General features: G+C 72.0%; 108 protein-coding genes, 1 tRNA gene and 1 pseudogene (2 of these 110 cut by a window edge). 46 read left to right on the top strand and 64 right to left on the bottom strand.

Annotation, left to right across the window (positions count from 1 at the left end; all coding sequences use genetic code 11):
- Positions 1–1,476 carry the 5' portion of a carbamoyltransferase gene (locus tag K6U06_RS09225; protein ID WP_262321629.1) on the bottom strand. It extends 198 nt beyond the left edge of the window, so 1,476 of the gene's 1,674 nt are visible here — the first part of the coding sequence; the start codon lies at positions 1,474–1,476; the stop codon falls past the left edge of the window.
- Between the two features lie 132 nt (positions 1,477–1,608).
- Between K6U06_RS09225 and K6U06_RS09220 the strand changes: the two genes are divergently transcribed.
- A complete protein-coding gene (locus K6U06_RS09220) occupies positions 1,609–2,868 on the top strand; it encodes a cytochrome P450 (RefSeq protein ID WP_262321628.1) in 1,260 nt (419 codons plus the stop codon).
- Between the two features lie 6 nt (positions 2,869–2,874).
- Here K6U06_RS09220 and K6U06_RS09215 read toward each other — a convergent pair whose 3' ends face one another.
- Positions 2,875–3,681 (bottom strand): hypothetical protein, encoded by an 807-nt coding sequence (locus tag K6U06_RS09215; RefSeq protein WP_262321627.1) that lies wholly within the window; start codon positions 3,679–3,681, stop codon positions 2,875–2,877.
- A gap of 95 nt (positions 3,682–3,776) precedes the next feature.
- Between K6U06_RS09215 and K6U06_RS09210 the strand changes: the two genes are divergently transcribed.
- Positions 3,777–3,851: transfer RNA gene (locus tag K6U06_RS09210), tRNA-Cys, on the top strand.
- A gap of 89 nt (positions 3,852–3,940) precedes the next feature.
- Positions 3,941–5,086: a calcium/proton exchanger gene (cax, locus tag K6U06_RS09205; RefSeq protein ID WP_262321626.1), complete on the top strand. Its 1,146-nt coding sequence runs from the start codon at positions 3,941–3,943 to the stop codon at positions 5,084–5,086.
- Here the strand turns inward: cax and K6U06_RS09200 are convergent.
- Positions 5,050–5,463 carry a response regulator gene (locus K6U06_RS09200; protein ID WP_262321625.1) on the bottom strand — a complete coding sequence of 138 codons (414 nt, stop codon included), beginning with the start codon at positions 5,461–5,463 and terminating at the stop codon, positions 5,050–5,052. The genes cax and K6U06_RS09200 overlap by 37 nt on opposite strands.
- A 79-nt stretch (positions 5,464–5,542) precedes the next feature.
- On the opposite strand from K6U06_RS09200, the gene K6U06_RS09195 reads away from it, so the two are divergent.
- Positions 5,543–5,941 (top strand): response regulator transcription factor, encoded by a 399-nt coding sequence (locus K6U06_RS09195; protein WP_262321624.1) that lies wholly within the window; start codon positions 5,543–5,545, stop codon positions 5,939–5,941.
- 71 nt (positions 5,942–6,012) lie between these two features.
- Here the strand turns inward: K6U06_RS09195 and K6U06_RS09190 are convergent, their stop codons facing one another.
- Positions 6,013–8,394, bottom strand: a complete 2,382-nt coding sequence (locus tag K6U06_RS09190) for a PAS domain S-box protein (RefSeq protein WP_262321623.1) — start codon at positions 8,392–8,394, stop codon at positions 6,013–6,015.
- Positions 8,395–8,539: 145 nt separating this feature from the next.
- On the opposite strand from K6U06_RS09190, the gene glgX reads away from it, so the two are divergent.
- From glgX to K6U06_RS09175, 3 genes are all read left to right on the top strand, one after another.
- Positions 8,540–10,690 carry a glycogen debranching protein GlgX gene (glgX, locus tag K6U06_RS09185; RefSeq protein WP_262321622.1) on the top strand — a complete coding sequence of 717 codons (2,151 nt, stop codon included), beginning with the start codon at positions 8,540–8,542 and terminating at the stop codon, positions 10,688–10,690.
- A gap of 68 nt (positions 10,691–10,758) precedes the next feature.
- A complete protein-coding gene (locus K6U06_RS09180; RefSeq protein WP_262321621.1) occupies positions 10,759–11,268 on the top strand; it encodes a transcriptional regulator in 510 nt (169 codons plus the stop codon).
- 74 nt (positions 11,269–11,342) lie between these two features.
- Positions 11,343–12,551, top strand: coding sequence for an acyl-CoA dehydrogenase family protein (locus K6U06_RS09175; protein ID WP_262321620.1), 1,209 nt, complete (start codon positions 11,343–11,345; stop codon positions 12,549–12,551).
- Positions 12,552–12,587: 36 nt separating this feature from the next.
- Here K6U06_RS09175 and K6U06_RS09170 read toward each other — a convergent pair whose 3' ends face one another.
- Positions 12,588–13,304, bottom strand: coding sequence for an MBL fold metallo-hydrolase (locus K6U06_RS09170; RefSeq protein WP_262321619.1), 717 nt, complete (start codon positions 13,302–13,304; stop codon positions 12,588–12,590).
- 119 nt (positions 13,305–13,423) lie between these two features.
- Here K6U06_RS09170 and K6U06_RS09165 point away from each other — a divergent pair, with 119 nt between their 5' ends.
- The 10 genes from K6U06_RS09165 (at position 13,424) to K6U06_RS09120 (ending at position 25,052) form a co-directional block, all read left to right on the top strand.
- Positions 13,424–14,377 carry a pirin family protein gene (locus K6U06_RS09165; RefSeq protein ID WP_262321618.1) on the top strand — a complete coding sequence of 318 codons (954 nt, stop codon included), beginning with the start codon at positions 13,424–13,426 and terminating at the stop codon, positions 14,375–14,377.
- Between the two features lie 59 nt (positions 14,378–14,436).
- Positions 14,437–15,303 (top strand): TetR family transcriptional regulator, encoded by an 867-nt coding sequence (locus tag K6U06_RS09160; RefSeq protein ID WP_262321617.1) that lies wholly within the window; start codon positions 14,437–14,439, stop codon positions 15,301–15,303.
- 101 nt (positions 15,304–15,404) lie between these two features.
- The gene (gene hpnC / locus K6U06_RS09155) at positions 15,405–16,298 is read left to right on the top strand and encodes a squalene synthase HpnC (protein WP_262321616.1); all 894 of its coding nucleotides are present in this window, start codon (positions 15,405–15,407) and stop codon (positions 16,296–16,298) included.
- The gene (locus K6U06_RS09150; protein WP_262321615.1) at positions 16,295–17,167 is read left to right on the top strand and encodes a phytoene/squalene synthase family protein; all 873 of its coding nucleotides are present in this window, start codon (positions 16,295–16,297) and stop codon (positions 17,165–17,167) included. Before hpnC ends, K6U06_RS09150 begins: the two co-directional genes overlap by 4 nt.
- Before the next feature lie 13 nt (positions 17,168–17,180).
- A complete protein-coding gene (hpnE, locus tag K6U06_RS09145; RefSeq protein ID WP_262321614.1) occupies positions 17,181–18,623 on the top strand; it encodes a hydroxysqualene dehydroxylase HpnE in 1,443 nt (480 codons plus the stop codon).
- A 55-nt stretch (positions 18,624–18,678) separates the two neighbouring features.
- Positions 18,679–19,722: a polyprenyl synthetase family protein gene (locus K6U06_RS09140; RefSeq protein ID WP_262321613.1), complete on the top strand. Its 1,044-nt coding sequence runs from the start codon at positions 18,679–18,681 to the stop codon at positions 19,720–19,722.
- Positions 19,719–21,689: a squalene--hopene cyclase gene (gene shc, locus K6U06_RS09135; RefSeq protein ID WP_262321612.1), complete on the top strand. Its 1,971-nt coding sequence runs from the start codon at positions 19,719–19,721 to the stop codon at positions 21,687–21,689. The genes K6U06_RS09140 and shc overlap by 4 nt, the downstream gene beginning before the upstream one ends.
- A 32-nt stretch (positions 21,690–21,721) precedes the next feature.
- A complete protein-coding gene (gene ispH, locus K6U06_RS09130) occupies positions 21,722–23,233 on the top strand; it encodes a 4-hydroxy-3-methylbut-2-enyl diphosphate reductase (RefSeq protein WP_262321611.1) in 1,512 nt (503 codons plus the stop codon).
- A gap of 3 nt (positions 23,234–23,236) precedes the next feature.
- Entirely contained in the window at positions 23,237–24,241 is a 1,005-nt protein-coding gene (gene hpnH / locus K6U06_RS09125; RefSeq protein ID WP_262321610.1) for an adenosyl-hopene transferase HpnH, read from the top strand.
- A gap of 31 nt (positions 24,242–24,272) precedes the next feature.
- Complete coding sequence (locus K6U06_RS09120) at positions 24,273–25,052, top strand: SDR family NAD(P)-dependent oxidoreductase (RefSeq protein WP_262321609.1); 780 nt, start codon at positions 24,273–24,275, stop codon at positions 25,050–25,052.
- A 314-nt stretch (positions 25,053–25,366) separates the two neighbouring features.
- On the opposite strand, the gene K6U06_RS09115 is transcribed toward K6U06_RS09120, so the two are convergent.
- From K6U06_RS09115 to K6U06_RS09100, 4 genes are read right to left on the bottom strand one after another with little or no spacing between them, the layout of a single operon-like run.
- Positions 25,367–26,473, bottom strand: a complete 1,107-nt coding sequence (locus tag K6U06_RS09115) for an MGDG synthase family glycosyltransferase (protein WP_262321608.1) — start codon at positions 26,471–26,473, stop codon at positions 25,367–25,369.
- Positions 26,470–27,228, bottom strand: a complete 759-nt coding sequence (locus K6U06_RS09110) for a polysaccharide deacetylase family protein (RefSeq protein ID WP_262321607.1) — start codon at positions 27,226–27,228, stop codon at positions 26,470–26,472. The genes K6U06_RS09115 and K6U06_RS09110 overlap by 4 nt, the downstream gene beginning before the upstream one ends.
- Positions 27,225–28,367 (bottom strand): DegT/DnrJ/EryC1/StrS family aminotransferase, encoded by a 1,143-nt coding sequence (locus K6U06_RS09105; protein ID WP_262321606.1) that lies wholly within the window; start codon positions 28,365–28,367, stop codon positions 27,225–27,227. The genes K6U06_RS09110 and K6U06_RS09105 overlap by 4 nt, the downstream gene beginning before the upstream one ends.
- Positions 28,364–29,254: a DMT family transporter gene (locus K6U06_RS09100; protein ID WP_262321605.1), complete on the bottom strand. Its 891-nt coding sequence runs from the start codon at positions 29,252–29,254 to the stop codon at positions 28,364–28,366. The genes K6U06_RS09105 and K6U06_RS09100 overlap by 4 nt, the downstream gene beginning before the upstream one ends.
- A 188-nt stretch (positions 29,255–29,442) precedes the next feature.
- Here K6U06_RS09100 and K6U06_RS09095 point away from each other — a divergent pair, with 188 nt between their 5' ends.
- Positions 29,443–31,629 (top strand): MMPL family transporter, encoded by a 2,187-nt coding sequence (locus K6U06_RS09095; RefSeq protein WP_262321604.1) that lies wholly within the window; start codon positions 29,443–29,445, stop codon positions 31,627–31,629.
- Positions 31,630–31,681: 52 nt separating this feature from the next.
- Here the strand turns inward: K6U06_RS09095 and K6U06_RS09090 are convergent, their stop codons facing one another.
- On the bottom strand, positions 31,682–32,959 hold the full coding sequence (locus K6U06_RS09090; RefSeq protein ID WP_262321603.1) for a YbhN family protein: 1,278 nt from the start codon (positions 32,957–32,959) through the stop codon (positions 31,682–31,684).
- 92 nt (positions 32,960–33,051) lie between these two features.
- Between K6U06_RS09090 and infA the strand changes: the two genes are divergently transcribed.
- Positions 33,052–33,291 carry a translation initiation factor IF-1 gene (gene infA, locus K6U06_RS09085; RefSeq protein ID WP_262321602.1) on the top strand — a complete coding sequence of 80 codons (240 nt, stop codon included), beginning with the start codon at positions 33,052–33,054 and terminating at the stop codon, positions 33,289–33,291.
- Between the two features lie 102 nt (positions 33,292–33,393).
- Here the strand turns inward: infA and K6U06_RS09080 are convergent, their stop codons facing one another.
- The 3 genes from K6U06_RS09080 to K6U06_RS09070 all read right to left on the bottom strand — a co-directional run bounded on the left by K6U06_RS09080 (position 33,394) and on the right by K6U06_RS09070 (position 37,650).
- A complete protein-coding gene (locus K6U06_RS09080) occupies positions 33,394–33,654 on the bottom strand; it encodes a hypothetical protein (protein WP_262321601.1) in 261 nt (86 codons plus the stop codon).
- A 16-nt stretch (positions 33,655–33,670) separates the two neighbouring features.
- Positions 33,671–36,970, bottom strand: a complete 3,300-nt coding sequence (locus tag K6U06_RS09075; RefSeq protein WP_262321600.1) for a DEAD/DEAH box helicase — start codon at positions 36,968–36,970, stop codon at positions 33,671–33,673.
- 167 nt (positions 36,971–37,137) lie between these two features.
- Positions 37,138–37,650 (bottom strand): flavin reductase family protein, encoded by a 513-nt coding sequence (locus K6U06_RS09070; protein WP_262321599.1) that lies wholly within the window; start codon positions 37,648–37,650, stop codon positions 37,138–37,140.
- A gap of 77 nt (positions 37,651–37,727) precedes the next feature.
- Between K6U06_RS09070 and K6U06_RS09065 the strand changes: the two genes are divergently transcribed.
- Positions 37,728–39,290, top strand: coding sequence for an aldehyde dehydrogenase family protein (locus tag K6U06_RS09065; RefSeq protein WP_262321598.1), 1,563 nt, complete (start codon positions 37,728–37,730; stop codon positions 39,288–39,290).
- A gap of 8 nt (positions 39,291–39,298) precedes the next feature.
- Here K6U06_RS09065 and K6U06_RS09060 read toward each other — a convergent pair whose 3' ends face one another.
- Entirely contained in the window at positions 39,299–40,642 is a 1,344-nt protein-coding gene (locus K6U06_RS09060) for a glutamate decarboxylase (RefSeq protein ID WP_410051013.1), read from the bottom strand.
- Positions 40,643–40,814: 172 nt separating this feature from the next.
- Here K6U06_RS09060 and K6U06_RS09055 point away from each other — a divergent pair, with 172 nt between their 5' ends.
- Complete coding sequence (locus tag K6U06_RS09055; protein WP_262321596.1) at positions 40,815–41,207, top strand: hypothetical protein; 393 nt, start codon at positions 40,815–40,817, stop codon at positions 41,205–41,207.
- Positions 41,208–41,234: 27 nt separating this feature from the next.
- On the top strand, positions 41,235–41,726 hold the full coding sequence (locus tag K6U06_RS09050; protein ID WP_262321595.1) for an inorganic diphosphatase: 492 nt from the start codon (positions 41,235–41,237) through the stop codon (positions 41,724–41,726).
- Positions 41,727–41,759: 33 nt separating this feature from the next.
- Here K6U06_RS09050 and K6U06_RS09045 read toward each other — a convergent pair whose 3' ends face one another.
- The 3 genes from K6U06_RS09045 to K6U06_RS09035 all read right to left on the bottom strand — a co-directional run bounded on the left by K6U06_RS09045 (position 41,760) and on the right by K6U06_RS09035 (position 43,956).
- Positions 41,760–42,005 (bottom strand): DUF6458 family protein, encoded by a 246-nt coding sequence (locus tag K6U06_RS09045; RefSeq protein WP_262321594.1) that lies wholly within the window; start codon positions 42,003–42,005, stop codon positions 41,760–41,762.
- A gap of 87 nt (positions 42,006–42,092) precedes the next feature.
- Positions 42,093–43,124, bottom strand: a complete 1,032-nt coding sequence (locus K6U06_RS09040; protein ID WP_262321593.1) for a hypothetical protein — start codon at positions 43,122–43,124, stop codon at positions 42,093–42,095.
- Between the two features lie 10 nt (positions 43,125–43,134).
- Positions 43,135–43,956, bottom strand: coding sequence for an alpha/beta hydrolase (locus K6U06_RS09035; protein ID WP_262321592.1), 822 nt, complete (start codon positions 43,954–43,956; stop codon positions 43,135–43,137).
- A gap of 66 nt (positions 43,957–44,022) precedes the next feature.
- On the opposite strand from K6U06_RS09035, the gene K6U06_RS09030 reads away from it, so the two are divergent.
- The 5 genes from K6U06_RS09030 (at position 44,023) to K6U06_RS09010 (ending at position 51,061) form a co-directional block, all read left to right on the top strand.
- Positions 44,023–46,647: a DEAD/DEAH box helicase gene (locus tag K6U06_RS09030; protein WP_262321591.1), complete on the top strand. Its 2,625-nt coding sequence runs from the start codon at positions 44,023–44,025 to the stop codon at positions 46,645–46,647.
- 11 nt (positions 46,648–46,658) lie between these two features.
- The gene (locus K6U06_RS09025) at positions 46,659–47,669 is read left to right on the top strand and encodes an LLM class F420-dependent oxidoreductase (protein WP_262321590.1); all 1,011 of its coding nucleotides are present in this window, start codon (positions 46,659–46,661) and stop codon (positions 47,667–47,669) included.
- An 86-nt stretch (positions 47,670–47,755) separates the two neighbouring features.
- The gene (locus K6U06_RS09020) at positions 47,756–49,222 is read left to right on the top strand and encodes an MFS transporter (protein ID WP_262321589.1); all 1,467 of its coding nucleotides are present in this window, start codon (positions 47,756–47,758) and stop codon (positions 49,220–49,222) included.
- 48 nt (positions 49,223–49,270) lie between these two features.
- Positions 49,271–50,530, top strand: a complete 1,260-nt coding sequence (locus tag K6U06_RS09015) for an acetyl-CoA hydrolase/transferase family protein (RefSeq protein WP_262321588.1) — start codon at positions 49,271–49,273, stop codon at positions 50,528–50,530.
- A gap of 45 nt (positions 50,531–50,575) precedes the next feature.
- Complete coding sequence (locus tag K6U06_RS09010; RefSeq protein ID WP_262321587.1) at positions 50,576–51,061, top strand: MaoC family dehydratase; 486 nt, start codon at positions 50,576–50,578, stop codon at positions 51,059–51,061.
- A gap of 3 nt (positions 51,062–51,064) precedes the next feature.
- On the opposite strand, the gene K6U06_RS09005 is transcribed toward K6U06_RS09010, so the two are convergent.
- The 12 genes from K6U06_RS09005 to K6U06_RS08950 all read right to left on the bottom strand — a co-directional run bounded on the left by K6U06_RS09005 (position 51,065) and on the right by K6U06_RS08950 (position 59,529).
- On the bottom strand, positions 51,065–51,919 hold the full coding sequence (locus K6U06_RS09005; RefSeq protein WP_262321586.1) for an HpcH/HpaI aldolase/citrate lyase family protein: 855 nt from the start codon (positions 51,917–51,919) through the stop codon (positions 51,065–51,067).
- Positions 51,916–52,848 carry an allantoinase PuuE gene (puuE, locus tag K6U06_RS09000; RefSeq protein ID WP_262321585.1) on the bottom strand — a complete coding sequence of 311 codons (933 nt, stop codon included), beginning with the start codon at positions 52,846–52,848 and terminating at the stop codon, positions 51,916–51,918. The genes K6U06_RS09005 and puuE overlap by 4 nt, the downstream gene beginning before the upstream one ends.
- Positions 52,841–54,067, bottom strand: a complete 1,227-nt coding sequence (locus K6U06_RS08995; RefSeq protein WP_262321584.1) for a Zn-dependent hydrolase — start codon at positions 54,065–54,067, stop codon at positions 52,841–52,843. The genes puuE and K6U06_RS08995 overlap by 8 nt, the downstream gene beginning before the upstream one ends.
- Positions 54,064–54,480, bottom strand: coding sequence for a gamma-glutamylcyclotransferase (locus K6U06_RS08990; RefSeq protein ID WP_262321662.1), 417 nt, complete (start codon positions 54,478–54,480; stop codon positions 54,064–54,066). Before K6U06_RS08990 ends, K6U06_RS08995 begins: the two co-directional genes overlap by 4 nt.
- Positions 54,481–54,619: 139 nt before the next feature.
- Positions 54,620–56,293 carry a permease gene (locus K6U06_RS08985; protein ID WP_262321583.1) on the bottom strand — a complete coding sequence of 558 codons (1,674 nt, stop codon included), beginning with the start codon at positions 56,291–56,293 and terminating at the stop codon, positions 54,620–54,622.
- A gap of 132 nt (positions 56,294–56,425) precedes the next feature.
- Positions 56,426–56,725: a metal-sensitive transcriptional regulator gene (locus K6U06_RS08980; protein WP_262321582.1), complete on the bottom strand. Its 300-nt coding sequence runs from the start codon at positions 56,723–56,725 to the stop codon at positions 56,426–56,428.
- A 42-nt stretch (positions 56,726–56,767) separates the two neighbouring features.
- On the bottom strand, positions 56,768–57,352 hold the full coding sequence (locus K6U06_RS08975; RefSeq protein WP_262321581.1) for a sulfocyanin-like copper-binding protein: 585 nt from the start codon (positions 57,350–57,352) through the stop codon (positions 56,768–56,770).
- Positions 57,349–57,645, bottom strand: coding sequence for an SHOCT domain-containing protein (locus K6U06_RS08970; protein ID WP_262321661.1), 297 nt, complete (start codon positions 57,643–57,645; stop codon positions 57,349–57,351). Before K6U06_RS08970 ends, K6U06_RS08975 begins: the two co-directional genes overlap by 4 nt.
- Before the next feature lie 159 nt (positions 57,646–57,804).
- Positions 57,805–57,990: a hypothetical protein gene (locus tag K6U06_RS08965; RefSeq protein ID WP_262321580.1), complete on the bottom strand. Its 186-nt coding sequence runs from the start codon at positions 57,988–57,990 to the stop codon at positions 57,805–57,807.
- Positions 57,990–58,571, bottom strand: a complete 582-nt coding sequence (locus tag K6U06_RS08960; protein ID WP_262321579.1) for an RNA polymerase sigma factor — start codon at positions 58,569–58,571, stop codon at positions 57,990–57,992. Before K6U06_RS08960 ends, K6U06_RS08965 begins: the two co-directional genes overlap by 1 nt.
- A 154-nt stretch (positions 58,572–58,725) precedes the next feature.
- The gene (locus tag K6U06_RS08955) at positions 58,726–59,229 is read right to left on the bottom strand and encodes a 2-oxo-4-hydroxy-4-carboxy-5-ureidoimidazoline decarboxylase (protein WP_262321578.1); all 504 of its coding nucleotides are present in this window, start codon (positions 59,227–59,229) and stop codon (positions 58,726–58,728) included.
- A gap of 3 nt (positions 59,230–59,232) precedes the next feature.
- A complete protein-coding gene (locus K6U06_RS08950; RefSeq protein ID WP_262321577.1) occupies positions 59,233–59,529 on the bottom strand; it encodes a hydroxyisourate hydrolase in 297 nt (98 codons plus the stop codon).
- Positions 59,530–59,739: 210 nt separating this feature from the next.
- Between K6U06_RS08950 and K6U06_RS08945 the strand changes: the two genes are divergently transcribed.
- From K6U06_RS08945 to K6U06_RS08925, 5 genes are all read left to right on the top strand, one after another.
- Complete coding sequence (locus K6U06_RS08945) at positions 59,740–61,131, top strand: 8-oxoguanine deaminase (protein ID WP_262321576.1); 1,392 nt, start codon at positions 59,740–59,742, stop codon at positions 61,129–61,131.
- 28 nt (positions 61,132–61,159) lie between these two features.
- Positions 61,160–62,326 (top strand): FAD-dependent monooxygenase, encoded by a 1,167-nt coding sequence (locus K6U06_RS08940; protein ID WP_262321575.1) that lies wholly within the window; start codon positions 61,160–61,162, stop codon positions 62,324–62,326.
- Positions 62,327–62,375: 49 nt separating this feature from the next.
- A complete protein-coding gene (locus tag K6U06_RS08935; protein WP_262321574.1) occupies positions 62,376–63,278 on the top strand; it encodes an FAD binding domain-containing protein in 903 nt (300 codons plus the stop codon).
- Positions 63,275–63,751 (top strand): (2Fe-2S)-binding protein, encoded by a 477-nt coding sequence (locus K6U06_RS08930; RefSeq protein ID WP_262321573.1) that lies wholly within the window; start codon positions 63,275–63,277, stop codon positions 63,749–63,751. The genes K6U06_RS08935 and K6U06_RS08930 overlap by 4 nt, the downstream gene beginning before the upstream one ends.
- A 113-nt stretch (positions 63,752–63,864) precedes the next feature.
- Positions 63,865–66,219 carry a xanthine dehydrogenase family protein molybdopterin-binding subunit gene (locus tag K6U06_RS08925; protein WP_262321572.1) on the top strand — a complete coding sequence of 785 codons (2,355 nt, stop codon included), beginning with the start codon at positions 63,865–63,867 and terminating at the stop codon, positions 66,217–66,219.
- Here K6U06_RS08925 and K6U06_RS08920 read toward each other — a convergent pair.
- Together K6U06_RS08920 and K6U06_RS08915 are read right to left on the bottom strand one after the other, a co-directional pair.
- Positions 66,216–67,715, bottom strand: coding sequence for an MFS transporter (locus K6U06_RS08920; protein WP_262321571.1), 1,500 nt, complete (start codon positions 67,713–67,715; stop codon positions 66,216–66,218). The two genes, K6U06_RS08925 and K6U06_RS08920, sit on opposite strands and share 4 nt — an antisense overlap.
- Positions 67,716–67,833: 118 nt before the next feature.
- A complete protein-coding gene (locus tag K6U06_RS08915) occupies positions 67,834–68,052 on the bottom strand; it encodes a hypothetical protein (protein WP_262321570.1) in 219 nt (72 codons plus the stop codon).
- Between the two features lie 57 nt (positions 68,053–68,109).
- Between K6U06_RS08915 and K6U06_RS08910 the strand changes: the two genes are divergently transcribed.
- Complete coding sequence (locus K6U06_RS08910; RefSeq protein ID WP_262321569.1) at positions 68,110–68,901, top strand: acyl-CoA thioesterase; 792 nt, start codon at positions 68,110–68,112, stop codon at positions 68,899–68,901.
- A complete protein-coding gene (locus tag K6U06_RS08905) occupies positions 68,898–69,782 on the top strand; it encodes an alpha/beta fold hydrolase (protein ID WP_262321568.1) in 885 nt (294 codons plus the stop codon). The genes K6U06_RS08910 and K6U06_RS08905 overlap by 4 nt, the downstream gene beginning before the upstream one ends.
- 25 nt (positions 69,783–69,807) lie before the next feature.
- Here K6U06_RS08905 and K6U06_RS08900 read toward each other — a convergent pair whose 3' ends face one another.
- From K6U06_RS08900 to K6U06_RS08850, 11 genes are all read right to left on the bottom strand, one after another.
- Complete coding sequence (locus K6U06_RS08900) at positions 69,808–70,779, bottom strand: aldo/keto reductase (protein WP_262321567.1); 972 nt, start codon at positions 70,777–70,779, stop codon at positions 69,808–69,810.
- On the bottom strand, positions 70,767–71,432 hold the full coding sequence (locus K6U06_RS08895) for an urease accessory protein UreD (protein ID WP_262321566.1): 666 nt from the start codon (positions 71,430–71,432) through the stop codon (positions 70,767–70,769). The genes K6U06_RS08900 and K6U06_RS08895 overlap by 13 nt, the downstream gene beginning before the upstream one ends.
- A 44-nt stretch (positions 71,433–71,476) precedes the next feature.
- On the bottom strand, positions 71,477–72,103 hold the full coding sequence (ureG, locus tag K6U06_RS08890) for an urease accessory protein UreG (RefSeq protein WP_262321660.1): 627 nt from the start codon (positions 72,101–72,103) through the stop codon (positions 71,477–71,479).
- A 100-nt stretch (positions 72,104–72,203) separates the two neighbouring features.
- The gene (locus tag K6U06_RS08885) at positions 72,204–72,887 is read right to left on the bottom strand and encodes an urease accessory protein UreF (RefSeq protein ID WP_262321565.1); all 684 of its coding nucleotides are present in this window, start codon (positions 72,885–72,887) and stop codon (positions 72,204–72,206) included.
- A gap of 13 nt (positions 72,888–72,900) precedes the next feature.
- Entirely contained in the window at positions 72,901–74,613 is a 1,713-nt protein-coding gene (locus K6U06_RS08880; protein WP_316044705.1) for an urease subunit alpha, read from the bottom strand.
- 1 nt (position 74,614) lies between these two features.
- On the bottom strand, positions 74,615–74,977 hold the full coding sequence (locus tag K6U06_RS08875; protein ID WP_262321563.1) for an urease subunit beta: 363 nt from the start codon (positions 74,975–74,977) through the stop codon (positions 74,615–74,617).
- A complete protein-coding gene (locus tag K6U06_RS08870; protein WP_262321562.1) occupies positions 74,974–75,276 on the bottom strand; it encodes an urease subunit gamma in 303 nt (100 codons plus the stop codon). Before K6U06_RS08870 ends, K6U06_RS08875 begins: the two co-directional genes overlap by 4 nt.
- Positions 75,277–75,393: 117 nt before the next feature.
- The gene (locus K6U06_RS08865; RefSeq protein ID WP_262321561.1) at positions 75,394–76,524 is read right to left on the bottom strand and encodes an SPFH domain-containing protein; all 1,131 of its coding nucleotides are present in this window, start codon (positions 76,522–76,524) and stop codon (positions 75,394–75,396) included.
- A gap of 54 nt (positions 76,525–76,578) precedes the next feature.
- The gene (locus K6U06_RS08860; RefSeq protein ID WP_262321560.1) at positions 76,579–76,818 is read right to left on the bottom strand and encodes a hypothetical protein; all 240 of its coding nucleotides are present in this window, start codon (positions 76,816–76,818) and stop codon (positions 76,579–76,581) included.
- Positions 76,819–76,847: 29 nt separating this feature from the next.
- A complete protein-coding gene (locus tag K6U06_RS08855; protein ID WP_262321559.1) occupies positions 76,848–77,321 on the bottom strand; it encodes a universal stress protein in 474 nt (157 codons plus the stop codon).
- Between the two features lie 61 nt (positions 77,322–77,382).
- Entirely contained in the window at positions 77,383–77,895 is a 513-nt protein-coding gene (locus K6U06_RS08850; protein WP_262321558.1) for a VOC family protein, read from the bottom strand.
- A 118-nt stretch (positions 77,896–78,013) separates the two neighbouring features.
- On the opposite strand from K6U06_RS08850, the gene K6U06_RS08845 reads away from it, so the two are divergent.
- Positions 78,014–79,291 (top strand): MFS transporter, encoded by a 1,278-nt coding sequence (locus K6U06_RS08845; RefSeq protein ID WP_262321557.1) that lies wholly within the window; start codon positions 78,014–78,016, stop codon positions 79,289–79,291.
- On the opposite strand, the gene K6U06_RS08840 is transcribed toward K6U06_RS08845, so the two are convergent.
- Both K6U06_RS08840 and mug read right to left on the bottom strand, forming a co-directional pair.
- A complete protein-coding gene (locus tag K6U06_RS08840; RefSeq protein WP_262321556.1) occupies positions 79,260–79,835 on the bottom strand; it encodes a PadR family transcriptional regulator in 576 nt (191 codons plus the stop codon). The genes K6U06_RS08845 and K6U06_RS08840 overlap by 32 nt on opposite strands.
- Positions 79,836–79,844: 9 nt before the next feature.
- Complete coding sequence (mug, locus tag K6U06_RS08835) at positions 79,845–80,399, bottom strand: G/U mismatch-specific DNA glycosylase (RefSeq protein ID WP_410051012.1); 555 nt, start codon at positions 80,397–80,399, stop codon at positions 79,845–79,847.
- 182 nt (positions 80,400–80,581) lie between these two features.
- On the opposite strand from mug, the gene K6U06_RS08830 reads away from it, so the two are divergent.
- Positions 80,582–82,030 (top strand): MDR family MFS transporter, encoded by a 1,449-nt coding sequence (locus K6U06_RS08830; RefSeq protein WP_262321554.1) that lies wholly within the window; start codon positions 80,582–80,584, stop codon positions 82,028–82,030.
- Here K6U06_RS08830 and K6U06_RS08825 read toward each other — a convergent pair.
- Together K6U06_RS08825 and K6U06_RS08820 are read right to left on the bottom strand one after the other, a co-directional pair.
- Complete coding sequence (locus tag K6U06_RS08825; protein ID WP_262321553.1) at positions 82,027–83,865, bottom strand: ATP-binding cassette domain-containing protein; 1,839 nt, start codon at positions 83,863–83,865, stop codon at positions 82,027–82,029. The genes K6U06_RS08830 and K6U06_RS08825 overlap by 4 nt on opposite strands.
- The gene (locus K6U06_RS08820; protein ID WP_262321552.1) at positions 83,862–84,848 is read right to left on the bottom strand and encodes an extracellular solute-binding protein; all 987 of its coding nucleotides are present in this window, start codon (positions 84,846–84,848) and stop codon (positions 83,862–83,864) included. The genes K6U06_RS08825 and K6U06_RS08820 overlap by 4 nt, the downstream gene beginning before the upstream one ends.
- 138 nt (positions 84,849–84,986) lie before the next feature.
- On the opposite strand from K6U06_RS08820, the gene K6U06_RS08815 reads away from it, so the two are divergent.
- On the top strand, positions 84,987–85,436 hold the full coding sequence (locus tag K6U06_RS08815; protein ID WP_262321551.1) for a universal stress protein: 450 nt from the start codon (positions 84,987–84,989) through the stop codon (positions 85,434–85,436).
- A gap of 3 nt (positions 85,437–85,439) precedes the next feature.
- Here K6U06_RS08815 and K6U06_RS08810 read toward each other — a convergent pair whose 3' ends face one another.
- Genes K6U06_RS08810 through K6U06_RS08795 form a run of 4 tightly spaced genes read right to left on the bottom strand, consistent with a single transcriptional unit; the run spans position 85,440 to position 89,447 of the window.
- Entirely contained in the window at positions 85,440–86,447 is a 1,008-nt protein-coding gene (locus K6U06_RS08810) for a zinc-dependent alcohol dehydrogenase family protein (protein WP_262321550.1), read from the bottom strand.
- A 28-nt stretch (positions 86,448–86,475) separates the two neighbouring features.
- Positions 86,476–87,951, bottom strand: a complete 1,476-nt coding sequence (locus tag K6U06_RS08805) for an NAD(P)(+) transhydrogenase (Re/Si-specific) subunit beta (protein WP_262321549.1) — start codon at positions 87,949–87,951, stop codon at positions 86,476–86,478.
- A 3-nt stretch (positions 87,952–87,954) separates the two neighbouring features.
- Positions 87,955–88,275, bottom strand: coding sequence for an NAD(P) transhydrogenase subunit alpha (locus tag K6U06_RS08800; protein WP_262321548.1), 321 nt, complete (start codon positions 88,273–88,275; stop codon positions 87,955–87,957).
- Entirely contained in the window at positions 88,272–89,447 is a 1,176-nt protein-coding gene (locus K6U06_RS08795; protein ID WP_262321547.1) for an NAD(P)(+) transhydrogenase (Re/Si-specific) subunit alpha, read from the bottom strand. The genes K6U06_RS08800 and K6U06_RS08795 overlap by 4 nt, the downstream gene beginning before the upstream one ends.
- Positions 89,448–89,602: 155 nt before the next feature.
- Between K6U06_RS08795 and K6U06_RS08790 the strand changes: the two genes are divergently transcribed.
- Positions 89,603–89,920: an Hsp20/alpha crystallin family protein gene (locus K6U06_RS08790; protein WP_262321546.1), complete on the top strand. Its 318-nt coding sequence runs from the start codon at positions 89,603–89,605 to the stop codon at positions 89,918–89,920.
- Here the strand turns inward: K6U06_RS08790 and K6U06_RS08785 are convergent.
- The 4 genes from K6U06_RS08785 to K6U06_RS08770 all read right to left on the bottom strand — a co-directional run bounded on the left by K6U06_RS08785 (position 89,917) and on the right by K6U06_RS08770 (position 92,116).
- Positions 89,917–90,111 (bottom strand): DUF1918 domain-containing protein, encoded by a 195-nt coding sequence (locus tag K6U06_RS08785; protein WP_262321545.1) that lies wholly within the window; start codon positions 90,109–90,111, stop codon positions 89,917–89,919. The two genes, K6U06_RS08790 and K6U06_RS08785, sit on opposite strands and share 4 nt — an antisense overlap.
- An 88-nt stretch (positions 90,112–90,199) precedes the next feature.
- On the bottom strand, positions 90,200–90,580 hold the full coding sequence (locus K6U06_RS08780) for an STAS domain-containing protein (protein WP_262321544.1): 381 nt from the start codon (positions 90,578–90,580) through the stop codon (positions 90,200–90,202).
- A gap of 20 nt (positions 90,581–90,600) precedes the next feature.
- Positions 90,601–91,653: an NAD(P)-dependent alcohol dehydrogenase gene (locus K6U06_RS08775; RefSeq protein ID WP_262321543.1), complete on the bottom strand. Its 1,053-nt coding sequence runs from the start codon at positions 91,651–91,653 to the stop codon at positions 90,601–90,603.
- 250 nt (positions 91,654–91,903) lie between these two features.
- Complete coding sequence (locus K6U06_RS08770; protein ID WP_262321542.1) at positions 91,904–92,116, bottom strand: hypothetical protein; 213 nt, start codon at positions 92,114–92,116, stop codon at positions 91,904–91,906.
- 142 nt (positions 92,117–92,258) lie between these two features.
- On the opposite strand from K6U06_RS08770, the gene K6U06_RS08765 reads away from it, so the two are divergent.
- Complete coding sequence (locus K6U06_RS08765; protein ID WP_262321541.1) at positions 92,259–93,626, top strand: WS/DGAT/MGAT family O-acyltransferase; 1,368 nt, start codon at positions 92,259–92,261, stop codon at positions 93,624–93,626.
- Positions 93,627–93,653: 27 nt separating this feature from the next.
- Here K6U06_RS08765 and K6U06_RS08760 read toward each other — a convergent pair whose 3' ends face one another.
- The 4 genes and pseudogenes from K6U06_RS08760 to K6U06_RS24670 form a co-directional block, all read right to left on the bottom strand.
- Complete coding sequence (locus tag K6U06_RS08760) at positions 93,654–94,736, bottom strand: acetate/propionate family kinase (RefSeq protein ID WP_262321540.1); 1,083 nt, start codon at positions 94,734–94,736, stop codon at positions 93,654–93,656.
- Between the two features lie 22 nt (positions 94,737–94,758).
- A complete protein-coding gene (locus K6U06_RS08755; RefSeq protein WP_262321539.1) occupies positions 94,759–95,001 on the bottom strand; it encodes a VOC family protein in 243 nt (80 codons plus the stop codon).
- A 55-nt stretch (positions 95,002–95,056) separates the two neighbouring features.
- On the bottom strand, positions 95,057–95,464 hold the full coding sequence (locus K6U06_RS08750; protein WP_262321538.1) for a hypothetical protein: 408 nt from the start codon (positions 95,462–95,464) through the stop codon (positions 95,057–95,059).
- Positions 95,465–95,537: 73 nt separating this feature from the next.
- Positions 95,538–95,897, bottom strand: a pseudogene (locus K6U06_RS24670) (acyltransferase family protein); the annotation flags it as partial.
- Between the two features lie 115 nt (positions 95,898–96,012).
- On the opposite strand from K6U06_RS24670, the gene K6U06_RS08745 reads away from it, so the two are divergent.
- On the top strand, positions 96,013–96,909 hold the full coding sequence (locus K6U06_RS08745) for an FTR1 family protein (protein ID WP_262321537.1): 897 nt from the start codon (positions 96,013–96,015) through the stop codon (positions 96,907–96,909).
- Between the two features lie 139 nt (positions 96,910–97,048).
- Here the strand turns inward: K6U06_RS08745 and K6U06_RS08740 are convergent, their stop codons facing one another.
- From K6U06_RS08740 to K6U06_RS08715, 6 genes are all read right to left on the bottom strand, one after another.
- Positions 97,049–101,356: a DEAD/DEAH box helicase gene (locus tag K6U06_RS08740; protein WP_262321536.1), complete on the bottom strand. Its 4,308-nt coding sequence runs from the start codon at positions 101,354–101,356 to the stop codon at positions 97,049–97,051.
- 114 nt (positions 101,357–101,470) lie between these two features.
- Complete coding sequence (locus tag K6U06_RS08735; protein ID WP_262321535.1) at positions 101,471–101,608, bottom strand: hypothetical protein; 138 nt, start codon at positions 101,606–101,608, stop codon at positions 101,471–101,473.
- Positions 101,609–101,713: 105 nt separating this feature from the next.
- Positions 101,714–102,163: an MmcQ/YjbR family DNA-binding protein gene (locus K6U06_RS08730; RefSeq protein ID WP_262321534.1), complete on the bottom strand. Its 450-nt coding sequence runs from the start codon at positions 102,161–102,163 to the stop codon at positions 101,714–101,716.
- 6 nt (positions 102,164–102,169) lie between these two features.
- A complete protein-coding gene (locus tag K6U06_RS08725) occupies positions 102,170–103,243 on the bottom strand; it encodes a phosphotransferase enzyme family protein (protein WP_262321533.1) in 1,074 nt (357 codons plus the stop codon).
- Between the two features lie 220 nt (positions 103,244–103,463).
- A complete protein-coding gene (locus tag K6U06_RS08720; protein WP_262321532.1) occupies positions 103,464–104,642 on the bottom strand; it encodes a fatty acid desaturase family protein in 1,179 nt (392 codons plus the stop codon).
- Positions 104,643–104,725: 83 nt separating this feature from the next.
- Positions 104,726–105,805: a ferredoxin reductase gene (locus tag K6U06_RS08715; protein WP_410051011.1), complete on the bottom strand. Its 1,080-nt coding sequence runs from the start codon at positions 105,803–105,805 to the stop codon at positions 104,726–104,728.
- 341 nt (positions 105,806–106,146) lie between these two features.
- Between K6U06_RS08715 and K6U06_RS08710 the strand changes: the two genes are divergently transcribed.
- From K6U06_RS08710 to K6U06_RS08685, 6 genes are all read left to right on the top strand, one after another.
- Positions 106,147–106,851, top strand: coding sequence for a TetR/AcrR family transcriptional regulator (locus tag K6U06_RS08710; protein WP_262321531.1), 705 nt, complete (start codon positions 106,147–106,149; stop codon positions 106,849–106,851).
- Positions 106,823–108,625, top strand: a complete 1,803-nt coding sequence (locus K6U06_RS08705; protein WP_316044704.1) for a DNA polymerase ligase N-terminal domain-containing protein — start codon at positions 106,823–106,825, stop codon at positions 108,623–108,625. The genes K6U06_RS08710 and K6U06_RS08705 overlap by 29 nt, the downstream gene beginning before the upstream one ends.
- Before the next feature lie 298 nt (positions 108,626–108,923).
- Positions 108,924–109,781, top strand: a complete 858-nt coding sequence (locus K6U06_RS08700) for an FAD binding domain-containing protein (protein WP_262321530.1) — start codon at positions 108,924–108,926, stop codon at positions 109,779–109,781.
- On the top strand, positions 109,778–110,287 hold the full coding sequence (locus tag K6U06_RS08695; protein ID WP_262321529.1) for a (2Fe-2S)-binding protein: 510 nt from the start codon (positions 109,778–109,780) through the stop codon (positions 110,285–110,287). The genes K6U06_RS08700 and K6U06_RS08695 overlap by 4 nt, the downstream gene beginning before the upstream one ends.
- On the top strand, positions 110,284–112,650 hold the full coding sequence (locus K6U06_RS08690) for a xanthine dehydrogenase family protein molybdopterin-binding subunit (protein ID WP_262321528.1): 2,367 nt from the start codon (positions 110,284–110,286) through the stop codon (positions 112,648–112,650). Before K6U06_RS08695 ends, K6U06_RS08690 begins: the two co-directional genes overlap by 4 nt.
- A 107-nt stretch (positions 112,651–112,757) precedes the next feature.
- Positions 112,758–113,185, top strand: the beginning of a protein-coding gene (locus K6U06_RS08685; protein ID WP_262321527.1) for an enoyl-CoA hydratase/isomerase family protein. It continues 433 nt past the right edge of the window; only the first 428 of its 861 coding nucleotides appear in the window; its start codon is at positions 112,758–112,760; the stop codon falls past the right edge of the window.

The raw sequence follows: 113,185 nt of genomic DNA, 5'->3' as shown, positions 1-113,185 counted from the left end.
GCGGGTGACGCTTTGCACCCGCCCGGTGCCGTCCACGTGGGTCACCGCCGGGATCACCGTGCGCTTGTCCTCTTTGATCGGCAAGACGGTGAGCATGAACGGAGCCGGGTGGTAGTTGTCGAAGTACTCCGGACCCCGCTCGTGCAGCACGCTCGGGGCGAACGGCCGGAACCACTCGCGGCGCTTGACCCGCTCGTTGACGACGTCGCGCATCTCGCCGCGTCGGGGATCGGCCAGGATCGACCGGGCGCCGAGGGCCCTCGGGCCGGCCTCGGCCCGCCCCTGGAACCATCCCACGACCTTTCCGGCGGCCAGGCGGTCAGCGGCCTCCCCGCCCGGGTCGGCGACCTGGCGGAAGCTGAGCCCGGCCCGCCGGTAGGCGGTGGTGTAAGCCGAGTCATCCCACTCCTCGCCGAAGAAGGCGTGGTCCATCTGCCAGGTCCGGGGCTGACCGAAGTGCTCGTGCCAGACCCAGAGCGCGGCACCGAGCGCGTTGCCCGCGTCGCCGGCCGCCGGCTGGATGTAGACGTCGTCGAACCCGGCCTCTTGGAACAGCCGCTCGTTCATGACCGAGTTGAGCACCAGGCCGCCCGACAGGCACAGGTACGGGCTGGGGCTGACCTTGCGCAGCGCCCGGGCCAGGTGCAGGCCGGCTTCCTCGGTGAGGTCCTGAACGGCGTAGGCCAGGTCCTTGGCCTGCTCGGTGATCTCTGACTCCGGGACCCGGGCCGGGCCGAAGCGGTCCACGAAGGCCTTGGAGACCGGCGGCCCCTCCCGCTGGTAGCCGAACCACTCGAGGTTGACCTTGAACCCGCCGTCGGGCTCCAAGGTGATGAGGTCCTTCAAGTCGTCGACGAGCTTGGCCGACCCGTAGGGAGCCAGCCCCATCACTTTTCCCTCGTCGTTGGCGTCGAACCCGATGTGCCGGGTAACCGCGGTGTATACCTCACCTAGAGAGTGAGGGTTGCGGATTTCGGATAGCACTCGAAGGTGGCTGCCTTCGCCCAGGTTGGTGGTGGTCGACAGCGAGTCTCCGCCACGGTCGATGGTCAGCACGGCGGCGCTCTCGAAGGGCGAGGAGAAGAACGTCGCCGAAGCGTGGGCCAGGTGATGACCGACGTTGATCACCGGGCCCTTGTAGCGCCAGTGCTGGCGGAACGTCCGCTCCCGGGCCGCCAGGCGGGCGTCGACGAAGGCCTGGGTGGCCAGGCGCTTGGGCGTCGCGCGCCGCAGGGCATCCGACGCGCTGCGGGCGAAGTCCACCGCCGGCTTGTGGGCGAAGGCCACCGCGTCCACGTCGTTGATGTCGAGGCCGCCCTGGCGCAGCACGGAGGCGATCGCCTGGTGCGGGAACCGCTTGGTGTGCACGTCGCGGTTGAGCCGCTCCTCCTCCACGAACGCCACCAGCGAGCCGTCCACCAATAGCGCGGCCGCAGTGTCATGGGAGAAGCAGTTGATGCCGAGGACGACGTGCACGGGCCCGAGCGTACCTTCCCCCTCCAGCCAGCCCGGCCACCACCGCGACCAAAGCGCGGCGGCAAACCGGCCCGCTGACCTGTGGTCAACAAATTCCTTGCGTCGCCGCTGGAACCGGAGGACGATCGGTCCATGCCCGCTGTCACTGACGCCGCGGCCGAGGCCGCGCTCGTCGCGCTGCTCACCGATCCCGCCGCCCGCCGGGACCCCTACCCGACCTACCGCCTGCTCCAGTCGCAGGCCCCGGTGCTGCGCAGCTCGTTCGGGATGCTCGTGGTGTCGCGCTACGCGGACGGGGTGGAGGCTCTGCGCAACCCCAGGCTCGGGCGGGGGCTGATCGGCGAAACCCGCCGGCACACCCCGAGAGGGGCACTGCACGGTTTGGCCGGGGACCCCGGGCTGCGCCAGGAGTACTTCGATCAGGCGGCCAACAACATGCTCTTCGCCGACCCTCCCGACCACACCCGTCTCCGACGCTTGGTGAGCCGGGCGTTCACCCCGAGGAGGGTCGCGGCGCTGCGTCCGGCGATCGAGGCGACGGTCGACGAGCTGCTCACGCCTCTCCTTGACGCCGGGCCGGTGGAGGTGATGGCCGAGCTGGCCTTCCCGCTTCCCAGTGCGGTCATCGCCGAGCTGGTCGGGGTCCCCCAGTCGGACCGGGCCGGGTTCCAGGGTCTGGTGCGGGCCTCCGCAGCGGGCATCGAGCCGGTCATCGACGACGCCACCGTGAGGGCAGCCATGGCCGCCGGCCAGGAGCTGCGGGCCTACTTCGTCGACCTGCTGGCCGAGCGGCGCCGCCGGCCGGCCGAGGACCTGCTCACCGCTCTCGACCGGGCCCGGGACGACGACGACGCGCTGAGCGACGACGAGATCGTGTCGACCGCGGTTCTGCTGTTCGCGGCCGGCTTCGAGACGACCACCAACCTCATCGGCAACGGCCTGCTGGCGTTGCTGCGCCACCCGCAGCAACTGGACCGCCTGCGGTGCAGCCCGGATGTGGCGCCCTCGGCCGTGGAGGAGCTGCTGCGGTGGGACAGCCCGGTGCAAATCAACTCCCGCAGCGCGCTCGAGGCGGCGACCGTCGCCGGCGAGGCGCTCGAGCCGGGGCAGACGGTCATGGTCCTGCAGGGTGCGGCGAATCGAGACCCGCAGCGCTTCGAGCGACCGGACGTGCTCGACATCGGGCGGGGCGGCAACGTCCCGCTCAGCTTCGGGTGGGGTGCCCACCACTGCATCGGGGCGCCGCTGGCGCGCCTGGAGGGCGAAATCGTGTTCCGGGCCTTGGCGGGCCGGACCATCGCCATCGACCTGCTCGACGAGGAGCCGGCGTGGCGGTCGGGAATCACGTTGCGGGGGCTGGAGGCGCTGCCCGTCTCGCTGCGTTCTTCCTAGCGGCCGCTACAGCTGGGTGCCGGAGAAGCTGATCGGGGGTGGCGTCACGGCGGGGCCCCCGACGTTCAAGACGATCTGCTCGTGGGAGGTCATCACGATGTTGCCCGGGTCGCCGGTGTAGGCCTTTCCGTCGACGGTAGCGGTGACCGGGCCTTTGTCCGGGCCGACCTGACCGGCGCTGAGCGGCTGGCCCCAGATGTCAAAGAACTGGCGAAGGACGAACTCACGATCGGCGGGGGCCTCGATGTGGATGATGCCGTCCTGGGCGTGGGTGTGGATCCAAAACAGGCAGGTATTGCTGCCCCCGGCGAAGGGACCGCTCGAGGTCTGCTGCACGACCGCCGGGGGCACCAGGCCGACGGCGAGGGGCACCGAGCGGGGCTGGCCGTCCACGAAGACGATCAGGTGCACGTGATAGTGGACGGTGGTGGCCTCGGTGGCTCCGCACTGCACCCCGTCGATGGGGGCGGAGGTGAGCGACGGGTTCGCCGGGGCGAGGACCGGGCCGGCCTCTAGCGGCACCCCTTCAGGGCCGATTCCCCCGTACACCGCGACGTTGCTGGCCTTGAAGTTGACCGCGGCGCGGTTGGACCCGCTCCCGCCGCCGCTGCTCACGACGATGGCGATGACGGCGCCGATCAGCAAGATGACGGGCAGTGCGAGGACCGACGGTCTGAGCCACCACGGTCGGATCTTGACCCGGCCGGTCGGTCTCTTGGGTTTGCTCGCCGCCTTCTTGGCCGCTGCGCCGCCGCGGGGGGGCGGCGTGCGCGCTCCGGGCCGCGACGAGCCTTCCGACGATTGACCGCTCATGCGTCGACTGTAGGTCCCACCGGCAGCGGGGACGGGGCGCAGCGGTCTGGGAGTGCGCGGCGCAGCGCGAGTAAGGTGCCCGGGGGCAATCGCCGGGCGGCGTGGCCGAGTGGTTTAGGCAAGGGACTGCAAATCCCTGTACCCCGGTTCGATTCCGGGCGCCGCCTCCAAAGCTGGGAACAGCTCTCGCGTGGCCGGCGGCGCGCCAGAGCGATGCCGGCGACGGTTGTCGGTCCGATCGGTAGGGTCGGTCCCGCCGATGCCCTCCTCCCCCAGCCGCACCGACCGCACGATCATCGCCACGGCCGTGGGCCTCACCGCGGTCGCCGCGGTCCTCGAGGCTGCCGGGGCAGCGCAGGTCCTGCGCTTCGTGGTGGCCGGCCTGGCGTTGGCCGGCCTGGCCGCGGTGGTCGGCCGGGCCATCGAGCAGGTCGGGGAACGTTTGGGCCCGTCGGCGACCGGGCTGCTGCAGTCGACGTTGGGCAACCTGCCCGAGCTGTTCGTCTCGCTCTTCGCTCTGCACCAGGGGCTCAACGGCGTGGTCCGGGCGTCCCTGGCCGGGTCGATCCTCGGCAACGCGGTGCTGGTGCTCGGGTGCGCGTTCGTCGCCGGCGGCTTGCGTCACGGCACGCAGCGCTTCGACCCGGAGGAGCCCCGCCTCAACGCCTCGCTCCTGCTGCTGGCGGTCGCCGCGCTGCTCGTGCCGACCCTGGCTTCCAAGCTCAACACCCCCGCCGCAGCCCACGCAGGGACGCTGTCGGACGTGTGCGCAGTCGCCCTTCTCTTGGTCTACGCGGCCACCATCCCATTCTCGCTGCGGCGGACGGCGCGCCTCGCGGCAGTTGCCCCCGCCGGCCCCGAGATGGACCCGGCCACCGAGACCCGTCCCGCGGCCCAGGTGCCCCCTGAGGCCCAGGTGCACCCTGAGCCCGGACTCGCCGGGGTCTGGTCGCTGCGCACGGCTCTGGTCGTGCTGGTGGTGGCCAGCGCCGCCGCCGCGCTGGTGTCTGACTGGTTCGTCTCCGCGCTGGAGCCCGCGACGCGCAGCCTGGGGCTCTCGCAGGCCTTCACCGGGCTGGTGGTGGTGGCCATCGCCTCCAACGCCGTGGAGCACGTCGTCGGCATCCAGTTCGCGCTCAAAGCCAAGCCGGAGTACGCCATCTCCACCACCTTGAACAGTCCGCTCCAAGTGGCGCTTTTCCTGGTGCCGGTGCTGGTCCTGGCGTCGAGGGTCGTCGGCCCCCACCAGCTCACCCTGGTGTGGTCACCGCTGCTGATCGCCTCGCTGGCCATCTCCGCGGTCGTGGTGCTGGCGGTGGTATACGACGGGGAGTACACCTGGATCGAAGGGGTGGCCCTGATAGGCCTTTACGCCATCCTGGCCGCCGGCTTTTGGTGGGGCTGACCCCTCAAGCGGCCCGCGCCCAACGCCTCTTCGACCACGCGTTCCAACCGCTGCTTGCCCACCGGTTTGGTCAATATCGCGGTCACCACCACGTCTGGGCGCGGCCGGTCGACGTCCAACACGGTCTGCACGACCACCGGCAGCGCCTCGCAGCCCTCCAGCCGGCGCAGGTCACAGATCACCTGCCAACCGTCGTCGCCGCCGAGCAGTAGGTCGACGACGGCCAGGTCCGGTGCCCGGCTTCGAGCCGCGCTCATGGCCGCGGTGTGGCTGAGTGCGGTCATCACCTCGTAGCCGGCGCGCCGAAGACGCAGGGAGGTGAGATTCAATATGTCTGCGTCGTCTTCGACGACCAGGATCACTCCGTTGATGCACATGCTTCTGTCCCTTCCGTGGGCGCCGAGCGTTATGTCCTATGCGTTGCTAGTGTTCCGTGATTCTCAGATCGGAGAATGCATGGCAAACATCCTCGTCGTTGATGATGACCCGGAGATCCGGGCGATGGTGGTCCAAAAGCTGGCGGCGGCCGGCCACACGGTGCGAGCCGAGGCGGACGGCGACGCGGCCATGAGCGCGGTGGAGGCCGACACCCCCGATGTGGTCCTCGTCGATTGGATGCTGCCGGGGCGGTCGGGCATCCAGGTGTGCGAAGCGGTGCGGGAGCGCACCGACGCCCTGGTGTTCATCTTGACCGCCAGGGCCCAGGCCGACGACGTCCGGCGGGGATACGAGGCGGGAGCCGACGGTTACATCATCAAGCCGTTCAGCCCTCGGGAGCTGCTGCGCAGCATCGACGACGCTCTCGCGGCGCGCTCCGCCGACCGGACCGCCGGCGACCGGACCGCCGGAGACTGAACCGCCGGAGACCGGACCCCCGGCGACCGGACCGCCGGAGACTGAACCCCCCGACGCCCACCGGAGCCGGCTCACGCCGAGGTCACCGGGGCGCGGGTACCGGGGAGGCGGACCCGCATCACCGTCCCCTGCCCGATGGTCGAGGACGCCTCGATCGTCCCGCCGTGGGCCTCGATGATGCTGCGGGTGATCGGCAGGCCCAGCCCGCTGCCTTGGATCTCGCGCTTTACCGACTCGCTGGAGCGGTAGAAGCGCTCGAAGATCCGGTCGAGTTCGGCGGCGCCGATGCCGATCCCGCTGTCGGCGACCGCCACGTCGAGGGTCCCGTCGTCGACGGCGGCCCGCAGCGTCACCCGGCCGCCTCTCGGGGTGAACTTCACCGCGTTGCCGAGCACGTTGATCAGGGCCCGCTCGATCTGCCCGGCGTCGGCGTCGAGGACGCTGTGGGCTGCCGCCGGTGACAGCTCCACGTCCAACGTCACGCCCGAGCGGGCGGCCTGCGGGCCTACCGCCTCGAGCGCTCCGCCGACCATCCGTCCCACCTCGACTGGCGCCAGGACCGGGCGGACCGACTCGGAGTCAATGCGCGACAGGGTAAGGAGGTCTTCGATGAGCCGCAGCAGGCGCACCGAGTTGCGCTCCACCACGCCGAGCATGTCCAGCGCGGTCTCGGGCAGATCGCCGCCGTCGCCATCGAGGAGCATCTCCACGTACCCCGAGATGCTCGTCAGCGGCGTGCGCAGCTCGTGGGAGACCATCGACACGAAGTCCGCCCGCACCCGGTCCAGCTCCAAGAGCCGCTCCGCCGCCTGTTCCTGGCAGGCCAGCGCGGCCTCGAGGGAGCGCTGCGCCTCGCGGCGGGCGGTGACATCGTCGAACTGGACGACGCAGTGCACCCCTTTGCCCTCGGCATCGAAGATGTTGGCGTAACGGACCTGGGCGGTGACCACGGTGCCGTCGGCGCGCCGCAGGCGGCAGTCGAACTTCCCGGAGCTGGCGACGCCCTCGACGAAGCGGGCGACCGCGGCGAACACTACGGGATGGTCCTCGGCTACCACCCAGGTCAGGCAGCTGGATGCGAGCAGCTGCGCCTCGGTGGCGCCGGTCAGATCGCACAGCGCCTGGTTGACCTGGACGAACCGACCGGCGCCGGGCTGGCCGGCGGCCGGCAGCAGAGCCATACCGCAGGGCGCGCTGTCGAAGGCCACCCGGAACCGTTTCTCGCTGGTGGCCAGCGCCTCGGCCGCGCCCCTGGCGTCGGTCACATCCACAGCGATCTTCAACCAGCCGTCGCTCGAGCCGTCCGCACGTTTGAGCGCGGTGTTGGTCACGTGAACGATGCGCCGGGCTCCGTCCTTGCGGGTCAGGCGCCGGTCTCCGGACTGGCCCAGCCCGCGGCCGGCGGCGGAGGATTCGGCCTCCTCGTAGGGCGGCTCGCTCACCGCGGGCCACAGCGTCTCGAGGGGCCGGCCGAGCACCTCCGATGCCGAGAAGCCGGTGAGGACCTCCGCTCCGGCGTTGAACATGCTGATCGTGCGCTCGGCGCTGACCCCGATGACCGCCTGGCCGGTCGCGGAGTCCAGCAACCGGCTCATCTTCTGCGTGGTCGAGCTCAGCTGGTCCTCGAGCTCCACGATCCTCGTCACGTCGAGCATGGTCCCCTGGGTCCGCTCGGTGCCGTCGGCGTCCACCGTCAACATCCCGCGGACGAGAAGGGCCCGCTCGGTGCCGTCCGCGCCGACGACTCGGCACGTCTCGCGCAGCTCCTCCCCCGGCTGGATGCCGAAGGCCTGTGCGGAGAACCGCTCCCGGTCTTCCGGGGCCACCAGTCGGGCGAAGGAATCGGCTCGGGGCACGAACGAACCGGGCTCGCAACCGACCAGGCGGAACATCTCGTGGGACCACCAGATCTCGCCTGTCGAACGGTTGGACGTCCAGCTCCCGAGACCGGCGAGGCGCTGCGCGTCGGCCAGGTTCTGGCGGTCGGCGGCCGAACGGGCCGCTGTCACCTGCAGCTGGGAGACCAGCCGCTCGACCACCCAGCCGGCGATGGCAGACGCGGACACGATGGCGCCAGCGGCGCGAAGCGTGTAGGGCGGGTACATCGGGGCGCCGACGAGCAAGATCGGCAAGAACAGCGCCGCGGCTGCCGCAGCGACGCTGGCCCACATCGAGCGGCGCCGGCCTTTGGCCGCCAACCACAGTGCTGGGGCCATCACGAGCGGGGCCAGCCCGGACTGGGCGCCCCCATCCGCCTGGCGCCAGCAGGCTACGGCAGCGACGAACGCCACGGCACCGAGGAGCTGGCGGGCGGGCAGCGCCCGGGAGCCGACCAGCTGGACCCCGAGGCCCACCAGCACGAGGAACGCGCCCGCCGCGGCCCACCCCGGGCTGGAGGTGCTCGAGTCGGGCGCCGCCAGGGTCAGGGCCAGGGCGGCAGCCGCCCCCACCACAGGCCAGACGCGGCGCCGTGCGCTCTCGGCGGGGTAAGGGGAAACCACGGAGACGTATCGGCAGTATCCACCCGATGGTTGAGGGCTCGAGGTTGAGGTGCGGAGGTAGGGGGGCGGCTGCCGACGGCGGTAAGGTCCTCGTCCCGTGCCAGGCTCTTTATCCCCCGGTGACCCATTTCCCCTCGGAGCTACCTACGACGGGCTGGGTACCAACTTCGCAGTCTTCTCCCAGGTCGCCGAGCGCGTCGAGTTGTGCCTGTTCTCGGAGGACGGCACCGAGCAGCGCCTGGACCTGCCGGAGGTCGACGCCTACAGCTGGCACGGATACGCGGAGGGCGTCGAGCCGGGGCAGCGCTACGGCTTCCGGGTCCACGGGCCCTTCGACCCGCTGTCGGGGCGGCGGTGCAATCCGGCCAAGCTGCTGCTCGACCCCTACGCCAAGGCCGTCGAGGGCCACGTCTCGTGGGGGCAGGCCCCCTATGGATATCCCCTCGGGGGCGACGACCTCGGCCTGGATCCCACCGACTCCGCGTCCGCGATGCCCATGTGCCTGGTCACCGACCCGGCCTTCGACTGGGGCAACGACCGCCACCCGCACCGCCCGTGGCACGAGACGGTCATCTACGAGACCCACGTCAAGGGCATCAGCATCACCCACCCGGAGATCCCGCCGCGGCTGCGTGGCACCTACGCCGGCATGGCCCACCCGGCGGTCATCGAGCACCTGCAGGCGCTCGGCATCACCGCCGTGGAGCTGATGCCGGTCCACCAGTTCGTCCACGACCACCGCCTCGTCGACCTCGGCCTACGCAACTACTGGGGCTACAACTCCATAGCGTTCCTGGCCCCCCACAACGACTACGCCTCGAGGAGGGGCCACCGGGTCGTCAGCGAGTTCAAGGCGATGGTCAAGGCCCTCCACGCCGCTGACATCGAGGTCATCCTCGATGTGGTCTACAACCACACCGCGGAGGGCAACCAGCTCGGCCCCACCCTGGCGATGCGGGGGATCGACAACGTCAGCTACTACCGGCTCGTCGACGGCGAGCCCCGCTTTTACAACGACACCACCGGCACCGGCAACAGCCTCAACATGCGCAACCCGCATGTCCTGCAGCTGCTCATGGACTCCCTCCGCTACTGGGTGACCGACATGCACGTCGACGGGTTCCGCTTCGACCTGGCTGCCACCTTGGCCCGCCAGTTCCACGAGGTGGACCGGCTGTCCGCGTTCTTCGACCTGATCCAGCAGGATCCCGTGGTCAGCCAGGTGAAGCTGATCGCCGAGCCGTGGGACGTCGGCGACGGCGGCTACCAGGTCGGCAACTTCCCCCCGCTTTGGTCGGAGTGGAACGGCAAGTACCGAGACACCGTCCGCGACTACTGGCGGGAAGCGGGCACCCCGATCGGCGAGCTGGCGGAGCGGATCACCGGCAGCTCGGACCTCTACGAGACGACCGGCCGGCGGCCCTTCGCCAGCGTCAACTTCCTCACCTGCCACGACGGGTTCACGCTCCGGGACCTGGTCTCCTACAACGAGAAGCACAACGAGGCCAACGGCGAGGACGGCCGCGACGGCACCGACGACAACCGGAGCTGGAACTGCGGGGTGGAGGGGCCGACCGACGATCCCGCCGTGGCCGAGCTGCGCGGCCGCCAGGTCCGCAACCTGCTCGCCACTCTGCTGCTATCCCAGGGCGTACCGATGCTGCTCGGCGGCGACGAGCTCGGTCGCACCCAGGCCGGCAACAACAACTCCTACTGCCAGGACAACCCGGTGTCGTGGTTCGACTGGGAACATGTGGACCGAGACCTCTTGGAGTGGACCGGCGCGCTGGTGCGCTTCCGGGCTGCGCACCCGGTGTTCCGGCGCCGGCGTTTCTTCGTCGGCCACCCGGCCCAGCCCGCGACCTCCGCCCGCCACAGTGGCCTGCCGGACATCGCGTGGTTCCGGCCCGACGGCGCCGAGATGGGCCAGCCGGACTGGGACGTCGGCTACGCGAAGTCGCTCGGCGTCTTCTTGAACGGCCGGTCCATCGCCGAGCCGGACCGTCACGGGCGCCCGGTCGTGGACAGCTCCTTCTACCTCCTCTTCAACGGCTGGGACCAGGAGCTGACCTGCGCCCTTCCCCCGGCCGCCTGGGCCAGCGGGTGGTCGGTGATCCTCGACACCACCACCCACCACCCGGTGGCCACCGGCCGACTCCGCCACGTGGCCGCCGGGGGGACTGTGCAGATGCGGGGCCACCACTTTCTGCTTCTTCAGGCCGGCAGGAAGCCGTCGCAGACGCTTTGAGCGCACTTTCGGCTACTCTCTGTGATAACGGCCGGGTGAGTTCCGGTCGACGCGAACGGAGGTGCCAGATGGCGACAGAAGAGATGACTCCGGCGTTCGCCCGGGAGGTCGGGGAGCGCCTGCGCGACATCCGCCGCCAGCAGCGCCTGTCGCTCCAAGCGGTCGAGGAGCAGTCCGGCCGGGAGTTCAAGGCGTCGGTGCTCGGCGCCTACGAGCGGGGCGAGCGGGTGATCTCGGTCCTGCGCCTCCAGCGGCTGGCCAACCTCTACGCCGTGCCGGTGGACCAGCTCCTCCCCCGCAGCGGCGGCGACCGGCGCGCCGGTGACGGTACGGAGCCGGAGCCTGGCTTCCCCTCGAACGCCCCGGTGCGCATCGACCTGTCTCGCCTCGAAGGGCTCGTCGCCCCCGAACGTGACCTCCTGCGTCGCTACATCGGGATGATCCAGATCCAACGCGGCGACTTCAACGGTCGGCTCATCACCATCCGCAGCGAAGACGTCCGGGCCCTGGCCCGGGTCTTCGGCCGCGACGAGGGTGCGATGCGGTCCCGCATCGAGGAGCTCGGCATCGCGGGTTAGGCCCCCCGAGCCGCCGCCCCGGTCCGAAACGCACCGATCGGGCGGCGCAGCGCCCGGCGCGCTAGGAAGAGCGCATGGACTTCGCGCTGTCCCCCACCGCCAAAGATCTCCAGGGCAAGGTCTTGGATTTCATGGACCGCTACGTCTACCCGGCGGAGGCCGTCGCCGCCGAGCAGATGGAGGGGGCGGCCAGCCCACACGACCACCCGCCGATCATGTCCGAGCTCAAGGCGAAGGCCAAGGATGCCGGGCTGTGGAACCTGTTCCTCCCCCACAAGACGCAGTGGACCGAGGGCCTGTCCAACCTCGACTACGCGCCCCTGTGCGAGATCATGGGACGGTCGTTCATCGCTCCGGAGGTGTTCAACTGTTCCGCTCCCGACACCGGGAACATGGAGATCCTCACCATGTTCGGGACCGCGGAGCAGCAGGAGCAGTGGCTCCACCCGCTCCTCGAGGGCGAGATCCGATCGTGCTTCTCGATGACCGAGCCGGCGGTCCCCAGCTCGGACGCCACCAACATCTCCACCAGCATCGCTCGCGACGGCGACAGCTACGTCATCAACGGCACCAAGTGGTGGAGCTCGGGGGCGATGGATCCCCGCTGCAAGATCGCGATCGTCATGGGCAAGACCGATTTCGACGCGGCCCCCCACCGCCAGCAGTCGATGATCCTGGTGCCGATGGACACGCCCGGAGTCAACATCAGGCGCAACCTCAAGGTGTACGGCTACGTCGACCAGGAGGGGCACGCCGAGATCGACTACGTGGACGTCCGGGTGCCGGCCTCCAACATCCTCGGGGAGGAGGGCGGCGGGTTCGGAATCGCCCAGGCCCGCCTCGGCCCGGGCCGCATCCACCACTGCATGCGGACCATCGGCATGGCGGAGCGGGCCTTGGAGCTGCTTTGCAAGCGGGCCATCGAGCGGGCCCCCTTCGGGGTGCCGCTGTCGGAGCAGGGGGTGGTGCAGACCTGGATCGCCGATGCCCGCATGAAGCTGGACCAGGCCCGGCTCTACACCATGTACACCGCGTGGTTGATGGACACGCAGGGCAACAAGGCGGCCCACAACGAGATCTCCGGGATCAAGGTGGCGGTGATGGACGTGGCCACCGAGGTGATCGACCGGGCGATTCAAGTTCACGGCGCCAAGGGCGTTTCCCAGGACACGCCGCTGGCGCGGATGTGGGTCGGGGCCCGCAGCCTTCACTTCGCCGACGGTCCCGATGAGGTCCACCGCCGGGGCATCGCCCGGCGGGAGATCCGCCGCTGGAAGCAGTAGGGCGCGGGAAGCGACGCCCGGGACGAGGCCCGGGCGTCAGGCGCCGGCGAACATCTGCAGCCACTGATCCTTGCGCAGAGGGCGCAAGGCGTGGTTGGTGGCTCGGACCTTCTCGAGGGAGGCGCTCGGCGGGACCGAGTACTGGTGGCCCGGGTACACCGTCGTCGCGTCGGGCAGGCCGGCCAGGCGGTGGAGACTGTCGTACATGTCGCCCGGGTCGCTTCCGGGCAGATCGGTGCGTCCGCATCCCTCGAGGAACAAGGTGTCGCCCGATACCAGCATCCCGTCCACGAGGAAGCACTGGCTGCCGGGCGTGTGCCCCGGCGTGTGGAGCAGCTCGACGTCAACGGCCCCGACCTGAACGTGGTCGCCACCGTCGTGGGCGACCAAGTCGGTCTCAGGGACGCCGGTCCAGGCGCTGACGAGCGGCACCTCGAGGCGGTTGGCGTGCACCGGGACCGACACCCGCTCGAGGAGGGCGGGCAGGCCCTCGATGTTCCAGCCGCCGAGCGAACCTCCGACGTGATCGGGATGGTGGTGGGTGACCAGCACGCCCGCGACGCGCATGCCGTCGGCCTCGACCAGGTCGACCAGCTCCCCAACGGCGTAGGCCGGGTCGACGAGCAGCGCCTGCCCGGTGGCGCGATCCCCCAGCGCGTAGGAGAAGTTGACCATCTGCCTCGCCACCGGGTCTCCGGTCGCGAAGTCCCGTCCGGAGAGCACCTGGCGGAAGTACAACTCGTGGTCGCCCATCCCCGCATCGTAGGGTGCCGGGCCGCCCCCGCCGCGAGCCGACGGAATAGTTGCGAGTGAAACTTGTTTTACGGTTCGTCCGATGCGCAGAGAAGCGGTCGGGGAAAGGATCTGGTGCCATGCCTGCCGTCACGGTGGATGACATCTCCACGCTGCCGACTGTGACCCTCCCGGAGGGGTCCGGCAACGCACTGCGCCCGGTGCTGAGCCGCACCGACGCCCCGAGCGGGTTCGAGGGCGAGGGCTTCCCGGTGCGCCGGGCTTTCGCCGGGGTCCCCCACGAGCTGCTCGACCCCTTCGTCCACATGGACCAGATGGGGGCGGTGGAGTACGCCCCGGGCGAGCCCAAGGGCACCGCGTGGCACCCGCACCGGGGCTTCGAGACGGTCACGTACATGATCGACGGGACCTTCCAGCACCGCGACTCCACCGGAGGGGGCGGGCTGATCACCAACGGGGCGACCCAGTGGATGACCGCCGGCGCCGGGATCCTCCACATCGAGCGCCCACCCGAGGACCTGGTCGCGAGCGGCGGTCTGTTCCACGGCGTCCAGCTGTGGGTGAACCTCCCTGCGGCCGACAAGTGGGTGGCGCCGCACTACCAGGACATCACCGCCGGCAAGGTGACCCTCCTCGGGTCCCCCGACGGCGGTGCGCTGATCCGGGTGATCGCCGGGACCGTCGCCGGTCACCAAGGCCCGGGGGTGACCCACACCCCGATCGCCATGGTCCACGCCACGCTCCGGCCCGGTTCTCAGTTGATCCTCCCGTGGGAGAGGGGTTACAACGCCTTGGCCTACGTGCTGGGCGGCAACGGCCGGGTCGGGCCGGAGGCGGCAACGGTGCGCACCGGGACCCTCACCGTCATGGGGGCCGGCGACGCCATCGTCGCCGCGGCCGACGCCACCCAGGACGCCGCCACCCCGGACCTGGAGCTGTTGATCCTCGGCGGCCGGCCGATCGGCGAGCCGGTCGCGGCGTACGGGCCGTTCGTCATGAACACCCGCGACGAGCTGCAGCAGGCCTTCGATGACTTCCAGCGGGGCCGGATGGGGGTCATCCCCGCCGAGTAGCCGCCTGGTCGCTGCGGCCCGGGGTCGAGGCGGGGCGCCGGGGCGGGCAGACTGGTCGTATGGGAAGAGCCGGCGCGGGCGGGGGGCTGACCCTCTCGGAGCTCATCGCTCGCAGCGGCGTCCCGGCCAGCACCATCCACCACTACCGGCGGGTCGGGTTGCTTCCCGCCCCGGGGACGGGCGCCCCCAACCGCTTCACCTACGACGAGCGCCACATCGAGGCCCTGCAGTTGATCAAAGGGCTGAGGGAGGACCGGGGCCTGTCCCTCGACGAGATCGCCAAGGTGCTCCCCGAACTCCTCGGCTCCCCTCGCCCCGACGCCCCGGCCGAGACCTCGCTGCCGGTCGACGGTCGCCAGCGGGCGGTGCAGGCCGCGATCGGCCAGTTCAGCAGCCGCAACTACGCGGAGGTGACCATGGCCGAGGTGGCCGCGGCCGCAGACATGGCCAAGGGCAGCGTCTACCGGTACTTCGCCTCCAAGGAGGAGCTGTTCCTCGCTGTGGTGGAAGCGCTGCTCGCCGACACCGCCCTGGAGTTCGCCACGGCGGTGCGCGACGCCGGGGGACCAGACGGGATCGCCGGCGACCGCGACGGAGCGGCCATCGCCTTCGCCGGGGTGGTGGCCCGGGCCATGCCGATCCTCCTCGAGCTCGGCGCCCGCGCGGCCAAAGGCCACCAGCCGAGCCAGGACCTGGCCCGACGGGTGCTGGTGACGCTGGCCGCGGCGGCGGGCCGGCCGCTCGTTGGGCACGCCGCCGAGGGTCGCCCCGACGACGACCCAGACGGCGACGCCGCGGCGGTGCCCGCCGGGCTGGTCCTCATCGAACAGGCCTTCGCGGTGGTGCTGCGCTGGAGCGTCGGTGACAACTGGCCCGACCTCGTACCCCTCGGGCTGCCCCGGCGGGGAGGGCGGCGCGGCGCATGATGCGACCGTCGCCGGATAGTGCTTGACATGGCCCATGATGGGGGCCTACACAGGATGACCGAGTGGTCATCTTGTTACACCCGTCCGAACGAGAGCAACGCGTGATCGACTCCCCCCCCACCGCCTCCCCGCTGCCCGCCCGCCCCGCAGGCCTGCCGGACGGGGCCCAGGTGCTCGGACGGGCGTCGGGTGAGAACTTCACCGTCGCGTCGCGGCTCCTCGCCGCGGGCGCCCGGGACGACCTCATGGCCTTCTACGGCTACGCCCGCCTCGTCGACCAGATCGGCGACGCGTACGACGGCGACCGCCTGGCCGCCCTCGACTGGGTCGACGCCCAGCTCAGCGCCGCGCTGGCCGACCCGGACCGGGCTGGGCTCGAGCCGCTCGTCGCCCGGGCCGCCGGCGCGCTGACCCGGCTGGGCGCCGACCCCGCGCCGCTGCGCGACCTGGTGGCGGCCAACCGCCAAGACCAGGTGGTCACCAGCTACCGGAGCTTCGACGACCTGGCCGGGTACTGCGCCCTTTCCGCGGACCCGATCGGCCGGCTGGTGCTGGCCGCCTTCGGGGCGGTCACGCCGCAACGGGTGGCCTGGTCGGACCGGATCTGCACCGCTTTGCAGCTAGCGGAGCACTGGCAGGACGTCGCGGAGGATCACGCCGCCGGGCGGGTCTACATCCCGGCCGAGGACCTGGCCCGCTTCGGGGTCGACCCGGCCGAGCTCAGCGCGACGGCGGCCCCCGCCGGGCCGGCCCTGCGGGGTCTGCTGGCGTTCGAGGCGGCCCGGGCCCGCCGGCTGCTCGAGGAGGGCACGCCTCTGGTGGCCAGCCTCCGGGGCCGGGCCCGCCTAGCGGTCGCCGGGTTCGTGGCCGGTGGCCACGCCGCGCTCGACGCTTTGGCCGGCGCCGGGTTCGACCCGCTGCAGGGCCCGCCCCGCCCGAAGGCCACCGCCGTCGCGGTGCGCACCGCGAGACTCCTTCTCGGAGCCCGGTCGTGACCGACACCCTCGACGTCAGCCTGGACGACGCGTACCGCCGCTGCGAGGAGATCACCCGCCGCGAGGCGCGCAACTTCTCCTACGGGATCCGCCTGCTGCGCCCCCCCGAGCGGGCCGCGATGAGCGCTCTGTACGCGGTCGCCCGGCGCATCGACGACATCGGTGACGGCGACGCCCCGGCGGCCGAGAAGCTGTCGGCGCTCAGCGCGATCCGCCGCGACGTCCTCGCTGTGGCCGCCGACCCCGCGGCGGCCGGCGCCGACCCGGTGCTCGTGGCCCTGGCCGACACCTGCCGACGCTACGGCCTGCCCGTCTCTGCCCTCGACGAGCTGATCGAGGGATGCGAGATGGACGTCAACGGGGTGACCTACACGACCATCGACGAGCTGGTCGGCTACTGCCTGCGGGTGGCGGGGACCGTCGGGCGGCTGTCCCTAGCGGTGTACGGCGCGCCCGACCGGGCCCGGGCCGACCCCCTGGCCGACGCTCTCGGCGTGGCGCTGCAACTGACCAACATCCTGCGCGACATCGTCGAGGACCGGGAGACGATGGGGCGGGTGTACCTCCCCGCCGAGGACCTGGCCCGCTTCGGCGTGGATCCCTTCGTGCGCGGCGACGACGACGCCCTTTGTGCCCTGGTGAGCTTCGAGGCAGCCAGGGCGGTCGAATGGTACGACCGGGGCCTGGCGCTCCTGCCGCTGCTCGACCGGCGCTCGCGGGCGTGCACCGCGGCGATGGCCGGCATCTACCGGCGGCTCCTGGAGCGAATCCAGCGCGATCCCCTGTCGGTGACCCGGGGCCGCCTGTCGCTGCCGGCGTGGGAGAAGGCGGCGGTCGCCGCCCGGGCCTTGACGGTGGGACGGGCGTGACGGCGGGCGTGCAGTGACCCCAGCCGAGGGCGAGCGGCCGCAGGTCGTTGTGGTCGGCGGCGGCCTGGCTGGTATCGGCGCCGCGCTCGACTGCGCCGACGCCGGCGCGCAGGTCACCCTGGTCGAGCGACGCCGGCGTCTGGGCGGCCTCACCTGGTCCTTCGAGCACTCCGGCCGCTGGGTCGACAACGGCCAGCACGTGTTCCTGCGCTGCTGCACGGCGTACCTGGAGTTCCTGGATCGCATCGGGTCGGCGGGGGACGTCGAGATCCAGAATCGGCTCGACATCACGGTGGTGCGCGCCGCCGCCGGCCGGCGGCCGCCGACGACGGCCCGGCTCCGCCGCGACGACCTTCCCGCCCCGCTCCACCTGGCCCGCTCGCTGCTCGGCTACCGCCACCTGCCCGTCGCGGACCGGCTGCGTATCGGGTTGGCCGCCCTCCCGCTGCGCAACATCGACTTGGCCGACCCTGCGCTCGACCGCGAGACGTTCGGCGGCTGGCTGGCCCGTCACGGGCAGCGCCCCGCCACCATCGCTGCGCTCTGGGACCTGATCACGGTGGCTACCGTCAACCTGCCGGCAGCGGAGGCGTCCCTGGCCATGGGAGCCAAGGTGTTCCAGACCGGCCTTTTGACGGACCGTCGGGCGGCTGACATCGGCTGGTCACGGATCCCTCTCGGTCAGCTCCACGGCGAGCGGGCCCTGGCCGCCCTACGCAAGGCGAGGGTCGAGGTCCGAACCGGCACCCGGGTCGCCTCGGTGGACCCCTCAGCGTCTCCGGGCCCGGGAAGTGGCTTCCGGGTTGTCGCCGGTGACGATGTCCTCCACGCCGACGCGGTCGTCGTGGCGCTGCCCCACACCGAGCTGGCCGGGGTGCTGCCCGAGGCTGCGATGGCCGCCGGTGCGGTCGGGAAGACCGGCGCGCCGGGCGCGGCCGGTCGCGCCGGATTGGGCCTGTCCCCCATCGTCGACGTGCACCTCCTCTACGATCGGCCCGTCACCGACCTGCCGCTCCTGGCCGCCCTGGACTCGCCGGTGCAGTGGATCTTCGACCGCACCACGACCTCAGGCCTGGCCCCGGCCGCCGAAGGTGGCCCGCAGTATCTGGCCCTTTCCCTGTCCGCGGCCGACGAGCACCTGGGCACCCGTCCCGAGGCGCTGGCCGCCCGGATGGCCGAGGAGCTCCACCGCATCCTTCCCGCCACCAGCCACGCGACCGTCCTCGACTCGGTGGTCACCAAGGAGCGCACCGCCACGTTCCGGGCCGCGCCCGGCAGCGCGTCCCTGCGCCCCGGTCCGCTCACCGCGGTGCGAGGCCTGTGCCTGGCCGGAGCGTGGACCGACACCGGGTGGCCGGCGACCATGGAGGGCGCGCTGCGCAGCGGGCGGCGGGCGGCGCTCGGCGCGCTGCGCGCCGTGGGCATCACCAGAGATCTTCCCAAGGAGGTGGCGTGAACCAGCGTCAGCGAGCGACGGCGAGCACTGCAATACACGGACCGGCGGTGCCCCGATGACCCAGACCGTTCCCGCCGGCGCGGCCGGGGTGCCCGACGCCCTGGCCCGGACCAGAGCGGCGATCCAGCCTGCGATGGAGGCCGCGATCGGGCGACTGAGCCCCGACGTGGCCCTCCTCGCTTCGTACCATCTGGGGTGGGCCGACGCCCAGGGCCGCCCGCTCGAGGCCCCAGGCGGCAAGCTGATCCGCCCGACCCTGGCGCTGCTCTCAGCCGAGGCGGCGTGGGCCGACGCCGAGGTCGGGGTGCCCGGCGGCGTGGCAGTGGAGCTGGTCCACAACTACTCGCTGATCCACGACGACATCATCGACGGGGACACCGAGCGACACCACCGCCCGACGGTGTGGGCGGTGTTCGGTGTCGGCCCGGCGATCATCGCCGGCGACGCGCTCGCCGTTGTCGCCCAACAGGTGCTGCTCGACGCGCTCCCCCACGGCGCGCCGGCCAGCGCGCTGCTGGCCGATGCCACCGCGGCGATGATCGCCGGCCAGGCCGACGACATCGCGTTCGAGAAGCGGCCGGTGGTGTCGGTGGAGGAGTGCGTGGCGATGTGCGCGGCCAAGACCGGAGCGTTGCTCGGCGCGGCGGCGTCGATCGGCGCGGTGCTCGCAGGCGCCCCGCCGGCGACCGTCGGGGCGCTGCGCGACTACGGCGCGCACCTCGGCCTGGCGTTCCAGGCCGTCGACGACCTCCTCGGGATCTGGGGTGACCCGGGGCGCACCGGCAAGCCGGCGGGCAACGACCTCCGTCGCCGCAAGAAGTCGCTGCCGGTCGTGGCGGCACTGGCGGCCGGCGGCGAAGACGCCGACGAGCTGCGTTCCCTGGTGGTCGCCGAACCCTCCGCCGCTCCGCTCGACGACGAGCAGGTGGAACGGGCGGCGTACCTGGTCGAGGCGTGCGGCGGGCGGGAATGGGCCCGCACCCGAGCCAAGTCGCACCTCGACGGGGCGCTCGGGGCGTTGGAGCGGGTCCGGTTGTCGCCTGTCCCCCACCGGGCCTTGGCCGACCTGGCCGCGTTTGTCGTGGACCGCGAGTCATGAGCTCCCTCGCGGAGCGGCCGGTCGCCTCCGGCAGCTCGCCGGTGGAGGCCGCTCGCGGCGCCGTCCCGGTGATCGTCGGCGGGTCCGACGTTCCCGGAGCGACCGACGCCAGGGACCGGGCCCGAGACCATCTGCTCGGGCTCCAGGACCCGGCCGGCTGGTGGAAGGGCGAGCTGGAGACCAACGTCACCATGGACGCGGAGGACCTCCTCCTCCGGCACTTCCTCGGCATCCTCGACCCCACCACGGCGACCAAAGCCGGCGACTGGATCGCCTCGCAGCAGCGCGGCGACGGTGCGTGGGCGACCTTCTACGGCGGTCCCGGAGACGTGTCGACGACCGTCGAGGCCTACGTCGCGCTGCGCCTGGCCGGCCACGACCCGTCGGCAGCCCACATGGCGGCGGCCTCGGCGTGGATCCGCTCCCACGGGGGGCTCGGCAGCACCCGGGTTTTCACCCGCATCTGGCTGGCCATGGTCGGGGCGTGGGACTGGGAAGACCTGCCGGTCCTGCCGGCGGAGATCATGCTCCTGCCGTCGTGGGCGCCGCTGAACATCTACGACTTCGGTTGCTGGGCCCGCCAGACGATCGTCGCGTTGAGCGTGGTGATGGCCCACCGCCCGGCGCGGCCGTTGCCTTTCGAGCTGACCGAGCTGGCGTCGGGTGACCGCCGATCCCGGCGGGTGCCGCGCACGTCCATCGCCATCGCGTTCCAGGCTCTCGACCGGCTGCTGCACACCTACGAGCACCTGCCCCGCTGGGTGCTGCCCCGAACCGCGGTGCGCGGCTTCTGCCTGGCCCTGGCAGAGCGCTGGATCATCTCCCGCCAGGAGACCGACGGCTGCTGGGGCGGGATCCAGCCGCCGATCGTCTACTCGGTGATCGCCCTGCACCTGCAGGGCTACGCCATCGACCATCCGGTCATGAAGGCTGCCCTGACCGGTATCGAAGGGTTCGTCCTCGACGACGAGCGGGGCCGACGCATCGAGGCGTGCCAGTCCCCGGTGTGGGACACCGCGCTGGCCGTGGTCGCCCTCTCCGACGCCGGGGTCTCCCCCGATGACCCGGCGCTTCGCCGGGCCGCGGACTGGCTGGTCGACGAGGAGGTCCGGGTCCGGGGCGACTGGGCGGTGCGCCGCCCCGACCTCGCCCCTGGGGGTTGGGCCTTCGAGTTCGCCAACGACTTGTATCCCGACGTCGACGACACCGCGGAAGTGATTCTCGCCCTCCGGCGGGCCGGGATCACCCCCGGCCGGACCGGCCCGGGGGCCGACGCGGTGCGCCGGGGCATCGCCTGGACCCTCGGCATGCAGTGCCGGGACGGCGGGTGGGGCGCCTTCGACGTCGACAACGACAGCGAGCTGTGCGCGGCCTTGCCGTTTTGTGACTTCGGTCGGGTCACCGACCCGCCGTCGGCCGACGTGACCGCCCACGTCCTCGAGATGCTCGCCGCCGAGCCTGACACCGACCCCGCAGCGGTGGCCCGCGCCGTCGACTGGCTGAGCGGCCAGCAGGAGCACGACGGGTCGTGGTTCGGCCGGTGGGGCAACAACTACGTGTACGGGACCGGCGCCGCGGTGCCGGCGCTGATCGACGCCGGCGTCGCTGCCCACGACCCCCGGATCCGGCGGGCCGTGGCCTGGCTCGAAGCCCACCAGAACCCCGACGGCGGTTGGGGAGAGGACATGCGCTCCTACGTCGACGAGGGCTGGCGCGGCCGCGGCGACTCCACCCCGTCGCAAACCGCGTGGGCCCTTCTCGCCCTCCTCGCGGCCGGCGAACGCGAGAGTGCCGCCACCCGCGCCGGGATCGCTCACCTCGTGTCGACCCAGCGCCCCGACGGGACGTGGGACGAGCCGCAGTACACCGGGACGGGGTTCCCGTGGGACTTCAACATCAACTACCACCTGTACCGGCTGGTGTTCCCCCTGACCGCGCTGGGCCGTTACGCCGCGGGGGCCTCCTGAGCGATGGCGGCTCGCACCGGGTCCGAGCGGCGATGACCGCGACGTCGCTCCTGGCGCTGGCACCCCTCCGTCTCGAGGCGCGCGCCGTCTCCCGAGGCGCACCGGGACTCCGGGTCGAGCGCACCGGGCCCGGCCCTCGGAGGGCCGCGGCGGCCGCCGCCCGCCTGGCGGCCGGTCACCGCGCCGGCGCCCCGGTGGCGGTCACCGGTATCGGCGGGGCGCTGGTCGAAGGGCTGGTGCCCGGCGAGCTGATCGTCGCCGACCGGGTGGTGGACGCCAACGGCGGACTGGTCGCGGTGATTCCCTCCGCATCCCTGCTCGCATCGGCGCTGCGCCGGGGCGGTCTGCGGGCCCGGGTCGGGACCGTGGCCAGCGCCGACCGAGTGGTCCGGGGTCGCCAGGCCCGCGCCGCGCTGGCCGCCCACGGCGCGATGGCCGTCGACATGGAGTCAGCCGCGATCCTGCGCCAAGGCTGGGACGGCCCCGTCGCGGTGGTGCGGGCCGTCGCCGACACCCCCGAGCGGGAGCTGATCTCCGCAGGGACCGTCGCCGGTGGGATCGCCGCGCTGCGGGCGCTTCGAGCCGCGGCACCTCACCTGGCCACGTGGGCGGCCGCGGTGCGACCCCGGCGGGTCGTGCTGGCCAGTCCCCGCTCGTTTTGCGCCGGGGTGGACAGAGCCATCGAGACCGTCGAACGGGCGATCGCCCGATACGGTGCACCGGTGTACGTACGGCGTCAGATCGTCCACAACTCGCATGTCGTCGCCGGTCTCGAGGCGCAGGGCGCGGTGTTCGTCGAGGAGCTCCACGACGTCCCCGACGGGGCCACCGTCGTGCTCTCCGCCCACGGTGTGGCCCCGGCGGTGCGCGACGAAGCAGCGCGCCGCGGCCTGGCGGTCATCGACGCCACCTGCCCTCTCGTCGCCAAGGTCCACAGCGAGATCAGGCGCTTCCACCAGCGCGGCTACCAGATAGTGCTGGTCGGCCATGGGGGCCACGACGAGACCGAGGGTTCCATGGGCGAGGCGCCCGGCATCCAGCTCGTGTCGACCGCAGAGGACGCCGCGGCGGTCGACGCTGCGGATCCCGACCGGGTGGCCTACGTGACCCAGACAACGCTCGCGCCCGACGAGACCTCGTCGGTGATCGAAGCGCTTCGCGACCGGTACCCGGCCCTCGCCGGGCCCCACGCCAGCGACATCTGCTACGCCACCCAGAACCGGCAGGACGCGGTCCGCGCCGCGGCGGTGGACAGCGACGTGGTCCTCGTCGTCGGGTCGCCCAACTCCTCCAACGCGGCCCGCCTCGTGGAGGTCGCCCGGCGCAGCGGCACCCCGGCGCACCTCGTCGATGACCCCGCCGCGGTCGACCTCGAGTGGCTCAGCGACGCCGGCACCGTCGCAGTCACCGCCGGCGCCTCCACCCCGGAGGCGGTCGTCTCCCAGGTCGTCGAAGCGCTCCGCGGGCTCGGCCCGCTGGAGGTCGCCGAGCGCACCGTCCACACCGAAAACGTCTCGTTCTCACTTCCCCCGGAGGTCCGATAGATCATGGGTGTACCCCTTCGCCAGAGTGTCCAGGTAGGCACGTACATGGCCAAGCAGAAGCTGGCCAAGCGGGACAAGTACCCGCTCATCGTGGAGCTGGAGCCGCTGTTCGCGTGCAACTTGTCGTGCAACGGATGCGGCAAGATCCAGTACCCGACCGACATCCTCCGCAAGCGCCTCACCGTGGAGCAGGCGGTCGGAGCGATCGAGGAGAGCGGCGCGCCGATGGTCTCCATCGCCGGCGGCGAGCCGCTGCTCCACCCCGACATCGACAAGATCGTCGCCGAGCTGCTGGCCCGCAAGAAGTTCGTGTACCTCTGCACCAACGCGCTCCTCCTCGAGCGCAAGCTCGACAAGTTCACGCCCAACCCCCGCTTCAGCTGGGTGGTCCACATCGACGGTCTGCGGGAGCGCCACGACGAGTCGGTCAGCCGCGACGGCACCTTCGACAAGGCCGTGGCGGCCATCCGAAAAGCCAAGGAGCGCGGGTTCACCGTCAACACCAACACCACCTTCTTCAACACCGACTCGGTCAAGACGGTCCGGGAAGTCCTCGACTACCTCAACGATGACTTGAAGGTCGACCAGATGATGATCTCCCCGGGCTACGCCTACGAGAAGGCCCCCGACCAGGTCAACTTCCTGTCCACCAAGAGCTCCACCAAGCTCTTCGCGGAAGCCTTCGCCGGCGGCCGACGCAAGAAGTGGAGGCTCAACCACAGCCCGCTTTTCCTCGACTTCTTGGAAGGCAAGGTAGACTTCGACTGCACCCCGTGGGGGATCCCGAGCTACTCGGTGTTCGGATGGCAAAAGCCGTGCTACCTGATGGCCGACGGGTACACCGAGACCTACAAGGAGCTCATCGAGACCACCGACTGGGACCGCTACGGCCGGGGTAAGGATCCCCGCTGCGCCAACTGCATGGCCCACTGCGGCTACGAGCCCAGCGCGGTGCTGGCGACCACCAAGTCCCTCAAGCAGTCCCTGCGGGCCGCAGTCGGGTCGTGAGCGGTCCGCTCCGGCTTCAGGGTCGCCGGGGATGAGCGGCTCGGCGGGCGGCGCCGTCGCGCTCGCCGGGGGCAACGCGCTGGTCACCGGCGCGTCGAGCGGGATCGGCGCGGCTGCCGCCCGGGCCCTCGACGGGCGCGGCGTGCGCGTCGCGCTGGTCGGGCGAGACACCGCCGCACTGGCGGCGATCGCCGCCGACCTGAGCGAACCCGTCGTGATCGAGGCCGACCTGGCCGCTCCCGGGGAGGCAGCCGACACGGTGGTGCAAGCAGTCGCCGCCCTGGGCCGGCTCGACATCGTCGTCTCCAACGCCGGGGCCGGATGGGCCGGCCCGTACCAGGCCATGTCGCCCGCTGAGCTCGACGGCATCATCGACATCAACCTGCGAGCAGGCGCCCACCTGGTGCACGCTGCCCTCCCCCACCTGCTGGCCAAGGGACGCGGCCACATCGTCATGGTGGGATCCATCGCCGGCCTGCTCCCAGTCGCAGGCGAGGCTGCGTACTCCGCGAGCAAAGCCGGGCTGGCCGCGCTAGGCGAGGCACTTCGAGGCGAGCTGCGCGGCAGCGGCGTCAAGGTGTCGGTGGTCAACCCCGGCGTGGTCGACACCAACTTCTTCCAGCGGCGGAACCGGCCCTACGACCGGGACCGGCCCCGGCCGATCCCCGCGTCGCAGGTGGCCGACGCGATCGTCGACTGCCTAGAGCGCGGCCGACCCGAGACCGTCGTGCCGGCCTGGCTGGCGCTGCCAGTCCGCCTCCGCGGTGCGGTCCCCAACCTGTACCGGCTGCTCTCCGACCGCTTCGCCTGACAGCCGGCGCCTGCGTTTGCGATTGCCGGCTGGTGTCGCCGTAGTGCCGGCGGCCAAGGGTGGCCAAGGGTGGCCGACTGGCGCCGCAGGCGCGGCGCCGGCGAGCGCCGGCGGGGCCAGTGGGCGAGGCGCCGGCCGGACCGCCGCCCTGGGCGCAGTCGGATTAGTGGGCGCCCGCCGCGTTTTGGCGCGTTTTGGTGCTCCCCAGGACCAAAGTCGCGCCTGGCGCGCTTTGAACTGCGCCCACCCGGCGCCAACCCGCCGGCGCCAACCCGCCTACGCCCGACGCGTCCGCCGGGCCGGATCCCGCTGCGCTACGACCGGCCCAGGTCGAAGCCGAGCGACCGCACTGCATCGACGAACTGGCCCTCGGCCATCCCCGCCTCAACCCCGGGCGCCACCTTGGACCTCACCGGGTCGCCGAGGAAGCTGCGCACCGCCCGGGCGATCGACCCGGCCGTCGGCAGGCAGGCCGTCGACCCGCCCATCTCCAGCTCGTGCATCAGGTTCTCCCGGCCGTGGCCGGGCACGACGTCGATCAGGATGATGCCCCGCCCGAGGGTGCGCGCCTCGCGGCATGTGTCACCGGAGCTGGTGACCACCACATCGCACGCGGACATGAGCTCGGGGACCCGATCGGTGTAGCCGAAGGGCACGACCCTCGGGCTGTGGTGGGCCAGGTCGCGGAGGGTCCTCTCCATCCGGGCGTTGCTCCCGGCGACGGCCAGCACCCATATGCCGTCGTCAGCGAGCGCCGCTGCGGCCTCGTCCAGGGGCCCTAGACCCCACGCCCCCGACATGAGAAGTACGCAGGTGGCTTCCGCCGGCACCCCGAGACGGGCCCGGGCGTCGCCCTGTGGCGGCGCGGCGTAGAACTCGGGGCGTACAGGTGCGGTGATGACCGCCACCGGCGCCTCCGGCCAGTACCGGCGGACCGACTCGCCGGCGGCCGGCGAGGTCACGAGGAACAAGTCGGTGCCTTCGTGGACCCACATGCGGTGGGCGAAGGAGTCGGTCATGATGACCATCGAGGCGAACTCCCCGCCTTCCTCCTTGAGCCGCACCGCGGCTCCGGCGCCGGTCGCGAACACCGGGACGACCAGCTGCGGGCGGAACCGGTCGATCTCCCGCTTGAGGGCCCGGTGCATCTTGTCGATGGCCGCCTTGTCAGCGGCCCGGCCAAGCGGCCCGTCGTCGCGCAGCTGCGAGAAGTGGAAGGCGTCGTAGATGGCCGTCACCGACAGGAGCTTCCTGAACACCCAGTCGCCGGCCGCGCCGGCGCCCCCGCCGAGCAACTGCATCGAGTCGAGCACCCTGGACTCGACGCCGTAGGGGGCCAGAGCCGCCCCGCACGCCTCGGCGACGACGTCGTGCCCCTTCCCGAGCGATCCCGAGAGGAACACCACCCGCTCCAGTCTCACCCGACGCTCACTTCGCGCTTGGCGGCGGACACCGGCGGCCCAAGCACCTCGTCGAGGGTCGCGGCGTGTAGGCCGCGCTCGGCCAGGTCCTCGGCGATGGCGTCGAGGGCTTCGAGCGTCCGGCCGGCAGACCCGCGAGGTGAGAAAGCGTCGCTGTCGTGGAGCAAGACGACCGCGCCGGGCGCCAGGGCTTGGCGGACCCGGGCCGCGACCGCGGCGGCGTCGGGAGCAGCCCACTCTCGTCCCCACGCCGACCACAGGACCGTCCGCAGCCCGCGTCGGTGCGCGGCCAGCAGCGTGGGTCCGCTCGCCTGGCCGTACGGGGGCCGGTAGAAGCGAGGCTCGACTCCCGCGGCGCGTACGGCTTGCAGCGCATCGTCGAGATCCCTGGCGATCCATCGCGGTCCGCGCCACAGATGATGCTCGTGGCGGTAGCCGTGCACGCCGACGGCGTGGCCGCGGCGACGAGCCTCTCTGACCAGGTCGGGGTGGCGCCGGGCGTGGGCGCCGGTGCAGAAGAACGTCGCGACCAGCCCCAACCGGTCGAGGGCGTCGAGCACCGCCGGCGTCGTCGCCGGGTCCGGGCCGTCGTCGAAGGTGAGGGCGACGGGGCCGTCGGGCCGGCCCCGCCATGCGCACCATCCAGAAGGCAGCTGCCGCAGCGGGAGCCACTGACCGAGGCTGACGACGCTCGGCACCCACTGAAGCGCGGCGGCGCCGGCCGCCCCGAGGAGAACCCCGCGGACCCGGCTCACTGCTGGTGGAGGCCCCGGGCTCGGGGTAGCGCGTCGCGGAGCGCTTCGACCACGACGGCGGCTTCTTCGTCGGTCATGTCGGAGTGGATCGGCAGGCAGATATGCCTCGCGCACACGTCCTCGGCTCCGCTGAGGTCCCCGTGGGGGACCTCAGCGAATATCGGCTCGTGGTGGAGGGGACGGGCGTACACCTCACCCGATAGCGCTACCCCATGATCGTTGCGCAACGCCCCTCGCAGGCCGTCGCGCTCGACGTCCGGGTCGAGCAGCGCGATGTACTTGTAGTAGCACCCCTGGGCGCCCGCCGGTTCGGGCAGGACGCTGACGCCGTCGAGCCCGGCCAGCGCCTTGTCATACAGCCGGGCGATGCGCCGGCGAGTCGCCACTGCGTCCGGTAGGCGGTCGTGGTGCACCAGGCCGACCGCGGCGTGGACCTCGCTCATCCGCCAGGCGGACCCCAGCCGAACGTGCGCGCCGCCGTGGAAGCCTGCTTTGCCCTGGTCGCGGTAGATGCGGGCCTCCGCCGCCAGGTCCGGGTCGGCGGTCACGATCATCCCGCCCTCCGCCCCGGCCACGACCTTGGTCGGGTAGAAGGAGAACGTGGCGGCCTGACCCCAGGCGCCGGCGTGGCGGCCAGCCAGCGTGGAGCCGTGGGCGTGTGCGGCGTCCTCGATGAGGGCGACGCCCCGCGCCTGGCACAGCTTCGCGATGGCGTCCATCTCCGGGCTGATCAATCCGCCGATGTGGACCACGATCACCGCCGTCGTCTCCGCGGTCAGAGCGGCCTCCACGGTGGCGGCCGACAGCGACAGGGTCGAGTGGTCGACATCAGCGAAGCGGGGCGCGGCGCCGGCGTGGGTGACCGCCGCCGCGGTCGCGAAGAAGGTGTTGGCGGGCACGATGATCTCGCCGGTCAGGCCGAGGCCGCGGATCACGATCTCCAGGGCGCTGGTGCCAGAGGAGGTGGCGACGGCGTGCTCGGCGCCGTGGCTGGCGGCGAAGGCCTTTTCGAAAGCAGCACCGACCGGGCCGAGAGTGAGCGATCCGGTCTGCAGCGACCGGTCGACCAGCTCCAGCACCCGGGCTCGGTCCGCGGCGCTGAACACCACCCGCGCCGGCGGGATGCGCAGCTCGGTCACACCGGACCGCCGACTGGATCGGCCACCGCCGGGTGGTGCTCGTCGCGCTCGATCACCGCGGTGGAACGGGTGAGAGCAACCAAGCCGAGGACCATGACCAACGCGGCGAGGATGACGGCCGGGGCTCGTAGCCCGTCGAGTCGCAATGCTTCTCCGAACAGCGCGACGCCGATCGCCGAGCTGACGATCGGGTCGGTGACGGTGATGAGGGGCAGCGACACGGTCGGCCTGCCTGTCTGGTAGGCGGTCTGGCTCAGGAGTATCGACCCGATCCCGGCGACGCAGAGGGCGTAGGGCGACCAGCTGTGAATCGTGTGACCGACACCGCCGCCGAGGGAATGAGCCAGGGCCTTGGTCAACACGGCCATCACCGCGTCGCCCAGGCCTGCCGCCAGCCCGAAGAGGGCGGCTCGGCTGCGGCCGCCGGAGCGGAACCCGCTGATCAGCAGCGCCAACACGCCCGCCGCCATCGTCGTCCCGAGGATGAACCAGTCCGTCTGGTTGGCCACCCCGCTGCTGTGTTCGCTCGGGGAGGCCAGGACCATGAACGCTGACAGCCCGACGATGACCGCCACGACACCCGCCCACTCGCGCCCGGTGACCGCGTCCCGAGACCACAGGCCGGCCAGGGCCAGGGTGAACAGGAGCGATGTGGTGATGAGAGGCTGAACCACGACCAGCGCACCGTGGCGAAGGGCCACCACTTGGAGCCCGAAGCCGGCGAACTCCGCGGCGATCCCGAGCAGCCACAGCGGCCTTCGAACCACACGGGACAACAGCGCAGGCTTCGCGGCGTAGACGTCGGGGACGTTGCGGGCCGGCCGCTGCTGCAGCCCGACGCCACATCCGAACAAGGCAGCAGAAAGGACGGCGAGCACGATCGTCACGACTGGCTCACTCCTCTCCTTGCCGTCCTCACGTACCGAAGCCTACGGGGCGCGCCGAGCGCGCCGGTTACGTTTAGCCGCCTCCACAAACCGCTGCCAGGCCGAGTATTCCCTGCGACCTCGGAGAGCAGCCCCTACGCTCGGGGCGCTCGCCTTCGTCACGTCCGGAGTACGTTGGAGGTTGTGCCGTGTCGTCTTTGGCTCGCTGGTGCTTCAACAACCGGCGCGTGGTGCTGGTGGTCTGGTTGGCGGCGCTGATCGGCTTCATCGGCGTCAGCCGGGCGGTCGGGTCCAAGACCAAGAACGACTTCCGCTTGCCGAACACCGACTCGCAGGCGGCCTACAACCTTCTCAAAGCGTCCTTCCCAGCCCAGTCGGGCGACACCGAGCAGGTGGTGCTGGCGGCTCGCACGGGCACCCTCCGGGACCCGGCCGTGGCCGCGCGAGCCGAGTCGATGCTCAGCAGGATCGCAGTTCTTCCCCACGTACGGGCGGTTGCCAGCCCCTACCGGGGAGGGGGCCGCATGAACCCGGACGGCACCGTCGCTCTGGCAACGGTCGTCCTCGACGGCCAACCCCAAGACGTGCCCGCGGCAGCGGTGCGCGCCCTGATCTCCACCGCCCAGGCCGCCGACTCGTCGGCGCTCGAAGTCCAGCTCGGCGGTCAGGCCGTCGAGCAGGCGCAGCACAGCGGCGGTGGGGGCAACTCCAGTGAGATCGTCGGCATCTTCCTGGCCTTGGCGGTGCTCTACATCGCGTTCGGCGCCTTCCTGGCGGCGTTGATGCCGCTGCTCGCCGCTCTCATCGCCATCGGGATCGGGACCTCGCTCATCACCCTTTTGACCCATGTATTCACCATCGCCAGCTTCGCCGACCAGCTGTCGGTGCTCATCGGGCTGGGAGTCGGGGTCGACTATGCCCTCTTCATCATCACCCGCCACCGGGCCGGGCTGATCGAGGGTCGCGGCATCGAAGAATCGGCGGCCGTCTCGGTCAACACGTCCGGTCGGGCGGTGTTCTTTGCGGGACTGGTGGTGTGCATCGCCTTGCTCGGGCAGTTCGCGCTGAGCGTGTCGTTCCTCTACGGGGTAGCCCTGTCGGCTGCGTTCACCGTGCTCCTGACGATGATGACCGCCTTGACCTTGCTCCCCGCCATGCTCGGGTTCCTCGGAGTGCGGGTCCTCAGCCGGAGAGAGCGGCGCCGGCTCCTCGCGTCGGGGCCGCGTCGAGAAGCGTCGTCGGGCTTTTGGTTCCGCTGGTCCCATCTAGTGGCCCGGCGTTACAAAGCGCTCGGGGCGGCGGCGCTCGCCGCCGTCGTCGTCCTCGGCGTGCCGATCCTCACCCTCCGACTGGGGCTCTCCGACGCTGGGAACGACTCGCCTTCCACCACCACCCGCCAGGCCTACGACCTATTGGCGAAGGGTTTCGGGCCGGGCTTCAACGGTCCTTTCACGGTGGTCGGCGCCCTCAACGCGCCGGGCGATCAAGCCCGCTTCGCGGCGGTGATGTCCGCCATCTCCCGCCAGCCCGGCATCGTGGCGACCACCCCAACCCGTCTCTCCCCGTCGGGTGCCGTGGCCATCGCGACCGCCGTCCCCTCCACCGCACCCCAGGCCGCGGCCACCGCGGCGCTGGTCAACCGGCTCCGCGACCATGTCATCCCCGCCGTGGAAGGCGGCTCCGGCCTGGTCGTGCACGTCGGCGGATCGACGGCCGGGACCATCGACTTCGCCCACGTCCTGGCCCGGAAGATCCCGCTGTTCATCGGGGTCGTGGTGGTCTTGGCTTTCCTGCTGTTGATGCTCGTCTTCCGGAGCATCCTCGTGCCCCTGGTCGCGTCGATCATGAACCTGTTGTCGGTCGGCGCGGCGTTCGGGGTCATGAACGCCGTGTTCGAATGGGGTTGGGGCGCCGGTCTGCTCGGCATCGACAGGAAAGGGCCGGTGGACGTCTTCGTCCCGGTTATCCTGTTCTCGATCCTTTTCGGCTTGTCGATGGACTACGAGGTGTTCCTCGTCAGCCGCATCCACGAGGAGTGGATGCGCCGCGCCGACAACCAGGAGGCGGTCACGGTCGGCCAGGCGGCCACCGGGCGGGTCATCACCGCGGCGGCCACCATCATGATCCTGATCTTCGGGTCGTTCCTGCTTCTAGGCGAGCGAGTGATCAAGGAGTTCGGGTTGGGGTTGGCCGCGGCGATCCTCGTCGACGCGTTCATCATCCGCACCGCGCTGGTACCGGCGGTGATGCACCGCCTGGGCCGTGCCAACTGGTGGCTCCCCGGGCCGCTCGAGCGGCTCCTGCCACACGTGGCCATCGATCCTGATGAGGGACCGATGGGCCGCCCGGAGCCGGTGGGGTCTGCCTCTGACTAATCCACCGGCGGTGCCGGACCGGCAAGCCGTTGCGCCCGCGCCCGTCGGCGGTTCAGCCGCCGGTGACCGCCGCCTCGGAGTCAACGCGCTCCGAGCACCCTTCGCACGGCTTGGGGCGCAGCACCCGCTCCGGACCGGACGGTGCGTCGGCTGCCTCTGTCAGGTCGACCGCGCCGGCGCCGCCGTGGCGGTGGAACGCCCACGGGTGGTGACGGCTGGGGCGGTGCTCGTGACGGGCGGCCAGCTCCAGCCAGCCCCACACCCCCCATCCGATGGGGACCAGCGCCCAGAAGCTGACGAGCCGGTAGAGCAACACCACCGTCACCGCCGACGTCGAAGCCATGCCGTACGCAGTGAGCAGAGCGGTCAGGCTGGCCTCGACCACGGCCAGACCGCCAGGGGTGACCGGGATGCTGGCCGAGATCTGGGTCAACGCGTAGGCGATGACCACGCCTCTCCAGGGGACGTCAGCGTGCACCGTCCAGATGCAGAACATCAACGTCGCCAGGTCCGCGGTCCAGTTGAGCAGCGCCAGGCCGAGAGCCTCCGCCCAGGCTAGAGGCGTCGGTGTCACCACCATCACCTGGTGGCCGAAACCGTCTACCGCCCGCACCAGCCTGTCCCGGCGCCCGACGCCGCCTTGCGCGCTGTCCAGCATCCGAGCCCAGCGGTGCTGGAGACTGTCGCTTCGGGCCAAGGCGATGATCCCGGCCAGGATGGCGGCGGCCAACGCCAAGAGCGCCACCCCGAGCCACCGCAGAGGAGCGACCGGCCCTCGCGAGCCGGCCAGGAACGCGCCGGCCACGACCATGAGGAAAAGGGCGAAGCTCGACAGCGCGCCAGCGACCAGCACCACCCATCCGGCGAGGACCCGGTCCACTGACCGGCGCCGGAGCTGACCCCAGATCCATCCCGCCGCCCACGCCGCCCCACCGGGCAGCGACGTGCTCAGCGCGTTGCCGGCGAGGGTGATCTCGACCATGTCGCGCAGCCGGACCCGGATCCCGCCGCAGCGCAGCAGCCAGCGCTGCAGGCGGGCAAAGACCACCATCGACGACGCCTGGCAGGCGATCGCGCAGACCAGCCACTGCCAGTTGGGATGCCCGAGTTGCGACACCGCCTGGCTGATCTGGTGGCGCTTGGTCCACGCCGCCACCAGGCCGGCGATCAGCAACACGACTGAAAGCAACCGGCGCAACCGGCGCATCATCGGGTTACGGGTGGTCGGCCGAGGCGCGTCCCGAGGGGCGGCGTCGTGCTCCGGGCCGGTGGCCGGCCCCGACGCGGTCCCGGCGGACCGCGTGTCCGCCTCCCCGGAGCCCACTTTCACATGGAAATGCTACCCGGGCCCCGCCGGAATCATGGCGCAAGCCACCCCTCATGAGCCAAACTGATAGACGCGTCGGTGCCGCGCCGACGCGAATGAGAGGAGCAGTCCTGCCCCAAGGGAAGGAAGACGCAATCGTGCTGGAGGGCACGGTGAGCGAGGCGCTGAAGAACGCCATGTTCAAAGTCGAGCTGGCCAACGGCCACGAGGTATTGGCCCACAACTCCGGCAAGATGCGGATGAACCGCATCCGGGTGCTCCCCGGTGACAAGGTGCAAGTCGAGATCAGCCCCTACGACCTCACCCGGGGGCGGATCACCTACCGCTACAAGTAAGCGCCGCCCCGCAGGGCGACCGAGCTGCGCCGGACCGCTCGGTGTGGGGGGGTTACTCCGGCGTGGAGGGCTGCTCCGGGTGGCGTGACACTCCGCTGCGGGTTATTCCGGGCCGGTGAGGAGGCCGTTGGCCGCCGCCAAGGCGGTGGCGGCGCGGACCGCCTCCTCATACACGGCCGTGAGATGACGCTCGGCGACCGAGGCATCCACGGCCAGCGGAGGCGCACCGAGGGAGCGGATCATCGCCGCCGGGTCAGGGGTCGGGTCGATCACCGTCTGGGCCGGCGCGGGAGGCTCGTCGGGGCCCCAGAACTTGGCCTCGGCGACCCGCTTGCTGGCGGAAGGCCGCCTGCGTTTGCTCATCTGCCGTTCCTCCCGATCACGCGGCCTCCTCTTCGGGGTCCGAGGCCGGTAGCTCCTCCTCGATGACCTCCTCTACCGCCAGGCCCAGCGCGGCGCGCAGCTGGGCGGCGTCGAGATCACCCAGGGAGCTGCGGGCCGGCAGCACCATGCCCGCCACCTCCCGCTTGCCGGCGACGATCTCCTCGACCCTCTCGTCCACCGTGCCCGGGCAGACCAGGCGATGGGAGACGACGGTGCTGGTCTGGCCGATGCGCCACGCCCGGTCCCGGGCCTGGTCCTCGACCGCCGGGTTCCACCAGCGGTCATAGAGCACCACGTGGCGGGCGGCGGTCAGGTTGAGTCCCGAACCGCCGGCCTTGATCGACAGGACCAGCGCTCCGGGACCCTTGCCCCGCTGGAACTCCGCGACCAGCTCGTCGCGCACCGTGCGCGACAGGCCGCCGTGGTAGCAGCCGACGTGGATGCCGGTGCGCTCGGTCAGGTAGGTGGCGAGCTTCTCCCCCCACCGGGCGAAGTGGGTGAAGATCAGCACCCGCTCACCGGCCGCGAACACGTCGTCGACTATCTCGTCGAGACGGGTCAGCTTCCCGGACCGGCCGTGGAGGGTGGTGATCGTGTCTTCCTCCCCCAGGTAGGCGGAGGGATGATCGCAGATCTGCTTGAGGGCGGTGATGGCGGCCAGCACCTGACCCTTGCGCCTGGTCGCGTCCTCGTCGAGCTCGTCGGCCAGCAGCCGGTCGAGCACCGCCTGGTACAGGCCGACCTGTTCGGCGGTCATTCCGCACGAGTCGAGCTTGTCGACCTTGTCGGGAAGCTCCGCGGCGATCTCCGGTTCGATCTTGGTGCGGCGGAACACCAGCAACCCGTTGAGCGCCCGGAGGGCTCCCTCCTCGGCGCCGGCGCGGCCCTCGCCGGTTCGCGACAGGTGCTCTATGAACGAGGTGCGGCCGCCGACCAGCCCGGGGTTGGTGAAGTCGAGGATGGCCCACAAGTCGCCGAGGCCGTTCTCGACCGGCGTCCCGGTGAGAGCCAGGCGACTGCGGGCCGGGACCCGTCGCAGGGCTTGCGCGGTGTCGCTGGTGTGGTTCTTGATGGCCTGTGCCTCGTCGACGGCCATCCGCCGCCACTCGACGCGGGCCAGCGCGTCGATGTCGCGCACCGCGGTGGCGTAGGTGGTGAGGACCACGTCGTGGTTGCCGGCCAGCTTGACCAGCCCGTCGGCGTCCGCCCGCCGCGGCCCGTGGTGCAATGCGACCGACAGCTCAGGGGTGAAGCGGGCCGCTTCCCGGGCCCAGTTGCTGAGCACCGCCGGCGGGCACACGATCAGCGCAGGCCCGTCGCCGCGGGTGGCGAGGAGGTGGGCGAGCAGGGTCGGGGTCTTGCCCAGACCCATGTCCATGGCCAGGCACCCGCCGAGGCCGGCACGGTCGAGGAACCCGAGCCAGCCGGCGGCCTCCGCCTGGTAGTGACGCAGCTGACCTTTGAACCCCGTCGGCGGCTGCAGCGGGGCGGGCGGGTTGGTGGTCGCGCCCTGCACGATGTCGACGGCCCAGCCGTGACCATCGACGCGCACCGACCCGCCGAGGGCGTGGCCTTCGAGTCCGACGGCGTGGCGCAGCAGCGCGGCCCCCGACAGCTGGGTGATCCCGGCCCGCTCGGCCAGGGCGGCGGCCGCCGCCGCGAGGTCGGTCCGGTCGATGTGAACCCACCGACCCTTGACCTGGACCAGGGGTCGGGCCTCGCTGGCCAGCTTGGCGATCGCCGCCGCGTCGAGCTCCAAGTCGTCGAAGAACACCGACCAGCGGACGTTGGAGAGCTGAGCCACCCCGACCTGCGATTGCCCTCCCATGGCCTCCGCGAACAGGCGCAGCTGGGGTGACGGCTTACGGCGCGACACCATCGGCAGGTACACGTCGAACCCGGCGGCGGCCACCATGGGCCCGAGGTCGAACATCAGCTCACCGGCCTCGTCCGCGTCGAGTATGACCTGGCCGCGCCTGGTGCTCGGCCGGCGCAGCACCGGTAGCAGCCGCTCGAGGCGGCGCAGCTGGGCCTCGACCTGTTGGGATTTGGTGCCCGAGGCGACGACCAGGGCGTGTTCGACGGGCAGCGGGCCTTTGTCCACGCCGGTCGCGTCGACTCGCAGCAGCCATCCGCCGTCGGCGGCGGGCTGGTCGAGGCGGACGGTCAGGCCGATCTTGGTGCCGACGGTAACCGGCGCGGCCCACCGCTTGAGGTCCTCGGCGACCCGGGCGGCAGGCTCGGCCTCGGCGCTGAAGGGCCGCCCGTCGAGCCCGGAGAGGACCGCCTCGGAGATCTCGACTCGCGTCGAGGCCTGGGCCACGGTGGCCGGCGCCACGAGCCGGTCGGCGCCGGCCCGGGAGACGGCGTCCACCACTGCGCTCAGGATCGAGCGGCACACCCCCTCTGGCTGCGGCGAGGCCTGCAGGGCCACCACGGCGCCGGGCATGCGGCTCACCAGGTCCGCCAGGCGGTCCCGAGCGACCAGCGCGGGAACCCACCGGACCCGGTGTCGGGCCGGGCCGGGACGGGGACCGCTCGTGCCGGTGCTGCCCCGCAGGACCGGCACCATCCGCCCCGACGCCACCAGCTCGGTGCCCCAGACCGCGATCTCGCCCATCCACGCCAGGCTGGTGCCGATCGGCGCCTCGGCATCGGGGCTTCCGACCTGCCCGGCGCCGACTCCGACCAGCCAGCCGAGGGTGTGCGCCAACGCCGCGGAGCGGGCGTCGGCGCGTTGGCCGCTCGGTAGAGCGACTGGGGCGTGGTGCTCCCACCCGATGCCCCCGGCGTCGGCCTCCTTGAGCATCGCTTCTAGCTCGTCGGCGGGCAGCGGCGCGCTGCCGCGCCCGGCCGCCCAGACCACCACCCGGCCGTCGGCCCACGACGCTTGCAGGCGCGGCGGGGCCGGCGCCTCGGCGACCGGTTCGGCCGCCGGAGGGGCCGGCGCCAGGCGGACTGCGGGAGCGTCGGGCTCCTCCCCGGTGAGGCGTACGAGCGCGCTGGCCAGGGCCCGGCGCTCCGCCCCGAGGTCAGCCAGGACCTGGTCGCGCTCCTCCCCCGCCAGGCGCGCCGCGCTGGTGAGGGCCTCATCAGTCTCGAGAAGGAGGCGGCGCAACGTGCCGATCCACGCCAGCGGCGCCGCCTCTAGGGCGGCCAGCTCAACGGGCGACGCGTAGCCGGTCGCCTCTGCGACGACCGCTGCCTCCAGGGTGATCCGGTCCAGTGCTCTGCTCCACTTCGTTTTGCATGCCGGCGGCCAACCGCTGCCGGCGTCGAGCCTCGGGACAGCCACCGAGCCGGTGGCATCCCGCTGAGGCGCCTTTTAGGCACCCAGCTCCCCTACGCCCTTAAACCGCTTGTCGGACCGATCCATTCCCACACATCCGTGTGGCCGTGCCGACAGCTCTACGCTAGCGCAGCGCGGGCCCTACACCTGCGCATCCCCCGTCCGGGGGTCGCTCAGGCGACGAAACCGCCGAAACCGCCCCGGTAGAAGACCAGGGGCTCCCCGGCGCTGGAGCCCATCCCGGCGACCGCGCCGATCACCAGGAAGTGGTCGCCGCCGTCGTGGACGGCCTCTACCCGGCAGTCGACCCATGCCAAGACTTCGTGAAGGCGGGGCGAACCGGTCGGCGCCGGGGTCCAGCCGATCCCCTCGAACTTGTCGGTCCCGGCCCCGGGGCGAGCGAACACCCGGCAGAGGGCTTCTTGCTCGGCGTTCAATACGTTCACGCAGAACGCTCCCGAGGCCTGGATGCCCGGCCAGCTCGTCGAGGTTCTCGACGGGGCCATCGCCACCAGCGGCGGGTCGAGCGACAGGGAGAAGAACGACTGGCACGCGAAACCGGCCGGCGCTCCCTCGGAGATCCCGGTGACGATCCCGACGCCGCTGGCGAAGTGCCCGAGCACGGAGCGGAACTCGGCCTGCTCGATCGGCGAGGCGGATAGGCGGGCGGCGTTGGGCTCGACCATCGGCGCACTTTACGGTCTAGCGTCTGGGACGCGGAGCTGGGAGCAGCTGCGGTTGCCGGAGGGGCGAGGAGAACGAGATGGGACGACTACTGAAGCCGGGGACGTCGTGGTGGGAGACCTACGCCCGCTGCGTGGCGGCCGCTCCCGAGGCGTTCGACTCCGACCGCCTGCGCAACCTGTCGGGCGGCGAGTGGCGGCGCCTCGGGGCCCCCGGCGATCACGTCACCCCGGTCGACGGCAGCCCCATCCCCGGACCCCCCCGGCTTTCATACGCCCAGGCCGAGGAGGCGGTGGCGTTCGCGCTGAAGGAGCATTCCGAGTGGGCGACGGTGGACCTCGACGAGCGGCGCAGCCGGGTGACCGACGCGGTGGACGCCCTGACCGAGCACCGCGACCTGCTCGCGCTGCTGTTGGTGTGGGAGATCGGCAAACCGTGGCGGCTGGCGGTCGCCGACGTCGACCGCTGCTTGGACGGCGCCCGGTGGTACGTCGGGGAGATCGAGCGCCAGCTGCGGGTGGGCACCGACGCCGAACGCCGACCGCTGCCTGGGCCGGTGTCCAACATCGCCTCGTGGAACTACCCGATGAGCGTGCAGGTCCACGGCGAGCTGGTGCAACTCCTGGCCGGCAATGCGGTAGTCGCCAAGACGCCGTCGCAAGGCGGGTTCCACTGCCTCACCTTGGCCCACGCCCTGATGCGCCGGGCCGGCCTGCCAGTCACGCTGATCTCCGGGGTCGGCAGCCAGCTCGGTGAGGTCCTCGTGCGAAGCGAGGGCCTCGGCGCGTTGGCGTTCGTCGGGGGTCGGGCCAACGGCCGGCAGGTCGCGATCTCCTTGGCGGACACCGGGCGGCGCCACATGGTCGAGCAGGAGGGCCTCAACTGCTGGGGTATCTGGGACTTCTCGCAGTGGGCCCTGCTGGCCCAGCACCTGCGCAAGGGCTTCGAGTACGCCAAGCAGCGTTGCACGGCCTACCCCCGCTACGTGGTGCAGCGCCGCTTGTTCCCGGCGTTCCTCGAGATGTACCTGCCGGTCGTGGCCGGCATTCGCTTCGGTCATCCCCTCGCCGTCGACACGGCGGACTCCGCCTTCCCCGAGCTGGACTTCGGGCCGGTCATCCACGCCACCAAGGCCGCCGAGCTGGGCGCGGCCTTCGATGAGGCGATCCGCGGCGGGGGCATACCGCTGGCGCACCGCTCCGTCGGTGAGGGGTCGTTCCTCGACGCGATGGACACCGCCGCCTACGCCGCTCCAGCGTGCGTGTTGGCGCCCCCCGCCAACTGGTCGATGCACCACGCCGAGCCGTTCGGGCCGCTCGACTCGGTCGTCGTCGTCGACACCGAGGCGGAGCTGCTGGCGGCCATGAACGCCTCCAACGGCTCCCTCGTCGGGTCGCTGGCCACCGACGACGAGGCGTTCGCGGCGCGAGTCGGCGAGCAGCTGCAGTCGTTCAAGGTCGGCGTCAACCGGCCGCGCAGCAGGGGTGACCGCGAGGAGGTGTTCGGCGGTCTCGGCGCTTCGTGGAAGGGGGCGTTCGTGGGCGGCGACCTTCTCGTGGACGCGGTGACCTACGGGCCCGACGGGCCCGACGAGCGGCTGTTCGGCAACTTCCCGGACTACTCCCTCTACCCGCCGCGCTAGCAAGCGCCCTAGTGGTGGAACCCCTCGTGGTCCTCCTCCTGGGGTAGCGGCGCGGACAGCTTGGAGAGGCGGGCGACCACCCCGCGCAAATCCGAGAGGAGGTGATCGGCCAGGTCCCGGCTGAAGCCGTTGCGCACGACGATGCGAAGCACCGCCACGTCGGTGAGGTCGGCGGGGAAGGTGTAGGCCGGGACCTGCCAGCCCCGCCGGCGGAGGCCGTCGGACACGTCGAAGACGCTGTAGTGGCCGGCGTCGTCCTTCAAGGTGAAGGCGAACACCGGCAGCTCGCTCCCGTCGCTCAGCAGCTCGAAGGGTCCCAGGGCGCCGACCTCGTGGGAGAGGTGGCGGGCCACGGAACGGCAGGCGGCCTGCACCCGGCGGTAGCCGTCGAAGCCGAGCCTTATGAACTGGTAGTACTGCGCAACGACCTCCGCACCAGGCCGGGAGAAGTTGAGGGCGAACGTCGGCATGCTGCCACCGAGGTAGTTGACCCTGAACACCAGGTCCTCGGGCAGGTCCTCCTGGTCTCTCCAGAGGATCCAGCCGACGCCCGGGTAGACCAGCCCGTACTTGTGCCCGGAGGCGTTGATCGACGCCACCCGCGCCAGGCGGAAGTCCCATTCGAGGTCCTGGTCGATGAACGGGGCGATGAACCCGCCGGATGCCGCGTCCACGTGGATCGGAACGTCGGGGCCGCCGCTGGCGGCCAACCGGTCCAAGGCTGCCGCGATCCCCGCCACCGGCTCGTAGCTGCCGTCCTGGGTAGAGCCCAGGATGGCCACGACGCCGATGGTGTTCTCGTCGCAGCGGGCGACCGCCTCCTCCGCGGTGAGGTGGAGACGGCCCGGGGCCATCGGTACGTAGCGCGGCTCGACGTCCCAGTACCGACAGAACTTCTCCCAGCACACCTGGACGTTGGTGCCCATCACCAAGTTGGGCTTGTCGGTGTCGGCGCCCGCGGCGCGCCGGCGGGCCCGCCACCGCCACTTGAGGGCCATCCCGCCGAGCATCGCCGCTTCTGAGGATCCCGTCGTCGAGCAGCCCACCGCCTGCTGGGTCGGGACGTGCCAGAGGCGGGCCAGCATGTGCACGCAGCGGCTTTCGAGCTCCGCGGTCTGGGGATACTCGTCGCGGTCGATCATGTTCTTGTCGGCGGTGTCGGCCATCAGCCTCGCCGCGGTGGGCTCCATCCAGGTGGTCACGAACGTCGCCAGGTTGAGGCGGGAGCTGCCGTCGAGGAGCAGCTCGTCGCGGATCAGCCGGTCGGCGGCGTCGGGGTCCATCTCCCCGTCGGGCATCCGGTACGCGGGGATGGAGGTGGTGCCCGCCCGGCCGCTGTAGAGCGGGTGCAGGGTGAGTACGTCGGAACTGGGCTTGGCGGGGCGGTGCAAGGGCACTGGATCTCCGTTCGGTGGTGCGGCATCCAAGGCTCTACCCGGACCGGGAAGGTATGGTCCATCCACCCAGCCCCTGGCCCCAGCCGCCTCCCGGACCGGACCCGCACGCCGTGAGCCTCTACATCCCGTGATCTTCTACATCGTCGCCGCCGTGGTCGCCCTGTTCTGCGCCATCGCCCTCGGCCTCGGGCCGTTGGTCTTCTTCGTCGCCGGGGCGATGGTCGCGGTGTTCGGGTTCCGGGCCCGCCGGCCCCGCTGGTGGGGGCTGCCGCTGGCCGCGGCCGGCGCGGTCGAGGCGGTCGGGGCTGCCGCCGGCTGGCGGGTCCGCGCCGTCGCCGAGGTCGTCGTGGTTCTCTTTGCGCTCCTCGCGGTCGTCCGTTTCGCCGGGCACCGCCCGAGCGCCGACCGCCGCCGACCGCCGCCACCCAGCCGCGGGCCGCGGCCCTCGGCCCGGCGGCCGGCGTCGGCGCAGTCCGCAAGGCGTGACACATATCACACCCGGCGGGCCGAGGTGCGCTAGGCGCTCCGGCCGTGCTACCAATCGAAGATGGAGATCGAGGTGGTCGTCGAGATCCCGAAAGGGACTCGCAACAAGTACGAAGCGGATGAGTCGGGGGTGATCTGGCTGGACCGCACTCTGTTCACCTCGACGCAGTACCCCGAGGACTACGGCTACGTCCCCCACACGTTGGCCGCCGACGGCGACCCGCTCGACGCCATGGTGGTGCTGCGGGAGAAGACGTTTCCGGGTTGCCACATCAAGGCCCGTCCGGTTGGCATGTTCCTGATGCGCGACGAGGAGGGCACCGACGCCAAGCTCCTCTGCGTCCCCGCCAGCGACCCCCGCAGCATCGCTGTCAACGAACTCGAGGACATCCCGGTTCACGAGCTCGACGAGATCGCTCACTTCTTCGAGATCTACAAGGCGTTGGAGCCAGGCAAGAACGTCGAGATTGACGGATGGCGCACCCGGGAAGAAGCCGAAGCGGCCATCGAGCAGTGCCGCGCTCGGCTGCTGGAGCGTAACGCCGCCCGATAGCCGCCCGGTGGCCGGGGGGGTCGGGGGCCGGCTCTAGTAGCGGCCGCGCTCCTCGACGTAGGTCTGGTTGCCGTCGTGAACGACGCGCTGCGAGCGCCGGTAGTTGCCGAAACCGCCCCACGAACCCCAGAAGACCAGGGACAGCACCAAACCGAGCGCCCCGACGGCCATCAGGATCACGCCGATGGTGTTGACGTTGAAGTTGCTGTTGTTGACCTTCACTGCGAAGTCGAGCACCGCACCGACTGCGATGAGAAAGATGCTGGTACCAACACCCATTTGAAGTTGCTCCCTCGGTATGGCAACGGGCGTTTGCCCTGCCTCCCGTCTTTTTCCCTCGCTGGGGGCCGCCGGAAACCTCCCGCGTCAGCGAGCCATCGCCGCGAAGAAGTCCCGGAAGTAGGGCTGCAGGAAATGGGTGGCGGGGAACGCCATCGTCGGCAGGAGCTTCGCGGCGCTGAGGGACGGTCCGCTGCCCGTGAAGGTGTCGAAGCTGACCCACTGCGGGTTGATGTCCAGTTCCATGGCCCGCTGGCCGCCCGCGGCGATCACCGCCGCGGCCAGGTCTGCGGGCGTCGCGGCGGACGCCGCGACGTAGAGCAGCTGTCCGGCGCGGTCGAGTGCGATCGCGGAACGCCACGTCACCACGTTCTCGTGCAGCGGGTCCCCCCAGGTGTGGATCTGGTCGGGGAAGCCGACCGCCGCGGTCGGCGCTCCCCCGTCGACGAGGAGCTGCAGGTTCTGGCGGACCGCCGCCACGTCCGCGGTCATCCCCACGTCGAGTCCCCACGACCCGATGGTCGCAGTGCCGTCTGAACGGATGACCAGTGACGCCGCCCCGACGGCCAGCGCCACAGCCGCCCGGCCGTCGGCGTACCAGCCGCCTTGGGACTCCGCCAGCTTGAAGCCGGAGTTGAACGCGGCCACCAGCGAGGAGGTATCGGCGCCGGCCACCGCCCCGTCGTGGGCCCACACCCCCGCCGGCTGTGAGGTGCCCGCGTAGAGGACCAGCCGGAGGCGCCGCTGGTCCATCCACGCCACCCCGTAAGTCGACCCGCCGCGGTGCAGCGTCGTGGTGAACACCGCCGGTGCGCCGAGCACGCGGCGACCCGCGCCCTGCCAGCGACCATCGCCGGCAGAGGTGCTCCACGCCGGGTCGGTGATCGCCGGCGGCGGCCCGGAGGGGGGAAGCGTCGTCGTCGGCGCGGCGGGCGTCGAGGTGGGCACTGTCGCGCCGCCCCCCGGCCCGGCGTTCACAGGCGGCGGTGTCGCCTGCCGGCCGTCGGGCTCGGAACCGGGCGGACCGCCGCCCGCCCCGCCGCACGCGGCGAGCAGCGAGAGGACCAGCAGCCCGGCCGGCCAGGGTCGCACCCGGCGCCGGGCTCCGGTCACCGCCACCCGGGGTGGGTCACGACGGCGGGAGCCGCTCGACGATCCAGTCGCGAAGCACTGCGAGCACCTCGGCCCGCGTGGGCTCGTTGAAGATCTCGTGCCACAGGCCCGGCCACAGCCTGGCCGTCAAGTCCTCGGAGGACACCGCGGCCACCACGTCGCGGAGGGCCTGCGGGCTGACGAGGAGGTCCGCCGACCCCTGCATCACGAGGATCGGGACGGTCAGCTCGCTCAGCCGGCGGCGGACCTCTATCAGCTCGCCGGCGGCTCGCAGGAAGCCGCGAGGGGGCGGCCCGAGGTAGTTCAACGGGTCGGCCTTGTAGTCGGCCACCACCGCCGGGTCGCTCGACACGGCGTCGGCCAGCCCCAGGTCGGGTATTTCCGGGGCGTCGGCGAGGGCGAGCAGCTCCGGGGGCGCGAACAGCAGCGGCCCGGACAGGCCCAGCCCGGCAAGGCGATCCTGGTGGTCCTCGGCGTACGCCGCGGCGATCAGGCCCCCCATCGAGTGGCCGACGAGGAACACCGGCAGGTCGGGTCGCGCTTCGCGCACCAGGTCGACGAACACGTCGAGGTCGTCGACCGCAGCGGCGAGCGACTCTATGTCGGCCCGCTCGCCCTCGGACCGGCCGTGACCGCGGTGGTCGGCGGCCCAGACGTCCAGGCCGACCGCGCCGAGCGCGGCCGCCACGTGGTGGTAGCGGCCGCTGTGCTCCGCGAAGCCGTGCGAGACCACGACCGTCGCCACCGGGTCGGGCACCGGCCAGTGCCGGTAGTACAGCCGGCCGCCGGCAAAGCGGCCCTCCGAGCCATCCACCTCCACCCCGAAGACCCCAGCCATGGCAACCGCCTCCCTCGCGCGCCGGCGCACCCGGTCGCCTCGACGGCTCCGTAGCATAGGAGTCCCGTGACCGAACCCGCCCAGGCCCTCCGACCGATCGACCTCGGAGCCCGCAGGGCCAGTCCCGACGAGGCGCTCGACGCGTTCAGCACCTGGGCCGCGGGTCGAGGCCTGACCCTGTACCCGGCGCAGGAGGAGGCGGTCCTCGAGATCTTCGCGGGCAGCCACGCGGTGGTCACCACCCCCACCGGGTCGGGCAAGAGCCTGATCGCGCTGGGCGCGCACGTCGCGGCGCTGGCCAGCGGGCGGCGCAGCTTCTACACCGCGCCGATCAAGGCTCTCGTGTCAGAGAAGTTCTTCGACCTGTGCGGGGTGCTCGGCCCGGCCCGGGTCGGGATGCTGACCGGCGACGGGGCCATCAACCCGGAGGCGCCGGTGATCTGCGCCACCGCCGAGGTGCTGGCCAACATGGTTCTGCGCCACGGTCCCGACACCCCGGTCGACCAGGTGGTAATGGACGAGTTCCACTTCTACGCCGATCCCAGCCGGGGGTGGGCATGGCAGGTGCCGCTCATCGAGTTGACCAACGCCCAGTTCGTGCTGCTCTCCGCCACCCTCGGCGACACCAGCCGCTTCGAGGCGGACCTTCGCCGGCGCACGGCGCGCGACGTGGCGGTCATCTCGTCCGCCACCCGGCCGGTGCCCCTCAGCTACGAGTACCGCCGGACCCCCCTCCACGAAACGATCGAGTCGCTGGTCGCCGACAACCTGACGCCGGTCTACGTGGTCCACTTCACCCAGGCCGCGGCGGTGGCCCACGCGCAGGCCCTGACCAGCGCGCAGATCGCCACCCGGGCCCAGCGCGACGCGGTGGCCGAGGCCATCGCCGGCTTCCGCTTCGCCCCCGGTTTCGGTCGCACCCTCTCCCGGCTGTTGCGTCACGCCATCGGGGTCCACCACGGCGGGATGCTGCCTCGTTACCGGCGGCTGGTGGAGCGGCTGGCTCAGGCCAACCTGCTGCGGGTGGTGACCGGCACCGACTCTCTCGGCGTCGGTGTCAACCTGCCGCTGCGCACCGTGGTGCTCACCGGGCTGGCCAAGTACGACGGGACGACCACCCGGCTGCTCAGCGCTCGCGAGTTCCACCAGATCGCCGGGCGGGCCGGACGGGCCGGCTACGACAGCGCCGGCCTGGCGGTGATCCAGGCTCCGGAGCACGTGATCGACAACGAGCGGGCCGCGGCCAAGGTCGGTAACGACCCGAAGAAGACCCGCAAGCTGGTCAAGGCCAAACCCCCCCGGGGGTTCGTGCCGTGGACCGAGGACACCTTCAACCGGCTGCGCGTCGCGCCGCCCGAACCTCTTGGCTCCAGCTTCAACGTCTCGCACTCGATGCTGCTAAACGTTTTGGACCGTCCGGGGGACGGGTGCGGGGCCCTGCGCCGTCTGCTGCTCGACAACGACGAGCCCCGCCCCGCCCAGCGCCGGCACATCCGGACGGCCATCGCCATGTACCGGTCTCTGCTCGGCGCCGGCGCCCTCGAGGTCCTCGAGCAGCCGGACGAGTCCGGTCGGCGGATCCGGGTGACCACCGACCTCCAGAGCGACTTCGCGCTCGACGCCCCGCTCGGGCCGTTCGTGCTCGACGCCCTCGACCGCCTCGACCCGGCGTCGCCGTCGTGGACCCTCGACGTGCTGAGCGTCGTGGAGGCCACCCTCGACAACCCGGGGCCGATCCTGGCCGCGCAGCTCGACAAGCTGCGGACCGAGACGGTGAACAGGCTCAAGGCCGAGGGCGTCGAGTACGACGAGCGGATGGCGGTCCTCGACAAGCTGGAACACCCCAAACCGCTGGCCGAGATGCTCTACGACCTCTTCGACAGCTACCGGCTCCGCCACGCGTGGGCCGCGGACCACAACGTCCGGCCCAAGTCGGTGGCCAGGGACCTCTTCGAGCGGGGCATGACGTTCAGCGAGTACGTCGCTCACTACGGCCTGACCCGATCCGAGGGGCTGGTGCTGCGCTACCTGAGCGACGTCTACAAGGCGCTGCGGCGAAGCGTCCCTGAGGACCTGAAGACCGACGACCTCGACGACCTGACCGCCTGGCTCGGCGAGCTGGTACGCCAGGTCGACTCGAGCCTGCTCGACGAGTGGGAGACGCTGCAATCCGGCGGGGTCCCCGGCGCCGGCACCGACGGAGCGCCGGCCGAGATCCGACCGCCTTCAGCCGGCGACGACCGCGTCCCGCCGCTCAGCGCCAACGAGCGGGCCTTCACGTTGATGCTGCGCAACGCCGCGTTCCGGCGGGTGGAGCTGGCCGCCCGGCGCGACGACGCTGGGCTGGCGGCACTCGAAGGCCCCGGCGGATGGGACCGCGTCGCGTGGGGCGCGGCGCTGGCCGGCTACCGGGCCGACCACGCGGGCATCGAGATCGGCGGCGAAGCCCGCTCCGGGAGGTGGTGCAGCGTGCTCAAGGATCCGCCGCCCGGGCTCGGTGTGCCCGCCGACCCGGCCCGCTGGTACGTCCGCCAGGTGCTCGACGACCCCGCCGGCGACCACGACTGGGCCCTGGTGTTCGCAGTGGACATCCCCGCATCGGACAAGGCCGGCGAGCCGGTGATGACCGCCGCGGCCGTCGAGCGGGGCGGCGAGCTGGCGTACCCCGAGGTGCGGCCCGGGGCGCACTAGGGTCCGGCACTGTGTACGTCGATGGAGGGCTCAGCAACAACCTCGGCGCCGTCGCCGAGCAGGCGGCGCGTGTCGAGGCCGACGGCTACGACGCGGCGTGGGGGTCGGAGACCAACCACGACCCGTTCCTTCCCATGGTCCTGGCCGCGGGGAGCACGCAGCGGCTGCTTGTCGGCACAGGCATCGCGGTGGCGTTCGCCCGCAACCCGATGATCACCGCCAACGTGGCGTGGGACCTCAACGCCTACTCCAAGGGACGGTTCCTGCTCGGTCTCGGCTCGCAGATCAAGCCGCACATCGAGAAGCGCTTCTCGATGCCGTGGTCCCATCCCGCGCCGCGGATGCGCGAGTTCATCTCTGCGATGCGGGCCATCTGGGCGTGCTGGCAGGAAGGGACCCCGCTGGACTTTCGTGGCGAGTTCTATCGCCACACCCTGATGACGCCGTTCTTCGATCCGGGCCCCAACGACTACGGCGCGCCCAAGGTGTTCCTCGCGGCGGTCGGAACCGAGATGACCAAGGTGGCGGCGGAGGTCGCCGACGGGATGCTGGTGCACGGCTTCAGCACTGCCAAGTACCTGCGGGAGGTGACCCTGCCGACGATCGAGGCCGGCCTGTCAGCGTCGGGGCGTACCAGGGCCGACTTTCAATTGTCGTACCCGCTCTTCATCGTGACCGGCGCCAGCGCCGCGGACATCGACAAGGCGGCCGTCGCCACCCGAAAGCAGATCGCCTTCTACGCGTCGACGCCGGCGTATCGCCGGGTGCTGGACGTGCACGGTTGGGGTGACCTTCAAGAGCGGCTCAACGTGCTGTCGAAGCGCGGAGAGTGGGACGCCATGGGCGAGCAGATCAGCGACGAGGTGCTCGAGGCGTTCGCGGTGGTCGCCGCACCTGACGACGTCGCCGGGCAGGTCATCGCCCGGGTCGGCGATCTGGTCGATCGGGTCAGCTTCTACACCCCGGCGGGCCTCAACGCCGACGCGGCGCGCCAGATCCTGACCGACCTGCACGCCGCCTGAGCAGGCAGGCGATCACGCCGGCGCAACCAGGCCCGGGCCGCGTCCGCAGGGGCAGCCGCCGCGTCGCCAAGTGGACGGCCCGCCGCGTGGAGCGCACCCTCGGCGGTCCGGACCGGACCAGGGTGGTGGTCTTGCTCGGCGCGGTCCTCGCCCTCAGCTCCGCCGACGCTGCGACCGTCGGCGCTTCCGCGACCCAGCTGCGCTCGGCGCTGCACATCTCCAACACCGACATCGGTCTGCTGGTGGCGGTCAACTCCGTCGTGGCCGCGGTCGCCAGCGTGCCGTTCGGCGCTCTGGCCGACAGGTTCAAGCGGACCCGAACGCTGGGCTTGACGATCATCCTGTGGGGGGTGGCGATGGTATGGAGCGCCGCCGCGGGCAGCTTCGACCGGCTGCTGCTGGCCCGGCTGTTCCTCGGGGTGGTGACCGCCGCCGCCGGGCCGATCGTGGCGTCGCTGATCGGCGACTACTTCCCCAGCGGGGAGCGAGGGAAGATCTACGGCTATCTGCTCACCGGGGAGCTGCTCGGCGCCGGCGTGGGCTTCGCGGTCACCGGTGACATCGCGGCGCTGTCGTGGCGGGCGGCGTTCTTGGTCCTCGCCATCCCCGCGTTCGTCCTGGCTCGCGCCGTGCTGCGCCTCCCGGAGCCGGAACGCGGGGGGGTGGCGCCCCTGCTGCCGGCCTTCCGGCCGGCCCCCGGCCCGACCGGGCAGCCGGTGTCGCCGGCCGCCGCGCCCGGCGGTGACGTCCCTGGCGGCCCGCCGGGGTCCCCCAATGGCCCGGAACCCCCGGCGGAGACCGCAGCGCAGCGCCTGGCTCGCGAGCGGGGGCTCGGGCCCGACGAAGCCATGATCCTCGGGCCGCGCCTCGACCACCTGGGGTTGATCGCGGCGTTCCGTTACGTCCTGCGCATCCCCACCAACGTCACCTTGATCGTGGCCAGCGCCTGCGGCTACTTCTACCTGTCCGGAGTGGAGACCTTCGCCGTCGAATTCGCGAAGGAGCAGTACCGGATCAACCAGGCCGTGGCCAACGCGTTGCTCCTCGTGCTCGGCACCGGCGCCGTCCTCGGCGTGCTCGTCGCTGGGCGTCTATCGGACCGGCTGCTGCACCGTGGGGTCCTCAACGCCCGGGTGCTGGTGACGGCCATCGCGGCGCTGGCCACGGTAGGGCTGTTCGTGCCGGCGCTGGTCACCCGGTCGGTGACCGTGGCGTTGTTCTATCTGGTGCTGGCCGCGTTCTTCCTCTCCGCGCAGAACCCGCCGATCGACGCCGCCAGGCTGGACATCGTCCCGTCGTCGCTGTGGGGCCGGGCGGAGGGGGTGCGCACCGGGTTGCGCACCGGAGGCCAGGCGCTGGCCCCCCTCCTCTTCGGCGCGGTCTCGGACCACGTCTTCGGCGGCGGCCGGACCGGCCTGGAGCTGACGTTCATCGTCATGCTGCTCCCCCTGGCGGCCAACGGGATCCTCCTGCTGCGGGCCATGCGGACCTATCCGCGCGATGTGGCCACCGCGGCGGCCGCGCAGGAGGCGGCCGGGCACGGCGTGGCCTGACCCCGTCCCCCACCCGCTCGGTCTGACCTCGCCTACCATCACCCGGCCATGCCGAGCATCGTGACCCCCGACGCCGCCGTCCGGCTGCTCCCCGACCGAGCCCGGGTGCTCACCTCCCCGGCGTGCGCCACGCCCGCCACCCTGCTGGCGGCGCTCGGCCGGCTGGCCCCCGAACGGCCGGGCGCGACGGTGGTGACCGGCATGCTCCTCGGGCCGCTGCCGTGGCTCGACGCGGTGGCCGCCGGCCACCTCGGGCTTCGGACCTGGCACGTGAGCGGCGCCGCCCGCCGCCTCGCCGACCGGGGACAGGTCGACTACGTGCCCTACCGGCTCGGGGACATCCCCGCCGCGCTGCCCGGCATGGTCGACAGCCTCCTGGTACGGGTGTCGCCACCCGACCGGTCCGGGCGCTGCAGCATCGGGCCGTCGGGCAGCTACACCCTGGCCGGGCTGCGTGCCGTGAAGGCCGCCGGCGGGATTGTCCTGGCCGAGATCGACCCGGCGCTGCCGCGCACCACCGGGGACACCCTGCTGTCGGTCGACGAGTGCACCGCCATGGTGGAAGCCGACCTCCCCACCAGCTTGCACCGGCCGGCGGAGCGCGACGAGGTGAACGACCGCATCGCCGACAACGTGCTCGGCCTGCTCCCCGACGCGCCGACGGTGCAACTCGGGATCGGCGCCGTCCCCGAAGCGGTGACGGCGTCGCTCGGGGCAGTGCGCGGCGGAGCCCGGCTCGTCGGGATGGCCGGTGACGGCGTGATCGACCTGCTCGAGGGAGGCGCCTTGCGCCGCGGCCGGGAAGGCCCTCCCGTCGTCGCGGTCGAGATCATCGGCACCGCGGCGCTCATGGCCCACGTCGACCGCAACCCCGACGTCGAGGTCGCCTCCTCGGAGGTGGTGCACAACCCCCGCTGGACCGGCGACATCGACCGCTTCGTGTCGATCAACTCGGCGCTCGAGGTCGACCTGACCGGGCAGGTGGCGCTCGAGGCGGCCGGCGGCCGGTCCCTCTCCGGCCTCGGGGGGGCGGTCGACTTCTTCGAGGGCGCCCACCGCGCCCCCGGCGGTCTGCGCATCGTCGCGCTGCGCGCCGCGGACGGGACCGGGACGGTGACCAAGATCGTGCCCCGCCTGGCCGCCGGCACCCCGGTCTCGCTGCCCCGCCACGCGGTCGACGCGGTCGTCACCGAGCACGGGGTGGCGTGGCTGCGCGGTGCCAGCATCCGAGAACGGATCGACGCCTTGTTGGCCGTCGCCGCGCCCGCCTGGCGCGACACGCTCGCCGCGGCGGCCGGGGCGACCTGAGCGCCTCCCGGCCGGGGCGGGGTCGGCGCGAGTAGAAACACCCCCATGGACAGCCCCACCGCCCAGCCGTCAGCTCTGCGCGGCCGGTGGCTCGACGAGCTCCCCGTCGGGTTCCGGATCCGCCACGCCATGACCAGGACCGTCACCGAGTCCGACAATGTCATGTTCACGTGCATGTCGATGAACCCGCAGCCGCTGCACCTCGACGAGGAGTTCGCGTCCGGCACCGAGTTCGGGCAGCGGGTGGTCAACAGCCTCTTCACCCTGGCCCTAGTCGTCGGGTTGAGCGTCGCCGACCTGACCCTCGGCACGACCGTCGCGAACCTGGGCTTCACCAAGGTCGACTTCCCCCACCCGGTTTTCCACGGCGACACCATCCGGGTCGAAACCGAAGTCCTGGCGTCCCGGCCGTCCTCCTCGCGGCCCGGTCAGGGAATAGTCACGTTCCGCCACGTCGGCTACAACCAGCGAGGAGAGGAGGTCGTGGTGGCCGACCGCAACGCCTTGATGCGGGCCACGCCAGCGCCGTAGCCGCTACGAGTCGGGTTCGGCGAGGGCCAGCACCTTCTCGGCGGCCGCCACCGCGGGAGCGTCGATCATCTGCCCTTCGAATGCGGCTACGCCGCCGCCGGCGGCGGCCAGCGCGTCGAGCAGGGCCCGGGCGCGGGTCACCTCCTCCGGTGACGGCGTGAACGCGGCATGCGCCAAGCCGACCTGGTCGGGGTGGATGCACAGCTTCCCCCGGTAGCCGAGGTCCCGGGCAAAGCCGGCCTCGGCCCGGAAGGCGTCGAAGTCGCGGTAGCGGACCACCACCTGGTCGATGGCGTCGACCCCCCCGATGGCAGCTGCCATGGCGACCCGGGACCGGGCGTAGAGCACCTCCAGCGAGTCGTCGCTGCGCCGGCCGCCCAGGTCGGCGATGTAGTCCTCCGCGCCGAAGTAGGCGGCCGCGAACCCGCCGCCGCGGAGGATGTCGGGCCCGGCTTCGACCCCGGCCGCGGTCTCGATCCCAGCCAGGATCACCGGCTCGCCTGCCCCTCCCGCCGCTCGCCAGGCGTCGGCGACGGCCACCGCGTCGCCGGCGGCGGCCACCTTCGGCAAGACGACGCCGGCCACGCGGGCCGCGGCCGCGGCCTCCACGTCGGCGGCGAACCACGGCGTGGTGACCGGATTGACCCGGGCCAGCACGACCAGGGACGGGCCGGCGGCGCGCACGGCGGAGGCGAACGCCTCGAGGCCGTCGCGTGCAGCGTCCTTTTCCCCTACCGGGACTGCATCCTCGAGGTCGAGCACCGTCACGTCCGCGGCCGTCGCGGCCAGCCTGGCCGTCCGATCGGGGCGGGTGGCCGGGGTGAACAGGACGCTGCGCCACCGCAGTGATCGACTCATGGTGCTCCTCTGGTCCCGGCGCCTGGAGGCGGGAAGCGTCCGGCCCAGTGCCGGGCGATCTCCACCCGCTGGCACACCCACACCCGGTCGTGTGCCCTTACGTGGTCGATGAAGCGCTCCAGCGCGGCGAGGCGCCCGGGACGCCCGACCAAGCGGGCGTGCAACCCGACCGTCAGCATCTTCGCCTGCCCCTCCTCCCCTTCCCGCCAGAGGACATCGAACGCGTCCCGCAGGTGGGCCTCGAAGTCGATGCCGCTCGAGAACCCGCCGGCGGTGGCCAGGCGCATGTCGTTGGTGTCGAGGGTGTAGGGGACGACGAGGTGGTCGCGCCCCGACACCCGCGCCCAGTACGGCAGGTCGTCGGCGTAGGAGTCGCTGTCGTAGAGGAACCCGCCGTGGTCGACGACCAGCCGCCTCGTGGCCGGGGAGTCCCGTCCGGTGTACCAGCCGAGCGGCGGCGCGCCGGTCAGGCGGGAGAGGACCTCCACCGCCTGCGCCAGGTGGGCGGCTTCGGTGGCCTCGTCGACCTGCTGGTAGCTGAGCCACCGGTAGCCGTGGCCGACGATCTCGTGCCCGGCGGCCATCACCGCTTCGACGAACGCCGGGTTGCGTTCGAGGGCCCGGGCCACCCCAAACACGGTCAGCGGCAGGCCTTTGCGGGCGAAGAGGCGCAACACCCGCCAGCATCCGGCCCGGCTGCCATACTCGTAGAGCGACTCCATGCTCATGTGCCGGTCGGCGAACGCCTCGGCGCCGACCATCTCGGAGAGGAACGTCTCCGACGTGGCGTCCCCGTCGAGCACCGACCGCTCCCCGCCCTCCTCGTAGTTGAGGACGAACTGCACGGCGATCGACGCGCCGCCCGGCCACGCCGGGTCAGGGGGGCGGGGGCCGTAGCCGACGAAGTCGCGCCCGGGGGTCTCAGGCATCGAACTCCAAGTCGGCGGCGAGTAGGGCGTCGAGCCCGATCTGGGCGCCGAGAACCAGGTCCTCCTCGGCGGTGTCCTCGCTGTGATGGTGGCTCACCCCGCCGACGCTCGGGACGAACAGCATTCCGGCAGGACCGGCGGCAGCCATGTGCTGGGCGTCGTGGCCGGCGCCGCTCGCCAGGTCGACCGCGGCGACGCCTCGAGCGTTCGACGCGGCTCGCAGTAGGCGCCGCCAGGCGGGGTCGGTCGGCACCGGCGCGGATTCGGAGGTGGGGAAAAGGTCGACGCGGGTGCCGCTGCGTTGGGCGATCAGCGTCAGGTCCACCTGCAGCCGGGCCATCGCCTTCGCGGTGGCCGGCCCGTCAACGCTGCGCACGTCCACGGTGAAGCTCACCTTCGAAGGAATCACGTTGGGCGCCCCCGGCTCCACGTTCAAGCGCCCGACGGTGGCGACCGCGACCAGCCCGTCGAGGGCCAGGCGCTCGACGGCGAGCACGCCGTGCGCGGCGGCCACGAGGGCGTCGCAGCGCAGGTCCATCGGCGTCGTGCCGGCGTGGTTGGCCCGCCCGCTCCACTCCACCCGGGCCCGGACCTGGCCGGAGATGGCGGTCACCACGGCCGCCCGCTGGCCGCCGGCGTCGAGGACCGGGCCCTGCTCGATGTGCAGCTCCAGGTAGCCGGCCAGCGGACCCCATGCCGCGCGGGCGAGCCGTTCGGGATCGCAGCCCGCGCCGGCCATGCGGGCTCGGAGGGTTACCCCGTCGGGCCCGGGGTGGTCCAGCTCGGCGGTCACGTCGTGGCCGGCCGCGGCCCGGCTGCCGGTGAACGGCGGCGCGACGACACCCTCCTCGTTGGCGAACGCCGCGACCCGCAGCGGGTGGCGCAGCCCGGTATCGGCCGCCGCCGCCAGGATCCGCACCGCCGCGACGACGCCGTAGGCGCCGTCGAGGCGTCCGGCACCGACCACGGTGTCGAGGTGGCTGCCCACGACCAGCGGGCGCAGGCCGGGCTCGCGGCCGGGGATGTCAGCGACGAGGGTCCCGGCCGGGTCGACGGTGACGGCGGCGCCGGTCTCCGCCGCCCACGACCCGACCAGCCCGACGGCCTGACGGTCCTCGGCGCTCCACGCCAGGCGGGTGACCCCGCCGTCGACGTCCCGGCCGATAAGGCCCAGCCGGGCCAGGTCGCCGACCAGCCGATCGCCGTCGACCTCCCTCAACGCTCGGCTCGTCCGAGCACCTGGTCCAGGCGGGCGTTGGCAGCCAGGTGCCGCTGGTAGACCCGGAACCCGCCCAGCTCGGAGATGTCGACGACCAGGTCGCCGGCGGCGAGGCGCTCGGGGCGCAGGAGCATCGCGTGGACCTCCTCGCCGTCGGCCAGTTCGATGGCGCCCAGCTCCAACTCGGCCGGCTCGGATGGCAGCAGCCGGTCGCGAAGCACGTCCTCTGGAATGTCGTAGAGCTCGCCGTCGATGGCCCGGCCGCCGCGCTCCACCGGGAGCAGGCCGGGGAACTCGTCGCGCACCGCGAAGAACCGGTACCGGGCCGCGGTGCGCGCCGGTCCGAGGAACGTCGATCCGGCGTGGGCTCCGTGGTCCTTCTGTCCCGACATCGCCGTACCGTTCAAGAACATGTGGGGCACACGGCGAGCATAGAGGCGCCGTTCGCTACCCCTGGCCGGGCGGGCCCCCAGGTGCCGATCGCCCTGCGCAGCGGGGAGGCGTGGCGTCCCGCACGGGCACCAACGCCGCAGGTGCCTTGAGTTGGCGGCCTCAGCCGTCCCGGCGGCGGAGCACCACCGGGGCACGATGCGCGGCGTCCCAGTGCTGCGCGCACCCCGGCGAGCAGAACCAGACGCTGCCGTCGGAGCCGCGCCGGTATGCCGCCGCCGACTCCGGCCGCACGGTCATCCCGCAGGTGGGGTCGGTGGCGTTGGCGGGCAGGTAGCGGTCCGGGTCGGAGCGGAACCCCTCGGCGCACCCAGGGCAGCAGAAGCTCACCGTGATCCCCCGGTGCTCCACCTGCGCGGCGGCGCCGGGGTCGACGGTCATGCCGCACACCGGGTCGAGAACGGTCAGGTCGACGGTGGAGCCCTGCAGCCCGGCGGGGTCGGCGGCCCCGAGGTCATCGGGGCGGTCGGAGGAGTCGGAGTCGGGGGCGGCGGCGAGATAGCGGTCCGGGTTGGCAACGAAGCGCGCTTCGCAGTGTTGCGAGCAGAAGTAGACCCGCTGGCCGTCGTGGACAGTCGACGCCGGAGCGTGGGCGGTCTCGACTTGCATCCCGCACACCGGGTCCTTGGCGTAGCCGGCGCCGCCGCCGAGGCGATCCCGGTTGCGATAGAGAACGTAAAGGCCGGCGAACACCGCCAGGGCGATGATGTCTAAGACGGTGGTGTAGTTCCAGTGCAGGGTGTCGCCGACGACCTGTCCGGGCTTGACGGTAGGGATCCAGCCGAAGGCCTTGAACAGGTACTCGGTCACCAAGCCGGCGGCGGACATCACCGCCCAGAAGACGCCGAGCATGCGCAGCGCCATCCGTCCGCCGTATTGCTTGCGGTAGATCAGCACCAGCGGCAGCGAGATCAAGTCGGCGAACACGAACGCCACCACCCCACCGAAGGTGATGCCCCCCTTCCACAGCGCCGCTGCCAGCGGCACGTTCCCCACCGAGCACACGAAGCTGATCAGCGCGACGAAAGGCCCGACGACGGCGTTTTCGACGCTGGTCCAAAACCCGTGGCCGTGGAGGAACACGTCGGACCACACGTGCCCGGGGACCAGCACGGTGAGCAGCCCTGCGACCACGAAGCCGATGGCCAGCTCTTTGCGGAGCATGGTCAGGTCGCTCATGGTGTAGCCGGCGGCGTCGGCCCATCCCGCCGGGGTGCGGATCCGCCGCTTCCAGCCCTCCCGCCCGAGAGCCTCGTCGGCGTGGTGATGGGCGGCGTTGCGGTCCGCGTCTTCGACGTGCTGGCGGGCTTGGTCGATGGCCCGTCCCCGCAGCCACAATCCGCCGGCGGCGACCAGCAACACGATCATGATGGCCCCGCCGATGAACTCGGCGGCCACGAACTGCCAGCCGATGAGCACGGCCAAGACGATGCCGAGTTCGATCACCAGGTTGGTCGACGCGAACATGAAGACCATCGACGCCAGAAAGTCGGCGCCGCGCGCGAACAGCGACCGGGCCATCGCCGAAGCCGCATAGGAGCAGCTCGACGACACCATCCCATACACCGAGGCCCGGCCGATGCTGCCCGGTCGGTGGTCACCGAGGCGGCGGCTCATCGCCTCCCGGGACACGAACGCCTGGACGGCGCCGGACAACCCGAAGCCGAGGACCAGAGCCCACAGGGTGTCCCAGAACATGTAGAACCCCTCGCGCAGGCTCCGGCCGATGTCGGCCCAGAACCCGGCGAAGGTCACCGCCAGCAGATCAGCGTGCACGGCGCCATCTCCACGCGGCACGGGCCAGACCGGCCAGCTCGAGTCCCGTCCAGCGCAGCCGCCCGAAAGGACCAGTCGAGCACGATGGCGCCCCGTCTCGAACCGCATCGCAGGCGCGTGGTGCAGGATCGGTCATGACCGCACCAGCCGCTCGATGGCGGCACGAGCCTCGATGATCTTCTCGTCTCCCTCCGGGCCGCCTGCGGCCACCGCGTCGTGCACGCAGTGAGACAGGTGCTCGCCGAGCAGCTCCAGGGCCACCGCCTGCAGAGCCCGGGTCGCCGCCGACACCTGGGTGAGCACGTCGATGCAGTACGTGTCGGACTCCACCATCCGGGTGAGCCCTCGCACCTGGCCCTCGACCCGGCGCAGCCTCTTGAGCACGGCATCCTTGTTGTCGCTGTAACCGACCACGGTCAACCTCCCGACCATTCCTCGCCCCAATATACCCTATGGGGGTACCGTCTAACGGGGTCAGGCGACAGTGAGCTCGGCGTACATGCCTGCGGCGTAATGACCGGGAAGGTTGCAGACCAGCTCGTAGGTCCCCGCCGGCAGGGTGAGGGTCACCCAACTCGCGGTGCCCGGGTCGATTCCGTCACCGGCGCCCGCGCCGCAACTCCGCGACGCCTCTCCCGCGGATCCGGCCTCGTCGACCTTGCCGTCCGATGCGATCCTCCGCTCGCCGACCTGCTGGCCGGCGGGCAGCGGAAGCACGACCAGTTCGTGGACGATGCTGCCGGCGTTCACCACCCGGAGGGAGACCTTTCCGGCGGGGACCGTCGAGCGGTCCAAGACGATCCGCATCGTGCCCCCCATCATCCCCGTGCCCGACCCCATCCACCGGCCCATGTCCGTCACCGTCACCCCGACCACTGGGCCGGGAAGGGATTGGGGGACGTTGCAGGCCCCGCCGGGCGCGACATAAGCCGCGGGCCCGGTCCCGGTGGTGAATCCGCCCGTTGCGGCCGCCACCCCGACGGTGGACACCCCGGCCAGGGCCGCCACCAACGCGCCCCCGGCGAGCAGGTGGCGGCCGTTGACCCGGAGGCCGGTCATCGGCTGCGCAGAAGGTCGCGTCGCTGGCCGAACTCCTCGGCGTCGATCTCACCGCGAGCGAAGCGCTGCTCGAGCAGGCGCAGCGCGGCGTCGGGCCCGTCACGCTCCGGGCCCTCGGATGCGGGCGGTCCCGCCGGAGGAGGCGGGGGGGCCGACAGGTAACCACCACCGCGGTGGCGAAAGGCCATGACCACGACGGCGACGACCGCCGCCCAAAACACCACCATCACCGCCACCATGCCGATCCAAGCCCCGGCGTCCCAACCTCCGCTGTGCCAGCCTCCGTACATCATCTTCGACACCTCCTGACCCCCGGTATACCCCCACCCCCTATCGCGAGCATGGGGCCGAAGGTCACTTCACGCTGGGACCGGCAGGGCTGCGTGCGCCTTGGTAGCGCGGCGAGCCTCCGGAACAGCGATGCAGGCGACCGCGGTGGGCTGACGAGACGCTCAGTGGGGCGGGCGAGCAGCGGGCGCGCCGTCGCCGGCCGTCTCGTCGTCTGGGAGGGGGCGCGTCGTCCGCGCCGGCCCGCGGCGTTGGGCGACCTTGCCGAGCGCGAGCCGGGCAGCCCGCAGCTCCTCGAGAATGTCGCGCTCGTAATCCGCCAGCGGGACCGCTCCCCCGTCGCCCACCATCAGTGGACCTCGAGCGCCACCCGGGGCCGTGCAACGGGCACCGGGTCGCGCAGGGCGGAGCGGAAGGCCCGCCGGGCTCTGGCCAGACGGAAGCGGAACGCCGATGGCCGCAGACCGGTGACCTGCGCCGCGTCGGTCGGTGTCAGATGGTCGTAATCGACGAGTCGCAGCGCCTCACGGTGACGCTCAGACAAGCCGAGCAGGGCGTGCTCGATCTCGACGCTGCACTGGGCGGCGTCGATCTGCTCCTCGATGCGGGCTATCGCGTCATCCGACAGGACCCGTGGGGCCGGGTCGGTCCTCCCGGCGCGACGCGGACTCGACTGCCGCCCGGGCATGGACCCGAGCTGGCGGTGCGCCAAGGCGAGCAGCCACGGGCCGACGTCACCCTTCGTCGGGTCGTAGCGCGACGCGGTCTTCAGCGCAGCCAGGAACGTGGCCGCCAGCAGGTCCGCCACGTCCGCCGGTTGGTAGCACCGGCGGGCGCCGTAGGCCAAGACCATCCGCCGGTGACGCCTGAACAGCTCGTCGAGCGCGCCCTCGTCGCTCCCCAACCGGGCCACCAGAGCCGCGTCGGGCACGCCGCCGGCATCCTTCGCCCACCCCGTTGCCGGCACCTCCATCTCGCGCTTTGATGCCTCGCTTCGATGCCTGGGCTTGGTCTCCATCGACTGGTACACGCCCAACCGGGCCGCCGGGTTCCCGCCGGGCTTCCGCTCCGCCCGGTGCGTCGGGTCAGGCCTCCAGGCGACAGAGGCGGTCCCGGGCGATCGCGATGAGCGCCGCGCACCCCGCTCCCAGCTCGGTGGCCCGGTCCCGCCCGCTGCGGGCCTCCACGACCTCGATCATGTCGGAACGGCTCCGCCCTTTCACCCAGTCGACGAAGGGGAATCCGAACCGAGCCTCGTAAGCGTCGTTGAGGACGGCTAGGCGGGCGATCGCCGCCGGGTCCTCGCCCGTCCCGCCCTGCTCGGCGAGGGAGATGGCGCTGCGGCGCGCCAGCTCCGCCGGCGGGGCGCCGATGCGCGGGTGGGCTCGGAGGAGGGCGGCCCGGGTCTGGTCGTCCATCGCCGCGATGGTGGCCGCGGCCCGCTCGATGTGCTCGTCCCATGACCCGACCTCGACGCCTACCAGCCGCTCCGCCAGGGGGCCGGCGTCCTCCCAGAGCGGCCGCATCGCGGCGGCCAGCCCCTCCGCGTCGAGCGTCCCGAGCGTCGAAGGGTCGGCCAGCTCCGCCACCGGCTACACCCCCAAGTACGTGACCGCGGACGCCCCGGAGGCCAGCAGCGGGACGTGGTAATGGCGATCCTCGATCAGGCGGACCAGCACCGACACCTCCGCCAGGAAGGCGCCCTCGGTCGACCAGGTGAGGCGGTAGGTGCCCGGCGTCAACGTCGCGCCGAGACCACCGAGGCGGCCGTCGGGACCGGTACGCCCCTGCCCCGCGACGGCGCCCGTCGAATCTCGAAGGGTCACCTCGACGCCGGCGCGGGCGCCGCCCCCGGCGGCGTCGAGGACGTGGGTGGACAGCGTCGGCACAACGCGAGTCTGACACGACGCCCAACCCCCGCTGTCGGGTCGCACAGGACCGGCGGCGGGTGGGCGGGCCCGAAACCCTCTGTTCACGGGCCGCCAACGTGGCAGAAACCCTTGGCCCGTACCGTGCGCCGTTCCCATGTGCGCGCCGGCCCTTCCCCCCTTCCGCTCCCGCCGCGAAACCCCGGCCGGCCCCGCGGTACGGTGCCCGGCATGACCCCGAGCGGTCCGGCCCCGGCGGATCTGGTGGTGCGAGACTCGCTGCTGGTCGCGACCGTGGACGACCACCGTCGGGAGATCCCGGGCGGGTGGGTGGCGGTCACCGGCGGGCTGATCAGCGGGCTCGGCGGCCCGGGGGACCCTCCGCCGGCGGCGGTGGCCACGCTCGACGCGTCGGGGTGCTTGGTCACGCCGGGGCTGATCAACACCCACCATCACATCTACCAGAACCTGACCCGGGCCTACGCCCCGGCGGTCAACGGCACCTTGTTCGAGTGGTTGTCCACCTTGTACCCCAGGTGGGCCTTCCTTGACGAGGAGGCCGCCTACCTGTCGGCGTGGGTCGGCCTGGCCGAGCTGGCGCTCGGCGGGTGCACGACGTCGACCGACCACCTCTACGTCCACCCCCGACACGGCGGCGACTTGATCAGCGCGGAGATCGCTGCGGCGGACGAGCTCGGCGTGCGGTTCCACCCGACGCGGGGGTCGATGAGCCTGTCGCAGAAAGACGGCGGACTCCCGCCCGACTCGGTGGTCCAAGACGACGACGAGATCCTGGCTGACAGCGAGCGTCTCGTCGGCCGCCATCACGACCCCGGATGGGGGGCGATGGTGCGGGTGGCTCTGGCTCCGTGCTCTCCGTTCTCGGTGACCCCCGAGTTGATGAGGCGCACCGCGGAGCTGGCTGAGCGGCTCGACGTCAGGCTCCACACCCACCTGGCGGAGGATCCCGACGAGGACCGCTTCGCGTCCGAGACGTTCGGCAAGCGGACCGTCGAGCACTTCGAGGACGTGGGCTGGATGACCGACCGGTCGTGGGTGGCTCACTGCATCTACCCCGACCGTGCCGAGATCGCCCGGTTGGGCGCCGCCGGCGTCGGCGTCGCCCACTGCCCGTCGTCCAACATGATGATCGGGGGTGGGGGGCTGGCCCCGGTCAAGGCGCTGCGCGCCGCGGGCAGCCCGGTCGGGCTCGGCTGCGACGGGTCGTCCTCCACCGACCACGCCAGCCTTTGGCTGGAGGCTCGCATGGCGCTGCTCACCGGCCGGGCGCGCGGCGGCCCGGCGGCGATGTCGGCGCGCGACGCCCTCGAGATCGCCACGATCGGGTCCGCGGCCTGCCTCGGCCGGGAGGGGGAGCTCGGCACGCTGCGCGTCGGCGCCGTCGGCGACTTGGTGTGCTGGCCGCTGGAGGGCGTGGCGTTCGCCGGCGCGCTCAGCGACCCGGTCGAGGCGTGGTTGCGCTGCGGGCCCGTATCCGCCCGCCACAGCGTGATCTCGGGACGGGCCGTGGTACGCGACGGGGTCCTCGCCGCGCCAGGCGTGGACGATGTGCTCAGGCGTCACCGGGCCGCGGCGGCGCGCATCCAGGGACTGGACGGGTGAAGGTTCTCCTGGCGCGACGGGTAGCGGCGTGGACGGCCTGAACGTCGCGATCGTGGGCGGCGGCATCGGCGGGCTGTGCGCGGCCCTGGCGTTGCGCCGCGCCGGCCACCACCCCACCGTCTTCGAGCGAGCCGAAGCATTCCGCCCTGTCGGCGCGGGCATCTCGGTGTGGGCCAACGGTGTCAAGGTGCTGGACTTGCTGGGCTTGGGGCCGGCCGTGGCCGCGGCCGGCGGGAGGATGGACCGCATGGTCTACGCGTCGGGCGCGGACGGCGCCACGCTGACGTCCATCTCCTTGCTGGCGCTCTACGCCCGGGTCGGCGAGAGGGCGTGGCCGCTGGCTCGCACCGCGTTGCAGGAGATGCTCCTCGGCTCGCTGGGCCGGGAGCTGGTCCAGACCGGTATGTGCTGCACGGGGGTGAGCGACCACGGCCCGGGTGTCGCCGTGCACTTCGAGGACGGCGGCCGGGCGGAGGCCGACCTGGTCGTCGCCGCGGACGGCACGCACTCCGCCCTGCGGTCCTACGTGCTCGGCGAGACGGTGGACCGCCGATACGTCGGGTACGTCAACTGGAACGGGATCGTCGAGACCGACGGCGACATCGTGGAGGCCGACACCTGGAGGACGTGGGTGGGAGAGGGCATGCGGGCGTCGGTGATGCCGGTGGGCGGCGGGCGCCTGTACTTCTTCTTCGACGTGCCGCTGCCAGCTTCCGCGCTCGAGGACCTGCCTCCGGCCGCGGCCATCCTGCCCGAACGCTTCGGGGGCTGGGCGGCACCCGTGCGATCCCTGCTGCGGGCCGCTCTGGACGGTCCGATCAACGCCGCTCCCATCCACGACCTGCCGCGGCTGCCCACTTGGAACCGGGGCCGGGTGGTTCTGCTCGGCGACGCCGCGCACACGATGGCCCCGGACCTGGGCCAGGGCGGCTGCCAAGCCATGGAGGACGCGGTGGTCCTCGCCCACTACCTGACCACCACCAACCAGTCGCTCGACGACGCGCTGCGCCGCTACGGCGACGAGCGCCGCCCCCACACCGCCGACATCGTCCGGCGGGCCCGGAAGCGCTCGGACACCACCCACGGCGTCGATCCGGCCGTCACCGCTGCGTGGTACCGGGCGCTCGACGGCGACGACGGGACCGCCATCCTCGACGGGTTGGCCCAGTCGGTGGAGACCGGACCGTGCCGGTGAGGAGCGCGGCGAGCGAACGCAGGCCAAGCGAAGCGCCGGTGAGCGAGCCGTGAAGCCGGCGCCCTTCGCCTGGCATCCGGCCGGGTCCGTAGAGGAGGCGGTCTCGGTCCTCTCCGCCGACGAGGACGCGAAGCTGCTCGCCGGCGGGCAGAGCCTCCTCCCGTTGCTGTCGTTGCGCCTGGCCCGTCCGACCACGCTGGTCGACTTGGAGGACGCCGGCCTCGGGGTGCTGGAGATCGCCGACGGTGACCGGGCCCAGCCGGCGGCCAGCGGCGACTCGAGGGTGCTGGTCGCCGGCGCGATGGTGCGCCAGCGCCGCCTGGAGCTAGATCCTCTGGTCGCGGCCACCGTGCCGCTGCTGGCCGACGCCGCCCGCCATGTCGGGTTCCCCGCGACCCGCAACCGGGGCACGCTGGGCGGGTCCCTCGCCCACGCCGACCCGGTCGCCGAGCTTCCTGCGGTGGCGGTGGCGCTCGACGCCACCGTCGTGGCCACCGGGCCGCGGGGGGAGCGCCGCCTGGCGGCGAGCGCCCTGGCCGACGGGTTCTTCGCCACCACCCTCGAACCGGCGGAGGTCCTGACCGCGGTGCGCTTCCCTGCGGCGGGCCCCGGGCACGGCGCGGCGTGGTGCGAGTGGTCCCCACGCCTCCACGACTTCCCAGACGCCGGCGTCGGCGTGGCCGTCGAGCTCGACGGGACCGGCGCCTTGCGGTGGGTCGGGGCCGCGGCGTGCGGGATCGGCGGCGGTCCCCTGCCCCTCGGCGACGAGCTGGCCGCCACCGCGGCCGGGGCCACCGAGGCCACCCCCGGCCTGTTGCGGGCCGCGGCAGGAGCGGTGACCGCCGCGGCCCGCGGCGCCGGTGACGGGCGCGACGAGCTGTGCGGGCTGCTCGCCGCCCGGGCGCTGGCTCAGGCGTTCCGGCGGGCCCAGGACCGTCAGGTCGCTTCGTGAGCCGGCCGGTCCGCCTCACCGTCAACGGCGCGCCGGCGTCGTTCGACGTCGAGGATCGCACCACGCTCCTCGACGCTTTGCGCGACGAGCTGGGCCTGACCGGGACCCACGCCGGGTGCGAGCAGGGGGCCTGCGGCGCGTGCAGCGTCCTGCTCGACGGTGAGATCGTGCGCAGCTGCCTGCTGCTGGCTGTCCAAGCCGGCGGGCGTACGGTCACGACTATCGAGGCGGTCGGGTCGCCGGGCCGGCTGCACCCGGTGCAGGAGGCCCTTCGCCGCCACCACGGCCTGCAGTGCGGCTACTGCACACCGGGCGTGGTGCTCACCGCCATCGATCTCCTCGAGCGGGTCGCTGACCCCGACGAGGAGGAGGTGCGCGAGGCCCTGGCCGGCAACTTGTGCCGCTGCACCGGTTACGCCGGCCTGGTCGACGCCGTGCTGGCCGCCGCCCGGGACGCAGGCCCGGGCCGGTGACCGTCGTCACCCCTCCCGCACGGCACCCGCCGGAAGGCGGCGACACGCCCTCAGAGCGCCGCGTCCCGCGGCCGCAGGCACCGTCGCCACCGCGTCCCTCGGTCGGGAGCCGGATGCCCCGCACCGAGGACGCCCGCCTGCTCACCGGGCTCGGCCGGTACCTGGCCGACCACGACGTGGCCGGGCTCCACCACGTCGCGTTCGCCCGCTCCACGCTGGCCCACGCGGACATCGCCGGTATCGACGTCGCCGCGGCCGCGACCCTCGACGGGGTCGTCGCGGTGGTGACCGCAGCCGATCTGCGCGCCGCGGGAGCCCGGCCGCTCAGCCACCGGCTCGCTCCTCCCTACCAGCCGCTCAGCTGGGAGCTGCTCGCGGTTGACCGGGTCCGCCACGTCGGCGAGCCGGTCGTCGCGGTGGTCGCGGCCAGCCGGGCGGTGGCCGAGGACGCGGTGGAGCTGCTCGACATCGACTACCGCGAGCTGCCCCCCGTCGTCGGTCCCGCCGCCGCCATGGCGCCGGGCGCCCCGCTGCTCTACCCGGAGTGGGGCACCAACGAGTTCGTGCACCTCGAGGGGTCGACCGCGGGAGTAGAGGAGGCGCTGGCCGCCGCCCCCCACCGCCTGCAGGAGAGCTTCGAAAGCCACCGGGTGATCGGCTTGCCGCTCGAGGCCCACGGGGCCCAAGGCAGCTGGGACCCCGCCCGCGGGCAGCTGACGCTGATCTCCTCAGCCCAGCAGCCCCACCAGCTGCGCAGCGTGGTGGCCGAGGCGTGCGGGCTTCGCGAGGCCGCGGTGCGGGTCATCAGCCCGGACATGGGCGGCGGTTTCGGCAACAAGCAGCACTTCACCCGGGAGGAGTGCCTGGTGGGGATGCTGGCGATCATGACCGGTCGCCCGCTGCGCTGGAGCGCGGACCGAACCGAGGCCCTGACCGCGTCGGTGCACAGCCGGCCTCAGGTCCATCACGTCGACGCCGGGTTCGACGACCGCGGCCGGGTCGTGGCCCTCCGGGTCGCGGTGACTTCGGATCTCGGCCATCCGGTCCTGTACTTCTCGGGTATCGGCCCGTCGCTGGTCACCGTCGGCGCCCTCTCCGGCGGGTACGCGTTCCCGGAGGTCGGCTGGAGCCTGTCGGCGGTAGCGACGACCACCTGCCCCGTCGGCGCCTATCGGGGGTTCGGCCAGCCCCAAGCCCACCTGAGCACCGAACGGGTGCTGGACCGCATCGCCCAACGCTTGGGAGTCGATCCCCTCGACGTCCGCCGGGCCAACCTGCTGCCCGCCGAGCCCCGGCCGTGGCGGACCTACAGCGGCGGACTGGTCGACTGCGGTGACCTCCACGCGATGGTGGACACGCTGGTGGCCGAGTTCGGCTACCACGAGTGGCGGCACCGCCAGGCCGAGGCCCGCTCGGCCGGCCGCCACCTGGGTGTCGGGCTCTCGACGCTGGTGCAGGGCACCGCCCCCAACCAGCACGACACCGCGGCTCGCTTCGGGAGCTTGGAGACCGCCATGGTCACCGTCCTCCCCGACGCCACGGTGACCGTCGCAGTCGGCACGAAGTCCCAGGGCCAGGGCCACGAGACGGTGTTCGCTCAGATCGCCGCAGACGCGTTGGGCGTCGGGCCCGAGGCGGTCACCGTCGCCGACGGCGACACCGGCCGCCTCCCCTACGGTCAGGGGACCTGGGGCAGCCGCAGCACGGTGATGGGCGGCGGGGCGGTCGTCACCGCGTGCCGGCGGCTGCGGGCCCGCATGGCGGCCATCGCCGCCCACCTGGGCCTGACGCTGCCAGAAGAAGGTCCCGTCGACGCCGACGTGCTGGCCGCGGTAGCCGCGACCGCGTGGTGGGTCCAGCACCGTCTGCCGCCCGGCGTCGAGCCGGGCCTGTCCACCACGGTCACCTACACGCCGGGACGGACCAACCCGTCCGCGGACGGCCTCCAGAACCACGACGAGACCTACTCCTCCCACATGACCGCCGTCGCCGTCGAGGTCGACCCCGCGACCGGGTCGGTGACGGTCCTCGACGCGCTGTGCGTGTCCGACTGCGGGGTGGTGGTCAACCCGACGCTGGTGGAGGGGCAGCACCAGGGGGCGTTCGCCCAAGGGCTCGGCAACGTGTTGTGGGAGGAGGTCCGCTACTCCCCCGACGGCCAACCGCTGTGCGCCACCCTGCTCGACTACACCATCCCTTCCTCGCTCGACGTCCCCCGCCTGCGAGTGGTCCATCAGCCCACGCCGTCCGCGACCGCCGGCGGCTTTCGGGGGGTCGGTGAGGCCGGGCTGATCGCGCTGCCCGCCGCGATGGTCGGCGCGGTGGAGGACGCCCTGTCCCCTCTCGGCGTCCGGCTGAACAGCACCCGGCTGCACCCGCCGGCGATCCGGGCTGCGGTCAGGGCCACCGGGTGGCGTCCCGACCCCGCGGCGTGGGCCGCGGCCGGCCTCGAGGACCGGCGGCGCTAGCCGACGACTCGCGCCGCTTCGACTGCGGCGGCGGGCCGTCGCTCCAAGAAGGCGGCGACGGCGGCCGCCCCGACCAGCACGATCACCGCGGATATCCGGTAGGTCACGCGGTACCCGGCGGTCGCGGCCAGCGCCGGCGCCACGCCGCGGTGGATCGACGCGCTGGAGTGACGGAGCGCGATGGTCGCCAGCACGGCCAAGCCGACCGCGCCGCCGACTTGCTGCAGCGCGTTTTGGACGCCGGAGGCCAAGCTGGCGTCCTCACCGGTGACGCCGTGGACCGAGGCGTTACCGAACCCGACGAAGCACAGGCCCGAGCCGACACCGATGACCACCAAGCCGGGCAGCAGGCTGCGCAGGTAGCTGCCGTGGACGGTGACACCCCCGAGCGCCAACATCCCGGCGCCGACCAGCACGAAGCCGCTGCAGAGCAGGCCTCGGGTGCCGACCCGGGCCAGGAGGGAGGTGCCCAAGCCGATCCCGGCGCCGATGGCCACGCCGATCGGGAGGTAGGCGATACCGGTGCGCAACGCCGAGTAGCCCCGCACCTGCTGCAGGTAGAGGGTCAGGAGAAAGAACAAGGTGAAGAAGACCGACGTGAAAAACAGCGTCGCCAGGTTGGCAGTGACCCGGGTCCGGTTGGAGAAGAACCCCTTGGGAACCAGCGGATCGCCGGCGGTGCGCTCGCGAAGGACGAACCCGCCGAGCAGCGCGCCGCCGCCGACCAGCGGGGCGATGACCGACACCGAACCCCACGCCTGGGTGGAGGCACGGATCAGACCGAATATCACCCCGCCCAGGCCGGCGGTCCCGAGAAGGGCGCCTTGCCAGTCGGGTGCGGGGCGGCCCGCGAGCCCGGCACGCTCCGCCCGGCTCTCAGCCACCATCCGCCCGACGGCGGTCACGGCGAACACCGCGACGGGGACGTTGATGAAAAACACCCAGCGCCAGGACAGTCCGGTCACCAGCAGACCGGAGAGGATCGGGCCTAGGGTCCCGCCCAGGCCGGCGACACCGCTGAAGATCCCGATGGCTTTGGTCCGCTCCTTGGGGTCCGGGAACAGCAGCGCCACCAGGCCGAACGCGGCCGGCGCGGCGAGGGCCTCGCCGGCGCCCTGGGCGAAGCGGCTGGCGACCAGCATCGCCGGGTCAGCCGCGGCTCCGCTGAGCGCCGACGCCAGCGCGAAGAGGCCCACACCGGCGAAGAACATCCGCCGCCGGCCGACCAGGTCGGCCAGCCGGCCGCCGAGGAGCAGCAGACCGCCGGCGGTGAGCACGTAGCCGTCGACCACCCACGCCAGACCGGAGCGGGAGAACCCCAGGTCGACCTGGATGCGCGGGAGGGCGACGTTGACCACGGTGATGTCGAGGACCAGCATGAACTGCACCAGGGCCAAGACTCCGAGCGCCCGCCACCGCGCCGGGTCCGGAGGCAATCGGTCGGGTTCGCTCACCGTGTTGTCGCTCGGCTCGGGAGACGCATCGAGGTAGGTCATGGAGGTATCGTCCGCCCCGAACCGGACATCCTTTGACCGGTTCCGGCCGTGGGCCCACCTTGCCGGCCGCGCATCCCGCCGCTTGACGAGCGCGCCAGGCGCGCCTCGCCCGTTTTTCTCAGTCCAAGGCGGACAGGACCAGGCTCCAAGACGCCAGCCCGTGCTCGCAGCACCCGTCCCACTCGACCAGACACTCGTCGGGGCATCGGCACACGTCGTCGGCCCGCCACTCCTCGAGCGTCCCCTCGTCGGGGGGAGCCCAGCCGCTGTGACGCTCGAACCACTCGTGGGTGGCGGCCACCGCCGCCTCAGGGGTCGCCGGCGCCTCGGGGGTCACCGGCGCAACGGTAGTGCGGATGGGCGCTGGGGAGCCTCGACTGGCCAGACTGTCACGATGCGCACGGCGACCACCCTCACCGAGATCCTCGACCTCGAGGCCCTCGACCGCGATCTGTACCGCGGCTTCAACCAACCGTCGCGAGGCCAGGCCAGGCTCTACGGGGGCCAGGTCGCCGCCCAGTGCCTGATGGCCGCCAGCCTCACCGTGCCGGAGGGAAGGCGCCCCCACTCGCTGCACGGCTACTTCCTGCGGGCAGGCAAGCCGGACTGGCCGGTCATCTTGCGCGTCGACCGGGACCGAGACGGCCGCAGCTTCTCGGCCCGCCACGTCGAGGCGGTGCAGCACGGCGAGGTGATCTTCACGATGTCGGCGTCGTTCCACGTGAAAGAGGACGGGGTGCAGTTCAGCCGCCAGCCCGCCCAGGTGCCCCCCGACCCGGAGATGCTGCCGTCCTCGGACCGGGACTGGGTGGTCCACGGGCTGTTCGATCAGCGGTGGCTGGGCGACGCCGAGGACATGGCCGGGCAGATGTGGGTGAAGGTCCGTCAACCAGTTGGCCCCGACCCGATCCTCCAGGCGTGCGCGCTGGCGTACCTGTCCGATTTCGGCGCCGCGTTCCCCGAGCCCCGCTACGCCCGTGAGGGGTGGGGCGGGCCTTCCCTCGACCACGCCATCTGGTTCCACCAGCCGATCGACGCCGACGACTGGGTGTTCCTCGACCTGCTGTCTTGGACCGCGATGGGCGGCCGGTCGCTGTACTCGGGCGCGCTGCGCAACCGTGATGGCCAGATCGGTGCGGTGCTGGCCCAGGAGCACCTGCTGCGCCCCGGGGCCCGCCCGGCATGAGCGCCCAGCCCGCGACCGGGCCGACCCCGGTGGAGTTCGCCGGCGCCGGAGGCGTGCGCATCGCCGGCGACCGCAGCGGTGACCTGTCGGGGCCGCCCGTCGTGTTGCTCCACGGCGGCGGACAGACCCGCCAATCGTGGCGGCGCACCGCTGAAGGCCTCGCCGACGCCGGATGGTGTGCCTACACCGTCGACCTGCGCGGCCACGGCGACAGCGGCTGGCCCGACGACGGCGACTACCGGGCCGAAGCCTTCGCCGGTGACGTGGCCGCCGTCGCGTCGTCGCTGCCGTCGCCGCCGGTCCTGATCGGCGCGTCCCTCGGAGGGGTGACCTCCCTCCTTGCGGTCGGCGAGCTCGGGGCGGCGGCCCGGGGCCTGGTGCTCGTGGACGTCGCGCCGCGAATCGAGCAGGCCGGGACCGATCGGATCACCTCCTTCATGCTGGCCCGGGCCGAAGAGGGTTTCGCCTCGCTGGAGGAGGCGGCTGATGCCATCGCCGCCTACAACCCGCACCGCCCCCGCCCCGCGGATCTGTCCGGCCTGGGGAAGAACTTGCGCCGCCGGCCCGACGGCCGGTGGCGGTGGCACTGGGATCCCCGCTTCATGCGGGGCCCGTCGGGGGGCACCGACGAGACCCGCATGTCGCTGGTCGACCCCGAACGCCTGGAGAGCGCGGCGCGAGCCGTCCGGGCTCCGATCCTGCTGGTCCGGGGCCGTCAGAGCGACCTTTTGAGCGAGGAAGGCGCCCGCCTGTTCCTGGCGGTGGTACCCGACGCGTCCTACGCGGATGTGGCCGGTGCCGGCCACATGATCGCCGGTGACCGCAACGACGCGTTCAACGACGCCATCCTGCCGTGGTTGGAGGCGCTGGCGGAGCGCTGAGCGAGCCGGGCGGCTCGGGGGGCCGTCAGCGGTGACCGGCGATCTCGTGGGGCCGGTAGGGCGCCTCCAGCGTGGCGATCTCCTCGTCGCTCAGAGTCACGTCGACCGCGGCTATGGCGTCGTCAAGGTGCCCCATCTTGGTCGCGCCGATGATCGGGGCGGTTATGCCCGGCTTGGCGAGCATCCAGGCCAGGGCCACCTGGGCGGCGGGGATGCCCCGGCCCTCGGCGACCGCGGCGACAGCCTCGACGATCGTGCGGTCCTGCTCCTGGTAGAGGGACCGGCCGAACTCGTCGGTCTCGCTGCGGGCGCTGGTCGCGTCCCAGGGTCGGGTCAGTCGGCCCCGGGCGAGCGGGCTCCACGGGATGACCGCGACGCCCTGGTCCCGGCACAGGGGGAGCATCTCGCGCTCCTCCTCCCGGTACAGGAGGTTGTAGTGGTCCTGCATGCTCACGAACCGGGCCCAGCCGTGCGCGTCGCTGGCGTGGAGGGCCTTCGCGAACTGCCAGGCCCACATCGACGACGCCCCGATGTAGCGGGCCTTCCCGGCCCGGACGACGTCGTTTAGGGCTTCGAGGGTCTCCTCGATCGGGGTGTGGGGATCCCAGCGGTGGATCTGGTACAGGTCCACGTACTCCACGCCGAGGCGCCGGAGGCTGTTGTCGATCTCGGACAGGATCGCCTTGCGGGAGAGGCCGCCCCCGTTGGGGCCTTGGCGCATCGCGCCGTGCACCTTGGTAGCCAGCACCACCTCGTCGCGGTTGGCGTATTCCGCCAGGGCCCGGCCGGTGATCTCCTCGCTCGAGCCCGCCGAGTACACGTTGGCGGTGTCGAAGAAGTTGATACCGGCCTCGATGGCCCGGCGGAAGAACGGGCGGCTGGCGTCCTCGTCGAGGCTCCACTCGTGGTTGCCGCGCTTGGGGTCGCCGTAGCTCATGCAGCCGAGGCAGATGCGGGAAACCTGCATGCCGGTGCTTCCGAGGTTCACGTAGTCCATGGACGTTCCCTACCCACGCCGAGCGCGGCGCGCATCTCGCCCATGGCCTGCGCCAGGGTGATCGCGTCGGGGGCCACGGCCAGGCCCATGCTCCCGGGGCCGTCCAGGGCCATCACCGACCACCCGGGGCCTTGCGCGTCGGGGGCCGGGGCGCGGCCCGCGACGACGAGGAGGCCGCCGGCCCGGGCCGCGCCGAGCACCGCCTCGCTGTCCCAGCCCGTCCCGGGATCCCCGACGCGCAGCCCGTGGCGCAGCAGCGCACGGCCGGCGACCTCCACCGACAGCGAGGCGTGCAGCACGCCGGGCGACTCGTTGTGGCGGCCGAGGACGAGCTGCTCCTCCCACACCAACCAACCGCCGGCGGCGACGGCCACGGCGGCGTGCTGGGCGTGACGGCACCCGCCGGTGGCGATCACCGGTTCGGGGGCCCAGTCCAGCCCGCCGCCGGCCTCGACCCGGGCACGGACCCGCTGCAGTGTCCCCCGGCCCCGCCACGCGACGGTCGCCGCGGCGGAGCGCACCGCGAGGCAGGCGCCCGCCCCGACGTCGATCTCCAAGCTCACGTCGTCGTCGGCGACCGGGGACGCCGCGGCGCCGACGATGTACATCGCGCCCGGCGTCGGCCTCCAGCTGACCGGCGCGGCGGACTCCATCTCGACGATGCGATGCGGGGCGCCGGCCGGGTCGCGCTCAACGCTCAGGCGGGCGCAGGCGCGCACGCCCCCTCCCGGCGGAGCCAGTCGACGACGGGACCGGCGAGGGGGTCCTCCGCCAGGCTGGTGAAGGCCACCGGCCTGGAGCCCCGCGCAGCCCGGGCGTCGCGTGCCATCACCTCGAGGTCGGCTCCGACCAGGGCGGCCAGGTCCGTCTTGTTGATCACGAGCAGGTCGGAGCTGGTGATCCCCGGGCCGCCCTTGCGGGGCACCTTGTCGCCGCCGGCCACGTCGATGACGAAGATCTGGCGGTCCACCAGCCCGTAGCTGAAGGTGGCGGTGAGGTTGTCGCCGCCGGACTCGACGAGGATCAGATCGAGGTCGGGGTGGCGCGCTTCGAGCCCCTCGAGCGCGTCGAGGTTGGCGCTGATGTCGTCGCGGATCGCGGTGTGGGGGCAGCACCCGGTCTGCACGGCCACGATGCGGTCATCGGAGAGGACCGCGGCGCGCCGGAGGATCGCGGCGTCTTCGGCGGTGTAGATGTCGTTGGTCACCGCCGCGAGCGAGACGGACGGGGCGAGCGCTCGGCACAGGGCGGCCAAAAGCGCGGTCTTGCCGCTGCCGACGGGGCCGCCCACCCCGACGCGCACCGGCCGCCCGGCGATGGGCATCTCGGCGGGGCGGTCCCCTCTACCGCCGAAGGCGGCGGGATCGGGATGGTGGTGATCGTGGTCGCTCCCGTCGCCGGGACGACGGGCCGCGTCGGTCGAGTCAGGATGCAAACAGACGCACCTCCCAGGTGGCGTGGCGCTCGGCGCCGAGGTCGAGAAGGGGGGCGGACAGGGTCGGCAGGTCGGCCAGGGAGCGGGCTGGGTCAGCGTGAGCCAGAGCGGCGGCGGCGACCTCCTCGACGGCCGGCGCCAGACCGGCCAGCACCGCCGCGACGGCGAAGGGGTCGGTGCCGAGGAGCCGGGTGGTGGCCCACGCCGGGCCGCTCAGCGCGGCGGTGGCCGCGGTGAGGGCCACGTCGTGGGGGTCGCAGCCTGCGGCCCGGCCGGCCCCGCCGAGGGCGATCGGCCACGGCGGCCCTCCCGGCAGGTCGCGGGCGAGCTGCTCGAGCAGCGGCGCCGGCCAGCACGCCCGAGCCGCCCGCAGCAACCCCCGCCCCTGCGCCCGCCCGGCTCGCCGCAGCGCCGGGGAGGGCGTTCGAGCCGACCACTCGGCGTCGACGGCAGCCCAGTCGGCCGGGTGCTCGCTGCGGGCATGGGCGGCGACCGCGAACGCCGCGTCGAGCACACCGACGGCGTGCAGCCGCCCCCGGAGCCACCGCTCGAGGTCCCCGGCGCCGCCGACCGCGCCGCGGGCCACCGCCTCCTCCATGCCACCCGAGTGGGCGTGACCGCCGGTGGGCAGACGCGAGTCGGCCAGCATCAGCAGCGCTGCGGAGGTGCTCACGGCCGGCACCGGGTCAAAACAGGAAGTACCGCTGGGCCATGGGCAGCTCCGCCGCCGGGTCTTCCACGACCGCCTCGCCGTCGACGCGGACCTCGAAGCTGTCGGGGTCGACGCGGATGTCGGGCCGGGCGGTGTTGTTGGGCAGGTCGTCCTTGGTCAGCCTTCGGGTGTCCGCGACCGGGACCAGGCGCCGGCCGAGCCCGAGGCGCTCCCCGAGGCCGTCGTCGACCGCGGCTGGGGCCACGAACGCCAGCGATGTCGCCGCCGCGGCGCGAGGCCCGTGGGCGAACATCGGCCGGCTCCACACCGGCTGCGGGGTGGGGATCGAGGCGTTGGCGTCGCCCATCTGACCGGCGGCGATCATCCCGCCTTTAATGACCAGCGCCGGGCGGACCCCGAAGAAGGCCGGGTCGTAGAGGACCAGGTCGGCGAGCTTGCCCGGCTCGATGGAGCCGACCTCCCCGTCGAGGCCGTGGGCGACCGCCGGGCAGATGGTGTACTTGGCGACATAGCGCATGGCCCGCTGGTTGTCGGCCGCCCCGTCACCGGGCAGCGCCCCCCACCGCCGCTTCCCGACATGGGCGCTCTGCCAGGTCCGCAGCACCACCTCCCCGATCCGGCCCATCGCCTGGCTGTCGGATCCGATCATCGAGATCGCGCCCAGGTCGTGGAGGAGGTCCTCGGCCGCGATGGTGGAGGGCCGAATGCGACTCTCGGCGAACGAAAGGTCCTCGGGCACCGACGGGTTGAGGTGGTGGCAGACCATCAGCATGTCGAGGTGCTCCTCGATCGTGTTGACGGTGTGGGGCCGCGTCGGGTTGGTCGACGAGGGCAGCACGTTGGGCTCCGCGGCCACCCGGATGATGTCTGGTGCGTGGCCGCCGCCCGCCCCCTCGGTGTGGTATGCGTGGATCGTCCGCCCGGCGATGGCCGCCAGCGTCGACTCGACGAAGCCGGCCTCGTTGAGGGTGTCGGTGTGGATGGCGGCCTGCACCCCCGCCTGGTCGCAGACCCTCAAGCAGGCGTCGATGGCCGCGGGCGTGGTCCCCCAGTCCTCGTGGAGCTTGAAGCCGCCGGCGCCGGCGCGCAGCTGCTCCCACATGCCCTCCTCCGACACCGTGTTGCCCTTGCCGAGCAGGACGACGTTCACCGGCCAGGGATCGAGCGACTCGAGCATCCGGGCCAGGTACCAGGACCCGGGGGTGACGGTGGTGGCCCGGGTGCCCTCCGCCGGCCCGGTCCCGCCGCCGACGAGCGTGGTGATCCCCGACGCCAGCCCCTCCTCGATCACCTGAGGGCAGATCAGGTGGACGTGGCAGTCGACCGCTCCGGCGGTGAGGATCTTCCCGTTGCCGGCGATGATCTCCGTTGACGGTCCGATGACCAGCCCCGGCGTGACGCCGTCCATCACGTCGGGGTTGCCGGCCTTGCCGACCGCGACGATCCGACCGTCTCGGACCCCGACGTCGCCTTTGACCACCCCCCAGTGGTCGAGCACCACCACCCCGGTGATGATCAGGTCGGGGGCCCCTTCGGCCCGGGTCGCGCGCCCCTGCCCCATCGACTCGCGGATGACCTTGCCGCCGCCGAAGACCGCCTCGTCGCCGGCCCGCCCCGGGCCGCCGCAGCGGTCCTCGGTGACCTCGATGACCAGGTCGGTGTCGGCCAGGCGCACCCGGTCGCCGGCGGTCGGCCCGTACAAAGAGGCGTAGCGGGCCCGGTCCATGTCAGTCACCGCCGACACCCACGCCGCCCTGCCCCGCCTCGGGCTCGTGGCGCGAGCCGTCGAGCGGGCCGGCGACCTCGCCTCGGAAACCGGCGACGTAGCGGCATCCCGCGAAGGGCACCAGCGTCACCTCCCGGCCGATCCCAGGCTCGAAGCGGACGCTGGTGCCCGCCGGCACCGCCAGGCGCTGACCCCGGGCTGTCGCCCGGTCGAACGCCAGGGCCGCGTTGGCCTCGGCGAAGTGGAAGTGCGATCCGACCTGCACCGGCCGGTCGCCGGTGTTGTGGACCACCAGCGCGGTCAGCGGGCGACCTTCGTTGAGGGTGATCGTCCCCTCGGCTGGGAGCACCTCGCCGGGCTTCATGGGATCGGCTGGTGCACGGTGACCAGCTTGGTGCCGTCGGGGAACGTCGCCTCGACCTGCACCTCGTCGAGCATCTCGGCGACGCCGTCCATCACGTCCTGCCTGCGCAGGACGCCGCGGGCGGCGGCCATCAGCGCGCCGACGCTGCGCCCGTCCCTCGCACCCTCCAGCACGAAGCTGGAGATGACCGCGACCGCCTCGGGATGGTTGAGCCGCACTCCCCTGGCCCGGCGGTCCCTGGCCACCATCGCCGCCACGGACAGAAGCAACTTGTCTCGCTCGTGGGGGCTCAGCTGCACGACCCGAGTCTGCTCAACGTGATCACCGCAGAAATGTCGTCTCTATGACGTCCTCGTGAACGGTGACGCGGATCTGACAGCGGGCGGCGGCGCTCACCGGCACGCCGACGCCGAAGGTCAGCTGCCGACGGCGCGCTCCGACGGGGGACGAGACGAGCCGGCGCCGCCGGCGTTGGATGCGCTGCGGACCGCGCCGAGGATGGCGGCGGCCTGCGCCCCGAGCTCGGCCACCACATGGTTGTAGCCGGCGGCGCCGTCGAGGATGGTCACGTTGGCGTTGGCCAGCCCCGCCGCCAGGTTCTGGCTGATCTGGGGGAGCATGGCGATGAGCTGCTGGTCGAGGGCGACGCGGCCGTTGGCCGCGGCGGCCTCCGCGGCGAAGGTCGTCGAGTCGGCGTTGGCCCTGGCGATGGTACGGATCCGCTCGGCCTCGGCCTCCGCGGGAGCGCCGACCTCCGCGACGAGCTGCTGCTTGCGCAGCTCGGCGTTCTTGGTGGCCACCTTGGCCTGCTCGGCCAGGACCTCCTGCTGAGCCTGGGCGGCGGCCAGCGGACCGGCCTGGGCGGACTTGGCCTGGGCCTGGTCGACCTCGGCTTTGTAGCGGGCCTGGGCGATGGAGGTCTGTCGGACGTAATCGGCCTGATTGCGTTCGCTCTCCTGGCGGGCCTCGGCGGCGGCCTGGTCCGCTTGGGCCTGGGCGATCTGCGCGGCCTGGTTGACTGCAGCGACGTGCGGTTGGGACAGGGCGTTGATGTAGCCCGACCCCTGGTCGTCGATGCTCTCGATCTGCAGCGAGTCGACGACCAGACCCAGCTTGGCCATCTCCGGCTTGGACGCGTCGAGGATCTCCTCGGCCAGCTTCTGACGTTCGCGGATCAGGTCCTCGACGGTCATCGACCCGACGATGGAGCGCAGATGCCCGGCGAAGATCCTGCCGGTCAGTCGGGGCATCTGGTCCTCGTCGGCCAGGAACCGGCGGGCCGCGTTGACGATCGAGGCGGTGTCGTCACCCACTTTGAACGCGATCACCGCCTTGACCATGAGCGTGATCCCCTGTTGGGTGACGCAGGGCTCTTGGACCTCCGCCTCCTGCATGGACAGCGACAGGAACGACACCTTCGACCTGATCGGGTTGACGAACTTGCCGTGGCCGGTGACGATGCGAAACGGCGTGCCGTCGTCGCCTCGGGCCTTGGCCCCGCTGATGATCATCGCCTCGTCGGGATCGGGGATGCGATAGCCGAACACGGGTTGCTCCCTCCGCTCAAGCGCCCTGACGTCGCCGGCGCAGGATCGATCTTGTCAGAGACCGTCCTGCAGCACGCGGCCTTCGGGGTAGGGCGTCACGTCGACGGCCCGGTCCCCGCGGTCGCGGTACACCAGCACCGTCTCGTTGCGGGCGATCTCCTGGTCGGAATAGGCGATGAAGCTCTCCGTGCCTCCCCGGATCGACACCTGGACCTCTCCGGGCAGCTCCCCGCCTCGGATCCGGACCGTCACCGTGCCCGAGCGGCCGGTCACCTCGTCGTCGTGGGTCGCCATCGGCCCCCATGCTGGCAGGTGCCGGCGGGTTACGACCCGCTCGGCGCCGGCTCGGGCCGCACGATCATCAGCGTCCCGTCGTAGGTGTGGACCATCGCGCTGTCGACCGACCTGACCAGGGCGCTGGAGATGGCCGAGTGGCGGTGACCGCCCACTACGACCACTCCCGCGTGGCGGGCCTCGGCCTCCCGGGTCAGCTCCCGAGCGGTCTCGCCTTGGCGGACCACGAAGTCCCACCGGATCCGACGGCCGGCCACCGCGTCCTCGGTGACCCGCCGGGCCGAGGACTCGACCTGGTCGAGGGCGTCGCAGATCTTGTCACCGGCCCCGGGAGCCATGTAGGCCAGCGCGCCGTTGGCTCGGACGTGCACCGCTACCAGCTCCGATGCGCCGCCCATGCGGGCGTCGGCCGGGCGGCTCTCGATCAACTCGACGGCCCGCTCCAGCGCCAGGACGCTCTCCGGGGACCCATCGACGCCTACCACGACCGGCCCGTTGCGCATGCTGGCTCCTTGTCCGTCCACTCGATTCCGTACCATTGTATAGAGTTCCTATGTTCCTTGCTCAGGCCGGCGCTGGCCGGCTGATCCCGTAGCCCCCGGGCGTGTCGATCCCGAAGCGGGCGATGTCAGCGTCCAGATCCAGGGGCCGGGTCCCGGCCCGGTCGGAGGGGCCGAGACGATCGGCGGGGACCACCCAGGCCAGCTCCATCTCCAGCCCGTCGGGGTCTTTGGCGTAGAGCGACCGAGTCGCCCCGTGGTCGGAGGCGCCGACCAGCACCCCCGCCGCCGACAGGGCCTGCCGGTAGCTGACCAGGTCACCGAGGGTGTCGACCTCCCACGCCAGGTGGTACAGGCCGACCGAGCCGCGCCCGGCGGTGGTGTCGCCCGCCTGATCTCCGACACTGAAGAGGCCCAGATCGTGGTCGTTGGTGGATGCCGGAGCCTGGAGGAACACCGCCCCGGGGAAGCGGTAGGCGCCGACGCGGCGGAACGCGAGCACCTCCTCGAAGAACCGGGCGCTGCGCTCGGCGTCGCGCACGTAGAGGACGGCATGGTTGAGACGGTGGATGGGCACGGCACTCTCCTCGCACGACCGGCGGGACCCGGACGGTCACCACCGTACCCGCTCGTATGAAGCTTCAAGTGATCGCTTCTGGGCGGGTGAAGGCGGCGGTGTTCCGTACACTTCCCCGGTGCAGGCGCCCTCCACGTCCGTCGGCGGTCGTATCGCGAGTCGGGCGCCGGCGGGATCCTGGGTCGGAGCGGCGGCCGCCCTCTTTACTGTCGGCTGGGGCGCCAACCAGTTCAGCTCGCTGCTCCTCGCCTACCGCCAGCACGCCCACATCAGCGCTACTACCGCCAACGCCCTCTTCGGGGTGTACGCCGTGGGCCTGATCCCGGCGCTGCTAATCGGCGGCCGCCTCTCGGACCGTCACGGCCGGCGCATCGTCGTCCCGGTGGTCGGTCTGTCGGCGCTGGCCACCGTCACCTTGATGCTCGGCGGCACCGTCGGGGTCGGCGCACTGTACCCGGGCCGCTTCTTGGCCGGGGTGGTCTCCGGCTTGGCGTTCGCGCCGGGGACCGCCTGGGTCAAGGAGCTGTCGTCGCCGCCTTGGGGGGATGTCGGCGACCCCCACGTCGGCGCCCGCCGGGCCGCCGTGGCCCTGAGCGCCGGGTTCGGGGCCGGCCCGCTGGTGGCCGGAGTCCTGGCCCAGTGGGCGCCGGCGCCGACGGTCGTCCCCTACATCGCGCACCTGGTGGTCGTCGTGGTCGCCGCCCCGTGGGTGTGGCGGGCCCCCGAGACGGTCGGCGCCGGGGGCCTCGCCGCGCCACCGGCTCGCCTTGAGGGTCCCGGACGTGGGGGGCTGTTCGGAGATCGCCGGCCGGCCCCGCTCCGCTCCCGGCGCCCCGACCCGCGCTTTGTTCGCATGGCCGCCCCGATGGCGCCGTGGGTGTTCGCGGCCGCGTCGGTGGCCTTCGCGGTCCTCCCCGCGCAGGTGACCCGCCGCACCGGCCACTACGAGGTCCTGTTCGCGGCGGTGGTGGCCGGGTTGACCTTGCTGGTCGGCGTGGCGGTCCAGCCCTACGCCCGCCGGCTCGACATCCGCTCCGAGGCGCGGGGGATGCAGGCCGGCCTGGGGTCGGTAACCGCGGGGATGGCGATGGGCGCGGCGGCGGCCGCCACCGCCCAGCCGTGGCTGGTGCTGGTGGCGGCGGTGCTGCTCGGCGCCGGGTACGGCACGTGTCTGGTGTCGGGCCTGCTCGAGGTGCAGCGGGTGGCCCGGCCCGACGCCCTGGCCGGCCTCACCGCGGTCTTTTACGCGCTGACCTACATCGGGTTCGCGGCGCCGGTCGTCATCTCCAGCCTGGCCGGCGCCGCGGACACGACCGTGGTGCTGCTGTGCGCCACCGGCTTGTGCGCCCTGACGCTGGTCGCGGTCAGCGCCGGGAGGCGGCGGTTGGGGGCGTGACCGGGGAGGCGGCGGAGAGGAACTCCAGCACCGCCCTTACCGACGCCGCCCGCCACGCGCCCAGGAGCCGCTCGAACCCCTCCCCCGCCTGCTCCTGGGTGCGGAGGGCTTGCAGGCGGGCGTCCAGCGTGGCGCGCTGGGCGTCGATCAGCCGGGTCCGGACGGTCGCGGCCCGGTCGGTGCCGGCCCGGTCGAGCAGGGCCAGCTTGAGCAGCAGCTCGGAGCGCATGTCCCGCACGTGTTCGACCGGCGTCGCCAGCCACCTCTCGAGGGCCCGCCGTCCCGCGGGGGTCACCGCGACGATGGTCCGGTTGGGTCCCCGCTCGCTGCGCTCGGTCGCCTGGGGCGCCACCAGGCCCCGGTCGCTCAGCTTGTTGAGAGCCTGGTAGACGACGGGCCGGGGCAGCGTCCAGATCTGCCCGAGCGGCCCGCCCGGGCCGAGCAGGCGGGCCAGGGCGAAACCGTGGGTGGCGCCCTCAGCGAGCGCGCCGAGCACCGCCCACTCCCCCGCCGACAGCTCTGGCGTTGGGGTCGGGCCGCTCACCTGGCCATCTCAGCGCTCACACGCCGAGCGTAGGACCGAGAACATCTCGGTGAGCTCGGGGAGCTGATAGCGGGCCTGCAGGCCGCTCGGGTTGGGCAGCACCCACAGCTGCGACGGTCCGAGCCGGTCGTCTTGGCGGCCGATCGCGGCGTGCGGTCGGCGAAAGGCCCGCCGGTAGGCCAACACGCCGAGGACCGCCACCGCCCGCGGCGCCCACCGCTGCGCCAGAGCGGTCAGCCGCTCCGCGCCGGCCCGCAGCTCCGCGGGGTCGACGTCGCTGGCGGCTGCGGTCGTTCGGGACACCAGGTTGGTGATGCCGACGCCGAGCGCCACCAGCTGCTCCTGCTCGGAGGGGTCAAAGCGGCGGTCGGTGAATCCGGCACCGTGCAGCGCCGGCCAGAAGCGGTTGCCGGGCCGGGCGAAGTGGTAGCCGGTCTCGCCTGACAGGGTCCCCGGGTTGATGCCACAAAACACCACCTTCAGGCCCGGGCCGACCAGGTCGGGGACCCCCGGCGGCGCAGAACCGCCGCTGGCCTCGTCGCCGTTGGCGTCGCCGTGGGAGATCCGCCCGTGTGAAGCGACGCCCGGCACCTCGAGATCATGTCACCCGTTTCGATCGCCGGCGCTTCACGCGGTCGCGTCCGTCGATGGCCGGACCGATCGAACGGCCGATCCAGCCGGTAGCGTGATGGTTGCCAATGCTAAGTACCTCTGCCTCGACCGGAACGACCGGCCCGACACCCCGCATGGATCAACGCTTCGCGGTCAGCGCGGTGTACGTGGCCGCTTTGTTCCTCAGCATCTTGGACGTGACGATCGTCAACGTCGCCATCCCGACCATCGGTCGGGACTTCCACACGCCGGCGGCGTCGGTCGACGTGGTCGTGATCGGTTTCCTGGTCAGCCTGGCGGTGTTCATCCCGGCGTCGGGCTGGATCGGTGACCGCTTCGGCGGCAAGCGCACCCTGCTCGCCGCCATCACCGTGTTCACGCTGGCCTCGGCCCTGTGCGGGGTGGCCACCAGCCTGGGCGAGCTGGTCGTGTTCCGGATCATCCAGGGGGTCGGCGGCGGGATGCTCACGCCGGTGGGCATGGCGATGCTCTATCGCACCTTCCCGCCCGCCGAACGGGTCCGCCTGGCCGGGCTCCTCATGATCCCCACCGCCTTGGCGCCGGCCCTCGGGCCGGTCATCGGGGGCCTGCTCGTGACCGATCTGTCGTGGCGGTGGGTCTTCTTCGTCAACCTGCCCATCGGGGTGGCCGCAGTGATCTTCGGCGCGCTGTTCGTCACCGAGCGGCGCGAGTCGCGGCCGGGAAGCTTCGACCTGTCCGGCTTCCTGCTGGCCGGCGCAGGGCTCGGTGCGCTCATGTACGGGGTCTCGGAGGGCCCCTCACAGGGCTGGGGTTCGACCGCGGTGCTCGCCACGGTGGGTGCCGGCGTGGTGCTGCTAGGCGTCATGGTCCGGGTGGAGATGTCCGTCGAGCAGCCCATGGTCAATCTGCGGCTGCTCAGCGACCGCCTGTTCCGGGCGACCAACGTCTTGGTGGTACTCACCATGACCGGCTTCTTCGGGGTGCTGTACCTGGTCCCGCTCTACTACCAAGACGCCCGGGGTCTCTCGGCGCTCAACTCGGGCCTGAGCACCTTCCCCGAGGCCATCGGCGTGCTGATCGCCGCGCAGCTCGTCAGCCGGTACCTGTACCCGGCGATCGGCCCCCGCCGGCTGATGGGCGCCGGCCTGCTCGGCATCGCCGCGGTCACCGCGGCGATGGCCGGCGCCAGCGGGGCCCACACCAGCCTGTGGGTTCTGCGGCTGCTGATGTTCGCGCTCGGGTTCTGCATCCCGTTCGTGATGATGAGCATGCAGGCCGCGGCGTTCGCCACCATCTCGCCCGAGTCGACGGGGCGGGCCTCGACGCTGTTCAACGCCAACCGCCAGCTCGGCGGGGCGGTCGGCGTGGCCCTGCTCAGCACGGTCCTCGCCGCCATCGGCCCGTCCCGGCAGGTCGGCGCCCACCTCGTCGCCCACGTGGCCGCCTACCGGTGGGCCTTCCTCGCGGCCGCGGCGGTGGCGCTGGCCGGCTCGGTCACCGCCCTGCTGACGGTCCGCGACGCCGAGGCCGCATCGACCATGGTGCGGCGACGGCCGCCCCCCACCGCCGCCCGCCGCCCCGAAGCCGCGCCGCAGTATTAGCCGGCGGCTGGGAGCATCACGGCGGAAGGTTGCGACCACACCACGACCGCGCCCGGGTCGATGTCCACCCGGCACACCGACCCGGCCCGCAGCCGGCTGCGCCCCCGGCAGCGGGCCTCCAGCTCGCTGCCGTCCTCCAGGCGGACCCGCACCGACGTCGTGGCGCCGAGGACCGCCACGTCCACCACCGTGGCCGTCAGCCGCCCGTCGGGCCGCAGATCGACCTCCTCCGAGCGCACCCCCCAGAGGATCTCTGCCCCGTCCGGCGCGTCGTGGTCGCACGGCAGCGTCGACGACCCGACCGCGACGCCCTTCTCCGCGCCTGCGACGGCCCGGGATCTGACCACGTTGCGTACCCCGAGCAGCCGGGCGACGCGAGGGGACGCGGGACGGGCGAACACCTCTTCGACGGTGCCGGCCTGGAGGACCTCCCCCTCGTCGATGACCACCAGCTCGTCGGCGAGCAGGGCCGCCTCTTCCGGGTCGTGGGTCACGAGGACCGTCGACAGCCCGGCCTCCAGCTGCAGCCGGCGCAGCTCCTGACGCAGCTCGTCGCGCACCGGTGCGTCCAGCGCCGAGAACGGCTCGTCGAGCAGCACCACCTGGGGCTGGCGGCCGAGGGCCTGAGCCAGGCTGACCCGTTGGCGTTGCCCTCCGGAGAGGTGCTCGGGCGCCCTGTCGCGCAAGGCGCGCAGGTGGAGGGTGTCGAGCCACCACGCGGCCACGGCGGGATCGGCGTCGACCGCGAAGGTGAGCTGCTGCCACACGTTGCGGTGAGGGAAAAGCCCGAGGCCCTGCGGTACCAGGCCGATGTGGCGCTGCTCGGTGGGCACGCCCGCTAGCGGCCGGTCACCGACCCCCACCGCGTCGCTCCCGCCGTCGACTAGGCCCGCGATGGTTCGCAGCGTCAGCGACTTGCCCGAACCGGAGGGACCGACGATGGCCAGGCGATGGCTCGACGCGCGGTGCGCAGCCCGGAGCCGGAAGGCGCCGACGGCCACGTCGATGTCGAACCAGACGGTCTGGGGCGCGGCGAGCGCCGGTGGGATCGGCGCCGGTACGGCCGGCCCCGCGCTGCGCCGGCGGGGTCGGCGCAGCTGGCTGAGGGCGATGGCGGCCGCGGCGATGCCGAGGGCCAGGGCGGTCGGCGCCTGGGTCGGGAACAGCCCCACGCCGGAGAACTGCACGTCGGTGTAGACCGGCAGCGAGTACGGGTGGTAGGCGAGCAGGACCGTCGCCCCGTACTCGCCGAACGCCCGCAGCCAGGTGAGGAGCATCCCCGCGGCGATGGCCGACCCCGCTACGGGCAGGCTGACCCGAGCGAAACGGGCGAGGGGGTGGTGGCCGAGGGTGGCGGCGACGTCGTCGAGCGCGGGGTCGATGGCCGCGAACGCCGATCGGGCGGCCACCACGAGGAACGGCGCGGCGACGAAGGACTGGGCCAGGACCACCCCGACCAGCGAGTTGGTGAGGTGGCCGTGGAACAGCCGGCCGAGGGCCGCGTACGGCCCGAACAGGTAGATGAGGAGGATGCCGCTCATCAGCGGCGGGAGGGCGAGGGGCAGCTGCACGGCGACGCCCACCAGCGCCGCGAGCCGCCCGCGGGAGCGGGCCAGCGTGTAGGCGAGCGGCACGCCGAGCACGGTTATGGCCAAAGTCGCGATGCTGGCCCCGGTCACCGAGACCCGCAGCGCCCCCCACAGCCCGGGGGTGCCAAAGCCGCGGTCGTGGGAGCCGGCCAGGCGGACCACGAACGCGACGGTGGGGATGACCAGGTAGGCGACCAGCAACCCGCCCAGCCACGCGAGCGGGTTGGCGGCCGCGCGTCGGGTCACCGCTGTGACAGTACGCCCCGCAACCCGGCCGGTACGCCGGTGCCGCTCACCGGGGGCGGGGCGCGCAGCGTGAAACCGTCGGAGTTCAGCATCGAAGCGCCGCCGGCGCCGAGCAGGTAGGCCACGAAGGCCTCGGCCGCCTTCTCGTCGGCCGCGTGGTTGAGCACGGTGATGGTGTACGCAGCGGAGAGCGTCTCGCCGGTCAACGGCACCGTCGGAATCCCCGCGGCTTTGGCCTCCGCAGCGTAGAAGAACCCGACGTCGAGCTGACCCGATTGCAGCCTGCCGACCAGGGTGTCCTCCGGGTAGACGTCCGACGTGGAGGCCGCGATGGACTTCAGGCCGGGCGCGGCGTGCCCCACCGCGGCGGTCTCGAGGGCGGTGGCCGTCAGCTTCCCCTTGGGGTCGGTGCTCGGGTCGGTGCGCCCGACGAGGATCCCGGGCTCGGTGAGGACCTGGTACCACGGCTTGGATTTCACGTCGGACGCGAACTTGCTCTTGGGGTTGTAGCCCAGCACCAGCGGCGTCGACGCGAACGACGCATACCACGACACCCAGTCGCCGTTGGCTGCGCCTTCCAGGGTGGTGTTCACCGTCGGGCTGGCCGAGATGAACACGTCCCCTTGGCGGATCTTCCCCCTGATCGACGCGGCCAGCGAGCTGGAGTCGCCGGAGAACCCGGTGAACGTGTAGCCCGTCGCCGCGTCGAACGCCGGGCCGATCTGCTTGGTCATGGCGCTCACGAGGGACCCGGCGTAGAGCACATCGACGGGCCCAGATCCCCCGCCGGCCGTGCTACCGGCGGCGCCAGGCGCCGACGCAGCCGGCGCCGCGGTCGCCGCGGTGGTGGAGGTGGAGCTGCCGCACCCCGACGCGGCGGCGGCCAGGCCGGCCAGCGCCAGGCCGACCACGGCACGCTGATGACGGCTCGGGCCGCGGCGATGGGCGCCGGGGTCGGACGCGCTCGGGCGCAGGCGTCGCATCCGCCGACTCTAACCCCGTTGCTAGTCAGTTGCAGACTACCGCCAGGCCCTGAGCGGAAGGGACTTTCGCCCCCGGCGCCAGCGGATCGGGGCGGGCCACGCTGGGAGTGCTGGAACTTCAAGAAAGCAGGCCTGACCATGACAGAGCGACCGCAGGGCACGAACCGGTTCATCGTGGTGGGCGTCGACGGTTCCGGAACCTCCAGAGCGGCGCTGCGCTGGGCGGCGCGCCAGGCGGAGCTGACCGGCGCCGAGCTGCACGCGGTCATGGCGTGGTCGGTGCCGGTCATGGCCTACGGGTCGCCGGTCGTCGTGCCCGTCGACCTCGACCTGGCCGACAGCACCCAGAAGGCGTTGGACCAGATCATCGGGGAGGTCCTCGGCGACCAGCCGGCGATCAAGATCAGCGCCGTGGCGGTCGAGGGGCGGCCCGCGGAGCGGCTGCTCCACGAGGCCGAGGGCGCCGAGGCGCTAGTGGTCGGCAGCCGGGGTCACGGCGCGTTCACCGGGATGCTGCTCGGGTCGGTCAGTGAGCACTGCGCGACCCACGCCAGCTGCCCCGTCGTCGTGGTGCACCGGGCCGAGTAAAGCTCACTCCGGGCGGACCTGGATCACCGCCGCGCCGTTGAAGCGGTCGCCGGCCAGGTCCGCCAGCGCCCGGTCGACCGCCTCGAACGGGTAGATCGTGGTGGTCGGCCGGATCCCGATCCTCTCGGCGACGGCCAGGAAGTCCCGCCCGTCGGCGCGGGTGTTGGCCGTCACCGACCGCAAGGTGCGCTCCTGGAACAGGTGGCGCTGGTAGTCCAGCGGGGGGATCTCGCTCAGGTGGATCCCGGCGACGGCCAGCGTGCCGCCTCGGTCCAGCGCTTCGAGAGCGGCGGGGACCAGGTCGCCGGCGGGGGCGAAGAGGATGGCGGAGTCCAGCGGCTCCGGCGGGGCGGCCGAGGACGGGCCGACGGACGCTGCGCCGAGGGCGCGGGCCAGCGCCTGGTCCTCGGCGGAGCGGGTGATGACATGAACCGTGGCGCCCTCGGCCATCGCCACCTGGGCGGTGAGGTGAGCCGACCCCCCGAAGCCCCACAGGCCTAGGCGGCCGCCGGCGGGCAGCTCGGCGCGCTGCAGGGCCCGGTAGCCGATGATCCCGGCGCAGAGCAGCGGCGCCGCGCTCCGGTCGTCGAAGGCGTCGGGGAGCTCGTAGACGAAAGCCTCCTCGGCGACCATGTAGTCGGCGAAGCCGCCGTCGACGTCCCAACCGGTGAAGACCGGCTCGACGCAGAGGTTCTCCCGCTCGGCGACACAGAAGCGGCACCTGCCGCACGACTTGGCCAGCCACGCGGCACCGACGCGCTGGGCGGGGCGGAGGCGTACGCAGCCAGGCCCGAGGCGCTCGACGTGACCGACCACCTCGTGGCCCGGCACGGTCCGCTCCCGGTGGGGAGGGAGGTCGCCCTCGCTCAGATGCAGGTCGGTCCGGCACACGCCGCACGCCGCGACCCGGATCAGGACCTGACCCGGGCCCGGTTCGGGCACCGGCCGCTCGACCATTCGGAGCGGGCCGGTGTCGATGGGGCCGGGCCGGGTGACCTCCCACGCTCTCATGCCGGTGATGCTAGGCAGCCGTCCGGGTTCAGACCCCGACCAGCGCCTTGACCGCGGCGGCGATCTCGGCCAGCCCGGCCTTGGCGTCGGCGAAGAACATGCCGGTGTTGTCCAGAGTGTACAGCTCGTTGTCGATGCCCGCGTAGCCGTGGCCCATCGATCGTTTGATGACGATCACCCGCCGGGCCCGGTCGACGTCGAGGATCGGCATGCCCGAGATCGGCGTGTCGGCCCGGCGGGCGGCCGGGTTGGTCACGTCGTTGGCTCCGACGACCAAGGCGACGTCAGTGGTCGGGAACTCCGGGTTGGCCTCGTCCATCTCCTTGAGCTCGGTGTAGGGGACGTTGGCCTCGGCCAGCAGCACGTTCATGTGGCCGGGCATCCGGCCGGCGACGGGGTGGATGGCGTAGCTGACGGTGACGCCCTGACCTTCGAGGAGGTCGCCGAGGGCCCGCAGCTCGTGCTGGGCCTGCGCCGCCGCCAGCCCGTAACCCGGGACGATGATGACCTTCTCGGCGTAAGCCAGCTGGATGGCCGCGTCCTCCGCGGAGAGCCGGGTGATCGAGCCGCCGGCATCGGGGGCGAAGCCCGCCGCGCTGTCCCCGGTACCGAACCCGCCGAGGATGATGTTACCGATCGAGCGGTTCATGGCGTCGGCCATCAGCTTGGTGAGGATGGCACCCGACGCCCCGACGAGGGCTCCGGCGATGATCAGCCCGGAGTTGTCGATGACGAACCCGGCCATGGCGACCGCCAGGCCGGTGAAGGAGTTGAGCAGCGAGATGACGACCGGCATGTCGGCGCCGCCGATCGGCAGGACCATCGTGATACCGAAGACCAAAGCCGCGATCACGACCACGATCAAGGCAGCCAGGCTGTCGGTGCCGGCCAGGAGCGCCGCTGCACCACCGAGCGCCGCCAGTCCGAGCCCGACGTTGAGGGCTCGGGCGCCGCGGAAGGTCACCGGGCTCCCGCTGATCCAGCCCTGGAGCTTGCCGGCCGCGATCAGCGACCCGGAGAAGGTCACCGCGCCGATGATCACATCGAGCACCGTCGACACCTCGTCGCGGCCGCTCAGCGAACGGTGGTCGACCTCGGTCAGGCGGACGAAGCTCGACACTGCGAGGACAGCCGCGGCGCCGCCGCCCACCGCGTTGAACAGGCTCACCAGCTGCGGGATGGCGGTCATCTGCACCCGCCGGGCCATGCGCTGGCCGGCGACCGCGCCGATCAGCGCGCCGCTGCCCATCACCGCCCAGCCGACGCCGGTGATCGACCCGTCGTCGACGATCTTGGCCAGGGTGGCGGCCACCGCCAGGATCATGCCTGCGGCCGACAGCTGGTTGCCCCGCCTGGCCGTGGCCGGGGAGTTCATCAGGTGCAGCCCGATGACGAACGCGGCGGCCGACACCAGATAGATCAGCGCCACGATGGTTCCGACGGTGCCGAGGCTGGCCCCGCCCGTCACCGCGGCCGAGAGATGCGCTGCTCCGGTGGTGTACATGCCTCAGGCCTTTCCGTCGGGACGCCGGTCGGTGCCGGCGCCCGGTCGCTTGCGGAACATCTGCAGCATCCGGTCGGTGACGCTGTAGCCCCCGACGACGTTCATGGCGGCGAACGCCGACGCCACGAAGGCCAGGATGTAGCCGGCGGTGGAGTGGGCCTCGGCACCGGTGACCATCGCCCCGACGATGACGACGCCGTGGATGGCGTTGGACGCCGACATGAGCGGCGTGTGGAGGGTGGCTGGGACCTTGCTGATGACCTCGAAACCGACCAGCAGGGCCAGGATGAAAACGGAGATGTCGGTGAGCAGGCCGGTGCTCATAGCTGCCCCCCTCCTGCGGCTGCCCTCTCGGGCTGCGCCGCCTCGGCGCCTCGGGCGACGACCACCGCCGCTTGGATCGTGTCGCTCAAGTCCAGGTCCAGGGACCCGTCGTGGACGATGTGGGCGAGCAGGGCGCAAACGTTGTGGGAGTACGCCACCGACGCGGCCACCGGCACCTGGGAGGGCAGGTCACCGGCACCGACGACTGTCACCCCGCTCGCGGTGACGATCCGCTGCCCGGCCTGGGATCCTTCGACGTTGCCGCCGAGGGCGCTGGACGCCAGGTCGACCACCACCGACCCGGCCTTCATGCCGGTCAGCGCCTGAGCGGTGACGAGGAGCGGCGGCCGCCGGCCGGGGACCTGGGCGGTGGTGATGACGACGTCGAAGCGGGCCAGCGCGGCGGCTAGCTCCTCCGCCTGGGCGGCCTGCTCGGTGTCGCTCAACGCCCGGGCGTAGCCGCCCTCGCCGGCCGCCGCGGCGACCGAGTCGAGGTGCAGGACCCGAGCGCCGACCGACTCGATGTCGGCCTGAGCCGCGGGGCGCACGTCGTAGCCGGTCACCACCGCTCCCAGGCGGCGGGCGGTCCCCATGGCCTGAAGTCCGGCCACGCCAGCCCCGAGGACCAGCACCTGGGCCGGCTTGGCTGTCCCGGCCGCGGTGATCAGCAGCGGGAAGAAGCTCCCGTAGGAGTCGGCGGCGACGAGCACCGCCTTGTACCCGGCCACGTTGGCCTGGGAGGACAGGGCGTCCATCGCCTGGGCCCGGCTCTCGGTGCGGGGCAGCGCGTCGAGGCTGATGGCGGTCACCCCCGAGCTGGCCAAGCGGGAGATGTCGTCGGGGTAGACCAGCGGCTGGAGCAGCCCGATGACCGTCTGGCCGGGCCGCAGCAGGGCGCCGACGCGCCCGGGCAGCCGGCCGACGGTGACCACGACGTCGGCTTCGGCGAGCCGCTCGGAGGCCACGACGGTGGCGCCGGCCTCCCGGTAGCGCTCGTCGTCCATCCACGCGTTGTCGCCCGCTCCGGACTCGACCCAGAGGTGCGCACCGAGCGGGGCGAGGCGCGCCGCTGCGTCGGGCACCAGGGCCACACGGCCTTCGGGATGGTCCTCGCGGACGGCGGCAACGATGAGTTGCCGCCGTCCCGGCGAGATGTCTGGAATCTCACTCACGGCGCGTCCTTACCGCTTCCTCTAGGTAGCTGATACATCCACCTTGCACCTTCCCGCCGCGTTGCGAAAGGGGCCGAAAGACCAGACCGGAGCGATCCGGCAGGTTACTTTCGACCCTGGTGGGCTCCACCGGGACGGGCGTAGAACACACGGTCATGGCACTCGAGTTCAGGGAAGGCGACCAGTTGGTCATCCAGGCGGTCCTACCGGGGTGCGATCCCGACCGCGACATCTCCGTCTCCATCGCCCATGACGTGTTGCATGTGCACGCCAGCAGGGGGACCGGGCCCCGGCACGGCGAAGGTCCCTCAGACCTTCAGTACGGCTCGTTCGTGCGCCACATCGCCCTGCCGGCGGGGACCACCGAGGACCAGGTGACCGCCACCTACGGCGACGGCCGCCTGGAGGTCCGAGTGCCGCTCGGAGAGCCGGTGCACCTCGCCTCGGTGGCGATACCCGTAACCCGCCGCTAGTCGCGCTGGAAGTGGTGGACCACGGCGTCGGAGCCTGGGAAGAACAGGCTCTCGTGCTCCGCGTCCTCCCACCTCACGAGGAACGGCGCGTCGCCGTTGGGCCCCCGAACCTCGAGGACCTCGCAGTCCCGGTCGGGGTCACCGACGTGATGCCCTTTGACGATGATCCGGTCGCCGACGCTGGCGTGCATGGCTCGCTCTCCTCCTCGATGACCCGGGACCGGCCCCGGCGTCACCCTTGTTGTCGCGCCGCGACAGCCCCGGCACTAGGGCCGATCGTCACGGGCGGATCGCCTCGCCGCCGGGCGCCGGGCCGCTCTGGTGCCCGCAGAAGGCCTCGGCGGCCTCGTCCCGGGACCCGACGATGGTGACCACCCGGTCGATGCCGGTAGCGACGAGCAGGCGGACCAAGGCGCTGCGGTCGCACTGGACCACCACGTGGCGGTGATTCTCGTGGATCCGCCGGATACCCCCGATGAGCGCGCCGAGCCCGGCGGAGTCCACGAAGGGCACCGACGACAGGTCGATCACCAGCTTGTCGGTCGCGGCCTGCGCTTTGAGGGCGTCGCGGAAGCCCTGCACCGTGAACGCGTCGAGCTCGCCGACCGCCCGGCACACCACCGAGCCGGCCGGGCCGGGTTCTTGCTCCATCGTCAGCATGTGGACCCCCTAGAGGCCGGTCACGACCCGGGCACGACCACGATACGCCCGTCGACCTTGCCCTCGGCCAAGCTCCGGTAGGCGTCGACCGCTCCCTCAAGGCCGACCGTGGTCACCCGCGGGACGAGCAACCCCCGAGCCCCGAGGTCGAGGACCTCGGCCAGCTCCGGGCGAGAACCCCAGTAGGTGGTCTGGATCGACACCTCGTAGGGCACGGAGAAGAACGACACCGGCAGGGTGCCGCCGGCGATACCGACCACCGTGAGGTCGCCCATCTGGCGTGCAACCACCGCCCCGAGCGCCAGGGTCTCGTCCGATCCGACCAAGTCGAGCACCACGTCGGCGCCCCGACCGCCCGTCGCGGCCCGGATCTCCTCGGCTGCGGCGGCGCCGGCTTGCACCACGGCGTCGGCTCCGTACTCGGTGGCCAGCGTCAACGCCTCCGGCCGGGCGTCCACCGCGACGATCCGCGCCGCGGTGGTCGCGCGGAGGATCTGCACCGCCATGTGGCCCAAGCCGCCGACGCCGATCACCACCGCATGCGACCCGGGGGTCAGCTTCGGCCAGGAGCGGCGGATGGCGTGGTAGGGCGTGAGGGCGGCGTCGGTGAGCGGCGCAGCGTGCAGCGGGTCCAAGCCGTCGGGCAGCGCCAGCAGCAGGCGGCTCGAAGGCACCAGCATGTACTCGGCCATGCCGCCGTCGAGCCCCAGTCCCCCGCCGCCGCCCGCCACCGGAGCCGACGCGGGGTCCTCGCAGTAGGTCTCGAGGCCCATCAGGCAGCGGGCGCACACGCCGCATCCCCACGGGCCGTACACCGCTACCGGCTGGCCGACCTCCAAGTGCCCGACCCCGGCGCCGAGGGCGTGCACCCAGCCGGCGTTTTCGTGGCCCAGCGTGAACGGCGGCGCCCACGGGACGACGCCGTCACCGAACTCGTGCATCAAGTGCAGGTCGGAGTGGCAGGCGCCGGCACCGCCGATGCGGATCACGACCTGACCCGGACCCGGCTCGGGATCGGGTACCTCCACCAGCCGCGGCTCGGACTTCCACTCGAGGAGGCGCAACGCTCGCATGGGACCCCTCACTGGCTCGTCGTCTCGTGTATGGATATTCCTCCTAAGCAGCGTCCCGGGCTAGGGCTGAACGACCCTGCCCGACCGGCCGGGCCGCATCGACGGCGGGCGGTACTTAAGCGCCCCCCGATGGGGTAGATGTCCCCCGACGCCTCCTAGCGGGGCCCGCAGCGCCCCTGATCGCCGGATCGGGGGCGTTGTGCTACCCGTGGCCGACCCTCCCGCAGCGAGGCGACCTGGACCCGGGGCCTCAGCGGCCGGCCCCGGGCGGCGCCCCGCCGGACGCCTTGCCGCCGGCGCGGGGGCGAGGGTCGGCGCCCTCCCCTTCGGGCTGGCTGGTCGGGTCCACGCCCTGCTCCTCGAGGCGGTCGGCGCGCTCCTGCTTCTGGCGGGCCTGATGGCCGAAGGAGGTGTCGGCCTGGTCGATGTCAGGGTTGGAGGTGTCGATGTCGCGCTCGGGCATTCCGGAGGTCTTCCCCCCGCCCCGCCGGTCAAACGGCCGCCCGACGGGCGCCCGCCGGCGTCGGGCCCCGACAGAGGAACTTCGGCCCGCGGCGTCGAACCGGAACCGACCAGCTTCCGGCCGGATCCAGGAGGACCCCCGCATGGGCCTGATGCCCTTCACCGACGCCATGTTCCTGGCCCCCGAGACCAGAGCCCAGCCGATGCATGTTGGCGGGCTGCAGCTTTTTGACCTGCCCGCCGACGCCGGTCCGGAGTGGGTCCGCGAGTTCTACGAGCACGCCCTCGGCGCCGGCGACGTCGCTCCCCTGTTCCGCCGGCGCCCCCACCGCTCGGCCCTGACCCTCGGCGCGTGGAAGTGGGAGGTCGACGACGAGGTGGACCTCGAGCACCACGTGCGCCACTCTGCCCTGCCCCGCCCGGGACGGGTCCGCGAGCTGCTCACCTTGGTGTCCCGCCTGCACGGCACGCTCCTCGACCGTAAACGTCCCCTCTGGGAGACCCACATCATCGAGGGCCTCGACGGGGACCGCTTCGCGGTCTATTCGAAGCTGCACCACTCGATGATGGACGGCGTATCGGCGCTGCGGCTCTTGCAGCGCTCGCTCAGCACCGATCCCGACGACCGGGCCACCCCGCTGCCCTGGGAGCCGCAGGTCAGCGGACCACGAAGCAGCCGGCGCCCCAGGCCGGGCGTGGTCGAGCAGTCCGCATCGCTGCTCCACGCCGCGGGGGACCTGGCGTCGCTCGGGCCCCGCCTGGCGGCCGCCGGTGCTCACGCCATGCGCGAACAGGCCGCGCTGCTGCCGGCGCCGCCGCCGCGCACGATGTTCAACGTGCCGATCACCGGGTCACGCCGCTACGCCGCGCAGGGCTGGCCCCTCAAGCGGTTGCGGGCCGTCGCGGACCGCACCGGCGCCACCATCAACGACGTGGTGCTGGCCATGTGCGCGGCGTCGCTGCGGGAGTACCTGCTCGACGCCGACGCGCTTCCTGACCAGCCGCTGGTGGCCATGACCCCGGTTTCGTTGCGAGGCGACGGCGACGAGAGCACCGCCGGCAACGCGGTCGGCGCCATCCTCTGCAACCTGGCCACCGACCACTCAGCTCCTTTGACCCGCCTGGAGGTCATCCACGAGTCGATGGAGAACGGCAAGGCCCTGCTGCGCCGGATGAGCAAGCTGCAGGCCATGGCACTGAGCGCCGCGGTGATGACCCCGATGGCCGTCGAGTCGCTGCTCGGCGTCCACCGGGTGACCCGCCCGGCGTTCAACCTGATCATCTCCAACGTCCCCGGACCCGACCATCCGCTGTACTGGAACGGCGCCCGCCTCCAAGGCAGCTACCCGCTGTCGATCCCCCTCGCCGGCCAAGCGCTCAACATCACCGCCACCAGCTACAACGCCAGCATGGACTTCGGCGTCACCGGGTGCCGGCGCAGCGTGCCCCACCTCCAGCGGCTCCTCACCGGCCTCGACGCCGGGCTCCAGGAGCTCGAAGCGGCCAGCTGAGCGGGCACCCCCCTTACCCCCCGCTCCTCAGTCGAGGAGGTGGCGGGCCTCGGAGGCCATCTGCAGCTCCTCCCGGGCGTGCACGATCACGGTGGTGACCGCCGCGCCGGGCGGCGAGATCACCGTGTCGTCGGCGCCGGCGGCCTCGTTGGCCCGCCGGTCGAGGGCGACGCCAAGCCATCCCAGTTGTCCGCAGGTCTCGGCGCGGATCTCGCCGGCGCCCTCGCCGACGCCGCCGGTGAACACCAGGCAGTCGATCCCCGCCGCGGCGGCTGCCATGGCCCCTACCGCGGAGCGGAGGCGGTGGAGGTACACCGCGACCGCCCCGGCGGCGGTCTCGTCACCATCACGGCGGCAGGCCAAGAGGGACTTCATGTCGCCGCTCTGACCGGAGAGGCCGGCCAGACCGGAGTGGTGCTCGAGCAGGTCGCCGAGCTGCGCCGGGCTGACCCCGCTGCGCAACATCCAAAGCAGCACCCCGGGGTCCACATCGCCGCTGCGCGTCGCCATCACCAATCCGGCGAGCGGCGTGAAGCCCATCGTCGTGTCGACCGAACACCCATCGGCGACGGCGGTCACCGACGCGCCGCCGCCGAGGTGGCAGACCACGACCCGCCGCGGTGACGCCGGAAGCATCTCCCCCAGCCGGCGCACCGCCCACGCACACGACAGTCCGTGAAAGCCGAATCGGCGCACGCCTCGCTGCTCGGTCCACTCCCGGGGCAGGGCGTAGGTGTACGCGTCGGGCGGGAGCGTGGCGTGGAACGCAGTGTCGAAGCAGGCCACCGCCGGGATGTCGGGACGGGCCCTCCGGCAGGCGTCGATCGCGGCCAGCGCCGGCGGGTTGTGCAGCGGGGCCAGGGCCGTCACCTCGTCGAGAGCGCGCCGGGTGGCGTCGTCGATGCGCACCGCCTCCCGGTACCTGGCGCCCCCGTGCACCACCCGGTGGGCGACCGCGTCGAGCGATCCGGCCCGCTCGAGGAACCGGTCGAGCTCGGCGGCCAGCCCCTCGCCGGGCGCCCCGAGGTCCTCGGACTGCTCGACTCCGCCGGCACCGACGACGCGCAGCTTGACCGACGTCGACCCGGCGTTGACCGCGAGGATCCTCACTCAGCGCTCCGCTCCGGCCCGGTCATCCCATCACGATCAGCTCGAGCTGGATGTTGTCCGGGTCGCGAAACACCACGGTGGAGAAAGGTACCGGGTCGGTCACCGAGCGGATCGCGCTGTGAGCCACCCCGATGCTGTCGAGGCGGTCCGCCCACTGCTGCAGCTCGTCAATGTCGGCGACCTCGAACGCGACGTGGTCGAGGCCGGTGCCCTTCTCGTCGAAGACGGTTGGTGAGAAGTGGTGGATGCGGAGCAGCCCCGGCATGCGCAGTGCCCCCAAGGTGACGGTGGTCTCGGGCCCTTCGCCCGAGGCCGGCCCATCATGCCAGGCCGCTCCGGGAGCCCACCGGGACCCGGGACCCCGCCGGGCCGGGGCTCCGCCGCCGGGCCAATCGCTGCGCTGGCGCCTCGATCAACCGCCATGACAGTTCGGCGACGAGGAGGGAACCCGTCACCGCGGTGGCGGCAACGCCGGCAACGGTGAGGGCCCCGAGATACTTGAACGTGACGTTGCCGACACCGAACACCAGGTGGCCGAGCACCGCCGTTGCTCCCCAGCCGACCGCGCGCCGGGCCCGTGCCGAGACCCAGTCGGTGACCCCGAGGACCCAAAGTTGGGCGCCGAGCGACCCGAGCAGCAAGCCCTGCATCCGGCTGAGGGACCCGAAGTAGATGACGTTGGCGCCTCGCCCGCCGTGCCAAGCGACCCACGGGTAGAGCCCCGACACGGAGGCGGTGGCTGCTGCCGCTCACCGCGGTAGCCTGCGGCCGCCAGCGCAGCAGGCCGGCCAACCAGGGCGAGCCGCCGAACGCCGCGGCCAGCGCCACGTACACCCCGAGGAACGCGAACAGGGCTGGCAGCAGGCGCCATGCTCGCCGGGCGAGGAACGCCCCGGGGCGGATCCGCCCGTTGCGGTGGTGCTCGCCGAGAAGCAGGGCGGTGACCAAAAAGCCGCTGAGGGCGAAGAAGATGTCGACGCCGAACAGCCCGCCGCGTACCGCGGTCCTGGTAGGGAGGTGGAAGGCCATTACCGCCGCGATGGCCAACGCCCGCATCCCGTCCAGTGCCGGACGGTGTCCGAGGCGGTGCGTCGCCTGGGGCGAGAGGGTGGTGATGTCGGGGATTGGCTTCGTCGCTGCCTCGAGTAGTGCGGTCTCCACCTCTGCGGCGGGTCGGGCTATCCACCTCTGCGGCGGGTCGTGGCCTGCGGTCTTTTACCCAGCTGCCTGGCCCCACCCTCTTGACATCCACGTCGATGTTAGGTAGACCTAATAGATGGCCGCGACATTCGTAATATTTCTCCGCGAGGGGATCGAGGCCAGCATGATCGTGGCGATCCTTCTGGCCTACCTCAAGCGCCTCGGCCTCGAGCGCCACTTCCGCGACGTGTTCCTGGGTGTCGGCGTCGCGTTCGCGGTGGTGCTCGTCGGCGGCGTCACCGCCTACCTGACGCTGAAGACATACGCGGGCAGCCGGACCCAGACCATCTTCGAGACGGTCACCTACCTGGTCGCCGCAGCTGTCTTGACGTACATGACGTTTTGGATGCGCCGCCACGCCCCGAGCCTGTCGCGTGAGCTGCGGGAGCGCACCGACGCCGCCATCGACGGGAAGGCTCGCTGGGGCTTGGCGCTGCTGGCGTTCCAGGCGGTGGGGAGGGAGGGGTTGGAGACCATGGTGTTCACCTTGGCCATCGTCTTCGCGTCCTCCGCCCACGGGGTGATCGGTGGTGGCGTGGCGGGGCTGGTGGTGGCCCTGGTCATCGCATTCGCGATCTACCGGCTCGGTGCCCGCCTCAACTTCGCGGTGTTCTTCAAGGTGGTCGGGGTCTTGCTGATGGTGTTCGCGGCGGGGATCCTGGCCGACGCCGTCCAGAACCTCCAAGAGCTCGGGTGGGTCAACTTCCTGCACCACGCGTTGTGGAACACGTCGGGGACGTTGAGCGAGGACAGCACCCTTGGTGACATCGTCCACAGTTTCTTCGGCTACGCCCAGCAGCCCACGGTCCTGCAGGTGACGGTGTATGTCTGCTACGTGGCGGTGGCGGTAACTGCGTTCATCCTTCTCGGCCGGTCTCGTCCCGGTTCGCCGGGAGCCGCCGTCCCTGGCGCCCCGGTGGCCGCCGGCTCGGCCGATGCTTCGGCGTCGAAGTTGCCCTCCTCGATCCCCTAGACCGTTCCGAAATCTGTCTCATCTGTCACTTCTGATGAGGGTGGGTTTCGGAGCCACCTGTTGGCGGGTGGCGGCGACGGTCTTGTCCAGCTCGGGGCTGCTGCCGTCTTCGCAGTTCGTCGACGACCGTGGCGGTGGCTCACGTCGAGGCGGGGACGCCGTCGATGTAGGTGACGGTGCGGGTGCGAAGCGACCGCACCGGAGGGCCGGCCACGATGCTGCCGACCAGGTTGAGAGGGTCGGCCGCGTTGATTGTCACCTGCTCGCCGCAGCGGGGCAGGTCCCGGACGGCGAGGAGTTGCTCGGCGGCCTCGGGGAGCGCGTACTGCTCGCCGGCGAACCCGGCGACGAAGCGGCCGCCATGTACCAGGCCGCGGTCCTCCAGCCTCCTGAGCGCCCAGGTCAGATCCCGCCACGGAAGGCGCAGCGAGTCGCATCCGGCTAGGTCCCTGAACACCACTCCCCACCGGGTCAGCAGCTGCTCTGCCACCGCCTCGGCCAGCTCGTCCCTGTCGCCGGCCAGCACTCCGCCGGCCAACGGATCGTCGATGTCTGCCCGGACCCCGACGTCTCCCCGAGTCTCGACGGGCGCCGGCCCCTGGCTCGTCGCCGGGACGCCTCGGCCGGGGAGCGCCTCTTGGCGCGGAGCCCACCCAGGCGTCAACGACCAGCGCCCGGCGGCCGCGACCGGGATCCGGGCCGCCCGCCCCAGGCGCGACATGCGCCGCGACGGCATCGGCGGCGGGGCCATGCGGGTTCGGATGGCGGAGAACCCGTCGCACATGAACATCCCCCTCGCCACGCCGTCCCACAGGCCGCGGACCACGTCGTCGGGTGACCGGCGCGTCGCCACCGCCAGGTCGGCGGGGAACGACGCCCCCCGACGTGCCAGCTGCTCGGCGATCTCCGCCGTCGCTCCCAGCTCCGGTGCAGCCAGGGCTGAGGTGGAGCGGGCGGCGGCCAGCAGCCACGGGAGGTCGTTGCGGAACACCACGGCTATGGGCGTGGCCTTGGACGGGGCGGCGGCGACCGCAGGCGCCTCCCGGCGCACCGGCGGGATGAGCCGCAGCCACGCGGCCGAGCCGTCGTGGCACAACCGGTCCAGCCAGGCGGGGTCGTATCCGCGCAGCCGGCGGGCCAACAGCTCCGGCTCCCAGGCCACCGCAGCCGCTTCGAATCCCTGCAGCTGCTCGATGATCGATACCAGCCCGTTGTCGCCGGCGAGCTGGGTGCCGGGCGCCACATGCTGCCAGCGGAGCAGGAACCGGAGGAAGTCCTGGGCGCTGGCCGCCTCGACCCGGCCGCGGCGGCTGCGTCTGGAAGACGCGTGCATCCGGGCCAGCAACCGGCGGGCGACCCACTCGAGGGTGCCCTCCCCCGCCGACGCCCGCCACCGACCCTGAAGGGCGAACCCGTCGGCCTGCAGCGCGGCCAGCGCGACTGTGACGGTCATGGACGCCAGCCCGGTGGCGGCGGCCAGCTCGTCGGCGGTGACGATACCGCTGATCTCGAGGTGGCCGCGCACGACCCGCACGGCGGCTCCCTGGTCGCCGTTGTAAGCGGCGGCCGCCACCTCGGCGTGCTCGGTGGTGGACCAGCGGCCAGCCGCGACCTCCACCGTCGTGGCCCGGCCCCGGGCTACGAGCTGGTCGTACATGTCGGTCCAATCCGCTCGGGGAGAAACGGCGATGGTCGCGGCGAGGAGGTCGTGCAGGTCGTCGGCGGACTGCGGCACCGGCGCGACCTCGCCGTGCACGGCCGCGATCGCCTCTGGATCGAGGGCGCCGATGGAGTCCAGGTCGACCCGCAAACCCCGCCGGAGGCGCACCGCGTTGGTCCTGCGGTTGACGAACTCCTCGTCGTCGAGGAACGCGTAGGGGCGAGCGGTGACGATCTCATGGGCCAGTGCCGACGCCTCGGTCGTGTCGACGCAGCGCACCGCTACTTCGCCGGCCTCGATCGCGCGCAGCAGCGAGGTCACTCCCTCAATGTCGAGTGCCTCGCGCAGGGTGTCTTCGACGGTCTGGCGGACGAGGGGGTGGTCGGGGATGTCGACCGGGCCGGTGATGTTTTCCTGGCACGCGGCCGCCTGCGGGAACACCGCGGCCATCAAGTCGTCGGACTCCATCCGCTGGATGGCCGGTGGGTTGCGCCGACCGCCGCGAAACTTCAACACGATCAGCGCCCGGTTGAGGTTCCACCGCCAGCGGGACTGGAACATCGGCGAATCCAAGATCGCGTGCTCGAGGGTGTCGCGCACCGTCGCGGCCCGGACATACCGGATGACCTCCTCGAGGGGGAAGCTGTGGTGGGGGCCGAGGGACAAGATCACTGCGTCGTCGGTGGCGGCGGCCTGCAACTCGAAGTTGAAGGTCCGGCAGAACTTCTTGCGCAGGGCCAAGCCGAGGGCCCGGTTGACCCGTCCGCCGTGGGGCGAGTGCAAGACGAGCTGCATGCCGCCGGTGTCGTCGAAGAAGCGCTCGACGACGAGGCACTCCCGTGTCGGCATGGCGCCGAGGGCGGCACGCCCCGCCGCCAGATATTCGACGATCACCGCCGCAGCTTCCGGACCGATACCGGCCGCCGAGCACAGCCACCCCCGAGCCCGCTCCGGCTCCTGGGACAGGAGGTGGCCCTCGACCTTGGCGCGCACCGCGGACACCGCGGCCGACAGTTCGGCGGTGCGAGCCGGCGCCTCGCCCTGCCAGGAGGGCACGGTCGGGGGCTGATCACCGGCGTCGCGGACGTGCACCACGCCCGGCTCGATCCGGCGAATCCGCCAGGAGTGGGTGCCGAGCAGAAAGATGTCACCTGCTGAGGACTCGACGGCCCACTCCTCGTTGACGGTGCCGACGAGGGTGTCGTCGGGGTCGGCGAGAACCCGGTAGTCGCCGGTCTCGGGGATCGCCCCGCCTGATGTCACCGCGGCCAGCCGCGCTCCCCGGCGGGGGCGGAGCTCGCCGTTGACTGCGTCGTGGTGAAGGTAGGCGCTGCGCTGACCTCTGCCGGTAGTGATCCCATCACTCAGCATGGTCACAATCTCGTCGAACGACTCCCTGCGTAGCTCGGCGAAGGGAGCGGCCCGCCGGACCAGCGCGAACAAGTCGTCGGTGCGCCACTGTCTGGATGCCACCTCAGCGACGATCTGCTGGGCCGCGATGTCGAGAGGCAGGTGGGATGGGACGATGGCGTCGAGCTCGCCGGAGCGTACGGCCATGAGCAGCGCGCTGCACTCGACCAGCTCGTCGCGAGTCGTGGGATAGATCCGCCCTTTGGGGGTGCCGGAGCGGCTGTGGTTGGACCGCCCGACCCGCTGCAAGAAGGTCGCGATCGAGCGGGGGGAGCCGATTTGGCAGACCAGCTCGACGGGCCCGACGTCGATCCCTAGCTCCAGCGATGCGGTGGCTACCAGCGCTTTGAGCTCACCGGCGCGCAGGCGAGCCTCGACCCGGTAGCGGCGGTCCTTCGACAGGCTGCCATGGTGGGCGGCGACGAGTTCCCCGCCGATCAGCTCGCCCAGCTGGTAGGCGAAGCGTTCGGCCAGCCGGCGGGTGTTGACGAACACGAGGGTGGTGCGGTGCTTGGAGACCTCGACGGCGATACGGGACAGCACGTCAGCGATCTGGGCCTCCGACGCCACTGCCTCCAGCTCGCCGCCGGGCAGCTCGAGGGCGAGGTCGGCTACCCGTCGGTGGCCCACGTCGACGGTCGCCGGGAGCGGCCGGTCCCCGACGAGGAGACGGCCCACCGTCTCGATGGGGCGCTGGGTGGCGGACAAGCCGATGCGCACCGGCCGGCGCGGGCACAGCGCTTCGAGCCGCTCGAGGGTTACCGCCAGGTGAGCGCCCCGCTTGTCTCTTGCCACCGCGTGTATCTCGTCGACGATGACCGTCTCCACCGTGGCCAGCGCCGCCCGGCCCCGCTGCGAGGTCACCATCAGATACAGCGATTCGGGGGTGGTGACGACCAAGCTCGGCGGGCGGCGCAGCATCCGGGCCCGCTCCGCCGCTGCGGTGTCACCGGTGCGGACCCCAACGGTGATCGCCGGGGCGTCCAACCCGAGACCGGCGGCCGTCTCGGCGATCTCCTGCAGCGGACGCTGGAGGTTCTCGGCGATGTCGACGGTGAGGGCCCGTAGCGGCGACACATAGACGACCCTGGTGACCTCCGGGGCAGGGGCGCCGAGCCCGGGCAAAGATCCCGATGAGCTAGCGGCGTCTGCGTGGGCGCGATACAAACGGTCTATGGCGACGAGGAAACCGGCGAGCGTCTTGCCCGACCCGGTCGGGGCCGCCACCAGCGTGTCGGTCCCAGACGCGATCAGGGGCCAGGCGAGGCGCTGCGGCTCGGTCGGACCCTCGGGGAAGCGGGCCGCGAACCACGAGGCCACCGCCGGGTGAAAACCCTGCGGCACCTCGGTCGAGGCCGGATCGGGGGCCAGGAGCATCGGGTTCGATCGTAGGAGCACCCTGTGACGATCGAGACTCGGAAGCTACGACCGGACCCGGAGGGTACGACCGGGGCCAGCCGGGCCGCCTGGCCGGCTGACGCCGGCGGCGGCTCAGGCCCTGGCCCGGTTGCGTCCGACCAGCCAGAGGACCGCGACGATGACGAGCACCCAGAGCACCGGGTGAACCACCAGACCTAGGACCGCAGCAATCGCGACGATGACGAGGGCGATCAGGATGTCGAAGAGCATGCCCGGGACTTACCCACCCTTCCGGCATTTGATACCCCCGCCATATCGCCCATTTAGCCCGAATAGTGCGTAGCCGGCGGTGTGGGTATCCAGGCCACCTTCGCGTCACGCGGGCGGAGAGGTGTCGTGCCCCTGGTGCGTGTCCGGCGGCTGGACCAGGCGAGCCGCTAGCTTTTTGGGCGCAACCCTCCAGTAGCTGTCGGTCAGCAAGTCGCGGATCTCCTCCCAGTCGGTGTCGCCGGTGAGTCGAACTCCTATCCGGTCCCTTCCGGCCCGCGGTGCGAAGTAGGGGTGTCCGACCTCGAGGAGCGCGGCCCGTTCGGCCAAGTCTGCGCGTACTACCACCAGCGGGGAAGGCTCGCCGCTGACCTTGCGTACGGCCACCAGCAGACAGAACGACCGTTTGCGCACGTCGAAGGAATGCGCCGTTGACCTGCCATCAATCCGCGCCTCGTCGACGCGGACGGTCACCTCGGGCAGTGCCAAGCACAGGGCGCTGATCCGCTGGAGGACGTCGGTGGGGACCTCGACGGGGGCGCCAGAAGCGGCGGGCACCACTACCTAACGGCCGAATGCGGCTCGGGTCGCGGCCGCGGCTGCGTTGAAGTAGTCCCGGGGCCGGATGAATCCCCATTCGTTGAAGGGCTGGCCGTTGGTGACGGCACGCCGGTATCCGTAGCAAGCAAGGTAGAGCGGCCGAACGCACATGACCGCCTCGAGCCGCTCGAACTCCTCCGCGGTCGGTTCGATGTGGCGGCGGTAGGCGCTCACCGCGGCGTCGATCCGTTCCCGGTCAGGCCGGCGGGGATTCCAGGATCCCGTCCCCCAGATCAGGTAGGCGAAGTCGGCGAGTCGAGGTCCGCGCCCGGAGGCCTTCCAGTTGATCGCGACCGGGCCGCGGTCGGTCAGGACCGCGTGGTCGGGTGCGTGGAGCAGGTTGCCGTGTAGCAACCCTTCGGGCAGTCCGTCGCCGTCGTCGGCGGCTCGCACCTCGGCGCGGAGTCGCTCGAAGCGCTCGCGTTCGCCCGGCGCGACCTTCGTGTCGACCGCATCCAGGAACGCCAACGCAGCCAGAAGGTCTTGGCGTGGCGAACCCTCGCGGGTGGGGTCCTCCCCGCTCGCGCCGCCGGGCCGGCTGACCGACTCATCCCAGCCAAGCGCGTGCAGGCGTCCGAGGAGATCGCCCATCATCGCGAACTTGCTTGACCCATCTGGAAGGGGGTCGCCGGCGACGAGATCGGTCACGAGCAAAGCGCCTCCGTCGAAGTCCGACACCGCATCATCGACTGCCAGGCGCTCGGCCGGGTAGTCGTGGCGCTCCAAGAACCGGAGGATCGCGGCGTCGCCCTCTACACCGACGCGGGGGCGGGCCGGCGGGAACGCCCGCGCCACCCACGGGTCGCCGTCGCAGCGCTCGACGCGGAAGACGTAGGTCTTGTGAGCGCTCAGCTTCGTGGCGGCGACGGCGTCGACCCCGTAGTGAGCCCGGAGATGGGCCACGAGCCGGGCCGCGTCGGGCTGGTGGTCCATGCGCCTGCCGAGACCGACGAGATCGTTCAAGGCGTCGGTGTAGCGCTGCCCGGTCGCCTCGGCGTGACGGCGGACCGCCTTCTTGAAACCAGAATCCTTCGTCATCGACAAGCCTCCCTCGACACCTTCGTCCCCCAGCGACGCGGTGTTGGAAGATGGCCTGTGACACTGACGACCGAGAGGGCGAATCCCCTTCGCCCATGGGACCCCGACTGGGGCGGATGTCCCACGGCTCGGCGACCGGTCGCCGCCGCGGGTCACTTTTCCTGACCGGCGTCGGGTTGTCAAGGGACTGGCCCCCGGCGGCGGGGCCGCAGGCGAGCGGCTACGAGACGGCGGCCTGCGGCGCCATCGGCCCGTCGTAGCGGCGCAGCTCCTCGATGGTCGCGCGCGGCGCCCGCCGCCCCTCGCCGCGACGGCGGCGTTGGGAGCTGCTCCCCGGCAGGCTCAGCTTGAGCAGCGTCCGCAAGGTCTGGCCGTACTGCCGGTGCAGCGGCCCGATGGTGTAGGGCAGCCGGTAGGTGCGGCACAGCTCCCTGACCTGCGCCGCGATCTCGGGGTAGCGGTTGGATGGGAGGTCTGGGAACAGGTGATGCTCGATTTGGTAGCCGAGGCTGCCTGACATGACATGCAGCAGGCGGCCACCCTCGAAGTTGGCGGCGCCGAGTAACTGGCGCAGGTACCACTGCGGTCGCTGCTCCCCTTCGAGCTCCTCCTCCAGGAACACCTCTGCGCCGTCGGGGAAGTGGCCGCAGAAGATGATCATGTAGGACCACAGGTTGCGGATCAGGTTGGCGGTCGCGTTGGCGGTGACGGTGGACGCGAACGCCGGGCCCGACAACAGCGGGAACACCAAGTAGTCCTTGCCGACCTGGCGGCGGACCTTGCGCCAGATCACCTTGAGCTGACGGCGGGTCTCGGCGGGGTCTTTCCGGCGCTTGCGGATCGCCTCTATGTCGAGGTCGTGGAGCGCGACTCCCCATTCGAAGAGCAGGGCGAGCAGGGCGTTGTAGACCGGCTGCCCGAGGTTGAACGGGTGCCACGGCTGCTCCGGCCGGACACGCAGGATCCCGTAACCAACGTCGTTGTCCTTGCCGAGGACGTTGGTGAAGGTGTGGTGCACGTAGTTGTGTGAGTGCTTCCAGCCCTCGGCGGGGCAGGTCGTGTCCCACTCCCAGGTCCCGGAGTGGATCTCTGGGTCGTTCATCCAGTCCCACTGGCCGTGCATGACGTTGTGGCCGATCTCCATGTTCTCGAGGATCTTGGCCACGGCCAGCAGCCCGGTTCCCGCTACCCACGCCGGCGGGAAGGCGCTGGCGAAGAGGGTGACTCGGGCCGCCACCACCAGCCGGCGCTGGACCCGGATCAGGTTACGGATGTAGCGGGCGTCGCGGCTGCCGAGATCCGCCTCGATCGAGGACCGGATGGCGTCGAATCGCCGTCCAAGGTCCTCCACCTGCTCGTCGGTCAGGTGGGCGAATTCCTTGACGTTTCCTATGGCCATCTAGGTCGTCCTCCTCCTGGGTCGGGTGCAACTCGTGCCTCGGGGCGCAGCTGGCCGGTCGCTGCTTTCAGCGCTCCGTCGGCTCATATGTCGATGGTGCAGTCACCGGCGGCGGCGGTGACGCAGGTCTGGATGCCCTGCCGGTCGCGGTATATGTCGCCGTTGCGCAGGTCTTGGACCGCCCCGGAGGCCAACGGCACGACGCAGGTGTGGCAGATGCCCATCCGGCACCCGAACGGCATCGCGACGCCGGCCCCCTCGCCTGCCTCGAGCAGGGAAGTGGCGCCGTCGGCCTCCACGACGCGGTCGGAGGCGGCGAAGGTGATCCGTCCTCCCTCGGCCTCGGCGGTGCGCGACGCGCTGAACCGCTCGAGGTGGAGCCGGTCGCCCAGCCCCGCTCGACGCCAGTGGTCCTCCGCATCGTCGAGCATGCGCTCCGGGCCGCACACCCACGCCTCCCTGAGGCGCCAGTCCGGGCAGGCGCGCTCGAGGTCACCAACCCGGACGGGGCGGTCGCGGGACGCCTCGACCAGGCGGTAGTTGGCGTGCTGATCCGCCAACGCCCGTAGTTCGTCGGCAAAAAGCGACTCGGAGCGTTCGGGAGCGGCGTGCACGTGCACGACGTCGGGCATGGTCCCCCGACGGACCAACGTCCGCAGCATCGCCATGACCGGCGTTACGCCGCTGCCGCCGGTCCAAAACAGGAGACGGGGTGGCGGCGGGTCGGGCAGCACGAAGCCGCCCTGGGGAACAGCCAGCCGCACGACCGTCCCCGGTGCCAGGCCCCGCACCAGGTGCCCCGACAGCCGCCCCTCGGGCATGGCCTTCACCGTCACGGCGAAGTGGCGCTGATCGGGCCTGGGGGCCGACGTGATCGAGTAGGAGCGCCACAGCCATCGCCCCTCGACGCTCACGCCGATCCCCACGTACTGACCGGGCTGGTAGTCGAAGGACCATCCCCAGCCAGGCCGGATTACCAGCGTGGCGGCGTCCTCGGTCTCGGGTACGACCCTGACGACGCGGCCGCGCACCTCGCGTGCGGTCCACAGCGGGTTGAGAAGGTGCAGGTAGTCGTCGGGCAGCAGCGGCGTCGTCATCCGGGCGACGACCTGCCGGACGAGGTCGGTGTCGGGGCGCAGCGCCCCGATACCGCGGCTTGCCACCCGCCGCCGGGCCTCGATGGCCGTCGCGCCCGCGGCCGCAGTCAGCGCGCCGAGGGCCACCGTCGCCAGATGGGTCCTGGCCGACACCGGCTCCCGGCTGGGCGCAAGGGCCTGAACGGCCGTTGCCGCCCGCCGCCTCGTCGCCGTAACACGCCTCGTCGCCATCGCCTCCCGCTCCCCCACATCCGCCTGTCGGTCCTGAAATCCGCCTCGGCTGCAGCCGGTCTCGTACCGCCCAGGAGCGGCCTTCCACCTCGCCGGGCGGGACGCAGCCTGTGCCGCGACGTCCGTTTGATTCCGTTACCAGGAGTAGCACACAACCAGCGGTAGCGTGCACCCTCGTGGTCAGTGCTGGTGACGGCCGGCGGGCCCGGTGGGAAGAGCACAGGGCGGCCCGCCGCCAGGAGCTGATCGCGGCCGTTGTCGAGGTGGTGCGGGCCCACGGTCCGACGGTAGGTATGGACGAGATAGCCCGCCGCTCGGGGGTGGCCAAGCCCGTCTACTACCGCTATTTCGCCGACAAGGCCGACCTGCACCGAGCGGTGGGGCGGTCCATGGCGGACGCGGTGGTGCGCCACGTGACCGCCGCGGTCGATGCCGCCGGCACTCCGAGCGCCAAGCTGGCTGCAGGCATCGACGCCTACCTCCGGCAACTCGAGGCGGAGCCGGCGCTCTACGCCTTCGTGGTCCACGGCGCCCCCACCCCTCGTCGGGTCAGCGACGACCCAGTCGAGGACTACGCCACCGTCATCGGGCTCCACATAACTGCCGTCATCGGCGACCTGCTCCGCCAGGCCGGCGCCGACGCCGGCGCGGCCGAGCCGTGGGGGTTTGGACTGGTGGGCATGGTGCGCTCGGCGGCCGACCGCTGGCTGACCCACCCGACGATGAGCCGCGCGGCGCTGGTCGGCTACCTCACCGAGCTGGCCGCGGCGGGGCTTTCGGCGGCGATGCCGGCGGACCCGGGCGCGACCTCGTTGGAGGTGGTGCCGGGGCCGGGGATCTTCACTTCTCCGCCTGGGAGGTCCGGCGCTGGCCCCGGCTGATCCGCTCGCGCCTTACCGAGCCAAGCGAGACTTCTCGCGAACCTCGGAACCCTCCGGCGGAGCGCCCGGCGCCGGCTCTGTCGGCGCGTCCAGCGTCACTTCGGGCGGCGGGACGAGCGCCGGCTATGGCGCCGGGTCCGGCGCTGGGTCTGGCGGGAACCGGCTGTTCGTAGTGCAACGGCACCGGGCGCGGCGGTTGCACTACGACTTCCGCCTCGAGATAGACGGCGTGCTTGCCAGCTGGGCGGTGCCCAAGGGCCCGACGCTCGACCCCGGTGTGCGCCGCGCGGCGATCCACGTCGAGGACCATCCTCTCGAGTACTTCGACTTCGAGGGTGTCATCCCCGCCGGCGAGTACGGCGGTGGCGACGTGATCGTGTGGGATCTGGGGTCGTGGGAGCCCCACGGCACCGACGACCCAGGCGCCGCGGTGGCCGCCGGCGAGCTTCATGTCGATCTGCACGGCGAGAAGCTGCGCGGACGGTTCGTGCTGATCCGGACCGGTCGCGGCCGCAGCGCGGGCGGAGGCGGCGGCGGTGCCGGCGGAGATGGCGGCAAGGAGCAGTGGCTTCTTCTTCACAAACACGACGACGACGCGATCGAGGGCTGGGACCCCGAGGATCACCCTCGCAGCGTCCTGAGCGGGCGCACCAACGACGAGGTGCGCGCCGATCCTTACCGGCAGTGGCGCTCCGGTCTGCCGGCGGATCAGGCCTCCCAGCCCGTCCGTCGGAGCGCCGCAAGTCCCCAGGCGGCCGGTCCCGGCGCTGGCGATCCCGAGGCGGCCGGTCCTGGGGCCGCGGGTTCTGCTCGCCGGCACATCGACCCTGCCCGCGAGGCGGAGCTGCTGGCACTGGACACGCTTGGCAGCGGAGGCATGTGGGAGGTGTTCGGAAGGCAACTGCGGGTGACCAACCTCGACAAGGTGTTGTTCCCCCCGCTCCCAGGCGAGGAACCGGTGACCAAGCGGGACCTCCTCCGCTACAGCGCCACCGTCGCCCCACTGCTGGTGAGCTACCTGGCGGGCCGAGCGCTCAACATGCACCGGTTCCCCAACGGTGCGGGGTCACCAGGGTTCTGGCACAAGGAGCTGCCCTCGCACGCCCCCAAATGGCTACCTCGATGGGATAACCCCGAAGCCAAAGCAGGCGAGAGCCGAACCTACCTGGTGGTCGAAGAGCCAGCGGCACTGCTGTGGGCAGCCAATTTCGGTGCGATCGAGTGGCACGGGTGGACCTCGCGGGTCGACCGGCCCGACCTACCGGACTACGCGCTGATCGACCTGGACCCCGGTGAAGGCACCTCTTGGGAAGACCTCTTGATCCTGGCCCGGCTGCACCGCACCGCCCTCGACCACCTGGGCGTCCGGGCTCGGGCCAAGGTCACCGGGCGGCGGGGCATGCAGATCTGGATCCCGATCGAGCGGGGCCCGACCTTCGAGGCGACCCGCGGCTGGGTGGAGCAGCTGTCGCGCACCGTAGGCGCCGTCGTCCCGGAGCTGGTCAGCTGGAAGTGGAACGTCACCGAGCGAGGCGGCCGAGCACGCCTCGACTACACGCAGAACGTCCGCAACAAGACCCTGGTCGCCCCCTACAGCCCCCGACCCGCCCCCGGCGCGCCGGTATCGGCGCCCATCGACTGGGAGGAACTCGACGATCCGGACCTGCGCCCTGACGCCTTCACCATCCGGTCTGTGGGCTCCCGGATAGCGGAGAGGGGAGATCTCTTCGACCCCGTCCTCGACCACGATCAGCGCCTGCCGCCGCTGGCCTGAACCTTCGAGCGACGTGGCGGGCGGGGTGGCCCGACGGCCGGGTTCGCTAGGGGCGCCAGGTGGAAGTGGCGCCAGACCTCGGCCGGAAAGGCCGCGCAGGACCCGGGGTGCGCTGGCAGAGCCTGCGGTTCTCGCGCCACGCCCTTCTCCTCCGCCACAGGTCCGGCGCGGGAAGCACTTTCCCCTCCATCCTCCCGCATGAAGGGGCCCCGACGCAGGCCCCGCCGCCAACGCGAGCCGGGAGGTAGGGTACACCGACGCAGAACGACGTTCTGAGGCTGGCGCAAAAGGGGGATCATTGAAACCGAGAGCGTTCCAGTACCACGCTCCGGAGTCTGTCGGCGAGGCCGTCGGCCTACTCGAGGCGCACGGCGACGATGCCAAGGTCCTGGCCGGTGGTCAGAGCCTCGTCCCGATGCTCAACCTGCGCCTGACCAGCTTCGAGCACTTGGTGGACCTCAACCGGATCGCCGGCCTGGGCACCATCGAGCGCTCCAGTGGCACGGTGCGCGTCGGGGCGGTGGTACGCCAGGCTGCGGCCGAGCGGAGTCCCGACGTCGCTGTCGGAGCTCCCCTCCTGGCCAGGGCTCTCCCGCACATCGGCCACTTCCAGATCCGCAACCGAGGCACCGTTGGGGGGTCCATCGCGCACGCCGATCCCGCTAGCGAGCTGCCGGCCGTGGCGTTAGCTCTCGACGCGACGCTCGAGGTGAGCGGGCCGGCCGGCGTCCGCATCATCGCCGCCGACGAGTTCTTCCTCTCGACGTGGGAGACCGCGATAGGCGACGGGGAGATCCTCATCTCGGTCGACTTTCCCTCTTGGGGTGGCCGCTGCGGCTTCGCGGTCGAGGAGATCGCCCGCCGCCACGGCGATTTCGCCCTGGCCGGCGCCGCGGTCGGCGTCGGCCTCGACGAGGATCTGCGGGTCGTGCGCTGCGCCATCGGCCTCTTCGGGGTCGGCTCTACGCCGGTCCGAGCCCACGACGCCGAGGTCGCGCTCACCGGGGGCGCCTCCATCGGGGAGGCCGCCGCCCTGGCCGCGGCCGACATCGACCCGCCCGGCGACGTGCACGCCACCGCCATGTACCGCAAGGAGGTAGCCGCGGTCGTCGTAAGGCGAGCGCTCGCTGCCGCAATCGAAGAGGCCTGTTTATGACCCTCGTCCCGATCAACCTCACCGTCAACGGCGAACGGCACGCCGTCGCCGTCGAGGCCCGCAAGCTGCTCTCTGATGTCCTCCGGGAGGACCTGCACCTCACCGGCACACACGTCGGCTGTGAGCACGGGGCCTGCGGTGCGTGCACCGTGCTGCTCGACGGGCAGGCCGTTCGTTCGTGCCTTCTCTTCGCCATACAGCTGGATCGCTCGGAAATCACGACCGTCGAAGGGCTGGCGGGCGGCGACGGCACGCTCAACCGCTTCCAGGCCGCCATGCAGGAGTGCCACGGCTTGCAGTGCGGGTTCTGTACGCCCGGCGTCGTCGTGTCCATGACGGCGTACCTGGCCGACCACGACCAACCCGACGATGAGGATCTGCGGGTGGCGCTCTCGGGCAACCTATGCCGCTGTACCGGCTACCAGGGTATCGTCAACGCGGCCCGCCTCTCATCACGAGGCGCGGCTGTTGCGGGAGGGCGTCCCGGGTCAGGACCGACGGCATGAGCACAACCACCGGGACGAGTTCCCATTCGGCGGCCGGTCGCTACGTGGGACAGCGGGTCGCCCGCATCGAGGATCCTCGCCTCCTCACCGGGCACGGTCGCTATGTAGACGACATCCAGCTGCCGGGGATGCTGCACGCCGCGTTCGTCCGCTCGCCGGTCGCCCGTGGAAGGATCACCCGGATCGAGACCAAGGCCGCGGCAGCTCTCCCCGGCGTGCGGGCGGTGCTGACCGGCTCCGACATCAACCCCCGCGTCCACCAGTTCTGGCACAGCATGCTCGGGCCGCCTCCCGAGATGGGAGGCCAGACGCCCTATCCCCCTGTGCGACCGCTGGCCCACGGCGACGTGCGCTTCGTCGGCGACCCGATCGTGATCATCGTCGCCGAGAGCCGCTACGTGGCGGAGGACGCCGCAGAGCTGATCGAGGTCGACATCGATCCTGGGACGCCGGTACTCGGTTACGACGCCGGCACCAACCCGATCCTCGTCCATCCCGAGATGGCCTCCGGAACCAACGTCTCCGAGGCCGTGCCGATGCCCGATGTGCCCGAGGTGGAGGCGATGTTCGCCACCGCGCCACACGTCGTCACCCGTACGTTCCGCCAGGCCCGGGCCACCAATGTCCCGATGGAACCGCGCGGGATCGTGGTCCACTACAACCGCTTCGCCGGCGACATGCAGATCTGGGCGGCTACCCAAAGCGTAAGCGAGGTGAAGTCTTCGGCGGCCCGACTGACCGGACTGCCCGAGCCCCGCGTCAGGGCCATCGCCAACGACGTCGGCGGCGGGTTCGGCCAGAAGATGATGCTCTCTCGCGACGAGGCCGCGGTGATCCTCGCTGCCCACTTGATCGGGGATCGCCCGGTGAAGTGGGTTGAGGACCGCCAGGAAAACCTGACCGCCGCCAACCAGGCGCGCCAGGAAGCGGTCGAGGTCACGATGGCGGTTGACGCGGCGGGCACGATCCTCGGGGCGAAGGTGCACTTCTTCGAAGACGTCGGTGCGTTCCCCTCCGGGACCGGGTCCTCCGCCTCCATGGCGATGGGCGTCTTCCCGGGCCCGTACCGATTCCCGGTCGTGCTGCCCGCGTCGACGGCAGTGTTCACCAATACCGTCGGCAAGCAGGCGTACCGAGGCCCGTGGATGATGGAGACCGTGGCTCGGGAGCAGATGATGGACCACGTCGCGCGAGAGATCGGCATGGACCCCCTGGAGTTCCGCCGGCGCAACATCCTCAGCGCGGACGAGTTTCCCTACACCAACTGCATGACCCTGGTGTACGAGAACGTCACACCGAGTGAGACCATGCAACAGGCTCTCGAGATGCTCGATGTTGAGGCCTTCCGCGCCGAGCAGGCCGCCGCCCGCGCGGAGGGCCGGCTGCTCGGGATGGGCCTAGGCGTTTACCTCGAGCCCAGCGCCATCGCGTTCGGCATGCTGTCGTCGGACTTGGCTGTCCTCCAGATGGACCCCACAGGCCGGGTGATCATCTCCATGTCGACAGGCAACCATGGCCACAGCCTGGAGACCACCATCCCCCAGATCGTGGCCGACACACTCGGTTGCGACATCGCCGACGTGGTGCTGATCCAAGGAGACACGGCTACGAGCCCAACCGGTCCCGGCACCGGCGGGAGCCGCAGCGCAGTCATCGCCGGCGGCGCCGCCCAGACCGCTTCGATGCGCCTGCGGGAAAAGATCGTCCAGATTGCCGCCCACCTTCTCGAGGCGTCGCCCGAGGACATGGAGGTCAACGCGTCGGTCGTATCGGTAAGGGGAACCCCGAGCAAGGCGGTCCCCTTCGCACAGGTTGCGTCGGTGGCCCACATGGCGCCCGACTCGCTGCCGCCCGACATGGAGTGCGGCCTCGAGGTCACGGCCCGCTTCCGTCCCCCGGGGATGTTCACCTGGTCCAACGCCGCGCACGCCTGCACCGTCGAAGTCGACCGCGAGACGGGCATGGTGAAGATCCTGCGCTACATCGTGTCTGAGGACTGCGGAAAGATGATCAACCCGATGGTCGTGGAAGGCCAGATCGCCGGCGGGGTCGTTCAAGGGATCGGCGGGGTCCTCTACGAGCATTTCGCCTACGACGGGGAAGGCAACCCGCTCACGACCACCTTCCTCGACTACCTGGTGCCGTCGGCGGCGGAGATTCCCGACATCGAGATCGGGCACATCGAGACCATGTCGGCCTCCCTGGGGGGCTACAAAGGTATGGGCGAAGGAGGCGCGATCGTGTCTCCGCCAACGGTGGCCAACGCCATCCACGACGCCGTCGCTCACCTCGGCGTGCACCCGACAGACTTCCCTCTCGGGCCTTCGCAGATCAGAGACCTATTGCGAGCAGTTGCTACGTGAGACGCTGACACCTGCCCCCGACCACGGGCCCTGGCGCCGGGACCGGGGACGCCGAGACACTGCACGAGACGCGGTATGTCACGCCGGGCCCAATACGGGAGAGGAACATGACCACAAACATCGATGCCTGGGACAAGGCTGGCTTGCGCTACGAGGTGGCGGACGGCGTGGCTTGGTTGCGACTCAACCGCCCGGATCGTCGCAACGCCATGGACCACTATCCCGGCGGCCACGGCCCCGACGGGATGGGCTTACGGGACGCGCTGCTCGCCGCCATCCACGATGCATCCGAGGACAAGGGCGTCAAGGCAGCGGTGATCACAGGCGTCGGTACTACCTTCTGCGCCGGCGCCGATCTTCGCCAGCCAGGTGGGTTCTTCGAGATCCCGGCCGACCGGATCCGGACGGCCACCGCGGGGCGAGACGACGGGATCCTCTACGGCTGGTACCGGCTCTTCGAGGCTATCTGGCGCAGCGACACCCCGTTCATAGCAGCAGTGAACGGGCCTGCCGTCGGCGGCGGCTGCCAGTTAGC

Origin of the sequence: Acidiferrimicrobium sp. IK, from assembly GCF_025499425.1 — a bacterium.
Taxonomy (GTDB): Bacteria; Actinomycetota; Acidimicrobiia; order Acidimicrobiales; family Palsa-688; genus Acidiferrimicrobium.
The sequence above is the reverse complement of the archived record's forward strand: the minus strand, read 5'-3'. Positions and strand labels throughout refer to the sequence as shown.

What these genes read in the sequence shown, in the direction of transcription:
- K6U06_RS08945 (WP_262321576.1), top strand. Translation starts at nt 59,740, where the DNA reads ATGACCCCGAGCGGTCCGGCCCCGGCGGATCTGGTGGTGCGAGACTCG.
- cax (WP_262321626.1), top strand. Translation starts at nt 3,941, where the DNA reads ATGCCCTCCTCCCCCAGCCGCACCGACCGCACGATCATCGCCACGGCC.
- K6U06_RS09070 (WP_262321599.1), bottom strand. Translation starts at nt 37,650, where the DNA reads ATGGTCGAGCCCAACGCCGCCCGCCTATCCGCCTCGCCGATCGAGCAG.
- K6U06_RS08875 (WP_262321563.1), bottom strand. Translation starts at nt 74,977, where the DNA reads ATGAAGCCCGGCGAGGTGCTCCCAGCCGAGGGGACGATCACCCTCAAC.
- ispH (WP_262321611.1), top strand. Translation starts at nt 21,722, where the DNA reads ATGACCGCGACGTCGCTCCTGGCGCTGGCACCCCTCCGTCTCGAGGCG.
- K6U06_RS08910 (WP_262321569.1), top strand. Translation starts at nt 68,110, where the DNA reads ATGCGCACGGCGACCACCCTCACCGAGATCCTCGACCTCGAGGCCCTC.
- ureG (WP_262321660.1), bottom strand. Translation starts at nt 72,103, where the DNA reads ATGCCCATCGCCGGGCGGCCGGTGCGCGTCGGGGTGGGCGGCCCCGTC.
- K6U06_RS08725 (WP_262321533.1), bottom strand. Translation starts at nt 103,243, where the DNA reads ATGACGAAGGATTCTGGTTTCAAGAAGGCGGTCCGCCGTCACGCCGAG.
- K6U06_RS08860 (WP_262321560.1), bottom strand. Translation starts at nt 76,818, where the DNA reads ATGGCGACCCACGACGACGAGGTGACCGGCCGCTCGGGCACGGTGACG.
- infA (WP_262321602.1), top strand. Translation starts at nt 33,052, where the DNA reads ATGAGAGGAGCAGTCCTGCCCCAAGGGAAGGAAGACGCAATCGTGCTG.
- K6U06_RS08775 (WP_262321543.1), bottom strand. Translation starts at nt 91,653, where the DNA reads ATGCGAGCGTTGCGCCTCCTCGAGTGGAAGTCCGAGCCGCGGCTGGTG.
- K6U06_RS09160 (WP_262321617.1), top strand. Translation starts at nt 14,437, where the DNA reads ATGGGAAGAGCCGGCGCGGGCGGGGGGCTGACCCTCTCGGAGCTCATC.
- K6U06_RS08900 (WP_262321567.1), bottom strand. Translation starts at nt 70,779, where the DNA reads ATGGACTACGTGAACCTCGGAAGCACCGGCATGCAGGTTTCCCGCATC.
- K6U06_RS08780 (WP_262321544.1), bottom strand. Translation starts at nt 90,580, where the DNA reads ATGCTGACGATGGAGCAAGAACCCGGCCCGGCCGGCTCGGTGGTGTGC.
- K6U06_RS09015 (WP_262321588.1), top strand. Translation starts at nt 49,271, where the DNA reads ATGCCGAGCATCGTGACCCCCGACGCCGCCGTCCGGCTGCTCCCCGAC.
- K6U06_RS08925 (WP_262321572.1), top strand. Translation starts at nt 63,865, where the DNA reads ATGCCCCGCACCGAGGACGCCCGCCTGCTCACCGGGCTCGGCCGGTAC.
- K6U06_RS08800 (WP_262321548.1), bottom strand. Translation starts at nt 88,275, where the DNA reads ATGAGCACCGGCCTGCTCACCGACATCTCCGTTTTCATCCTGGCCCTG.
- K6U06_RS09180 (WP_262321621.1), top strand. Translation starts at nt 10,759, where the DNA reads ATGGCGACAGAAGAGATGACTCCGGCGTTCGCCCGGGAGGTCGGGGAG.
- K6U06_RS09045 (WP_262321594.1), bottom strand. Translation starts at nt 42,005, where the DNA reads ATGGGTGTTGGTACCAGCATCTTTCTCATCGCAGTCGGTGCGGTGCTC.
- K6U06_RS08965 (WP_262321580.1), bottom strand. Translation starts at nt 57,990, where the DNA reads ATGGTGGGCGACGGGGGAGCGGTCCCGCTGGCGGATTACGAGCGCGAC.
- K6U06_RS08720 (WP_262321532.1), bottom strand. Translation starts at nt 104,642, where the DNA reads ATGGCCATAGGAAACGTCAAGGAATTCGCCCACCTGACCGACGAGCAG.
- K6U06_RS08820 (WP_262321552.1), bottom strand. Translation starts at nt 84,848, where the DNA reads ATGCGACGCCTGCGCCCGAGCGCGTCCGACCCCGGCGCCCATCGCCGC.
- K6U06_RS09165 (WP_262321618.1), top strand. Translation starts at nt 13,424, where the DNA reads ATGCCTGCCGTCACGGTGGATGACATCTCCACGCTGCCGACTGTGACC.
- K6U06_RS08980 (WP_262321582.1), bottom strand. Translation starts at nt 56,725, where the DNA reads ATGGTCGGGAGGTTGACCGTGGTCGGTTACAGCGACAACAAGGATGCC.
- K6U06_RS08855 (WP_262321559.1), bottom strand. Translation starts at nt 77,321, where the DNA reads ATGCGCAACGGGCCGGTCGTGGTAGGCGTCGATGGGTCCCCGGAGAGC.
- shc (WP_262321612.1), top strand. Translation starts at nt 19,719, where the DNA reads ATGAGCTCCCTCGCGGAGCGGCCGGTCGCCTCCGGCAGCTCGCCGGTG.
- K6U06_RS08895 (WP_262321566.1), bottom strand. Translation starts at nt 71,432, where the DNA reads ATGGAGTCCGCCGCGCCGGTCAGCTGGAGGCCGACGCCGGGCGCGATG.
- K6U06_RS08810 (WP_262321550.1), bottom strand. Translation starts at nt 86,447, where the DNA reads ATGAGAGCGTGGGAGGTCACCCGGCCCGGCCCCATCGACACCGGCCCG.
- hpnH (WP_262321610.1), top strand. Translation starts at nt 23,237, where the DNA reads ATGGGTGTACCCCTTCGCCAGAGTGTCCAGGTAGGCACGTACATGGCC.
- K6U06_RS08920 (WP_262321571.1), bottom strand. Translation starts at nt 67,715, where the DNA reads ATGACCTACCTCGATGCGTCTCCCGAGCCGAGCGACAACACGGTGAGC.
- K6U06_RS08905 (WP_262321568.1), top strand. Translation starts at nt 68,898, where the DNA reads ATGAGCGCCCAGCCCGCGACCGGGCCGACCCCGGTGGAGTTCGCCGGC.
- K6U06_RS09080 (WP_262321601.1), bottom strand. Translation starts at nt 33,654, where the DNA reads ATGAGCAAACGCAGGCGGCCTTCCGCCAGCAAGCGGGTCGCCGAGGCC.
- K6U06_RS09140 (WP_262321613.1), top strand. Translation starts at nt 18,679, where the DNA reads ATGACCCAGACCGTTCCCGCCGGCGCGGCCGGGGTGCCCGACGCCCTG.
- K6U06_RS08990 (WP_262321662.1), bottom strand. Translation starts at nt 54,480, where the DNA reads ATGTTCTTGAACGGTACGGCGATGTCGGGACAGAAGGACCACGGAGCC.
- K6U06_RS08755 (WP_262321539.1), bottom strand. Translation starts at nt 95,001, where the DNA reads ATGCCGGGGCTGCTCCGCATCCACCACTTCTCACCAACCGTCTTCGAC.
- K6U06_RS08785 (WP_262321545.1), bottom strand. Translation starts at nt 90,111, where the DNA reads ATGCACGCCAGCGTCGGCGACCGGATCATCGTCAAAGGGCATCACGTC.
- K6U06_RS09215 (WP_262321627.1), bottom strand. Translation starts at nt 3,681, where the DNA reads ATGAGCGGTCAATCGTCGGAAGGCTCGTCGCGGCCCGGAGCGCGCACG.
- K6U06_RS08740 (WP_262321536.1), bottom strand. Translation starts at nt 101,356, where the DNA reads ATGCTCCTGGCCCCCGATCCGGCCTCGACCGAGGTGCCGCAGGGTTTT.
- K6U06_RS09035 (WP_262321592.1), bottom strand. Translation starts at nt 43,956, where the DNA reads ATGGCTGGGGTCTTCGGGGTGGAGGTGGATGGCTCGGAGGGCCGCTTT.
- K6U06_RS08805 (WP_262321549.1), bottom strand. Translation starts at nt 87,951, where the DNA reads ATGTACACCACCGGAGCAGCGCATCTCTCGGCCGCGGTGACGGGCGGG.
- K6U06_RS09195 (WP_262321624.1), top strand. Translation starts at nt 5,543, where the DNA reads ATGGCAAACATCCTCGTCGTTGATGATGACCCGGAGATCCGGGCGATG.
- K6U06_RS09120 (WP_262321609.1), top strand. Translation starts at nt 24,273, where the DNA reads ATGAGCGGCTCGGCGGGCGGCGCCGTCGCGCTCGCCGGGGGCAACGCG.
- K6U06_RS09065 (WP_262321598.1), top strand. Translation starts at nt 37,728, where the DNA reads ATGGGACGACTACTGAAGCCGGGGACGTCGTGGTGGGAGACCTACGCC.
- K6U06_RS08830 (WP_262321554.1), top strand. Translation starts at nt 80,582, where the DNA reads ATGGATCAACGCTTCGCGGTCAGCGCGGTGTACGTGGCCGCTTTGTTC.
- K6U06_RS09220 (WP_262321628.1), top strand. Translation starts at nt 1,609, where the DNA reads ATGCCCGCTGTCACTGACGCCGCGGCCGAGGCCGCGCTCGTCGCGCTG.
- K6U06_RS09005 (WP_262321586.1), bottom strand. Translation starts at nt 51,919, where the DNA reads ATGAGTCGATCACTGCGGTGGCGCAGCGTCCTGTTCACCCCGGCCACC.
- K6U06_RS08745 (WP_262321537.1), top strand. Translation starts at nt 96,013, where the DNA reads ATGGCCGCGACATTCGTAATATTTCTCCGCGAGGGGATCGAGGCCAGC.
- K6U06_RS09050 (WP_262321595.1), top strand. Translation starts at nt 41,235, where the DNA reads ATGGAGATCGAGGTGGTCGTCGAGATCCCGAAAGGGACTCGCAACAAG.
- K6U06_RS08695 (WP_262321529.1), top strand. Translation starts at nt 109,778, where the DNA reads ATGACCCTCGTCCCGATCAACCTCACCGTCAACGGCGAACGGCACGCC.
- K6U06_RS09010 (WP_262321587.1), top strand. Translation starts at nt 50,576, where the DNA reads ATGGACAGCCCCACCGCCCAGCCGTCAGCTCTGCGCGGCCGGTGGCTC.
- K6U06_RS08815 (WP_262321551.1), top strand. Translation starts at nt 84,987, where the DNA reads ATGACAGAGCGACCGCAGGGCACGAACCGGTTCATCGTGGTGGGCGTC.
- K6U06_RS08770 (WP_262321542.1), bottom strand. Translation starts at nt 92,116, where the DNA reads ATGCCCGAGCGCGACATCGACACCTCCAACCCTGACATCGACCAGGCC.
- K6U06_RS08690 (WP_262321528.1), top strand. Translation starts at nt 110,284, where the DNA reads ATGAGCACAACCACCGGGACGAGTTCCCATTCGGCGGCCGGTCGCTAC.
- K6U06_RS08790 (WP_262321546.1), top strand. Translation starts at nt 89,603, where the DNA reads ATGGCACTCGAGTTCAGGGAAGGCGACCAGTTGGTCATCCAGGCGGTC.
- K6U06_RS09200 (WP_262321625.1), bottom strand. Translation starts at nt 5,463, where the DNA reads ATGTGCATCAACGGAGTGATCCTGGTCGTCGAAGACGACGCAGACATA.
- K6U06_RS08880 (WP_316044705.1), bottom strand. Translation starts at nt 74,613, where the DNA reads ATGGACCGGGCCCGCTACGCCTCTTTGTACGGGCCGACCGCCGGCGAC.
- K6U06_RS08975 (WP_262321581.1), bottom strand. Translation starts at nt 57,352, where the DNA reads ATGACCGGCCTCCGGGTCAACGGCCGCCACCTGCTCGCCGGGGGCGCG.
- puuE (WP_262321585.1), bottom strand. Translation starts at nt 52,848, where the DNA reads ATGCCTGAGACCCCCGGGCGCGACTTCGTCGGCTACGGCCCCCGCCCC.
- K6U06_RS09170 (WP_262321619.1), bottom strand. Translation starts at nt 13,304, where the DNA reads ATGGGCGACCACGAGTTGTACTTCCGCCAGGTGCTCTCCGGACGGGAC.
- K6U06_RS08765 (WP_262321541.1), top strand. Translation starts at nt 92,259, where the DNA reads ATGGGCCTGATGCCCTTCACCGACGCCATGTTCCTGGCCCCCGAGACC.
- K6U06_RS08735 (WP_262321535.1), bottom strand. Translation starts at nt 101,608, where the DNA reads ATGCTCTTCGACATCCTGATCGCCCTCGTCATCGTCGCGATTGCTGCG.
- K6U06_RS09175 (WP_262321620.1), top strand. Translation starts at nt 11,343, where the DNA reads ATGGACTTCGCGCTGTCCCCCACCGCCAAAGATCTCCAGGGCAAGGTC.
- K6U06_RS08970 (WP_262321661.1), bottom strand. Translation starts at nt 57,645, where the DNA reads ATGATGTACGGAGGCTGGCACAGCGGAGGTTGGGACGCCGGGGCTTGG.